General features: G+C 66.4%; 103 protein-coding genes and 1 tRNA gene (1 of these 104 only partly in view). 62 read left to right on the forward strand and 42 right to left on the reverse strand.

Going from position 1 to position 111,010, the window contains the following annotated elements; all coding sequences use genetic code 11:
- Positions 1-321 carry the beginning of a 3-isopropylmalate dehydratase large subunit gene (leuC, locus tag G5V65_RS04645; protein ID WP_165047418.1) on the reverse strand. Its footprint begins 1,095 nt before the window's first position, so only the first 321 of its 1,416 coding nucleotides appear in the window; it begins with the start codon at positions 319-321; the stop codon falls past the left edge of the window.
- Between the two features lie 208 nt (positions 322-529).
- On the reverse strand, positions 530-997 hold the full coding sequence (locus G5V65_RS04650; RefSeq protein WP_165047419.1) for a DUF6404 family protein: 468 nt from the start codon (positions 995-997) through the stop codon (positions 530-532).
- Between the two features lie 493 nt (positions 998-1,490).
- Between G5V65_RS04650 and rsfS the strand changes: the two genes are divergently transcribed.
- The 6 genes from rsfS (at position 1,491) to G5V65_RS04680 (ending at position 7,082) form a co-directional block, all read left to right on the forward strand.
- The gene (gene rsfS, locus G5V65_RS04655; RefSeq protein WP_165047420.1) at positions 1,491-1,865 is read left to right on the forward strand and encodes a ribosome silencing factor; all 375 of its coding nucleotides are present in this window, start codon (positions 1,491-1,493) and stop codon (positions 1,863-1,865) included.
- A 5-nt stretch (positions 1,866-1,870) separates the two neighbouring features.
- A complete protein-coding gene (gene rlmH / locus G5V65_RS04660; RefSeq protein WP_165047422.1) occupies positions 1,871-2,341 on the forward strand; it encodes a 23S rRNA (pseudouridine(1915)-N(3))-methyltransferase RlmH in 471 nt (156 codons plus the stop codon).
- A 239-nt stretch (positions 2,342-2,580) separates the two neighbouring features.
- Entirely contained in the window at positions 2,581-4,098 is a 1,518-nt protein-coding gene (gene gpmI, locus G5V65_RS04665; protein WP_165047423.1) for a 2,3-bisphosphoglycerate-independent phosphoglycerate mutase, read from the forward strand.
- Positions 4,098-5,207, forward strand: a complete 1,110-nt coding sequence (locus G5V65_RS04670; RefSeq protein WP_165047554.1) for a peptidoglycan DD-metalloendopeptidase family protein — start codon at positions 4,098-4,100, stop codon at positions 5,205-5,207. The genes gpmI and G5V65_RS04670 overlap by 1 nt, the downstream gene beginning before the upstream one ends.
- A gap of 7 nt (positions 5,208-5,214) precedes the next feature.
- Positions 5,215-6,561 (forward strand): S41 family peptidase, encoded by a 1,347-nt coding sequence (locus tag G5V65_RS04675; RefSeq protein WP_165047424.1) that lies wholly within the window; start codon positions 5,215-5,217, stop codon positions 6,559-6,561.
- Positions 6,562-6,599: 38 nt separating this feature from the next.
- On the forward strand, positions 6,600-7,082 hold the full coding sequence (locus G5V65_RS04680; RefSeq protein WP_165047426.1) for an RNA pyrophosphohydrolase: 483 nt from the start codon (positions 6,600-6,602) through the stop codon (positions 7,080-7,082).
- A 45-nt stretch (positions 7,083-7,127) separates the two neighbouring features.
- Here G5V65_RS04680 and G5V65_RS04685 read toward each other — a convergent pair whose 3' ends face one another.
- The 4 genes from G5V65_RS04685 to G5V65_RS04700 form a co-directional block, all read right to left on the reverse strand.
- A complete protein-coding gene (locus tag G5V65_RS04685) occupies positions 7,128-8,168 on the reverse strand; it encodes an LLM class flavin-dependent oxidoreductase (protein ID WP_165047427.1) in 1,041 nt (346 codons plus the stop codon).
- A gap of 224 nt (positions 8,169-8,392) precedes the next feature.
- Positions 8,393-9,145 carry an NYN domain-containing protein gene (locus G5V65_RS04690; protein ID WP_165047428.1) on the reverse strand — a complete coding sequence of 251 codons (753 nt, stop codon included), beginning with the start codon at positions 9,143-9,145 and terminating at the stop codon, positions 8,393-8,395.
- A 56-nt stretch (positions 9,146-9,201) separates the two neighbouring features.
- Positions 9,202-9,672, reverse strand: a complete 471-nt coding sequence (locus G5V65_RS04695) for a YbaK/EbsC family protein (RefSeq protein ID WP_165047429.1) — start codon at positions 9,670-9,672, stop codon at positions 9,202-9,204.
- Between the two features lie 33 nt (positions 9,673-9,705).
- Positions 9,706-10,842, reverse strand: a complete 1,137-nt coding sequence (locus G5V65_RS04700) for an S-(hydroxymethyl)glutathione dehydrogenase/class III alcohol dehydrogenase (RefSeq protein ID WP_165047430.1) — start codon at positions 10,840-10,842, stop codon at positions 9,706-9,708.
- A 173-nt stretch (positions 10,843-11,015) separates the two neighbouring features.
- Here G5V65_RS04700 and G5V65_RS04705 point away from each other — a divergent pair, with 173 nt between their 5' ends.
- Positions 11,016-11,318 (forward strand): I78 family peptidase inhibitor, encoded by a 303-nt coding sequence (locus tag G5V65_RS04705; protein WP_165047431.1) that lies wholly within the window; start codon positions 11,016-11,018, stop codon positions 11,316-11,318.
- A gap of 163 nt (positions 11,319-11,481) precedes the next feature.
- Here the strand turns inward: G5V65_RS04705 and G5V65_RS04710 are convergent, their stop codons facing one another.
- Entirely contained in the window at positions 11,482-11,919 is a 438-nt protein-coding gene (locus G5V65_RS04710) for a c-type cytochrome (protein WP_165047432.1), read from the reverse strand.
- A 179-nt stretch (positions 11,920-12,098) separates the two neighbouring features.
- Here G5V65_RS04710 and G5V65_RS04715 point away from each other — a divergent pair, with 179 nt between their 5' ends.
- The 3 genes from G5V65_RS04715 to G5V65_RS04725 all read left to right on the forward strand — a co-directional run bounded on the left by G5V65_RS04715 (position 12,099) and on the right by G5V65_RS04725 (position 14,789).
- Complete coding sequence (locus G5V65_RS04715; RefSeq protein WP_165047433.1) at positions 12,099-13,754, forward strand: Y-family DNA polymerase; 1,656 nt, start codon at positions 12,099-12,101, stop codon at positions 13,752-13,754.
- A 189-nt stretch (positions 13,755-13,943) separates the two neighbouring features.
- Positions 13,944-14,246 (forward strand): pentapeptide repeat-containing protein, encoded by a 303-nt coding sequence (locus G5V65_RS04720; RefSeq protein WP_165047434.1) that lies wholly within the window; start codon positions 13,944-13,946, stop codon positions 14,244-14,246.
- A gap of 84 nt (positions 14,247-14,330) precedes the next feature.
- Positions 14,331-14,789, forward strand: a complete 459-nt coding sequence (locus G5V65_RS04725) for a DUF2267 domain-containing protein (RefSeq protein ID WP_165047435.1) — start codon at positions 14,331-14,333, stop codon at positions 14,787-14,789.
- Positions 14,790-14,826: 37 nt separating this feature from the next.
- Here G5V65_RS04725 and G5V65_RS04730 read toward each other — a convergent pair whose 3' ends face one another.
- Both G5V65_RS04730 and G5V65_RS04735 read right to left on the reverse strand, forming a co-directional pair.
- A complete protein-coding gene (locus G5V65_RS04730) occupies positions 14,827-15,975 on the reverse strand; it encodes a lytic murein transglycosylase (RefSeq protein WP_343162816.1) in 1,149 nt (382 codons plus the stop codon).
- Between the two features lie 415 nt (positions 15,976-16,390).
- Entirely contained in the window at positions 16,391-16,879 is a 489-nt protein-coding gene (locus G5V65_RS04735; RefSeq protein WP_165047438.1) for a peroxiredoxin, read from the reverse strand.
- An 88-nt stretch (positions 16,880-16,967) separates the two neighbouring features.
- Between G5V65_RS04735 and G5V65_RS04740 the strand changes: the two genes are divergently transcribed.
- The 3 genes from G5V65_RS04740 to G5V65_RS04750 are packed head-to-tail and all read left to right on the forward strand — an operon-like array spanning position 16,968 to position 19,394.
- The gene (locus tag G5V65_RS04740; RefSeq protein WP_165047555.1) at positions 16,968-18,176 is read left to right on the forward strand and encodes an NAD(P)/FAD-dependent oxidoreductase; all 1,209 of its coding nucleotides are present in this window, start codon (positions 16,968-16,970) and stop codon (positions 18,174-18,176) included.
- A 13-nt stretch (positions 18,177-18,189) separates the two neighbouring features.
- The gene (gene rsmD, locus G5V65_RS04745; RefSeq protein WP_165047439.1) at positions 18,190-18,753 is read left to right on the forward strand and encodes a 16S rRNA (guanine(966)-N(2))-methyltransferase RsmD; all 564 of its coding nucleotides are present in this window, start codon (positions 18,190-18,192) and stop codon (positions 18,751-18,753) included.
- On the forward strand, positions 18,750-19,394 hold the full coding sequence (locus tag G5V65_RS04750) for an HAD family hydrolase (RefSeq protein WP_165047440.1): 645 nt from the start codon (positions 18,750-18,752) through the stop codon (positions 19,392-19,394). The genes rsmD and G5V65_RS04750 overlap by 4 nt, the downstream gene beginning before the upstream one ends.
- A gap of 179 nt (positions 19,395-19,573) precedes the next feature.
- On the opposite strand, the gene rlmN is transcribed toward G5V65_RS04750, so the two are convergent.
- Entirely contained in the window at positions 19,574-20,758 is a 1,185-nt protein-coding gene (gene rlmN, locus G5V65_RS04755; protein WP_165047441.1) for a 23S rRNA (adenine(2503)-C(2))-methyltransferase RlmN, read from the reverse strand.
- A 128-nt stretch (positions 20,759-20,886) separates the two neighbouring features.
- Positions 20,887-21,411, reverse strand: coding sequence for an invasion associated locus B family protein (locus tag G5V65_RS04760; protein ID WP_165047442.1), 525 nt, complete (start codon positions 21,409-21,411; stop codon positions 20,887-20,889).
- Positions 21,412-21,599: 188 nt separating this feature from the next.
- Here G5V65_RS04760 and G5V65_RS04765 point away from each other — a divergent pair, with 188 nt between their 5' ends.
- Both G5V65_RS04765 and G5V65_RS04770 read left to right on the forward strand, forming a co-directional pair.
- Entirely contained in the window at positions 21,600-22,595 is a 996-nt protein-coding gene (locus G5V65_RS04765; RefSeq protein ID WP_165047443.1) for an asparaginase, read from the forward strand.
- 229 nt (positions 22,596-22,824) lie between these two features.
- Positions 22,825-23,172: a DUF2794 domain-containing protein gene (locus G5V65_RS04770; protein ID WP_165047445.1), complete on the forward strand. Its 348-nt coding sequence runs from the start codon at positions 22,825-22,827 to the stop codon at positions 23,170-23,172.
- 14 nt (positions 23,173-23,186) lie between these two features.
- Here G5V65_RS04770 and G5V65_RS04775 read toward each other — a convergent pair whose 3' ends face one another.
- Positions 23,187-23,339, reverse strand: a complete 153-nt coding sequence (locus tag G5V65_RS04775) for a hypothetical protein (protein WP_165047446.1) — start codon at positions 23,337-23,339, stop codon at positions 23,187-23,189.
- A gap of 157 nt (positions 23,340-23,496) precedes the next feature.
- Between G5V65_RS04775 and mbfA the strand changes: the two genes are divergently transcribed.
- Together mbfA and G5V65_RS04785 are read left to right on the forward strand one after the other, a co-directional pair.
- Entirely contained in the window at positions 23,497-24,474 is a 978-nt protein-coding gene (mbfA, locus tag G5V65_RS04780; RefSeq protein WP_165047447.1) for an iron exporter MbfA, read from the forward strand.
- Between the two features lies 1 nt (position 24,475).
- Entirely contained in the window at positions 24,476-25,168 is a 693-nt protein-coding gene (locus G5V65_RS04785; RefSeq protein WP_165047448.1) for a nitroreductase family protein, read from the forward strand.
- Between the two features lie 12 nt (positions 25,169-25,180).
- On the opposite strand, the gene G5V65_RS04790 is transcribed toward G5V65_RS04785, so the two are convergent.
- Positions 25,181-26,482, reverse strand: coding sequence for a cation:proton antiporter domain-containing protein (locus G5V65_RS04790; RefSeq protein WP_165047450.1), 1,302 nt, complete (start codon positions 26,480-26,482; stop codon positions 25,181-25,183).
- 185 nt (positions 26,483-26,667) lie between these two features.
- Between G5V65_RS04790 and G5V65_RS04795 the strand changes: the two genes are divergently transcribed.
- Positions 26,668-27,879, forward strand: a complete 1,212-nt coding sequence (locus G5V65_RS04795; protein WP_165047451.1) for a winged helix-turn-helix domain-containing protein — start codon at positions 26,668-26,670, stop codon at positions 27,877-27,879.
- A 93-nt stretch (positions 27,880-27,972) separates the two neighbouring features.
- On the opposite strand, the gene G5V65_RS04800 is transcribed toward G5V65_RS04795, so the two are convergent.
- The 4 genes from G5V65_RS04800 to dapE all read right to left on the reverse strand — a co-directional run bounded on the left by G5V65_RS04800 (position 27,973) and on the right by dapE (position 33,342).
- Positions 27,973-29,220, reverse strand: coding sequence for a lytic murein transglycosylase (locus G5V65_RS04800; protein ID WP_165047452.1), 1,248 nt, complete (start codon positions 29,218-29,220; stop codon positions 27,973-27,975).
- Between the two features lie 102 nt (positions 29,221-29,322).
- On the reverse strand, positions 29,323-31,581 hold the full coding sequence (rnr, locus tag G5V65_RS04805) for a ribonuclease R (protein WP_165047453.1): 2,259 nt from the start codon (positions 31,579-31,581) through the stop codon (positions 29,323-29,325).
- A gap of 178 nt (positions 31,582-31,759) precedes the next feature.
- On the reverse strand, positions 31,760-32,206 hold the full coding sequence (locus G5V65_RS04810) for a GNAT family N-acetyltransferase (RefSeq protein WP_165047454.1): 447 nt from the start codon (positions 32,204-32,206) through the stop codon (positions 31,760-31,762).
- A complete protein-coding gene (gene dapE, locus G5V65_RS04815; RefSeq protein ID WP_165047456.1) occupies positions 32,203-33,342 on the reverse strand; it encodes a succinyl-diaminopimelate desuccinylase in 1,140 nt (379 codons plus the stop codon). The genes G5V65_RS04810 and dapE overlap by 4 nt, the downstream gene beginning before the upstream one ends.
- Before the next feature lie 230 nt (positions 33,343-33,572).
- Between dapE and G5V65_RS04820 the strand changes: the two genes are divergently transcribed.
- Together G5V65_RS04820 and G5V65_RS04825 are read left to right on the forward strand one after the other, a co-directional pair.
- Entirely contained in the window at positions 33,573-35,156 is a 1,584-nt protein-coding gene (locus G5V65_RS04820; RefSeq protein ID WP_165047457.1) for a Hint domain-containing protein, read from the forward strand.
- Position 35,157: 1 nt separating this feature from the next.
- On the forward strand, positions 35,158-36,147 hold the full coding sequence (locus G5V65_RS04825) for a Hint domain-containing protein (RefSeq protein ID WP_165047458.1): 990 nt from the start codon (positions 35,158-35,160) through the stop codon (positions 36,145-36,147).
- Here G5V65_RS04825 and G5V65_RS04830 read toward each other — a convergent pair whose 3' ends face one another.
- Entirely contained in the window at positions 36,148-36,492 is a 345-nt protein-coding gene (locus G5V65_RS04830; RefSeq protein ID WP_165047459.1) for a hypothetical protein, read from the reverse strand.
- A gap of 159 nt (positions 36,493-36,651) precedes the next feature.
- Between G5V65_RS04830 and G5V65_RS04835 the strand changes: the two genes are divergently transcribed.
- A complete protein-coding gene (locus tag G5V65_RS04835; protein ID WP_241250450.1) occupies positions 36,652-38,199 on the forward strand; it encodes a choice-of-anchor L domain-containing protein in 1,548 nt (515 codons plus the stop codon).
- Positions 38,200-38,519: 320 nt separating this feature from the next.
- Here the strand turns inward: G5V65_RS04835 and dapD are convergent, their stop codons facing one another.
- A complete protein-coding gene (gene dapD / locus G5V65_RS04840; RefSeq protein ID WP_165047460.1) occupies positions 38,520-39,347 on the reverse strand; it encodes a 2,3,4,5-tetrahydropyridine-2,6-dicarboxylate N-succinyltransferase in 828 nt (275 codons plus the stop codon).
- A gap of 80 nt (positions 39,348-39,427) precedes the next feature.
- On the opposite strand from dapD, the gene G5V65_RS04845 reads away from it, so the two are divergent.
- From G5V65_RS04845 to G5V65_RS04860, 4 genes are all read left to right on the forward strand, one after another.
- Complete coding sequence (locus G5V65_RS04845) at positions 39,428-40,237, forward strand: LOG family protein (protein ID WP_165047462.1); 810 nt, start codon at positions 39,428-39,430, stop codon at positions 40,235-40,237.
- A 13-nt stretch (positions 40,238-40,250) separates the two neighbouring features.
- Positions 40,251-40,406 (forward strand): type II toxin-antitoxin system CcdA family antitoxin, encoded by a 156-nt coding sequence (locus G5V65_RS04850; RefSeq protein ID WP_241250439.1) that lies wholly within the window; start codon positions 40,251-40,253, stop codon positions 40,404-40,406.
- 91 nt (positions 40,407-40,497) lie between these two features.
- Positions 40,498-43,320 carry an error-prone DNA polymerase gene (locus G5V65_RS04855; RefSeq protein ID WP_165047464.1) on the forward strand — a complete coding sequence of 941 codons (2,823 nt, stop codon included), beginning with the start codon at positions 40,498-40,500 and terminating at the stop codon, positions 43,318-43,320.
- A gap of 51 nt (positions 43,321-43,371) precedes the next feature.
- Positions 43,372-43,854, forward strand: a complete 483-nt coding sequence (locus G5V65_RS04860; protein ID WP_165047466.1) for a RidA family protein — start codon at positions 43,372-43,374, stop codon at positions 43,852-43,854.
- Here the strand turns inward: G5V65_RS04860 and G5V65_RS04865 are convergent.
- From G5V65_RS04865 to G5V65_RS04890, 6 genes are all read right to left on the reverse strand, one after another.
- Positions 43,851-44,144 (reverse strand): 4a-hydroxytetrahydrobiopterin dehydratase, encoded by a 294-nt coding sequence (locus G5V65_RS04865; RefSeq protein WP_165047468.1) that lies wholly within the window; start codon positions 44,142-44,144, stop codon positions 43,851-43,853. The genes G5V65_RS04860 and G5V65_RS04865 overlap by 4 nt on opposite strands.
- A gap of 167 nt (positions 44,145-44,311) precedes the next feature.
- A complete protein-coding gene (locus G5V65_RS04870) occupies positions 44,312-45,484 on the reverse strand; it encodes a GNAT family N-acetyltransferase (protein ID WP_206526665.1) in 1,173 nt (390 codons plus the stop codon).
- 115 nt (positions 45,485-45,599) lie between these two features.
- Positions 45,600-46,370 (reverse strand): glycerophosphodiester phosphodiesterase family protein, encoded by a 771-nt coding sequence (locus G5V65_RS04875; RefSeq protein WP_165047470.1) that lies wholly within the window; start codon positions 46,368-46,370, stop codon positions 45,600-45,602.
- Between the two features lie 6 nt (positions 46,371-46,376).
- Positions 46,377-46,835, reverse strand: coding sequence for a RidA family protein (locus G5V65_RS04880; protein WP_165047471.1), 459 nt, complete (start codon positions 46,833-46,835; stop codon positions 46,377-46,379).
- A gap of 77 nt (positions 46,836-46,912) precedes the next feature.
- Positions 46,913-48,214: an HlyD family type I secretion periplasmic adaptor subunit gene (locus G5V65_RS04885; protein ID WP_165047472.1), complete on the reverse strand. Its 1,302-nt coding sequence runs from the start codon at positions 48,212-48,214 to the stop codon at positions 46,913-46,915.
- Positions 48,214-49,950, reverse strand: a complete 1,737-nt coding sequence (locus G5V65_RS04890) for a type I secretion system permease/ATPase (RefSeq protein WP_165047473.1) — start codon at positions 49,948-49,950, stop codon at positions 48,214-48,216. The genes G5V65_RS04885 and G5V65_RS04890 overlap by 1 nt, the downstream gene beginning before the upstream one ends.
- A gap of 307 nt (positions 49,951-50,257) precedes the next feature.
- Here G5V65_RS04890 and G5V65_RS04895 point away from each other — a divergent pair, with 307 nt between their 5' ends.
- From G5V65_RS04895 to G5V65_RS04905, 3 genes are all read left to right on the forward strand, one after another.
- Positions 50,258-51,004: an MlaA family lipoprotein gene (locus tag G5V65_RS04895; protein WP_241250451.1), complete on the forward strand. Its 747-nt coding sequence runs from the start codon at positions 50,258-50,260 to the stop codon at positions 51,002-51,004.
- The gene (locus G5V65_RS04900) at positions 50,994-51,611 is read left to right on the forward strand and encodes an MlaC/ttg2D family ABC transporter substrate-binding protein (protein WP_165047474.1); all 618 of its coding nucleotides are present in this window, start codon (positions 50,994-50,996) and stop codon (positions 51,609-51,611) included. Before G5V65_RS04895 ends, G5V65_RS04900 begins: the two co-directional genes overlap by 11 nt.
- 131 nt (positions 51,612-51,742) lie before the next feature.
- Positions 51,743-53,278 (forward strand): trimethylamine methyltransferase family protein, encoded by a 1,536-nt coding sequence (locus G5V65_RS04905; RefSeq protein ID WP_165047475.1) that lies wholly within the window; start codon positions 51,743-51,745, stop codon positions 53,276-53,278.
- A gap of 14 nt (positions 53,279-53,292) precedes the next feature.
- Here G5V65_RS04905 and G5V65_RS04910 read toward each other — a convergent pair whose 3' ends face one another.
- Entirely contained in the window at positions 53,293-55,518 is a 2,226-nt protein-coding gene (locus G5V65_RS04910; protein ID WP_165047476.1) for a transglycosylase domain-containing protein, read from the reverse strand.
- A 276-nt stretch (positions 55,519-55,794) separates the two neighbouring features.
- On the opposite strand from G5V65_RS04910, the gene G5V65_RS04915 reads away from it, so the two are divergent.
- A complete protein-coding gene (locus G5V65_RS04915) occupies positions 55,795-56,133 on the forward strand; it encodes a P-II family nitrogen regulator (protein WP_165047477.1) in 339 nt (112 codons plus the stop codon).
- A gap of 28 nt (positions 56,134-56,161) precedes the next feature.
- Positions 56,162-57,529: an ammonium transporter gene (locus G5V65_RS04920; RefSeq protein ID WP_165047574.1), complete on the forward strand. Its 1,368-nt coding sequence runs from the start codon at positions 56,162-56,164 to the stop codon at positions 57,527-57,529.
- A 226-nt stretch (positions 57,530-57,755) separates the two neighbouring features.
- Here G5V65_RS04920 and G5V65_RS04925 read toward each other — a convergent pair whose 3' ends face one another.
- The 6 genes from G5V65_RS04925 to dapA all read right to left on the reverse strand — a co-directional run bounded on the left by G5V65_RS04925 (position 57,756) and on the right by dapA (position 62,820).
- Entirely contained in the window at positions 57,756-58,937 is a 1,182-nt protein-coding gene (locus tag G5V65_RS04925) for an amino acid aminotransferase (RefSeq protein ID WP_165047478.1), read from the reverse strand.
- Between the two features lie 3 nt (positions 58,938-58,940).
- Positions 58,941-59,789 carry a 3-mercaptopyruvate sulfurtransferase gene (sseA, locus tag G5V65_RS04930; RefSeq protein ID WP_165047479.1) on the reverse strand — a complete coding sequence of 283 codons (849 nt, stop codon included), beginning with the start codon at positions 59,787-59,789 and terminating at the stop codon, positions 58,941-58,943.
- Between the two features lie 195 nt (positions 59,790-59,984).
- On the reverse strand, positions 59,985-60,464 hold the full coding sequence (gene smpB / locus G5V65_RS04935; protein ID WP_165047481.1) for an SsrA-binding protein SmpB: 480 nt from the start codon (positions 60,462-60,464) through the stop codon (positions 59,985-59,987).
- 40 nt (positions 60,465-60,504) lie between these two features.
- Positions 60,505-61,395 (reverse strand): DMT family transporter, encoded by an 891-nt coding sequence (locus tag G5V65_RS04940; RefSeq protein WP_343162818.1) that lies wholly within the window; start codon positions 61,393-61,395, stop codon positions 60,505-60,507.
- Entirely contained in the window at positions 61,388-61,948 is a 561-nt protein-coding gene (locus G5V65_RS04945; protein WP_165047482.1) for a hypothetical protein, read from the reverse strand. Before G5V65_RS04945 ends, G5V65_RS04940 begins: the two co-directional genes overlap by 8 nt.
- Positions 61,948-62,820: a 4-hydroxy-tetrahydrodipicolinate synthase gene (dapA, locus tag G5V65_RS04950; RefSeq protein WP_165047483.1), complete on the reverse strand. Its 873-nt coding sequence runs from the start codon at positions 62,818-62,820 to the stop codon at positions 61,948-61,950. The genes G5V65_RS04945 and dapA overlap by 1 nt, the downstream gene beginning before the upstream one ends.
- Before the next feature lie 138 nt (positions 62,821-62,958).
- Here dapA and G5V65_RS04955 point away from each other — a divergent pair, with 138 nt between their 5' ends.
- Positions 62,959-64,932: a lytic transglycosylase domain-containing protein gene (locus tag G5V65_RS04955; protein ID WP_241250440.1), complete on the forward strand. Its 1,974-nt coding sequence runs from the start codon at positions 62,959-62,961 to the stop codon at positions 64,930-64,932.
- Positions 64,933-65,019: 87 nt separating this feature from the next.
- Positions 65,020-66,255, forward strand: coding sequence for an MFS transporter (locus tag G5V65_RS04960; RefSeq protein WP_165047485.1), 1,236 nt, complete (start codon positions 65,020-65,022; stop codon positions 66,253-66,255).
- 203 nt (positions 66,256-66,458) lie between these two features.
- On the opposite strand, the gene G5V65_RS04965 is transcribed toward G5V65_RS04960, so the two are convergent.
- A complete protein-coding gene (locus G5V65_RS04965; protein ID WP_165047486.1) occupies positions 66,459-68,126 on the reverse strand; it encodes an acyl-CoA dehydrogenase family protein in 1,668 nt (555 codons plus the stop codon).
- A 369-nt stretch (positions 68,127-68,495) separates the two neighbouring features.
- Between G5V65_RS04965 and G5V65_RS04970 the strand changes: the two genes are divergently transcribed.
- On the forward strand, positions 68,496-69,296 hold the full coding sequence (locus tag G5V65_RS04970; protein ID WP_241250441.1) for a sulfite exporter TauE/SafE family protein: 801 nt from the start codon (positions 68,496-68,498) through the stop codon (positions 69,294-69,296).
- Between the two features lie 204 nt (positions 69,297-69,500).
- On the opposite strand, the gene G5V65_RS04975 is transcribed toward G5V65_RS04970, so the two are convergent.
- Entirely contained in the window at positions 69,501-71,099 is a 1,599-nt protein-coding gene (locus G5V65_RS04975) for a phosphoenolpyruvate carboxykinase (protein ID WP_165047487.1), read from the reverse strand.
- A 399-nt stretch (positions 71,100-71,498) separates the two neighbouring features.
- Between G5V65_RS04975 and G5V65_RS04980 the strand changes: the two genes are divergently transcribed.
- The 7 genes from G5V65_RS04980 to G5V65_RS05010 are packed head-to-tail and all read left to right on the forward strand — an operon-like array spanning position 71,499 to position 76,858.
- Positions 71,499-72,200, forward strand: coding sequence for a response regulator transcription factor (locus G5V65_RS04980; RefSeq protein ID WP_165047488.1), 702 nt, complete (start codon positions 71,499-71,501; stop codon positions 72,198-72,200).
- Complete coding sequence (locus G5V65_RS04985) at positions 72,201-73,898, forward strand: sensor N-terminal transmembrane domain-containing protein (protein ID WP_165047489.1); 1,698 nt, start codon at positions 72,201-72,203, stop codon at positions 73,896-73,898. It abuts the gene before it with no gap.
- Positions 73,895-74,320 carry an HPr kinase/phosphatase C-terminal domain-containing protein gene (locus tag G5V65_RS04990; RefSeq protein ID WP_165047490.1) on the forward strand — a complete coding sequence of 142 codons (426 nt, stop codon included), beginning with the start codon at positions 73,895-73,897 and terminating at the stop codon, positions 74,318-74,320. Before G5V65_RS04985 ends, G5V65_RS04990 begins: the two co-directional genes overlap by 4 nt.
- Positions 74,321-74,334: 14 nt before the next feature.
- Positions 74,335-75,249, forward strand: coding sequence for an RNase adapter RapZ (rapZ, locus tag G5V65_RS04995; RefSeq protein ID WP_165047582.1), 915 nt, complete (start codon positions 74,335-74,337; stop codon positions 75,247-75,249).
- Complete coding sequence (locus tag G5V65_RS05000) at positions 75,246-75,641, forward strand: PTS sugar transporter subunit IIA domain-containing protein (RefSeq protein ID WP_165047492.1); 396 nt, start codon at positions 75,246-75,248, stop codon at positions 75,639-75,641. Before rapZ ends, G5V65_RS05000 begins: the two co-directional genes overlap by 4 nt.
- A gap of 11 nt (positions 75,642-75,652) precedes the next feature.
- Complete coding sequence (locus tag G5V65_RS05005; protein ID WP_165047493.1) at positions 75,653-75,922, forward strand: HPr family phosphocarrier protein; 270 nt, start codon at positions 75,653-75,655, stop codon at positions 75,920-75,922.
- A 30-nt stretch (positions 75,923-75,952) separates the two neighbouring features.
- Complete coding sequence (locus G5V65_RS05010; RefSeq protein ID WP_343162819.1) at positions 75,953-76,858, forward strand: lysophospholipid acyltransferase family protein; 906 nt, start codon at positions 75,953-75,955, stop codon at positions 76,856-76,858.
- A 112-nt stretch (positions 76,859-76,970) separates the two neighbouring features.
- On the opposite strand, the gene G5V65_RS05015 is transcribed toward G5V65_RS05010, so the two are convergent.
- Positions 76,971-77,849 carry a 3-hydroxybutyryl-CoA dehydrogenase gene (locus G5V65_RS05015; protein ID WP_165047494.1) on the reverse strand — a complete coding sequence of 293 codons (879 nt, stop codon included), beginning with the start codon at positions 77,847-77,849 and terminating at the stop codon, positions 76,971-76,973.
- Between the two features lie 168 nt (positions 77,850-78,017).
- On the opposite strand from G5V65_RS05015, the gene G5V65_RS05020 reads away from it, so the two are divergent.
- Positions 78,018-78,839: a DUF6473 family protein gene (locus tag G5V65_RS05020; RefSeq protein WP_165047495.1), complete on the forward strand. Its 822-nt coding sequence runs from the start codon at positions 78,018-78,020 to the stop codon at positions 78,837-78,839.
- A gap of 89 nt (positions 78,840-78,928) precedes the next feature.
- Here the strand turns inward: G5V65_RS05020 and G5V65_RS05025 are convergent, their stop codons facing one another.
- From G5V65_RS05025 to G5V65_RS05050, 6 genes are all read right to left on the reverse strand, one after another.
- Positions 78,929-79,852: an electron transfer flavoprotein subunit alpha/FixB family protein gene (locus G5V65_RS05025; protein WP_165047496.1), complete on the reverse strand. Its 924-nt coding sequence runs from the start codon at positions 79,850-79,852 to the stop codon at positions 78,929-78,931.
- A gap of 1 nt (position 79,853) precedes the next feature.
- Positions 79,854-80,615: an electron transfer flavoprotein subunit beta/FixA family protein gene (locus G5V65_RS05030; RefSeq protein ID WP_165047498.1), complete on the reverse strand. Its 762-nt coding sequence runs from the start codon at positions 80,613-80,615 to the stop codon at positions 79,854-79,856.
- Between the two features lie 139 nt (positions 80,616-80,754).
- Positions 80,755-81,333 (reverse strand): cob(I)yrinic acid a,c-diamide adenosyltransferase, encoded by a 579-nt coding sequence (locus tag G5V65_RS05035; protein ID WP_165047499.1) that lies wholly within the window; start codon positions 81,331-81,333, stop codon positions 80,755-80,757.
- Between the two features lie 4 nt (positions 81,334-81,337).
- Positions 81,338-81,541: a twin transmembrane helix small protein gene (locus G5V65_RS05040; protein WP_165047500.1), complete on the reverse strand. Its 204-nt coding sequence runs from the start codon at positions 81,539-81,541 to the stop codon at positions 81,338-81,340.
- Between the two features lie 100 nt (positions 81,542-81,641).
- The gene (locus tag G5V65_RS05045; protein WP_165047501.1) at positions 81,642-82,466 is read right to left on the reverse strand and encodes an SDR family oxidoreductase; all 825 of its coding nucleotides are present in this window, start codon (positions 82,464-82,466) and stop codon (positions 81,642-81,644) included.
- Positions 82,467-82,543: 77 nt separating this feature from the next.
- Positions 82,544-83,071 (reverse strand): SH3 domain-containing protein, encoded by a 528-nt coding sequence (locus tag G5V65_RS05050; RefSeq protein WP_165047503.1) that lies wholly within the window; start codon positions 83,069-83,071, stop codon positions 82,544-82,546.
- A gap of 171 nt (positions 83,072-83,242) precedes the next feature.
- On the opposite strand from G5V65_RS05050, the gene G5V65_RS05055 reads away from it, so the two are divergent.
- Positions 83,243-85,546, forward strand: a complete 2,304-nt coding sequence (locus tag G5V65_RS05055) for a DNA topoisomerase IV subunit A (protein ID WP_165047504.1) — start codon at positions 83,243-83,245, stop codon at positions 85,544-85,546.
- Positions 85,547-85,741: 195 nt separating this feature from the next.
- On the opposite strand, the gene G5V65_RS05060 is transcribed toward G5V65_RS05055, so the two are convergent.
- Positions 85,742-87,124: a cytochrome P450 gene (locus G5V65_RS05060; protein WP_165047506.1), complete on the reverse strand. Its 1,383-nt coding sequence runs from the start codon at positions 87,122-87,124 to the stop codon at positions 85,742-85,744.
- 131 nt (positions 87,125-87,255) lie between these two features.
- On the opposite strand from G5V65_RS05060, the gene G5V65_RS05065 reads away from it, so the two are divergent.
- The 20 genes from G5V65_RS05065 to tuf (G5V65_RS05160) all read left to right on the forward strand — a co-directional run bounded on the left by G5V65_RS05065 (position 87,256) and on the right by tuf (G5V65_RS05160) (position 110,941).
- Entirely contained in the window at positions 87,256-87,840 is a 585-nt protein-coding gene (locus tag G5V65_RS05065) for a hypothetical protein (RefSeq protein WP_165047508.1), read from the forward strand.
- A 115-nt stretch (positions 87,841-87,955) separates the two neighbouring features.
- Entirely contained in the window at positions 87,956-89,131 is a 1,176-nt protein-coding gene (gene tuf, locus G5V65_RS05070) for an elongation factor Tu (RefSeq protein WP_165047509.1), read from the forward strand.
- Between the two features lie 100 nt (positions 89,132-89,231).
- A complete protein-coding gene (locus G5V65_RS05075; protein WP_165047510.1) occupies positions 89,232-89,756 on the forward strand; it encodes an alkylphosphonate utilization protein in 525 nt (174 codons plus the stop codon).
- Between the two features lie 82 nt (positions 89,757-89,838).
- A tRNA-Trp gene (locus tag G5V65_RS05080) sits at positions 89,839-89,914 on the forward strand.
- 124 nt (positions 89,915-90,038) lie between these two features.
- A complete protein-coding gene (locus G5V65_RS05085) occupies positions 90,039-91,610 on the forward strand; it encodes a hypothetical protein (protein WP_165047512.1) in 1,572 nt (523 codons plus the stop codon).
- A gap of 98 nt (positions 91,611-91,708) precedes the next feature.
- The gene (gene secE / locus G5V65_RS05090; protein ID WP_165047513.1) at positions 91,709-91,897 is read left to right on the forward strand and encodes a preprotein translocase subunit SecE; all 189 of its coding nucleotides are present in this window, start codon (positions 91,709-91,711) and stop codon (positions 91,895-91,897) included.
- A gap of 157 nt (positions 91,898-92,054) precedes the next feature.
- Complete coding sequence (gene nusG, locus G5V65_RS05095; RefSeq protein WP_165047514.1) at positions 92,055-92,588, forward strand: transcription termination/antitermination protein NusG; 534 nt, start codon at positions 92,055-92,057, stop codon at positions 92,586-92,588.
- A gap of 93 nt (positions 92,589-92,681) precedes the next feature.
- The gene (rplK, locus tag G5V65_RS05100) at positions 92,682-93,134 is read left to right on the forward strand and encodes a 50S ribosomal protein L11 (protein WP_165047516.1); all 453 of its coding nucleotides are present in this window, start codon (positions 92,682-92,684) and stop codon (positions 93,132-93,134) included.
- A 4-nt stretch (positions 93,135-93,138) separates the two neighbouring features.
- A complete protein-coding gene (gene rplA / locus G5V65_RS05105; protein WP_165047517.1) occupies positions 93,139-93,837 on the forward strand; it encodes a 50S ribosomal protein L1 in 699 nt (232 codons plus the stop codon).
- A gap of 143 nt (positions 93,838-93,980) precedes the next feature.
- Positions 93,981-94,691: a class I SAM-dependent methyltransferase gene (locus G5V65_RS05110; RefSeq protein ID WP_165047519.1), complete on the forward strand. Its 711-nt coding sequence runs from the start codon at positions 93,981-93,983 to the stop codon at positions 94,689-94,691.
- Between the two features lie 4 nt (positions 94,692-94,695).
- Positions 94,696-95,418, forward strand: coding sequence for a glycosyltransferase domain-containing protein (locus G5V65_RS05115; protein WP_165047520.1), 723 nt, complete (start codon positions 94,696-94,698; stop codon positions 95,416-95,418).
- A 297-nt stretch (positions 95,419-95,715) separates the two neighbouring features.
- Positions 95,716-96,231 carry a 50S ribosomal protein L10 gene (rplJ, locus tag G5V65_RS05120; RefSeq protein WP_165047522.1) on the forward strand — a complete coding sequence of 172 codons (516 nt, stop codon included), beginning with the start codon at positions 95,716-95,718 and terminating at the stop codon, positions 96,229-96,231.
- Between the two features lie 66 nt (positions 96,232-96,297).
- The gene (gene rplL / locus G5V65_RS05125) at positions 96,298-96,678 is read left to right on the forward strand and encodes a 50S ribosomal protein L7/L12 (protein WP_031339559.1); all 381 of its coding nucleotides are present in this window, start codon (positions 96,298-96,300) and stop codon (positions 96,676-96,678) included.
- Between the two features lie 262 nt (positions 96,679-96,940).
- Positions 96,941-101,074: a DNA-directed RNA polymerase subunit beta gene (rpoB, locus tag G5V65_RS05130; protein ID WP_206526666.1), complete on the forward strand. Its 4,134-nt coding sequence runs from the start codon at positions 96,941-96,943 to the stop codon at positions 101,072-101,074.
- Between the two features lie 99 nt (positions 101,075-101,173).
- A complete protein-coding gene (rpoC, locus tag G5V65_RS05135; protein ID WP_165047524.1) occupies positions 101,174-105,406 on the forward strand; it encodes a DNA-directed RNA polymerase subunit beta' in 4,233 nt (1,410 codons plus the stop codon).
- Between the two features lie 122 nt (positions 105,407-105,528).
- Positions 105,529-106,407 (forward strand): DMT family transporter, encoded by an 879-nt coding sequence (locus tag G5V65_RS05140; protein WP_165047525.1) that lies wholly within the window; start codon positions 105,529-105,531, stop codon positions 106,405-106,407.
- A gap of 286 nt (positions 106,408-106,693) precedes the next feature.
- The gene (gene rpsL, locus G5V65_RS05145) at positions 106,694-107,065 is read left to right on the forward strand and encodes a 30S ribosomal protein S12 (protein ID WP_023667098.1); all 372 of its coding nucleotides are present in this window, start codon (positions 106,694-106,696) and stop codon (positions 107,063-107,065) included.
- Positions 107,066-107,076: 11 nt separating this feature from the next.
- Positions 107,077-107,547 (forward strand): 30S ribosomal protein S7, encoded by a 471-nt coding sequence (gene rpsG / locus G5V65_RS05150; RefSeq protein ID WP_101921458.1) that lies wholly within the window; start codon positions 107,077-107,079, stop codon positions 107,545-107,547.
- Between the two features lie 12 nt (positions 107,548-107,559).
- Positions 107,560-109,677 (forward strand): elongation factor G, encoded by a 2,118-nt coding sequence (gene fusA, locus G5V65_RS05155; protein ID WP_165047526.1) that lies wholly within the window; start codon positions 107,560-107,562, stop codon positions 109,675-109,677.
- 88 nt (positions 109,678-109,765) lie between these two features.
- Positions 109,766-110,941, forward strand: a complete 1,176-nt coding sequence (tuf, locus tag G5V65_RS05160; RefSeq protein WP_165047509.1) for an elongation factor Tu — start codon at positions 109,766-109,768, stop codon at positions 110,939-110,941.
- The last annotated feature ends 69 nt before the right edge of the window (positions 110,942-111,010 follow it).

Raw genomic sequence — 111,010 nt, forward strand, 5'->3', positions numbered from 1 at the left:
GCGGATGTCGGAGACGGGGTAGTAGTTGATGCCGAAATCGCGGGCGTTCTTGTCCAGCGCCTCGACCTGGATGCGCGATTCCTCGTTGTCGATGTGGGTGTCGCGGCCGGCGGTCGTGGGGACGTTGTGATCCGGCACGGCGATGGTCTTTTCCGGCGCGCGGACCTTGCGGCCCGTCATGCGAAGCCCTTCGAAGGCCTGCGGCGAGGTCACCTCATGCACGAGGTGGCGGTCGATATACAGAAGGCAGGTGCCGTCTTCGGCCTGATGGACGACGTGATCGTCCCAGATCTTGTCATAGAGGGTGCGCGGAGCGGTCATGGCTCATCTCTTTCGGATATGGCTGTGAAGGAGGCGCTAATGCGCCGGACGCGGGGGAGGCTGCGTCAGATAAGTCGTGCGAGGACGGACCGGCTTTCGCGGGTGAAGCGCCAGGGAAGGCGGGCGTGATCGGCCATGTCGAAGAAGCGGGTCATGGGGGGCTAGATACGCGCGAATCCCCTGTGAGGCAAGATGCGCTTGGCGCGGGTCAGAGATCGCGCCAGCGCGGCAGGCCCGCGCGGGCGGCCTGGGCGCGGATGATGGCGGCGAAGCCTGCGCCGATGGCCAGCGAGAGGAAGGCGACGCCGGGCCAGCCCAGCGAGACGAGGCCGCGGATCGGGCCTGCCGGGGCGACGGGCATGGTGTCGGAGGCGAAGAGCCACAGGATGCCGCCGAAGACGCCGAGGCCGAGGCAGAGGCCGGAAAAAAAGAGCGAGATCAGCGACTTGAAGTGAAGCGGGCGGATGGGAAGGCCGAGGGCGGACAGGGCCTGCATGGCCGGGGGGAAGCAGTCCCTGCGGCTGATGCCTGCGGCGGCGGCGGCGGCAAGGGCGCGGTCGAGCCTTTCGCGATGGTTGTCGGCCGGACCGCCGGGCGGGGTGCCCGGGGCAATCTTGCGCTGCTGCTGCGCCTGATGCAGGCGGGCGAGACGATCCTGGAAATCGGAACTGGGCATGGCTGGTGTCCGGCAGGGAAGGGGTCGGGGTGCAGATTGGCGGGGATTTCCGGCGCGCTTGCGACGGGAATGGGGCGGGGAGGGGGCCGGTTGGGCCCTGTGCATCTGTGCGCTGGATGGGGGTTCCCTGAGGGAGGTTCATTCTGCAGCATTCATGGCTGGCCTCTGGCGATGGCAGTCTGGCCCGTTTCGGGTGAGCAACCTTTCGAGGACGCAGGAGCCAGGGCCAGGGATTCCTTGCGGAATTTCCCGGGGGCTGCCCTTTGGCGATGGATCGGGGCGCGTTTTCGCAGGAAAACGCGTGTTCCCCTTGTGTTTTCTGTGGCCAGCCTGTATCGCGCGCGCTTCGCGTGCCGTTGAGATACGGGGCGCGCGGTGATACCCTTGTCCTATCCCTGCGCCGGGGCCTTGCGGCGTGCAACTTCCGGAGGACGATGTCCTGTCTCATTCTGACCCAGCGACCGGGCTTCCGGTCGGGCCGAGGGCGCCGCGCATGAGCGATGCTGCCACGGCGAACGCGCCCACCTATACGTCCGAAGAGATTCTGGCCGCCGTCCTGAAATCCGTCGATGACGACAAGGCCGAGGATATCGTGCAGATTGATCTGCGCGGGCGGTCGGATGTGGCCGATTACATGGTCATCTGTTCGGGCCGGTCGTCGCGGCAGGTGGCGGCCATCTCGGAAAAGCTGGTGGATCGGCTGAAGCAGGAATTCCGCGTGTCGTCCAAGATGGAAGGCAAGGAAACCGGCGACTGGGTGCTGATCGATACGGGCGATGTGATCGTCCATGTCTTCCGGCCCGAGGTGCGCGAGTTCTATCAGCTTGAAAAGATGTGGCTTCCCGGAAGCGCCCATCGCGGGGCGTAAGGCCCGTGCGGGTGCATCTCTGCGCCGTCGGGCGGATGCGGGCGGGGCCGGAGCGTTACCTTGTCGATGATTATGTGACGCGGTTCGACCGGACGGGGCGGGCGCTTGGCCTTGGTCCCCTGAGCGAGCATGAGGTCGAGGATCGCAAGGGCGGCGGGATGGAGGCGGAGGCGGAACTGCTGTCGCGCGCCATTCCGGGCGGGGCCCTTGTGGTGACCATGGACGAGCGCGGCAAGTCCTTGTCTTCGCCGGAATTTTCGGCGGAACTGGCGCGCTGGCGGGATGCCGGGCGGCAGGATGTGGCCTTTGTCATCGGGGGGGCGGACGGGATTGCGCCGTCGCTTCGGTCGCGGGCGGATTTTTCCATCAGTTTCGGGCGGATGGTCTGGCCGCATATGCTGGTGCGGGTGATGCTGGCCGAGCAGTTGTATCGGGCGGCGACCATTCTGGCGGGCGGGCCGTATCACCGGGTTTGAGGGCGGCCAAGCCCTTGGGAACGCTGCATTTACCACCAGGTTTTCCGCCGGGTCCGCATGCAACGCCCGGTGCAGCGTGGCAGTGCAGCAGCCGGTGCAGACGGGCGGTGCCTCCACGAGCCGTTAAGGTTAACGAAACCTGACGATTCGCGAAAACTGCGGGCCAGCCCAAGCGGTGCGTTGCCCGCCGGGGCTGTGGGCGGTATGGAACGGGCAGGACGAAGAAGAGGTCATCTGCCATGAGCGTTCCGAAGCCTGTCGTGCTGTGCATCCTTGACGGCTGGGGGCTTTCCGAAATCCGCGAGGGCAATGCGCCTGCGCAGGCGGATGTGCCGAATTTCAACCGGCTTTGGGCGACCTGTCCGAAGGCCACACTGATCACCCATGGGCCGGATGTGGGCCTGCCCAGCGGGCAGATGGGCAATTCCGAGGTGGGGCATACCAACATCGGCGCGGGGCGCGTGGTGGCGATGGATCTGGGCGCCATTGATCTGGCGGTGGAGGACGGATCCTTCGCGACCAATCCGGCGCTGGTGGCCTTTGCGGCGAAGGTGAAGGCGGCGGGCGGGGCGGCGCATCTGATGGGCGTCGTGTCGGATGGCGGGGTGCATGGGCATGTCGTGCATGTGCTGGCGGCGGCCCGTGCGATCACCGCGCTGGGCGTGCCGGTCTGGCTGCATGCGATCACCGACGGGCGCGACGTGGCGCCTTCGTCGGCGGAAGGGTTTGTCGCGGCGCTGGAGGCGAAGCTGCCGGTGGGGGCGCGGATTGCCACGGTGATCGGGCGCTATTGGGCGATGGACCGCGACAACCGCTGGGAGCGGGTGGGCCGCGCCTATGCCGCGATGGTGCGGGGTGAGGGCGAGACCGCGCCGGATGCGGTGGCGGCGGTCGCGGCGTCCTATGCCAAGGGCGAGACGGATGAATTCCTCGCCCCCACGGTGATCGGCGGGTATCGGGGCGCGCGGGATGGCGACGGGCTCTTCTGCCTGAACTTCCGGGCGGACCGGGCGCGGGAGATCCTGGCGGCGATCGGGCAGCCGGGGTTTGATGCCTTTGACGTAGGGGCGCGGCCGGCATGGTCGGCCCTGCTGGGGATGGTGGAATATTCGGACGCGCATAACGGGTATATGGCGACGGCCTTTCCGAAGCGGTCGATCCCCAACACGCTGGGGGAATGGGTGGCAAGGCAGGGGCGGACGCAGTTCCGGCTGGCCGAGACGGAGAAATATCCGCATGTGACCTTTTTCCTGAATGGCGGGCGGGAGGAGCCTTTCGCGGGCGAGGATCGGTTCATGCCGAAATCGCCCAAGGTGGCGACCTATGACCTGCAACCCGAGATGAGCGCGCCGGAGGTTGGGGCCTCGCTCGTGGGGGCGATCCGCAAGGGCTATGACCTGATCGTGGTGAATTTCGCCAATCCCGACATGGTGGGCCATACCGGCGATCTGGCGGCGGCGATGAAGGCCTGCGAGGCGGTGGATGCCTGCCTTGGCGATGCGGTCGCGGCTTTGTCGGAATGCGGCGGCGCGATGATCGTGACGGCGGATCACGGGAATTGCGAGATGATGGTCGATCCGGTGACGGGCGGGCCGCATACGGCCCATACGACGAATCCGGTGCCGGTGATGCTGTTCGGCGGGCCTGAGGGGGCGCGGCTGCGCGATGGGCGGCTGGCCGATCTGGCGCCGACGGTGCTGCAGCTGATGGGGCTGGCGAAGCCTGCGGAAATGACGGGCGAGAGCCTGATCGCATGATGCGCCGCGCCGCCCTTTGCCTGCTGATCTGCCTGGCCGGGCGGGCCGGGGCCGAAGGCGTGGCGGAGCAGGCGGCCCAGGCGGCGGCGGATCTGCAGGCGGCGGTGCAGGCGCTGGAAGAGGCCGAGGGGGCGAAGGACCGGGTGGATGCGCTGACCCAGACGATCCGCGCCTATGAGGACGGGCTGTCCGCGCTGCGCGGATCGCTGCGGCAGGCATCGCTGCGCGAGACGGCGCTGACGCTGCGCTTCAATGCCGAGCGGGACCGGATCGCAAAGCTGGTGGGAATTCTGGGGCAGTTGGAGGCCGAGCCGGGGCCGCTGCTGCTGCTGCATCCGACGGGGCCTGTGGGGACGGTGCGTTCGGGGATGGTGCTGGCCGATGTGACGCCTGCCTTGCAGGCCGAGGCCGAAAGGCTGCGCGGGGAATTGCGGGAATTGCGCGACCTGCGGGCGCTGCAGCTTGCCGCCGGAGAGACGCTGCTGCGCGGGCTGGGCGCGGCGCAGGAGGCGCGGACGGCGCTGAGCCAGGCGATCAGCGACCGGACGGAACTGCCGCTGCGGTTCACCGAGACGCCCGAGGCGCTGCGCGACCTGCTGGAAAGCGCGGATACGCTGGAGGCCTTTGCCGCCGGGCTGGCCCCGGGCGGGGCGGATGGCGAGGATTTCGCCACGGCGCAGGGGCGGCTGGCGCTGCCGGTGCTGGGGCGTGTGCTGCGGCGCGCGAACGAGGCCGATGCCGCAGGCGTGCGGCGGCCCGGCCTTGCCATCGCGACGCGGGCGCGGGCGCTGGTGACAGCGCCCTGGCCTGCGACGATCCGCTACAGGGGGCCTTTGCTCGACTACGGAAATGTGATGATCCTCGAACCCGGGGGCGGCTATCTATTGATCCTGGCCGGGCTGGGAACCGTCTATGGCGAAGTGGGCGAGGTGGTGGCGCAGGGGGCGCCGCTGGGCCTGATGGGGGGCGCCGAACCGGAGCTTGCGGACATTCTTGCCGTGTCGGAAGAAGGTGGTGGCACGCGCGAGTCGGAAACGCTTTACTTGGAACTGCGGCAGGGTGCCGAACCGGTGGATCCGGGACCATGGTTCACCGAAGGAAGGGAATGAGAGCGAAATGAAGAAGTTCGTCATGGCCGCACTGGGCGGCACGGTGGCCGGGGTCCTGCTGACGACGCAGGTGGCCGGGCCGCTGATCGCGCAGGAAGCCGAGCGCAACGAGAATGTCTATCAGCAGCTTGACCTGTTCGGCGACATCTTCGAGCGGATCCGCGGCCAGTATGTGGAAGAGGTGGACAGCAAGAAGCTGATCGAAGCGGCGATCAACGGCATGCTGACGAGCCTTGACCCGCATTCGAGCTATCTCGCGCCGGAAGATTTCGACGATATGCAGGTGCAGACCCGGGGCGAGTTCGGGGGACTTGGCATCGAGGTCACGCAGGAAGAGGGTTTCGTGAAGGTCGTCTCGCCCATGGATGACACGCCGGCGGATGCGGCGGGGATCGAGGCGGGGGATTTCATCACCCATGTGAACGGCGAAAGCGTGCTGGGCCTGACGCTGGACCAGGCGGTGGAGATGATGCGCGGTCCGGTCGGATCGGAGATCATCATCACCGTGGTGCGCGAGGGTGTGGACGAGCCGTTCGACGTGTCGATCATCCGCGACACGATCAAGGTGACGGCGGTGCGCAGCCGCGTGGTGGGCAATACGGTGGTGCTGCGGATCACCACCTTCAACGACCAGACGACGCCGGGGCTTGAGACGCAGCTTGCCAAGTCGATCGAGGAACTGGGCGGGATGGAGAATGTCGATGGCTTCGTCATCGACCTGCGCAACAATCCGGGCGGCTTGCTGACCGAGGCGATCTCTGTGTCGGATGCCTTCCTCGAGAAGGGCGAGATCGTGTCGACGCGCGGGCGCGATCCGGCGGATGGCGAAAGGTTCAACGCGACGCCGGGCGATCTGGCGGCGGGCAAGCCCATCGTGGTGCTGATCAATGGCGGGTCGGCCTCGGCCTCGGAGATCGTGACGGGGGCCTTGCAGGACCATCGCCGGGCGATCGTGGTGGGGACCAAGAGTTTCGGCAAGGGATCGGTGCAGACCGTGGTGCCGCTGCGCGGCGATGGCGCGATGCGGCTGACGACGGCGCGGTATTACACGCCGTCGGGCCGGTCGATCCAGGCGCTGGGGGTGATGCCGGATATCGTGGTGAACCAACCGGTGCAGAACCCGGCGGCCGAGGGGGAAGAGGCGGATACGCCCGCCCGCGCGCCGTCTTCGGAGGCGGATCTGCGGGGCATCATCTCGAACGATTCGATGACCGAGGACGAGCGGAAGCTGCTGGAGGAAGAGCGGGCCCGCGTCGAGGAAGCGGCGAAGCTGCGCGACGAGGATTACCAGCTGGCCTATGCGGTGGACATCCTGCGCGGGCTGAACGCAGTCGCCGCCCCGGCGGCCGAGTGAGGGGAGGGGCCGCCCGTCACGGGGCGGCCCGGTTTGCCATGGTGGATCCCGAGACGCTGCCCTATCGGCCCTGCGTGGGCGTGGTGCTGATCAACGCGAAGGGCGAGATCTTCGCGGGCCAGCGGCTGGATTCCGAAAGCCCGGCCTGGCAGATGCCGCAGGGCGGGATCGACGCGGGCGAGAAGCCGCGCAAGGCGGCGCTGCGGGAGCTTTGGGAAGAGACGGGGGTGACCGAGGATCTGGTCGAATTCGTCGCCAGGACCGAGGGCTGGGTGACCTATGACCTGCCGCCTGAATTGCTGGGCAAGGTCTGGGGCGGCAAGTATCGGGGGCAGCGGCAGAAGTGGTTCCTGTTCCGCTTCCTTGGGACGGATGATCAGGTACGGATCGACAGCGATCATCCCGAATTCTCGCGCTGGCGCTGGATCGGGGCGGGCGAGATGGTGGCGGCGATCGTGCCCTTCAAGCGCAAGGTCTATGAAGAGGTCGTCGCGGCCTTTCGGCCGCATCTGGCGGGGTAGTCTGCGGTAGGCCACAAGGTCCGCCTTGGCGGGGAGATCCCCGCCCTACGCCGCGTTCTGGACGCCCGCGACCATCTCCTTGACCATGGGGATGACCTTTTCGCCATAGAGGCGGATGCTGTCGCAAAGCTGATCATGCGGCATCGGGCCGGTGGCGTATTTCATGTCGAAGCGGGTGACCCCGAGGGCCGTGACGGCGGCTGCGATCTTCCGTGCCACGGTTTCGGGGCTGCCGACATAGAGCGAGCCATGCTGGATTTCCCCCATGAAGCGGTCAGGGGTGACGGGGGGCCAGCCGCGCTCGGCGCCGATGCGGTCGAACATGGCCTTGTAATGGGGCCAGAGCTGTTCGGCGGCCAGGTCATCGGTTGCGGCGATATGGCCGGGGGAATGGATGCCGACGGGTTTGACGGTGCGCCCCATCTGGGCGCAGGCGCGGTGGTAGAGATCGACGTAAGGCTTGAAGCGACGCGGATCGCCGCCGATGATGGCGAGCATCAGCTGCAGGTCGTGGCGGACAACGCGGATCACGGAGTCCGGGCTGCCGCCGACGCCGACCCAGACCTGCATTCCGGGTCCGAGGGTCGGGTAGACGCGCTGGTTCTGCAGGGGTGGGCGGGTCTGGCCGGACCAGGTGACCGCCTCATCCCGGATCAGATGGGCGAAGAGGTCGAGCTTTTCCTCGAACAGGAGTTCGTAATCGTCGAGGGCATAGCCGAAGAGCGGGAAGCTTTCTGTGAAGGAGCCACGCCCGAGGATCACCTCGGCGCGACCGTTCGAGAGCGCGTTCAGTGTGGAAAACCGCTGGAACACGCGGATCGGATCATCGGAGGACAGCACCGTGACAGCGGAGCCGAGGCGGATGCGCGCGGTGCGGGCGGCAATGGCGGACAGCACGATCTCGGGCGCGGAGACCGCGAAATCGGCGCGGTGGTGTTCGCCAATGCCGATGAAATGGATGCCGAGTTCATCGGCGAGGACGGCCTGTTCGACGACGTCGCGCAGGACCTGATCCTGTGGTTTGAGTTTGCCGTCCGCGCCAAGCGTGGTGTCGCCAAAGGTGTCGAGTCCGAGTTCGATCTGCATGGGTCATCTCCTGCCTGCGCATAGGATATGAAAAGATGCACGGTTTTCACAGGGGAGACCCACGCAGGGCATGCGTGCAGCCTTGCACCGTTGGACGCCCAAAACTTTTCCAGAAAAGTTTTGGGCGGAAGGTCCTGAAAATCTTGCGGGCAAGATTTTCAGGGGGGGCGCTGCCAAAATTCTTCGCGAAGAATTTTGGCGCGGGGGCCGTCGGTTGTCACCTGTCAGGCGACATCGCGCATCTGCAACTGGCCGCCGGGGCCGGGGCGCACCTCGAAGCGGCTGATCTTGCGGACAAGGTCCGAGAGTTTCGCGCTGCCATAGGTGCGGGTGTCGAAGTCGGGGTTCCCTTGCGTGATGAACTGGCCGACCTGACCCAGCGAATACCATTCGGCATCGGGGTCGATCGCGCGCATGGCGGCGATGATGTAGGGAATGGCCTTTGCGGGGGCCTCCTTGGTGCCGGGTCTGGGCGCGTCCGGCTGTTCGACTTTTGGTGCGCCACGCGCGGGGGTGGGATCGGGGGCCTCATCCGCCGCGCCGAGGTTTTCGACATAGATGAAGCGTTTGCAGGCCATGCGGAAGGCTTCCGGCGTCTTCTTCTCGCCGATGCCATAGACATCGAGCCCCTGCTCGCGGATGCGGGCGGCGAGGCGGGTGAAATCGCTGTCGGAGGAGACGAGGACGAAGCCGTCGAACAGGCCGGAATGCAGGAAATCCATCGCGGCGATGACGAGGCCGATATCGGAGGCGTTCTTGCCCTTGGTATTGGAGAATTGCTGATCGGCAACGAGGCCGAGGGCTGCCACCTTCTTGGCCCATCCGGCAAGGCGCTGGGCGGACCAGTCGCCATAGATGCGGCGGACGGAGGCTTCGCCCAGGGAGGCGACTTCCTCGAAGATCGCCTCGGCATAGCCGGAGGGGACATTGTCGGCGTCGATCAGGACGCAGAGGCGGGGGGCGCGGGATTCGGGCATGGGCAGTCCTTTTCGGGCAGGGTGCGCCTTTGTACGGGGAAGCGAAAGGGGAAAGGTCAGGCGACCAGGGGGGCGGCGATGGCGGGGATTGTCATCAGTGCGTGGGTAGGCGCGATGCCGAGGAGAAGGCCGCGCTGGCCGGCATTGATCCAGACCCTGGGCGCAGTGGTGGCCGTCGCTTCGATCGCGGTGGGGATGGGGCGGCGCTGGCCGAAGGGGCCTATGCCGCCGACCTTGTAGCCGGTCAGCTTTTCCGCCTTTGCCGGGGGCATCATGGCGGCGGATTTTGCCCCGAAGGCGGCGGCGACCTTCTTCATCGACAACTGGCGATCAGAGGGTATGACGCAGCAGGCGGGTTTGCCGTCCACCTCGACCATCAGCGTCTTGAGGGTGAGGGCGGGGTCGAGGTTCAGGGCCAGTGCTGCGGCGAGGCCCACCGCCTCTGCGCGCGGGTCGTAGTCATAGGGGTGGAGCGTGAACTCCACCCCCTTGGCCTTGAGCGCCCTGGTTCCGGGTGTTTCAGCCACGACCGCAGGGCGGGGTGAACCCCGCCCCCCCCTTCAGAACACCACCACCGAGCGGATCGACTTGCCTTCATGCATCAGGTCGAAGCCTTCGTTGATGCGGTCGAGCGGCAGGATATGGGTGATCATGCTGTCGATCTCGATCTTGCCGTCCATGTACCAGTCCACGATCTTGGGCACATCCGTCCGGCCGCGGGCGCCGCCGAAGGCGGTGCCTTTCCAGACGCGGCCCGTGACCAGCTGGAAGGGGCGGGTTTCGATGGTGGCGCCTGCCGGGGCCACGCCGATGATGATGGACTGGCCCCAGCCGCGATGGGTGCATTCCAGCGCGTCGCGCATCACCTTGACGTTGCCGGTGCAGTCAAAGCTGTAATCCGCACCGCCGATCTTGTCGAAGGGCGTCTTGGTCATGTCGACGATGGCCTGGACGACCGAGGTGCCTTCGGGCAGGGATTTCGGGTTGACGAAATGGGTCATCCCGAACTTTTCACCCCATTCCTTCTTGTCGTCGTTGATGTCGACGCCGATGATCATGTCGGCCCCGGCCATCTTGAGACCCTGGATCACGTTCAGCCCGATGCCGCCCAGGCCGAAGACCACGGCCTTGGCGCCGATTTCCACCTTGGCGGTGTTCAAGACCGCGCCGATGCCGGTGGTGACGCCGCAGCCGATATAGCAGATCTTGTCGAAGGGCGCGTCATCGCGGACCTTGGCCAGCGCGATTTCGGGCATCACCGTGTGGTTGGCGAAGGTGGAGCAGCCCATGTAGTGAAAGATCGGCGTGCCATCGAGCATGGAAAAGCGGGTGGTGCCGTCGGGCATCAGGCCCTGGCCCTGCGTCGCGCGGATGGCGGTGCAGAGGTTCGTCTTCTGCGACAGGCAGGACGGGCATTCGCGGCATTCGGGCGTGTAGAGCGGGATGACGTGATCGCCCGGCTTCAGCGACTTGACCCCGGGGCCGCATTTGACGACGACGCCCGCGCCTTCATGGCCGAGGATCGCGGGAAACAGCCCTTCGGGATCGGCGCCCGACAGGGTGAATTCGTCGGTGTGGCAGATGCCGGTGGCCTTGATCTCGATCAGCACCTCGCCTTCCCTGGGGTCTTCGAGGTTCACATCCATGACTTGCAAGGGCTTGCCCGGGGCAAGGGCAACGGCGGCGCGGGTACGCATCACTTCCTCCACGATTTCTGCGATCTGGTGGCAGGCTGGTCGAAAGCCCGGGGAATTGCAACGCGGGAAACGGCCATTCCTTGCCGGTTCGCGGCGGCGCGGCTTGCTTTCGCGGCGGGCTGCGGGAAGGCTGGCGGGAAGGACGCAATCATCCGGAGCAAGGGAGCAAGGCGATGATCAGGCTGGGAAAAGGGGTGGCGGGCATGGCCCTTGCGGTGGCGGTCGGGGCCTGTGTCCCGGCGAGCGATCCCTATCCGGGGGTCGCCGATCCGGCGCCGGGCGGGGTGAACCAGTGCGGCGCGCTGGATCTGCAATATCTGCTGGGCGCGCCCGCGCGCGATCTGGAGACGATACGTTTCAACAAGCCGGTGCGGGTGATCCGCCCGGGCATGGCGGTGACGATGGATTACAACCCTGACCGGCTGAATTTCGAGGTGGACCGGTCGGAGCGGATCGCCCGGGTGAGTTGCGGCTGAGGCGCCGGTCCGGCGCCTGATCTTCGGGGGCTGACGGTCGGGATCCGGAATTTGTGTCAAATTCCGGCGCGGTTTCTGTGTCAGAAACCGCTGACCCGCGTGGGGGACATGGAAAAGCCGCCGGGGATCCGGCGGCTTTCGCTTTGGCCCGGGAGGGGGCGGATCAGGACGGGATGCGATAGGTGCTGTGGCAATCCTTGCAGCTGCCGCCGATGGCGCCCATGCCGGCCTGAACGCCTTCGAGCGTGGTGGCATCCATCGCCTCGGCCGCGGCCTTCAGCGCATCGCCCTTCTTCACGAAATCATCCCAGTTCGCCCAGATATCCTCTTTCGCGGTGGATTTCGGATCGGCGGCCTGGGGTTCGAACTTGGCCGCGATTTCCGCGGCCGCGCCCGCGATGGCGGCCTTGGCGCCTTCGGCGGCGGCGGCGTCGAAGGGGGTCTCGCCGCCCGCCATCTTGCCCAGGATGCCGGTGTTCATGCCGATGACATCCATCAGCTCTTGCCGGGCCTTGACGGTGGGATCGGTCGCCTCGGCCGCCATGGCGACACCTGCGACGAGGGCAAGGCCGAGGGCGAGGGCTTTGGTTGCATGTTTCATTTTCTGGCTCCCTGCTGGAAATGACGCTTCACTATAGAGGCGAGCATGTCCTGCGGAAGTGATCTTGTCACTGGCAGGAGGCCGGAAAATCCCCTGATCACGGAAAGTTGGCTGCGGGTGCTGGACTTTTGGCCCCTGAAGCGCAAGATCGGGAACAAAATGTGAACGAATGGCGACTCATGGCCCAGCGCCGCATCCTTTCCCTGTGGTTCCCGCGGCTTGCGGCGGAACGTGTGCTGCGCCGGTCGCGCCTGGCGGTGCCGGAGGGGCCGCTGGCCATCGTGGCGGATCGCGGCGGGGCGCAGGTGATCCTGTCGGTTTCGGCCGAGGCCGAGGCGTTGGGGCTGCAGCCGGGCCAGCCCTTGCGCGATGCGACGGCGGTCTGCCCGGGATTGCAGACGGTGCCCGCCGATCCCCAGGGCGATGCGGCATTCCTGACGGGCCTGCGGCGCTGGGCGGGCAAGTTCAGCCCCTGGGTGGCGGAAGAGCCGCCGGCGGGGCTGGTGGTGGATCTGACGGGCTGCGCGCATCTGTTCGGCGGCGAGGCCGCGCTTCTGGCGCAGGTCGAGGCGGATTGCGAGGCGCTGGGCCTGTCCCTGCGGGCGGCGATTGCCGATACGCCGGGGGCGGCCTGGGCGCTGTCGCGCCATGCCGGGCGCGGGGTGCAGCTGCATCGCAGCGGGGATGCGATCCAGCAGGAGGCGCATGCGACGCGGTCGCGGGCGGCCAAGCGGCGGGGCTGGGAAAGGGGCGGGGCGCTGCCGGTCGGCGGGATGGGTGCGGGGGCGGAGGCGGGGCCGCGCGGGGTGATCGCGCCGCGCGGGCAGATGCGGCAGGCGCTGGCCCCGCTGCCGGTGGCGGCGCTGCGGCTGGAGGCGGAGGCGGTGGAGGGGTTGGTGCGGCTGGGCCTGCGCCGGGTAGAGGATATCGCCGTGCTGCCGCGCGCCGCGCTGGCGCGGCGGTTCGGGGCGGGCGTCCTCAGGCGGCTGGATCAGGCGCTGGGGCTGGAGCCAGAGCCGGTGACGCCGGCAGGCGCGCCGTTGCATTTCGCGGCGCGGATCAGCCTGCCCGATCCCATCGGCCTGCTGGCCGATGTGGAGGCGGGGGTGGAGCGGTTGCTGCCGGTGCTCTGCGCGCGGCTGCGCCGCCATGGCCGGGGGGCGCGGCGGGTGCGGTTGCAGGCGTTCCGCGCCGATGGGCGGGTGGAGGTGGCCGAGGTGGGGCTGGCCCGCGCCTCGGACCGCGAGGATCGGATCCGGCCCCTGCTGTGGATGAAGCTGCCGGATCTGGAGGCCGGTTTCGGGATCGACATGCTGCGGCTGGAGGCGGTGGTGACCGAGGCGCTGTCGCCGGTGCAGCATCGCAGCCCGGCGGCGGGGGGCGGGGCGCCGCAGGAGGGGGGGCTGGACGACCTTCTGGGCAAGCTGGGCGTGCGGCTGGGGGCCGAGGCGGTGACGCGGTTTCATCCGGGGGAAAGCCATCTGCCCGAGAAGGGGGCGCAGGTTCTGGCGGCGGCCTGGTCTGCCCCCTTTGCCGGGCCATGGCCGAAGCGGGGGGTGCGGCCCCTGGTGCTGTTCCGGCCCGAGCCGGTGGGCGCGCCGCAGGATGACCCGACGCCCCCCGCGCGCTTCCGCTGGCGGCGGCGCGAGATGGTGACGCGGGTGGCGACGGGGCCGGAGCGGATCGCGCCGGAATGGTGGCTGGACGATCCCGACTGGCGGTCGGGGCCGCGCGATTACTGGCGGGTGGAGACGGAGGGCGGCGAAAGGCTGTGGCTGTTCTTTGCCCATGGCGGCGACGTGACGGGGGGATGGTTCTGTCACGGCGGGGAGTGAGGGGGGGCGGGGTGAACCCCGCCCTACCTTTGCGGTGGTTGTAGGGAGTGGCGGGGTGAACCCCGCCCTACCTTTGCGGTGGTTTCGGGGAGTGGCGGGGTGAACCCCGCCCTACGCGCTTCGCCCTGTTGACGGGCGGGGGCGGGTGTGGCCTCGTTGGGCAGGGATCTGCCAAGGAGAGGGGAAGCCATGGACCTGCATCGCGTGACGGCGCGGCTGGATGTGAACGATGCCGATCTGTCGGGATCGCGGTTCAACGATGCGAACCTGTCGGGGGCGAGTTTCAACCAGATCAACTTCTCGGGCGCGCGGTTCAACGACAGCAACATGACCGGCTGGCGGGTGAATGACGTGAACCTGTCGGGCGCGGTGTTCGAGAACCTGAACCTGTCCGGCGCGGTGCTGCGGAATTGCCGCCTGGCCGGCGTGACGATCGACGGGGTGCCGCTGGAGGAGATGATGGCGGCCTACAGGCGGGTTGCCGGGGGGTGAAGATGCTTCCTTCCGGGCGGCCAGTCTGATGCGCAGGGCCGTCTGATCCTGGGGGCCGCGGGAACGGAGGAGAGGGGACGGAAGATGCCGATGCCGTGGACCTATCGCCATGCTTCAAGAGAATGGCGGGCCATTCTGGACGATCTGAAGGAGCGGATGGTGCTGGAGTCCGACAACATGGCCTATACGGCGATGGATGCCGTCTTGCAGGTGTTCCGGCGGCGGCTGACAGCGCAGCAGGGGTTGGATTTCGCCTCGGTCCTGCCCGCGATCCCACGGGCGGTGTTCGTCGCGGGATGGGTGATTCTGGATCCGCCCCTGCCCTTTGCGGCGCGCGGCGCGCTGGTGCGGGAGGTGAAGCAGGTCCGGCCACATCACAACCTGACACCCGACCATGCCATCGAGGCCACGGCATGGGCCCTGCGCCGCCATTGTGACCGGGCCGATCTGGAGCGGGTTCTGGCCCGTCTGCCGGAGGGGGCGGTGGCGTTCTGGCATGTCGATGTCGCGGATCCGCGGGAGTTGGAGCGGCGGATCCTCTGACGCGCAGCGGCTGGCCGGAGGGGAATGAGACGACAGCCTAGCCCAGACTTTGCAGCAGCGCCTGCGAGGGTTGGCCGGTGACGGGCAGGCCGCGGGCGGCCTGGAAGGCGCGGATGGCGGTTTCGGTGTTCTTGCCGATGACGCCGTCGCTGCCCTGCGTATCAAAGCCCAGCGCGGTGAGGCGTTGCTGCAGGCGGATGCGGTCGGCCTTGGTCAGGCCGTTGGCATCGGGCGGGAAGCTGCCGCGCAGGGGGCCACCGCCCGCGATGCGGTCGGCCAGATGGCCCACGCCGATCGCATAGGCATCGGAGTTGTTGTAGCGCTTGATCACGCGGAAATTGGCGGTGGTGGCGAATTGCGGCCCGCCTGCCTGCGGCTGGATGATGCTGCCTGCGGGGGCGTTGTTTCCCACCTCTCCGCCCCAGCGCAGGCCGCGGGACCAGCCGTTCCTTTGCAGATAGGCGGCGGCGGAGGCCAGCGCATCGGAGGGGTCGTCCGACCAGATGTCGCGCCGCCCGTCGCCGGTATAGTCGACGGCGAAGTCGAGATAGGAGGTGGGGATGAACTGGGTATGGCCCATGGCCCCTGCCCAGCTGCCCGTCATCCGGTTGGCGGGGATATCGCCGTTCTGCAGGATGCGGAGCGCGGCGGTCAGTTGCTGTTCGAAGAAGGCCCCGCGGCGGCCGTCGAAGGCCAGGGTCGAGGTGGCCGAGATCACCGGAACATCGCCGCGCCTTTCGCCGTAGAAGCTTTCCAATCCCCAGATCGCGCAGATGATTTCGGCATCCACGCCGCTGCGGGATTGCAGATCCGTCAGCAGGCCGCGATGGCGGGCAAAGGCGGCGCGGCCCTTGGTGACGCGCTCGTCCGAGACGGCGATGGAGAGGTAATCCTCGAGGCTGCGGGAGGTTTCGGTCTGGTTGCGGTCGCGGGTGATGACGCCGGGCAGGAAGCCCGCGTCGCGGAAGGCCGCCGAAAGGGTGGGCTGCGCGATGCCGCGATCCGCGGCCCGGGCGCGGAAAGAGGCGACCCAGGCGTCATAGGCGGCATTGGGCACGGGGCGCAGGTCATCGGGCAGGGATTGCGGAAGGCTGCCGCCCCCGCCGACCATCGGCAGGCTTTGGCTGCAGGCGGAAAGGCCGAGGCCGATGAGGCCGAGGTTGAAGGCGCGACGGTCGATCTGCACGGTTCTGCCCTTGTTGCTTGTGGTTCCGGCGATTGTGCAGGGAGAAGGCGCTGCGGACAATGGGCGAGGCCGGGCCGCCCCCTGCGGCGGCGATTGCGCGCCGGGAGGGGCGGCGAAGGCGGTGTCAAGGCGGCCCCTCCCCCGGCAACCCCGTCCCGGGCCTGACCCGGGACCTCCTCCGCTCATGGCGCAGCAGGGCAGCCGGGGGAGGCCCCGGATCACGTCCGGGGCGCGCGGGGTTGACCCCGCCCTACCCGAAAGCGCCGCCGTAGGGCGGGGGTCTCCCCGCCATCCGCCATGAGACGGGGTAGGGCGGGGGTCTCCCCGCCATCCGCCATGAGACGGGGGTAGGACGGGGGTCTCCCCGCCATCCGCCATGAGACAGGGGTAGGGCGGGGTTCACCCCGCCTTTCCGTCAGATCGCCTTGAGCAGCGCCTCGCCGCCCGAGATTTCGCAGGTGCCGGGGCTTTCCTCGAGGTGCAGCGCCTTGACCACGCCATCCTCGGCGTAAAGCGCATAGCGCTTGGAGCGGGCCAGCAGCCCGACCGGGGGCGCGTCGAAGGCCAGGCCCATGGCCTTGGTGAAGCTTGAATCCGCGTCGGCCAGCATGGTGATGCCGGCATTTGCCGCGCCCGTCGACTCGCCCCAGGCCTTCATCACGAAGGGATCGTTGACCGAGATGCAGATGATCTCATCCACGCCCTTGGCGGCGAAGCCATCCTTGGTGCGGATGAAGCTGGGCACATGGGCCGAATGGCAGGTGGGCGTGAAGGCCCCCGGCACGGCGAAGATCACGACCTTGCGGCCCTTGGCCTTGGCATGGACCGATACGGATTCGGCCCCGTTGGGGCCCATCTGGATCAGCGTGGCATCCGGCAGCGGCTGGCCTACGGAAATCGTCATTCTTCGTCCCTCATCAAGTTGCGTTCCTGTGATGCTGGGATATAGGGTCCGGCCCGGGCTTCGGCCAGATGGAAACGGGGGGATGGCGATGGCGCATGTGGTGATCGTGGGGGCCGGGCAGGCGGGGGCCGCCTGTGCGGCGAAGCTGCGGGCGCTGGGATTTGACGGCGCGGTGACGATCATCGGCGAGGAACCCGCGCCGCCCTATCAGCGGCCGCCTTTGTCGAAAGCCTATCTTCTGGGCGAGATGGAGGAAGAGCGGCTGTGGCTGCGATCTGCCGATTTCTATGCGGAACAGGGGATTACGCTGCGGCTGGGCGCGCGGGTGGAGGCGATCGACACCGCCGCGCGGGTGGTGACGCTGGGCGGCGAGGCGGTGGGCTATGACGAGCTGGTGCTGACCACGGGATCGGTGCCGCGCCGGTTGCCTGCGGCCATCGGGGGCGATCTGGGCGGGGTGTTCACCGTGCGGACGCTGGCCGATGTGGATGCGATGCGGGGCGAGTTCGCGGCTGGGCGGCGGTTGGTGATCGTGGGGGGCGGCTATATCGGGCTGGAGGCGGCGGCGGTGGGGGCGAAGCTGGGGCTGGATGTGACCGTGCTGGAGATGGCGCCGCGCATCCTGCAGCGGGTGGCTTCGCCGGAGACATCGGATTATTTCCGCGCGCTGCATGGGGCGCGGGGGGTGAAAATCCTTGAATCCACGGGGCTTGATCGGTTGCTGGGTGAGGGGCGGGTGACGGGCGTGCGCCTGTCGGACGGGCGGGAATTGCCTGCGGATTTCGTCATCGCGGGGGTGGGGATCGTGCCGGCCACCGCGCTGGCCGAAGCGGCGGGGATCGCGGTGGAGAACGGGATTGCCTGCGATGACCACGGGCGGACCTCTGCGCCGCATGTCTGGGCGGCGGGGGATTGCGCGTCTTTCCCCTGGAAGGGCGGGCGGCTGCGGCTGGAATCGGTGGGGAACGCCATCGACATGGCCGAGGCTGTGGCGGAAAATATCTGCGGTTTGGCAAAGGCTTATGAGGCCAAGCCGTGGTTCTGGTCGGACCAGTACGATTGCAAGTTGCAGATCGCGGGGCTGAATGCGGGCTATGACCGGATCGTCACGCGGCCGGGCGAGGGGGGGGCGGTTTCCTTCTGGTATTATCGCGGGGATGCGCTGCTGGCGGTGGATGCGATGAATGACAGCCGCGCCTATATGGTGGGCAAGCGGTTGATCGAGATGGGGAAATCCCCCGCGGCAGAGGTCGTGGCCGATCCGGCGGTGGAGTTGAAGGGCCTGCTGAAGGCATGACGGTGGCGGGCGCATGAGGATCATCGGCGGCCAGTTCCGGGGGCTGCATCTGGCGCCGGTGGGCGAGGGGGATGCGAAGGCGCATCTGCGCCCCACCTCGGACCGGGTGCGGGAGTCGATCTTCAACCTGTTGATAAACGGGGGTTTTGGCGACCCGATCAGCGGGGCGAGGGTGCTGGATCTGTTTGCCGGGACGGGGGCCTTGGGGTTGGAGGCGATCTCGCGCGGGGCGGCGCGGGTGGCTTTTGTCGATGACGGGGCGGCGGCAAGGGCGCTGCTTCGGCGGAACATCGAGTTGACGCGGACGATGGGCGTGACGGATGTCTGGCGGCGGGATGCGACGCGGATGGGGCCGAACCGGGGGGCGGGGTATTCGCTGGTGTTCCTGGACCCGCCCTATGGCAAGGGGCTGGGGGAAAAGGCGCTTGTCTCTTGCATCGAGGGCGGGTGGATTGCCCCCGGCGCGATGATTGTCTGGGAAGAGGGCGTGGCGCCGGAGATCCCGCAAGGCTTTGAAATGCTTGATCAACGGCGCTATGGCGATACGCTGGTCACGCTGCTGGAGGCGCCGGAATGAGGCCGGGCGCGGTGCTGTTCGATTGCGATGGCGTGGTGGTGGACAGCGAGCATCAGATGCTGGCCATGCTGCGCGAGGATCTGGCGGCGCATGGCCTGCCGCTGCGCATGGACGAGATCGAGCGCGACTATATCGGCATCACGGTGGAGGTGCTGGCCGAGCGGGCCGCGGCGCAGGGCGCGCGGCTGCCCGAAGGGTGGGTCGGCGATTTCTATGCGCGGATGTATGATCTGCTGCGGGCCGATGTGGCGCTGGTGCCGGGGATCCTTGACGTTCTGGAAGCCCTTGAAAAGGCAGGGATTCCCTTTGCGATGGGATCGAACGGGACGGAAGAGAAGATGCAGATCACGCTGGGCCAGCATGGGCTGGTGGAGCGGTTTCGCGGGCATCTTTATTCGGGGCAGGCGCTGGGGCGGCCAAAGCCTGCGCCGGATCTTTACCTGTATGCGGCGGCGCGGCTGGGGGTGGAGCCGGGGCGCTGCGTGGTGATCGAGGACAGCGCGGCGGGGGCGCGGGCGGCGCGGCTGGCGGGGATGCGCTGTCTGGGCTATGCGCCGAAGGGGGCGCATCCGGGGCTGGAGGCGGAAGGCGCGATCCTGTTCGACGCCATGGTTAAAGTGCCTGCATTGCTGGGGCTTTAGCCCGAAACGACCGTTCAGCGCGGCAGTGCAGCGGCCGGTGCAGATGGCGGTGCATACAAATCCCGGCAGGTTGGCAGGTGACGCCATGGTTAAGGGTGCGCTGGCGCACACATTCGGGGCGGTGGTCTGCGTGGAAGGGGAGGCCCCGGGTCGGGCCCGGGGCGGGGTTGCGCGTGGAGTCAGCCCGCGATGCCGGCCTCGGCCGCGATTTCGGCGCGGCTCTTGCGGGCGCGTTCGGTGGCGGATTTCAACTGCCCGCAGGCGGCCATGATATCCTCGCCCCGCGGGGTGCGGATGGGGCTGGCGTAACCCGCCTTGTAGATGATGTCGGCGAAGGCCTCGATCCGGTCCCAGTCAGAGCGCTGATAGGGCGCGCCGGGCCATTCGTTGAAGGGGATCAGGTTGATCTTGGCGGGGATGCCCGCGATCAGCTTGACCAGCCGCCTTGCATCGGCGTCGCTGTCATTCACGCCCTTGAGCATGACATATTCGAAGGTGATGCGTTCGCTGTTGGACAGGCGCGGGTAATCGCGCAGGGCGTTCAGCAGCGTTTCGATGTTCCACTTCTTGTTGACGGGGACCAGCTTGTCGCGGACCTCGTCGGTTGTGGCGTGGAAGGAGACCGCCAGCAGGCAGCCGATTTCTTCGGCGGTGCGGGCGATTTCCGGCACGATCCCGGAGGTGGAGAGCGTGATGCGGCGGCGCGAGAGGGTGAGCCCTTCGTGATCCATGACCACCTTCATGGCGTCGCGGACGTTTTCGAAATTGTAGAGCGGTTCGCCCATGCCCATCAGCACGACGTTGGAGACGAGGCGGGTTTCATCCTTGGGTTCGCCCGGTCTGGGCCATTCGCCCAGATCATCGCGCGCCAGCATGACCTGGCCCACGATTTCGCCCGCGGTGAGGTTGCGGACGAGTTTCTGGGTGCCGGTATGGCAGAAGGAACAGGTGAGCGTGCAGCCGACCTGCGACGAGATGCAGAGCGTGCCGCGGTTTTCCTCGGGGATGTAGACGGTTTCCACCTCATGCCCGCCGGCGATGCGGACAAGGTATTTGCGGGTGCCATCGGCGGAAATCTGGCGATCCACCACTTCGGGCAGGTCGATGGTGAAATGGCTGTCGAGAAGGGCGCGATAGTCCTTGGAGAGGTTGGTCATCGCGGCGAAATCGCGGATGCCCCAGTGATAGACCCATTGCCAGATCTGCCCCAGCCGCATCTTGGCCTGCCGGTCCGGGGTGCCTGCCGCGATCAGGGCATCGCGAAGCTGGTCGCGCGTCAGGCCGACGATGTTGATCCGGCCGCCTTCGGGCAGCTTGCGCGGGAGGGTCAGCACGTCTTGCGTGATCGGCGCGGTGGCGGTCATGGGTCTGGTCCTGAAGGCTGGAAGGCCGTTCTATAAGGGATTCGGGGGAAAAACGAAAGGCTCCCCGAAGGGAGCCCGGTCTGGTATGCGGCAGAGCCTGCCCCCGGCGGGGCCGGGGTGGCGGGGCGTTACTTGCAGCGGGTTTCGGCTTCGGTCATGGCGGCGGTGAAGCCGCGGAGGCTGAAGGTGTCCTGCGTCTGGGTGCCCTTGCCGGACCGCGCGGTCAGCGTGGCGGAGGTGCCCGCCTTCATCGCGGCGAGAAGCTGGGCGTCCACCTCGGGCGAGGCGGGCCAGGCCCATTCGCCATCGGTGAACAGCTCGAAGCTGTTGCCATCGACATTCACCGCGACGGTGGAGCCGTCGGCGAAGGGATAGCCGCCGGTGAAGGAGATTTCGCCGGGCTTGCCGGGGCGGAAGGTGACGAAAAGCAGGATGTCGCCGCGGCGGACCGAGACGGGCTGGCCATCGCGGGTGTTGACGGTTTCCTTGGGGACGGTGACGCCCCAGCATTCCTTGGGGCTTTCCTCGGCGAACACGTTCCAGTCGGAGGTGACGGCGACGCGGTTGCTGCTTTCCTGTGCCAGCGATGCGCCACCCGACAGGCTGACCGCAAGGATGGCGGCGCCGAGAACGCGGCTGATAGGGGTGGTCATTGGGTGGGGCCTCCGCATTTTGCCTCTGGGTCCGGCCACTGTCCTGTCGCTGCCCCGGGGGGCGGCGCGGACCTTTTCCTGTGGCGCGGCGCTTGCCAACTCGATATCCCCTTCTAACCGTAAAAGGCCAATCCGCGAAAGCCCCTTGGGCAGAAAATCGCGCATCTGTGACGCTGATGGAGGATGCAATGGGCGCAGCCGTTCCGATGATCGACCTGTGGCGCGGGGGGCGGCTGGAGAGCCGCCATGCGGGCCATGCCGTGATCTGTGACGAGACCGGGCAGATCGTGGAAAGCTGGGGGGATCCGGCGGCGGAGATCTTTCCGCGGTCGTCGTGCAAGATGATGCAGGCGCTGCCCCTGCTGGAAAGCGGCGCGGCAGAGGCGCATGGCCTGACCGACCGGCAGGTGGCGCTGGCCTGTGCGAGCCATCAGGGGGCGGCGATCCATACCGAGGCGGTCGGGCGCTGGCTGGCGGATCTGGGCCTGTCGGAGGCCGATCTGCGCTGCGGCGCGCATGAGCCCTATGACACGGCCGAGCGGAACAGGCTGATCCGGGCGGAGGAGAAGCCCTGCCAGTGCCACAACAACTGTTCGGGCAAGCATGCGGGGTTTCTGACGCTGAACCGGCATATCGGGGGCGGGTCGGAATATGTGGAGGTGGACCATCCGGTGCAGAAGGCGGTGAAGGCGGCCTTCGAGGAGGTGACGGGCGAGGCATCGCCGGGCTACGGGATCGACGGCTGTTCGGCGCCGAATTTTGCCACCTCGGTTCATGGGCTGGCGCGGGCGATGGCGCGGTTTGCGGCGGCGACGGGGGCGGGCGATGCGCGGGACCGGGCGATGCACCGGCTGACGCGGGCGATGGGCGCGCATCCCGAGATGGTGGCGGGCGAGGGGCGGGCCTGCACCGAGCTGATGCGGGCGATGGACGGGCGCGTGGCGATCAAGACCGGGGCCGAGGCGGTGTTCGTGGCGATCGTGCCGGAGCGGCGGATGGGCATCGCGCTGAAGATCACCGATGGCGGCACGCGGGGGGCCGAGGGGGCGATTGCGGCGCTGCTGGTGCGGCTGGGGGTGCTGGATCCGGCGCATCCGGCCACGCTGAAGCGGCTAGATGCGGTGCAGAAGAACTGGCGCGGGCTGGAGACGGGGATCATCCGGCGGGCGGCGGGTTTTCCCTGAGGGGGCAAAAGGAAAGGCCCCCGTCGCGCTTTGACGGGGGCCTTCGATTGCGACAGACCGGCCGAGGCCGACGCTTGGTGGGGGCTGTGATACCGACCCCGGCCTGTCGTCTGAAACCGTGTATGGCGGCAGATCGCGGCGGAATTCGGATCAGATAAGGGTATTCCTGCGGAGTCTTCGCGGCATCCCCAAGGCTTGATTTGCCCGTGCAAGGGCGTAAGCTTGCCCGATGACGGTTCAGCCACCGATCCCTTTCCCCGCCTCGACCCGCCTGCAGGAACAGGTCAGCTTTGATCGGCAGGAGCTTTCGGCGATCCTCGCGCTGTACGGGCGCATGGTGGCGATGGGGGAATGGCGCGATTACGGCATTTCCTGCCTGCGCGAGGCGGCGGTGTTTTCCATCTTTCGGCGGACGGCGGAGAACCCGCTGTATCGGATCGAAAAGCGCCCGAAGCTGCGGGGGCGGCAGGGGATCTATGCCGTGATCGGGATGGAGGGGCAGGTGCTGCGCCGGGGGCATGACCTGCCCGCCGTGCTGCGCGTGCTGGAAAAGAAGCAGATCCGTTCCATCGACTAGGGCGGCGCGCCCCTTCAGGGCCGGGGCGCGGGCGTCTTGGTGCCGAGGGTGGCCGTGCCTTCGTCGCCGGGCCAGGTGAGGACCGGCAGATCGAAGATGATGCCGCCGGCAAAGGACGGACCCGCGACAATCGCAAGCAGAAGGGCGAGGGGGGCGAGGCGCTTCATTGTTTCGACTCCTGAAATGAACCGTTTCGTTCAGTTATGAGATGGCAGCGCTGCGCGGCGGTTTCAAGGGGAAAGTGAACAGATCTGTTCACTTTTTTCGCTTGCGCTTCCATCGCCAGATTTTAAATTAGAATAGTTCTAATTAATGGGGTGATGCATGATTCCGGGTCTGGGCAACCGCCGCCGTTTCGCCGATCTGTCCGAGCAGGAGATCCTGGCGCTGGCGATTTCATCGGAAGAGGATGACGCCCGCATCTATCGGCAATATGGCGAAAGGCTGCGGGCCGAGTTTCCGGCCACGGCGGCGATCTTTGACGGCATGGCCGCGGAAGAGGACCAGCACCGCCAGCTGCTGATCGAGTTGCACCGCAGCCGGTTTGGCGAGGTGATCCCGCTGATCCGGCGCGAGCATGTGGCGGGATATTATGCGCGAAAGCCGGTCTGGCTGTCGGCCAACCTGCCCCTGGAGACGATCCGGGGCGAGGCGCGGGCGATGGAGCAGGAGGCGCATGGCTTCTATACCCGCGCGGCGCAGGCCACATCGGATGCGGCGACGCGGCGGTTGCTGGGCGATCTGGCGGCGGCGGAGGCGGGGCATGACCGGCGGGCGGCCGAGCTGACCGAGGCGCATCTGGACAAGGATACGCGGGCGGATGAGGATTTCACCGCGCGCCGCCAGTTCATCCTGACATGGGTGCAGCCGGGGCTGGCGGGGCTGATGGATGGATCGGTTTCCACCCTCGCGCCGATTTTCGCGACGGCCTTTGCCACGCAGGACACATGGACGACGTTTCTGGTGGGGACGGCGGCCTCGGTCGGGGCGGGGATTTCGATGGGCTTCACCGAAGCCGCGCATGATGATGGCGTGCTGTCGGGGCGGGGCAGCCCGTGGAAGCGGGGGCTGGCCTCGGGCGTGATGACGACGCTGGGCGGGATGGGCCATGCGCTGCCCTATCTGATTCCGGATTTCTGGACGGCGACGATCATCGCGATGGTGGTGGTCTTTGTGGAATTGTGGGCGATTGCCTGGATCCAGAACCGGTTCATGGAGACGCCCTTCCTGCGGGCGGCCTTGCAGGTTGTGCTGGGCGGTGCTTTGGTCTTTGCGGCGGGGGCATTGATCGGAGGGGGCTGAGATGTATCGCAAGGGCGAGGTGCGGTATGAGGCTTTGCCCCTGCCCGACCGGGTGCAGAAGCCCGACGATCAGGCGCTGGCGGATGTGCGGGCCTTTCTTGGCTATATGAGGAAGCGCCATTCGGTGCGGCAGTTTTCCCCGCGCCCGGTGCCGGTGGAGATCATCGAGACCTGCATCGCCGTGGCGGGAAGCGCGCCGTCGGGGGCGAACCACCAGCCCTGGCATTTCGTGGCGGTGGGCGATCCGGCGCTGAAGGCGCGCATCCGGGCGGGCGCGGAAGAGGAAGAGCGCGCCTTTTATTCCGGGGGTGCGGGGGATGAATGGCTGGCCGCGCTGGAGCCCATCGGGACGGGCGCGGAAAAGCCGCATCTGACCGATGCGCCCTGGCTGATCGTGGTCTTTGCCCAGCGCTATGGCGTGACGGAGGATGGCGCGCGCTACAAGAATTACTATGTGCCGGAAAGCGTGGGCCTGGCGACCGGCTTCCTGATCGCGGCGCTGCATCAGGCGGGGCTTGTCTGCCTGGAGCATACGCCGAACCCGATGAAGTTCCTGAACGGGGTGCTGGGGCGGCCGGCCGAGGAGAAGCCGGTGATGATCCTGCCGGTCGGGTGGCCCGCCGAAGGCGCGACGGTGCCCGCCGTGGCCAAGCGGAAAAAGCCGCTGGAGCGGATCCTGACTGTCCTGCGCTAGGTCTGCGGGGGGTCAGGCCGGATCGCGGGGCGAGGCTGGGGCGGTTTGGGGTTCGGCTTCGGGTTCGGCGGCGGGCGGGGGGGCCGGATCCTGATGGCGGGCGATCCAGCGATCCAGCGCGGCGAAGAGCAGCGGATTGGCAAGGATCGAGATCAGCGCCCCGGCCACAACCAGATCCTTGGCCGCCGGGGGCACGATGGCGAGTTTCACCCCCATCACGATGAGGATGAAGGAGAATTCCCCGATCTGGGCGAGGCTGGTCGCGATGGTGAGCGAGGTGGGCCGGGCATGGCCGAAGGCGCGGGTGATGCCATAGGCGGCGAGCGACTTCACCAGCAGGATGACAAGGACCGTGCCGATCAGCGCGAGCGGTTCCTGCGCCACGATGGCCGGGTTGAACAGCATCCCGACCGAGACGAAGAAGAGCACCGCAAAGGCATCGCGCAGCGGCAGGGTTTCGCGCATGGCCTGTTGCGACAGGGTGGAAGAGGCCATGACCATGCCCGCGAAGAAGGCCCCCAGTGCGAAGGAAACGCCGAAGACCTGTGACGAGCCGAAGGCCACGCCCAGCGCGATGGCAAGGACGGCAAGGCGAAAGAGTTCGCGGCTGCCGGTATGGGCGACGTAGTGCAGGATCCAGGGGATCACCTTGCGCCCGACGATCAGCATCAGCGCGACGAAGGCCGCGAACTTCGCCAGCGTGACCGAGAGCGTGGCCGTGACCGGGCCAAAGCCGAGGCGGAGGACTTCCTGTTCGGCCTCGCCCTCTACCGGTTGGGCGATGCCGCCGAGCAGGCCCGCGAGTGGCGGGATGAGGACGAGGGTGAGGACCATGACCACATCCTCGACGATCAGCCAGCCCACGGCGATGCGGCCGCGTTCGGTGGCGACGAGATCGCGGTCCTGCAGCGCGCGCAAGAGGACGACGGTGGAGGCGACGGAAAGCGAGAGGCCGAAGATCAGCCCGGCGCCAAGGCCCCAGCCCATGAGAAGGGAAAGGCCAAGGCCCGCGAGGGTGGCCACGGCGATCTGGCCCAGCGCGCCGGGGATGGCGAGGGCGCGCACGGCGAGCAGGTCGCGCAGCGAGAAATGCAGGCCGACGCCGAACATCAGCAGGATGACGCCCAGTTCGGCCAGTTGGGTGGCGAGGTTCTGGTCGGCCACATAGCCCGGGGTGAAGGGGCCCAGCACGATGCCTGCCAGCAGATAGCCCGCCAGCATGGGCAGGCGCAGGCGATTGGCGATCAGCCCGAAGAGGAAGGCCAGCGAAAGGCCGGCGACAACTGTGGCGATCAGCGGGGTGTCGTGAACCATGGGGCGGCGGAACCGGGCGGAGAAGGGGGCGGGATGCAGAGCCAGACTAACCCGGCGCGGGACCGATGCAATTGCCGCAGATGCAGGGCGTGATCACGATTTCGGCCACAGTCTTGCAGAATGTTTCGATCCGGCCCGCAGGGCGGGGCTTGTTGGCGGGCGGGGCGGGCTGCTAGGCCATGGGGATGAGCCTGAAGCTGATCCCCAACAGCGCCGCGCGGCGGCATTTCCTGGACCGCCATGCCCTGGCCGAGCCGCCTTTGGGGGCCTGCGCGGGGCCTGCGCTGGCGGGGCTGGTGGCGCGGATCGGTTTCGTGCAGGTGGACAGCATCACCACCGTGGCCCGCGCGCATGACATGATCCTCTGGGCGCGGCGGGGTGGCTATCGTCCGTCGGCGCTGAAGCGCGCGCTGGAGGGGGAGCGCGCGCTGTGGGAGCATTGGACGCATGATGCCTCGATCCTGCCGGTGGGGCTGTGGCCGATGTGGCGGGCGCGGTTCGCGGCGGATGAGGCGCGGCTGCATGGCAACTGGCAGCGCTGGTTCCGCGATGGGTATCAGGCGCAATTCGGTACGATCCTGGACCGGATCGCACGGGATGGACCTGTTTCCTCGTCCGATGTGGGGGAGGGCGAGGCGCGGGGGAAGGGGGGCTGGTGGGACTGGCATCCGTCGAAGACCGCGCTGGAATGGCTGTGGCGGACGGGGCGGATCGCGGTGACGCGGCGGGACGGGTTCCGCAAGGTCTATGACCTGACGGAGCGGGTGATCCCTGATGCGGTGCGGGCGGTGGAGGTTGCGCCGGAGGCGGTGGTGGATTGGGCCTGCGGGTCCGCGCTGGAGCGGTTGGGGTTCGGCACGGCGCGCGAGGTGGCGGCCTATTGGAACGCGGTATCGGGCGAGGTGGCGCGGGACTGGCTGGCGCGGGCGCTGCGGGATGGCTGGGTGGAGGAAGCGCTGGTCGAGGGCGCGGATGGCACGCGACGGCGGGTCTTTACGGTGCCGGGGCTGGCGGGGGCGGAGGTGCCGGAGGTGACGGGGCGGCTGCGGGTGCTGTCGCCCTTTGACCCGGCGCTACGGGATCGGGCGCGGGCGGAATTCCTGTTCGGCTTCCGCTACCGGATCGAGGTTTTCGTGCCGGAGCCGAAGCGGGTCTTCGGCTATTACGTCTTCCCGCTGCTGGAAGGGGAGAGGCTGGTCGGGCGGATCGACGTGAAGCGGGCGGGTGAAGTGCTGGCGGTGCGCGCAGTCTGGCCAGAGCCGGGGGTGAACTGGGGCAGGGGGCGGCAGGCAAAGCTGGAGGCGGAGCTGGGGCGGCTGGCTGGGTTCGTGGGGAGTGAACGGGTGGAGTGGGCGGAGGGGTGGCTCAGGGCTTACCCGCAGGGTTGGGGAAGCTGAGGCGTGCTTTTGCCCCTCAGGCTTTGATGCCCTTCATCTTGGTTCCAAATACCCCGGGGGTCCGGGGGCTGGCCCCCGGTCCCGCATTCTCCCTTAGCGCAACCGTTGCAGGATATCAGGCGAGGCATAGCCATCCGGCACCAGCCCGAGGCTGCGCTGGAAGGCGCGGAGGGCGGTCAGGGTGTTGGGGCCGATCTTGCCATCCACGCCCTTCGTATCAAAGCCCGCCGCGGTGAGGCGTTGCTGCAATTCGCGGCGTTCGTCGCCCGTCAGGGCGCGGTCCTGCCGGGGCCAAGCGGCGCGGATGGGTGGGCCGCCGGCGAGGCGGTCGGAGAGGTGGCCGATGGCGATGACATAGGCATCGGCGGTGTTGTAACGCTCGATCGCGCGGAAATTGGGGGTGATCAGGAAGGCCGCCCCCTGCGCGCCTGCGGGCAGGAGAAGTTCGGCAGGGCCGATGTCGGGCAGGGGGCCGCCTTCCGCATCGCGCAGGCCGAGGGCGGACCAGTCGGCGATGGGCTTGGACTGACCGTTGCCCGCCAGCATGTAGTCGATCCCGTCGGGCAGCGTCACCTCCACCCCCCACGGCACCCCCGGCTGCCAGCCGGATTTCGCCAGATAGGCGGCGGTGGAGGCGAGTGCGTCGGCGGGATCGTCGGACCAGATGTCGCGCCGCCCGTCGCCGTTGAAATCCACGGCGAAGCTGTGGAAGCTGGAGGGGATGAATTGCGTATGGCCCATCGCCCCGGCCCAGCTTCCGGTGAAGTTGTCCAGCCGCGCGTCGCCGCTTTGCAGGATGCGCAGAGCGTCGATCAGCTGGGCTTCGAAGAAGGGGCCGCGGCGGCCTTCATAGGCCAGCGTTGCCAGCGCCTCGATCACCGGAATGTCGCCCCGGTTGGCGCCATAGCTTGATTCCAGCCCCCAGACGGCGACCACCACTTCCTTCGGGACGCCATAGGTGGATTCGAGCCGGTCGAGCAGGCGGCGGTTGTCGCGGATCGCGGCTTGGCCATTCTCCACCCGCAGGTCGGATACGGCGCGGTCGAGGTAATCCCAGATGGTGCGGGTGAATTCGGCCTGATTGCGGTCCTTTTCGATGACGTCGGGATTATAGCGCAGGTCCGCGAAGGCGGCGTCGAAGGTGGCGGGGGCGATGCCCGCGGCAAGGGCGCGGGGGCGGAAGGTTTCGGCCCATTGGTCAAGGCCCGACTGGGTGCCGATCTGGATCACGATGCCGTCTCCGGGGGTGGTGGGCTGTGGCGTTGCAAGGTGCGGCAAGGCGGCGGGGCCTGCAAGGGCGGGAAGCGGGAGGAGGGAGAGGGAAAGGATCGCTGCACGCATCACGTCACCTGCCTGTCGGGTCTTCTTGTGGTTGGCAGGAAAGATAGGGCAGGGCCGCCCCGGCACAAAGATGCCGGGGGGGGCGCGGGCGGAGACCTGCCGTCAGCGCCGCTTGCGGATGACCTTGCGTTTCAGTTTCGCATCGCGGGCGGCAGAGGCACCGGGTTTGCGGGGGCTGAAGCGTCCCTTCTTCCCCGCGCGCGGGCTGCGCGGCAGGGGGGCGCCGTCGAGTGACAGGAGTTCGAGGGTGAGGCCGCCGGTGACGGGGATCGCCTCCGACAGGCGCACGGTGACCTTCTGCCCGATGCCAAGCGTCAGGCCGGTATCGGCGCCCATCAGGGTTTGCGTCTGGTCGTCGTAGTGGAAGAATTCGCGCCCCACCTCGCGGATAGGGATCAACCCGTCGGCCCCGGTTTCGTCGAGTTTCACGAAGAGGCCGAAGCGTTGCACGCCCGAGATGCGGCCGGTGAATTCGCTGCCCACTCGGTCGGACAGGTAGGCGGCGAGGTACCGGTCGTTGGTGTCGCGTTCGGCGGTCATCGACCGGCGTTCGGCATCGGAGATCAGCTTGGCGGTTTCGTCCAAGGCTTCGATGTCCTGCGGGGACAGCCCGTCCTTGCCCCAGTTGTGACCCGCGATCAGGGCGCGGTGGACGATCAGGTCGGCATAGCGGCGGATGGGCGAGGTGAAATGGGCATAGCTGCGCAGGGACAGGCCGAAATGGCCGAAGTTTTCGGGGTGGTAATAGGCCTGCGTCATGGAGCGCAGGGTGGTGATGTTCATCAGCTCGTCGAATTCCGTCCCCTGCGCTTGGGCCAGCAGGCGGTTGAGATGGGCGGTTCTCAGCACCTGACCTTTGGCCAGCGTGAAGCCCGAGGCTTCGGCCACTTCGCGGAGCGCGTCGAGTTTTTCAGGGCTGGGTTCTTCGTGGACGCGGAAGAGGAGGGGGCGTTTGAGGCGCGTCAGTTCCTCGGCCGCGGCGACATTGGCGAGGATCATGAATTCCTCGATCAGGCGGTGCGCGTCGAAGCGATCGCGGAAGGCGACGGAGAGGACCTTGCCTTCGTCCGACAGCACGATCTTGCGTTCGGGCAGGTCAAGGTCGAGCGGTTGGCGCAGGTGGCGGGCCTTGGTGGCGGCGGTGTAGGCGGCGTAGAGGGGCGCGATGATGCGCGGGATCAGCGGCGCGGTGCGGGGGGAGGGGTGGCCGTCCTGCGCCTGCTGCACCTCTTCGTAGGTGAGGGATGCGGCGGAGCGCATGATGCCGCGGAGGAAGCGGTGCGAGATCTTGTTGCCTTCGGCATCCAGTTTCAGGCGGACGGCAAGGCAGGGGCGGTCCACGCCTTCGTGCAGCGAGCAGAGGTCGCCGGACAGGACATCCGGCAGCATGGGGACCACGCGGTCGGGGAAATAGGTGGAATTGCCGCGCTTGCGCGCCTCGCGGTCGAGGGCGGAGCCGGGGCGGACGTAATGGGCGACATCGGCGATGGCGACCCAGACGATGTGGCCGCCGGGGTTGGCGGCGTCGGTATCGGCTTCGGCAAAGACAGCGTCGTCATGGTCGCGCGCATCGGACGGGTCGATGGTCACGAGGGGGAGGTCGCGCAGGTCTTCGCGGCCGTCCATCGGGGCGGGCTTGGCGGATTCGGCTTCTGCCAGCACCTGATCGGGAAAGCGGTCGGGGATGCCGTGCTGGTGGATGGCAATCAGGGAGACGGCCTTCGGCCCCATCGGATCGCCGAGGCGCTGCACGATGCGGGCGCGGGGCAGGCCCATGCGTTTGGGGCCTGACTGTTCGGCTTCCACCAGTTCCCCATCGCGAGCGTCGAGCGTGTCGCCCGCGCCCACCAGCCAGTCCTTGTCGGCGCCCTTGTCGATGGGGACGATGCGGCCGCCTTCGGCATTTTTGCGGAAGATGCCCAGAACCTTGGTCGGGTTCGAGCCGAGACGGCGGATCAGGCGGGCCTCATACTGGTAGTCGTCGAGATCGACCTTCGCGAGACGCGCCAGCACGCGGTCGCCGGGGCCGAGGGCGGGATCGCCCTTCTTGGGGATGAAGAGGATGCGGGGGGCATCCTCTGCCGCGCCCTGCCATTCCATGGGGCGCAGGAAGATGTCACCCTGCGCGTCGGGGGGGAGGGCGGTCAGCAGGGTGACGGGGGGCAGGGTGTCGGGGTCGCGATAGGTGCGGGCCTTCTTCGTGACCGCGCCCTCATCCTCCAGCTCGCGCAGGATGCGTTTCAGGTCGATGCGCGCGGCGCCCTTGATGTTGAACGCCTTGGCGATGTCACGCTTGGCGGAGAGGCCGGGATTTTCGGCGATCCATTGAAGGATCTGGGCTTTGGTGGGGATATCCTGCATGGGATCGGGTTAGCACGGGCGGTGGCGAAAGGCCATTGCGCTTTGCGGGATACCCCCTCCCCCGACCCCTCCCCCGTTCCGGGTGAGGGGAGATTGCCCCAGCCTTTTCACCTTGGCGAAAATACCCATGCGACAGGGATGCCGGGCGGATCGTTTGACAGGCCGGGAACCGGGGGGGTCAGGGGGGGCTGTGGCCCCCCCTGTCCTGCAGGGTCAGCAGCATGTCGCGGTGGGGAATGCCCGCATCCATGTATTCGGGGCCGGTGGCGACAAAGCCCAGCCGTTCGTAGAAGCCGATGGCATGGGTCTGGCTGCCGAGTTTGGCGGTTTTCATGCCCTGGGCGCGCAGCTCCTCCAGCGCGGCGCGGATCAGGGCCGCGCCGAGGCCGGTGCCGCGATGGGATTTCAGCACGCAGACGCGGCCGATCTTGCCGGTGTCGCCGATCAGCAGAAGCCGGGCGGAGCCGACGGGGGTGCCGTCCTCGGTCGCCAGAAGGTGGAGCGCGGTGTCGTCCTTGTCGTCGATCTCGTCCGCCTCGGGGACGCCCTGTTCCTCGATGAAGACCACGCGGCGGAGGTGGCGGCAGGTGGCGATGTCGCGGGTGGGTGCGATGGCAAGGGTCATGCGAAGTAGTCGCGCAGGATGCGGGTGTAGATGGATTTGAGCTGGTGGATCTGGGCGACTTCCACCCGTTCGTCCACCTGATGCATCGTCTTGCCCACAAGGCCGAATTCCACCACGGGGCAGTGGTCTTTCACGAAGCGGGCGTCGGAGGTGCCGCCGGTGGTGGAAAGCTCCGGCGTGATGCCGGTTTCGGCCTGCACGGCGCGGGAGATGAGGGCGGAGAGGTCGCCGGGGGGCGTGAGGAAGCTTTCGCCCGAGATCTGGATGCGGGTGGCGATGGTGACGCCGGTTTCGGCCTCGACCTTCGCGGCCTCGGCGCGCAGCCATGCGGCGATGCTTTCGCCCGTATGGGCATCGTTGAAGCGGATGTTGACGGTGGCGGTGCCGCGCGCGGGGATCACGTTGTTCGCCGGATTGCCGCAGTCGATGGTGGTGATCTGGAGGGTGGAGGGGTCGAAGTGGCCCGTGCCTTCGTCCAGCTGGTCGGGCAGGCGGGAGAGGAGCGTGGTGAGCGCCCGCATCGGGTTCCTGGCGCGGTGGGGATAGGCGGAGTGGCCTTGCACCCCCGTCGCCGTGAACCATGAGGTGAGCGAGCCGCGGCGGCCGATCTTCATCATCTGGCCCATGTGGTCGGGGCAGGTGGGTTCGCCGACGAGGCAGTGGGTCATGCGTTCGCCGTTCCGCGTCATCCAGTCGAGCAGCGCCACGGTGCCGTCCTCGGCATCGCCTTCCTCGTCCCCGGTGATCGCAAGGATCACCGCGCCGTCGGGGGGAGTGTCGGTGACGAAGTCGATGGCGGCGGCGGCGAAGGCGGCGACGCCGGATTTCATGTCGGTGGCGCCGCGGCCATAGAGCCAGCCATCCACGATGGCGGCGCCGAAGGGATCCTGCGTCCAGGCGGACAGGTCGCCCACGGGGACCACGTCGGTATGGCCGTTGAAGCCGAAGCTGCGGTTCGCCCCCCTTGCGCCCCAGCGGGCGTAGAGGTTGGGGGTGCCGTTCCTGTCGACCCGCGTGCAGGTGAAACCTGCCTGCGACAGCAGCCCTTCGAGCAGCACCAGCGCGCCGCCTTCGGCGGGGGTGACGGTGGGGCAGCGGATGAGCGCTGCGGTGAGGGCGGCGGGATCGGTGGGCATGGCGGTCCTTTCCGGGCGGATGGCAGGGGGATAGCGCGGCGCGGGCCGCGCCGCAACCGGCGGGCGGCGGCCCGGCGGCCTGACGGCGGGGCCCGATGGACAGACTTCTGCGCCATGAGGGACATACTTTCGCACCATTCGCCCCCCATGCGTTGGGGTGCGTTAAAATTAATTGAGATTGATCCGGGGGGTGCCAGCCGTCCCGGTGGTTGCGGAACGGGTGACGAGAGATGGCGACGGGTGCCGAACTGACCTACAATACCAGTGCCTCGGCGCTGGACATGGCCAATGCCATCTTTGGCGCGGGCGTGACGGTGGTGAGCGCCTCCTACACCGGTCAGAACACATCGAGCGCGATCTACAGCAACGGGCAACTGGCACCGGGGGTCGTGCCGTCGAATACGGGCGTGATCCTGTCCACCGGGCTTGCGGCATCCTTCACGCAATCGAGCGGCGATCCCAACCGCAGTGCCAGCACGACGACCGATACATCGGGGCCGAACAACAACGCATGGTTCAACGCGCTGGTGGGCGGGGCCAGCACCTATGACGCCTCCTTTCTGGATGTGACCTTCGTGCCTTCGGGCAACATGATGACGATGAACTTTGTCTTCGCGTCCGAGGAATATCCCGAATACATCAACAGCAATTTCAACGATGTGGTGGGCGTCTGGGTGAATGGCGTGTCGGTGCCGATGACGGTGAACGGCGGCACGGCCAGCGTGAACAACATCAACGGGGCGACGCAGCAGAACCTGTTCGTCGACAACCAGTCGGACCAGTACAATACCGAGATGGACGGCTTCACGGTGACGCTGTCGCTGTCGATCCCGGTGACGGCGGGGGTGCAGAACACCATCCGCATCGGCATCGCCGATGTGGGCGATGCGCAATATGACAGCAACCTGCTGATCGCGGGGGATTCGATCCAGACGGCGGTGATCGCGCTGGACGATGCCGAGACGATGGGGCCGAACGGGACGCGCGTGCTGCGGGTGCTGGACAATGACAGCGCCTCGACCGGGTCGCTGGTGATCACCCATGTCAATGGCCAGCCGGTGGTGGCGGGGCAGACGATCACCCTGCCATCGGGCGAGCAGATCACGCTGAATGCGGATGGAACCTTCACCGCCGTGGCGAATGGCACGGTGGAGACGCAGAGCTTTACCTATACCGTGTCGAACGGGCAGGGCAGCAGCGATGTGGGGCTTGTCACCCTGTCGATGGTGCCCTGTTTCGTGGCCGGAACCCGGATCGCGACGCCCGGGGGGGCGGTGCCGGTGGAAGAGCTGCAGCCCGGAGACCTCGTGCTGACGCGGGATGAGGGCGCGCAGCCGCTGCGCTGGATCGGGCGGCGGCGGGTGGCGGCGACGGGGGCCTTTGCGCCCATCGCCTTTGCCGAGGGCGCGCTGGGCGCGCATGGCGCGCTGATGCTGTCGCCGGAACATCGGGTGCTGCTGACAAGCAGCATGGCGGAGTTGCTGTTCGGCGAGGCGGAGGTTCTGGTCGCGGCCAAGCATCTGGTGAATGACCGGACGATCCGGCGGCGGCCCGGGGGCGAGGTGGACTATCTGCATCTGATGTTCGACCGGCATCAGGTGATCTGGTCCGAGGGGCTGGCCAGTGAAAGCTTTCTGCCCGGAGGGCAGGCGCTGGGGGCGCTGGAGCGCGATGTTCTGGCCGAGCTTTGCGCGCTGTTTCCGGAACTGGATCCGGAAAGTGGTGCCGGATACGGCCCGGCTGCACGGCGCGTGTTGAAAGCCTTCGAAGCCCGGGTCATGATGGGCGACATGTTGGTAAACGCCGCCGCCTGACTTGAGCCGCTGGATCGCCCTGTCGGACCAGCCCGACCTGCCCGGGGAACCGAGCGCGGGCACGCTGTCGCGTGGGGTGCTGGTCTGCGAGATCGACCTGCCCTTGGCCGGGGCCGGGGTTCTGCTGGATCTGCGCATGGGCGTGGGCCGGGACGAGGTGGCGCTGTCGCTGTTTCACGATCTGGGCGCGGGGATCGCGCTGCTGCACCGGCAGGGCGAGCGGATGCTGCGCCATGTGCTGCCGGGGCCCTTGCCGCAGAAGCTGGGCGTGGCGCGGCTGAGTTTCGGCTGGGATTGCCGGGCGCGGGGCTGGTGGATGGCGCTGGAGCTTGGCGGGCAGCGGCTGATGGCGCGGGGGGATCAGGCGCTGCCGATGCGGCTGGATCATCTGCGGGCGCTCTGTGCCGGGGGCGAGGGCGTGATGCGGCATCCGGCGGTGCTGTGGTTCGGGGTGATGCCGGGCGAGGAAATGCCGGGGCCGATGGGCTGGCTGGGCATGGCCACGCCGGTGATGACGCCGCGCGGGCCGGTGGCGGCGGGCCGCCTGCGGCCGGGCGACCGGGTGATGACGCGCGACAATGGGGCGGTGGCGCTGGTCGGTGTGACGCGGTTGCAGGTGCCGAGCCGGGGCAGCCTGGCGCCGATCCGGCTGCGGATGCCCTATTTCGGGCGGTCGATGGACATGCTGGTGTCGCCCGATCAGGCGGTGGTGATTTCCGGGCCGGAGGCGGAATACCTGTTCGGCGAGGAGGACGTGCTGGTGCTGGCGCGGCATCTGGCCGACGGGCAGATGGCGGTGGCCGACAGCCGGAGGGCGGTGGCGCTGGGCGTGGTGCTGGATCTGGGCGCGGCGGAGCTGGTGGAGGCGGATGGCTGCCTGCTGGCCCTGGCGGGGCCTGCCGGGGCGGGCTGGGCCATGCGGCTGCTGGATGCCTATGAGGCACTGCCGCTGCGCAATGCGATGCAGGGGATGCAGCGGCGGGTGGTGTGATCAGTCGAAGAAGGGGGTCATCTGGGCGACGATGACCGAATTCTCTTCCAGCGCGCGCTGCATCAGCTTGCGTTCGGCGCTGTCGATCTCGTCCCCGGATTTCAGCCTTTCCTCCAGCGTGCCATAGCCCGAGACATCGAGCGGCGCGAGATCGGCCTGTTTCAGGATGGCGACGGTTTCGCGGACGGCCTCTTCCTCGTCCACGCCCGAGGCATAGCAGATGAGGGCGGCGCCGGTCGCCTTGTCCGGCAGGCCGTCGCCGGGTTTGCGGCCCACTTCCACCACCAGCGTATAGACCTGCTGGGGGCGCTTTTCGCGTTTCGGCTTTTCGGCGTCTTCGGTCATGGCGGGCCTGCGTTCCTGTGCGGGGGCGGTGTAGCACTGCGGGCGGGCGGGCGCAAAGCGGAAGCTTTTGATCAAAATTCTAAATTAAGGTTAACAAGTTCCCTGCGCCGGTCGTTTCCATGACGCGAGATAGTGCGTGGAGTTTTGCCCGTGGCGGACATGGAACTGGATATCCAATCGGCGGATGCGATGCAGATGGCCGAAACCATCTTCGGCTCTGGCGTGAAGATCGTGTCGGCCAGCTATACGGGCGATCCGCTGCAGGCGGGCATCTATTCGGGTGCCGACGAGACGATGCCGGGGGTGGCGCCCGCGGATAGCGGGCTGATCCTGTCGACGGGGCGGGTGGCGGATTTCACCCAGTCGGAGGGGGATGCCAATATCTCGGAAGGCACCTCGACCGTGTTCGGAACGGCAGGGGATGACTGGCTGAGCAAGATGGTCAATCAGCAGACCTGGGATGCGGCGGTGTTCGAGGCGGCCTTCGTGCCGACGGGGAATGTGCTGACGATGCAGATCGTCTGGTCGTCGGAGGAATATCTGGAATATGTGAATTCCGGGTTCAATGATGCCTTTGCCGTCTGGGTGAACGGGACGCCGGCCGAACTGGTGCTGGGGTCGGGGAACATCACCATCGACGAGATCAACAACAGGGTGAATTCGAACCTGTATATCGACAACCCGGCGGCGTCGAACACCTATAACACCGAGATGGACGGGTTCACCGTGACCCTGACGCTGAAGGTGCCGGTGACGCCGGGGGAGGTGAACACCTTCCGCATGGCGATTGCGGATGCGGGCGACGGGGCCTTTGACAGCGCCGTGATGGTGGCGGCGGATTCGGTGCAGGTGGGGCTGATCGCCGAGGATGACGATCTGGTCATCCGCAAGGGGGATGCGGACAGGCTGGACGTGCTGGGCAATGACAAGTCGAGCATGGGGCTGGCGATGAAGGTGACCAAGATCAACGGGGTGGATGTCCAGCCCGGCGATACGGTCGTGCTGCCCTCGGGCGAGAAGATCCTGCTGGCGGATAACGGCGTTCTGGTGGTGCAGTCGATCGATCAGCTGGGCGAGACGGTGCTGACCTATGAGGTCACGGACGAGGCGGGCAATACCGATGTGGCCTTCGTCAAGCTGTCGATGATCGCCTGTTTCACGGAAGGGACCGAGATCGACGTGCCGGGCGGGCGGGTGGCGGTGGAACGGCTGCTGCCCGGCGACCGGGTGGAGACGCGGGACCACGGGGCGCAGGTGCTGCGCTGGGTGGGGCGGGTGACGCGGGCCGCGGTGGGGGCGGATGCGCCGGTGGAGATCGCGGCGGGCACGCTGGGCGCGCATGAGACGCTGCGGCTGTCGGGGAACCATCGGGTGCTGCTGACGGGGGCGCGGGCGGAATTGCTGTTCGGCGAGGCGGAGGTGCTGGTGAAGGCCAAGCATCTGGTGGACGGGCGCGCGGTGCGGGTGGTGGAGGGGGGCGAGGTGACCTATCTTCACCTGCTGTTCGACCGGCATGAGGTGGTGGTGGCGAACGGGCTGCCCTGTGAGAGCTATTTCCCGGGCGATCAGGCGATGGCCGCCTTTGACGGCGAGGCGCAGGAGGAGTTGCTGCGGCTGTTCCCGATGCTGCGGGCGGGGGGCGATGCCTTTGGCCCGCTGGCGCGGGCCGAGGTGAAGGGGCGCGAGGCGCGGCTTCTGGGGCGTTGACCGGGCGCGGCGCGTGGCGGGGAGACCCCCGCCCTACGGCGTTGTGCGGGGTGGTCAGGTCATGGCCGGAGCGGGAGCGCGTGGCGGGGAGACCCCCGCCCTACGGGTGATCCCTGCGGCGACCCTGCCCCGGGCCTGACCCGGGGCCTCCGGGAGGCGGGGGAGGCCCCGGATCAGGTCCGGGGCGGGGTTGGCGGGGTGCGGGTGGCGGGGTGAACCCCGACCGGCGTTGCGCGGGTGGCAGGCGTGGGAATTGGGTATTTGGGCCAAGATGAAGGGGCGGAGGTGGTGCTCCGCCCCTGTCGATGCGGGTCTTTCGATCAGTCGCGCAGGAGTTCGTTGATCGAGGTTTTCGAGCGGGTCTGGGCGTCGACCTTCTTCACGATCACGGCGCAATAGAGGTTGATGCCGCCCTTGGAGGGCATGGAGCCTGCGACGACCACCGACCCGGCGGGAACTTCGCCATACATGACTTCGCCGGTCTCGCGGTCGACGATCTTGGTCGATTTGCCGATGAAGACGCCCATGCCGAGGACGGAGCCTTCGCGGATGATGCAGCCTTCGACGACTTCCGACCGGGCGCCGATGAAGCAGTTGTCCTCGATGATCGTGGGGCCGGCCTGCATGGGTTCCAGCACGCCGCCGATGCCGACGCCACCCGAGAGGTGGACGTTCTTGCCGATCTGCGCGCAGGAGCCGACGGTGGCCCAGCCGTCGACCATGGAGCCTTCATCGACATAGGCGCCGATGTTGACGAAGGAGGGCATCAGCACCACGCCCTTGGCGATATGGGCCGAGCGGCGGACGATGGAGCCGGGGACGGCGCGGAAAGCCGCCTTGCGCCAGTCGTCGGCGGTCCAGCCCTGCCATTTGGAGGGCACCTTGTCCCACCAGTTCGCGCCGCCGTTGGAGCCGGAGATTTCGTACATGTCGGTCAGGCGGAAGGACAGCAGCACCGCCTTCTTGGCCCATTGGTTGACGTGCCAGTTGCCATCGGCCTGGCGTTCGGCCACGCGGAGGGTGCCGCTGTCCAGCGCGGTGAGCGTCGCCTCGATCGCGTCGCGGGCTTCGCCCTTGGTGGCGGGGGTGATGGTGTCGCGGGCCTCCCACGCGGTTTCGATGGCGGCTTCGAGCGCGGCATAGGTCATGGCATTCCCCCCTTTTGATTGGTCCGGTCCGGTGCGACCGTATAGAGAGGGGGAAAGACCCATGCAACAAGAGGAACGGCATGACCCCGAAGGAGGATGGACGCGCGCACCCTTTCCGCGACAGCACCGAGGATGCGGCGGCGGCGGAGCGGTTGCCGGATACGGCGCAGACGCGGGCGCCGGCCTATCGGCTGGCCTTTACCGATACCGATTTCCTGATGCGCGAGGAGTTGCGGCCGGTGCGGTTGCAGCTGGAATTGCTTAAGCCGCAGATGGTGCTGGATGAGCGGGGGATCCGGTCCACGGTGGTGGTGATGGGGTCGGCGCGGGTGCGGGCGGATGGCACGGGGCCTGCGGGGGCCTTGGCCGGGTGGTATGAGGAAGCGCGGAAGCTGGCGCATCTGGTGACGGTGGAAAGCCTGAAGAGCTATGGGCGGGAGCTGGTGGTCGTCACGGGCGGCGGGCCGGGGATCATGGAGGCCGGGAACCTTGGCGCGGCGGAGGCGGGGGGGCAGTCGATCGGGTTGAACATCGTGCTGCCGCATGAGCAGGCGCCGAATGCCCATGTGACGCCGGACCTGTGTTTCAACTTCCACTATTTCGCGATCCGCAAGATGCATTTCCTGATGCGGGCGCGGGCGGTCTGCATCTTTCCCGGCGGGTTCGGGACGCTGGACGAGATGTTCGAGGCGCTGACGCTGATCCAGACGGGGCGGATGAAGCGGGTGCCGTTCCTGCTGTTCGGGCGGGCCTTCTGGGAGAAGATCGTGGATTGGCAGGCGCTGGCGGATGAGGGGGTGATCAACGCAGGCGATCTGGAGCTGTTCCGGTTCGTGGAGACGGCGGAAGAGGCGCTGGAGGCGATATTGGGGGTGTCGGGTGATGAGTGAAGGGGAGCGCGGGATGGAACGTTCTGGGGTGGTGGTGCCGCTGGTCGAGGATCGGGCGAAGGCGGAGCGCAACCTGCTGTGGCGCGAGGAGAACCGCGCGGCGTTGGAGGCATATGCCGTGGAAGTGGCGCGCGAGGGGTTGGCGCTGGCGGCGTATCGGACGTTCTGAAAGGGGTGCTTGAGGGTGGGCGGGGACTCGTCTTTGTGCCGGATGTTCCTATAATGTTCTTTTCGGAACATCTGCGAATCCCCTTCTGCCCATGGCTTTCGTCGAACTCTCTGCCCTTTCCAATTTCACCTTCCTGCTCGGGGCGTCGCATCCCGAGGAGGTGATGGCGCGTGCGGCCGAGATGGGGATGGCGGGCGTGGCGGTGGCGGATGTGAATTCCGTGGCGGGCATCGTGCGGGCGCATGCGCGGGCGCGGGAACTGGCGCGGCTGGCGGCGGAGGAGGGGCGGGATTGGCCGGGGACGCGGTTGATCCCTGCCGCAAGGATCGTGCTGCGGGACGGGTTTTCGGTCACATGCCTGCCGGAGGATCGGGCGGGGTGGGGGCGGCTGTGCCGTCTGATTTCCCTCGGGCGATTGCGGGTGGAGAAGGGGGAGTGTGACCTTTCGCTGGACGATCTGCTGGAGTGGGGGGCGGGGATGGTGCTGCTGATCCATCCGCCCGCGCGGGGGCAGATGGAGGCGTGGCGGGGCGTGGTGGCGCGGCTGGTGGCGCGCTTTGCGGGGGCGTGTTTCCTGCTGATGGCGCCGCGTTATGACGGGCAGGACCGGGCGCGGTTCGCGCGGCTTTCGCGGGTGGCGGAGGGGGTGGGGGTGTTGCCTGTCGCCTCGGCCTTGCCCCTGATGCATCACGGGTCGCGGCGGCGGATGGCGGATGTGCTGACGGCGATCCGTCTTGGGGTGCGGGTGGATGCGCTGGGCCGCCGCGCGCTGCCCCATGCCGAGCAGCGGCTGCGGTCGGAGGCCGAGATGCTGCGTCTGTTCGCGGGCCACGAGGCGGCGGTGCATCGGGCGGGGGAGGTGGCGGGGCGGTTGGCCTTTTCGCTGGACGAGTTGCGCTATGAATACCCGTCCGAGGTGACGGGGGGCGAGACGGCGGCGGAGCGCTTGGCGCGGCTGGCCTGGGCGGGGTTGGACTGGCGCTATCCCGATGGCGCGCCGGATCGGGTGCGGGCGCAGATGGCGCATGAGTTGGCGCTGATCGGGAAGCTGAGATACGAGCCCTATTTCCTGACGGTGCATGACATCGTCGATTTCGCGCGGGGTCGGGGGATACTCTGCCAAGGGCGGGGGTCGGCGGCGAATTCGGTGGTCTGTTATGCGCTGGGCGTGACGAGCGTCAGCCCCGAGATCGGGACGATGGTGTTCGAGCGCTTCGTTTCCGAGGCGCGGAATGAACCCCCCGATATCGACGTGGATTTCGAACATGAGCGGCGCGAGGAGGTGATCCAGCACATCTATGCGCGCTATGGGCGGCACCGCGCGGGGCTGTGCGCCACGGTGATCCATTATCGCGGCAAGCGCGCGGTGCGCGAGGTGGGGCGGGCGATGGGTCTGACCGAGGACACGCTTGCCGCCATGTCGAGCCAGATCTGGGGCTGGGGGGGACCCGGCCAGATAACGGAGGTGCGGTTGCGCGAGATCGGGCTGGACCCGACGGATCGGCGGCTGGCGCTGACGCTGCAACTGATCGACGAGATACAGGGGTTTCCGCGCCATCTGAGCCAGCATGTCGGCGGGTTCATCATCACCGAGGGGCGGCTGGATGAACTGGTTCCGGTGGAGAATGCGACGATGGAGGACCGGACCGTCATCTGCTGGGACAAGGACGATATCGACACGCTGGGGATATTGAAGGTGGATGTGCTGGCGCTGGGGATGCTGACCTGCATCCGCAAGGCGTTCGACCTGATGGAGCGGCATCATCAGGTGCGGCATTCGCTGGCGAGTTTGCCTGCAGAGGATGCGGCGACCTATGACATGCTGTGCCGGGCGGACAGTCTGGGCGTGTTTCAGGTGGAAAGCCGGGCGCAGATGAATTTCCTGCCGCGGATGCGGCCGAAGACGTTCTACGATCTGGTCATTCAGGTGGCGATCATCCGGCCGGGGCCGATACAGGGGGATATGGTGCATCCCTTCCTGCGGCGGCGGAACGGGCAGGAGGTGGTGACCTTTCCGTCCGACGAGTTGGGGCGGGTCTTGGGCAAGACGCTGGGCGTGCCGCTGTTTCAGGAACAGGCGATGCAGATTGCGATCATCGGGGCGGGGTTTTCGCCGACGGAAGCCGACCGGCTGCGCCGGTCGCTGGCGACGTTCAAGAAGCATGGGAATGTGAGCGAGTTCCGCGACCGGTTCATGGAGGGGATGCGTCGGAACGGCTATGAGGAGGACTTCGCCGCGCGCTGTTTCGCGCAGATCGAGGGGTTCGGGAGTTACGGCTTCCCCGAAAGCCACGCGGCGTCCTTTGCGCTGCTGGTCTATGCCAGCGCGTGGCTGAAGCGGCATCATCCGGGAATATTTGCCTGCGCGCTGCTGAACAGTCAGCCGATGGGGTTCTATGCCCCTGCGCAGATCGTGCGTGATGCGCGGGAGCATGGGGTGGTGGTGCGCCCGCCCTGCATCAATGCGAGCCATTGGGACAATGTGATGGAGCCGGACGGGCGGGGCGGGTTGGCGCTGCGGCTGGGGTTCCGGCAGGTGAAGGGGATGGTGGAGGAAGAGGCGCAGTGGATCGTGGCGGCGCGGGGCAACGGTTACGCGGCGGTGGAGGATGTGTGGCGGCGGGCAGGCTTGGGCGCGCGGATGCTGGCGCGGCTGGCGGAGGCGGATTGCTTTGCGGCGCTGGGCGTGACGCGGCGCGAGGCGCTGTGGGCGGCGAAGGCCTTGGTGGAGGGGTCACCGCTGCCCTTGTTCGCGGGGGATATCGACGGGGAGGGGATCGTGGAACCGGGCGTTGCCTTGCGCGAGATGACGATGGGGGAGCAGGTGGTGGAGGATTACGTGTCTCTGCGGCTGACGCTGCGGGCGCATCCGATGGCGCTGCTTCGGCCATGGCTGACGCCGGAAGCGGCTTGAAGCGTTGCGGGGGGCGGGGCAGGCTGGGCGTGTTCAAGGCAGGAGGGGCGCATGACACCGGAGCGGCTGGCGATCGAGATGGGGCTGGATATCCCCGACTTTGACGCGATGGGGTATTACGGGGCGGATTACGGGACGATGAAGCCCTGGCACAGGGTAGGCAGCCTGCTGTTCCTGTCGGGCCATGTGGCGCAGGTGGGGACGGAGATCACGCACAAGGGGCGGCTGGGGGATGGGCTTTCGACCGAGGACGGCTATCAGGCGGCGCGGCGGACGGGGTTGAACGTGCTGGGGGGCATAAGGCAGGCGGTGGGGTCGCTGGACAAGGTGCGCGGCATCGTGCGGACGCTGAATTTCGTGGTCTGCACGCCGGATTATGAGGATGTCCACAAGGTTTCCTCCGGGCTGTCGGACCTGTTCGTGGAGGTGTTCGGGCGCGAGCGGGGGCTTGGGGGCCGCGCGACCATCGGGGTGATGGCGCTGGCGGGGGGCGTGTGCTTCGAGACCTGGGCCACGGTGGAGGTGGAGGATTAGTCGTAGGCGAGCTGGTCCATCTTGCGGGCAAGCTTCACGTCCATGTCGGTGAGGCCGTGGGTGTCATGCGTGGTGAGGGTGACGGTGACGGTCTTGTAGACATTGGACCAGTCGGGGTGGTGGTTCCACTTTTCGGCCCAGAGCGCGGCGCGGGTCATGAAGCCGAAGGCTTCGATGAAATTGGCGAAGGTGAAGACCTTGGCGATGGCGCGGCCACCTTCGATGACGATCCAGCCTGCCGCGGTGAGGGGGGCGAGGTCGGCTTCGGTGACGGGGTGGTAGTCGGGCATGGCGGTCCTTTCGCGGGGGACGATTCTTCTGCGAAAAATCGGGAGACGAAATTTCTGCGAAATTTCTGGGGTTCGAGCGGTGGCCGGTGGGGGCGCATGGCGCAAGGCCATTGGGATCAGGGTTTTTCGCAGAAGAATCCTGATCGGCGGCCCCGTCAAGCGCGCGGTCAGTCTTCGGCGGTGACGCGCCGGAAGGGGCCATAGGCGGTGAGGACCTCGATCTCTTCATCCACGGCACGGCGTTCGGCGCGCAGATACTGGGCGACGGCGTCGCGCAGGCCCGGATCGGTGATGTAGTGCAGGGAATGGACGGGCGTGGGCAGGTAGCCGCGCGCGAGCTTGTGTTCGCCCTGGGCGCCGGCCTCGACCCGGGCGAGGCCATGGGCGATGGCCCAGTCGATGGCCTGATAGTAGCAGAGTTCGAAATGCAGGCAGGGGTGATCTTCGAGGCAGCCCCAGTAGCGGCCATAAAGCGTGTCGCGCCCGATGAAGTTGAGCGCACCTGCGACGGGGGTGCCGTCGGGCCGTTCGGCAAGGACGAGGAGCATGTCGCGGCGCAGGGTTTCATGGGCGAGGGTGAAGAAGCGGCGGGTGAGGTAGGGGGTGCCCCATTTGCGCGCCCCCGTGTCCTGGTAGAATTGCCAGAAGGCATCCCAGTGGTGCGGCTGGATGTCGTCGCCTGTAAGCGCGCGGATCGTGAGGCCGGAGGCGCGGGCGGTTTCGCGTTCCTTGCGGATCATCTTGCGCTTGCGCGAGGAGAGATCGGCCAGGAAATCATCGAAGCTGGTGTAGCCGCGGTTTTCCCAGTGGAATTGCTGGGTGACGCGGTGGAGGAGGCCGTGGCGGGGGGCCAGCGTTTCGGCCTCTTCCCCGGTGCAGAAGGTGATGTGGAGCGAGGAGAGGCGGTTCGTGCGGGCGAGGTGGATGGCGGCATCGACCAGGGCGTCGCGGGCATGGGGGGCGTCGGGGGCGGCGAGGAAGCGGCGGCCGGTGGCGGGGGTGAAGGGGACGGCGATCTGGAGTTTGGGGTAGTAGCGTCCGCCCGCGCGTTCATAGGCCTGCGCCCAGCCATGATCGAAGATGTATTCGCCCTGCGAATGGGATTTCACATAGAGCGGCGTCGCGGCAAGGAGGCGCGTGTCGTCGCGCAGGACGAGGGGGCGGGGCGACCAGCCGGAGCCGGTGCCGGTGGAGCCGGAGGCATCGAGGGCGGAGAGGAAGCGGTGGGTGGTGAAGGGGTCGATGGGGCGGGTGCCACCCGTGGCTTCGGGGCAGGCCAGCGCATCCCAATCGGCGGGGGCGATCTGGTCGAGGCTGTCGAGGAGATCGGTTCTGGTCATGCCCGGCTGTCGGTCTTTCTGGCGAGGCCGGGGGGCCATCCGGCCCCCCGGACCCCCCGGAGGTTGGTCCTGGATCCTGTCGGTCAGCGCGAAGGTGGGGTGGCTGCGGCGGGCGTCAAGCGGGATGGGCGGCGGGGTAGCGTTCGAAGGTGATGTTCTGGGCGATGCGGCGGGCCTTTGCCTCATCCTCGGGGGATTTGATCGTCCAGCAGAGGATGGCGGCGCCCTGCGCGGCGAGGTCGGCCACCCGGGGGCGGGCGAGATCGGTATGTTCGTGGGAGATGAAGGAGGACTGCGTCCGGTCATAATCGGGGATGGGGCGGAGGCGGTCGCAGGTTTCGGGCGGCAGGGGGTGCCAGTCGGCGGGATCATAGGCCGAGGTGGTGAGGCCGCGCGGAAGGCCGGGGGCGAGGGTCGCCATGCGGGCCATGCAGGCGGGGTTGAAGGACATGAGCGCGACGGGGCCGTCATAGCCCGCGAGGGCGCGGGCTGTCGCCTCTTCGAGGCGGCCATCGGTTTCGGCCATGCGGAGGGTCTGATCCTTGAGTTCGATCAGCAGCGGTGCGCGGCCTGCGACGAGGGTGAGGATTTCCGCAAGGCTGGGGATGCATTCATCGCCGCCCTTGAGCGGGATTTCCGCCAGTTCGGCGGCGGTGAGGTCGCAGAGCCAGCCGTCGCGCCCTGTCAGCCGTTCCAGCCGTTCGTCATGGAAGACCATGGGCACGCCGTCGCGCGAGAGTTGCAGGTCGATCTCGATCGCGTAGCCCGCCGCGATGGCCGCCCGGATGGCGGCGCGGCTGTTTTCGGGGCGGCCCTGCGTGACGTCATGCAGCGCCCGGTGGGCGATGGGCTGGCGCAGGAAGGCGGGGGGCAGGGGCACGCGCATGGCAGGTCAGCGGATTTCGAAGATGCCTTCGATTTCCACCGCGACGCCGAGCGGCAGCGAGGCCGCCGAGACGGCGGAGCGGGCGTGGCGGCCCGCATCCCCCAGCGCCGCGACGAGGAAATCGGAGGCGCCGTTGATCACCTTGGGCTGATCGGTGAAATCGGGGGTGGAATTGACGAAGCCCACCAGTTTCACCGCGCGCACAAGGCGCGAGAGATCGCCGCCACAGGCCTTTCTGACCTGGGCGAGCAGGGAGATGGCGCAGGATTTCGCGGCCTCGGCCCCCTGTTCCACGGTCATGTCATCGCCAAGGCGGCCCTTGGTCAGGCCCGCCGCCGTCTGGCTGATCTGGCCCGAGACATGGACGAGGTTGCCCACCACGACGAAGGGGACGTAATTCGCCGCAGGGGCGGGGGCGTCGGGCAGGGTGACGCCGAGTTCGGCGAGGCGGGCTTCGATGGACATGGGAACCTCCGGTCGTGATCGGGCGGAGGCTAGCCGGGGGCGGCGCGGGCGGCAAGGCGGGATGCGACGCTTTGCGATCAGGATTCGCGGAAGGCGTGGCGGAAATAGTCGGTGAAGGGTTGCAGCAGATAGGCCATGGGCGTGCGCGCGCCGGTGCGGATGAAGGCCTCGACCGGCATGCCGGGCAGGAGGGCCTGATCGCCCAGCTTGGCGATTTCGGCGGGGGGGAGGGTGATTTCGGCGCGGAAGAAGGGCGGGCCGCCGGCCGGATCGGTGAGGGCATCGGCCGAGAGCAGGGCGATGGTGCCGAAGAGTTCCGGCGCCTCGCGCTGGGGCAGGGCGGAGAAGACGAGGCGGACGGGCTGGCCGATGGCGACCTCGTCGATATGGACGGGGGCGATGCGGGCGGCGATGACCAGCGGGCGATCCTGCGGGATGAGGAAGAGGATCGGATCGGCCGGGCGGATGACGGCGCGCGGGGTGGTGACGGCAAGGCCGAGGACGGTGCCCGAGACCGGGGCGCGGATGTCGAGCCGGGCGAGGCGTTCGGCAAGCGCGCCGAGCCGTTCGGCGAGTTCGCGTTCGCCGGGGCCCAACTCGCGCAGTTCGGTGGTGGCCTCTTCCCGGCGCTGGGCGGCGAGGCGGAGGGTTTCGAGGTCGATCTCGGTCATGCGGCCTTCGGATTGGGCGCGCAGGGCGGTGAGTTCGCCGAGACGGCCCTGAAGCCCCGCCTCTTCGCGGCGGAGCGCCAGCACGCGGGCGGCCTGGGCGAGGCCCTTGTCGAGCAGGGATTGCTGATCGGCGAGTTCGCCGCGGATCAGGTCGATCTGGGCGGTGAGGGCCACGGTCTGCGCGTCGATGCCTTCGATCTGGGAGGCGATCTGGGATTGGCGGCGGGCGAGCTGATCGGCCTGGCGGGCGAGGGTTTCGCGGCGGGCGTCGAAGAGGCGGCGTTGGCCTTCGATCTGTTCGGCGACATCGGGGCGGGTGTCGGCGAGGGCCAGCAGATCGGCGGGGAAATCGGGGGCGGGGGCATCGTCGCGTTCGGCTTCGAGCCGGGCGCGGCGGGCGCGGGTTTCGTGAAGCTGGGCTTCGGTGATGCTGTGTTCCGAGGTCAGCAGGCTGCCGTCGAGCGAGAGCAGCAGATCGCCCGCCTGCACGGGCTGGCCTTCGCGGACCGCAATGGTGGCGACGACGCCGCCATCGGGATGCTGGACGATCTGGCGGTTCTGGTCGACCTGGATCTGGCCGGGGGCGATCACCGCGCCGTCAAGTTCGGTGCCCATGCCCCAGAGGCCCAGCACGGCGAAGAGCACGAGCAGGGTGGCGAGGCCCGCGCGGATATGGCGGCGGGGCGAGAGATCGGGGCCGTCGTTCATCACCGCATGCCCCCCGGGGCGACCTTGCCCACGATATCGCCCGCGTTCTGGACCATTTCGCGCAGGACCTGATCGCGCGGGCCGAAGGCGCGGCGCTGGCCGTTCTCCAGCACGAGGAGCATGTCGCATTCCTGGATGGCGGCGGGGCGATGGGCCATGATCAGGGCCGCGCCGCCCGCGGCCTTGTGCGCGCGGATGGCGGTGTTCACGGCGAGGGAGCCTTCATTGTCGAGGTTGGAATTCGGCTCATCAAGGATCAGCAGGACCGGATTGCCATAAAGGGCGCGGGCAAGGCCGATGCGCTGCACCTGACCGCCGGAGAGCTGGCCGCCGGCGGCATCCATGCGGGTGTCGTAGCCCTGGGTGAGGCGGAGGATCATCTCATGGGCATCGGCGGTGCGGGCGGCGGCCACGATGGCGGCATCGTCGCCGGGCGCGAGGCGGGCGATGTTTTCGGCAATGGTGCCGTCGAAGAGGCTGACGCGCTGGGGCAGGTAGCCGATCAGCGCGCCGAGCCTGTCGGTGGGGAACTGGTCGAGCGTGGCCCCGTCGAGGCGGATCGAGCCCGAGGCCGGGTGCCAGAGCCCGGTGAGCGCGCGGGCGAGGGTGGATTTGCCCGCGCCCGAGGGGCCGATGACGCCAAGAGCCTGGCCGGGCTGCAACGAAAAGGAGAGGCCGCGCAGGGTGGGGGCGGACTGGCCGGGGGGGATGATGGTGAGGCCCGACACCTCGATCCGGGCGGCGGGGCGGGGGAGGGCGGTGCGCGGGGCGGGGGCGGGGATGCGGGTGAGCAGTTCTGAAAGGCGGGTGCGCGCCTCTTGCGCGCGGGAGACGAGGGGCCATTGCGCGACGGCCTGTTCCAGCGGTTGCAGCGCGCGGCCGAGCAGGATGGAGGCGGCGATCATCGCACCGGGCGAGAGTTCGCCGCGCAGCACGACCCAGGCGGCGAGGCCCAGCATGGCCGATTGCAGGTAAAGGCGGAAACCGCGCGAGGCCGCGCCCCAGCCGCCGCCCTGATCGGCGGCGAGAAGGCCCTGACCCAGCGCCACGCTGCGGGCCTTCTGCCAGCGGTCGAAGGCGGCCCCGGTCATGCCGAGGGCGCGGATGGTTTCGGAATCGTTGCGGAGGCGGTCGGCGCTGTTGTCGGCGACGAGGGCGGCTTCGGAGGCGCGGGCGAGGGCGGTGCGGGTCTGGCGCTGGTTCATCAGGGCGAGGGCGAGGATGATCGCGCCGCCTGCGATGGCCAGCCAGCCGAGCAGGGGATGGAAGATGAAGATCGCGCCCAGATAGAGCGGGGTCCAGGGCATGTCGATCAGGGCTGTCAGGGCGGGCGAGGACCAGAAGGCGCGGATCGCCTCGACATCGCGCTGGGCGGCGATGGCGCTGCGGTCTTCGGGGGCGGCGAAATGGCGGGTGAGGGCGGCTTCGAATACGCGGCGGTCGAGGCTGGTCTGGTAGGCGGCGCCGATGCGGGCGAGGACGCGCCCCCGGAAGTGATCGAGGATGGCCATGATCAGGAAGAGCAGCGTGAGCAGCAGGGTGAGCGCGACGAGGGTGGCTTCGGACTGGCTGCCGAGGACGCGGTCATAGACCTGCATCATGTAGAGCGGGCTGGTGAGCATCAGCAGGTTGACGCCGCAGGAGAAGGCAATGGCTGCGATGAAGGGGCCACGCTGGGCTGTGAAGACCGCGCGCAATTCCTGCGCGCCGGGCGTGAATTCGTTGCGCCGCGACATGGGCTGCGCCTTTCCTTGACCAGACACTCGTTCCCCCGGGCGAAACAGGCCCGGCCGCGCGGCTATAGCATGGGGCATGAAGCCCCGCCACGGGGAACTGCGCGGAATGCATCCGATCCTGTCCTTGCCACGTAAGGGATGGGGTGCGCCCGGCCCAAAGCATGGCAAGTTTCCGCAAGACGTGATCCTGGCGACACGGTCGGGCGGTTGTCATGGGGGGCGGGGCAGCTTATGGCTGGGTCTGGCGCTGGTTTCGGACATGGGGGACGGCAGGGTGGTGATGGTGACTGGCAGGACGAGCCCGAAGATGCGGACGGGACTGTCGGCCTGCCTTGCGGGGCTTCTGCTGGTGGCCTGCGGGCCTGCGCCCATCGCTTCGGGGATCAACGATCCGAATGAGGCGCGCAACCGCGAGATCCATGCGTTCAACCGGGGCGTGGACCGCGCTCTGCTGCGGCCGACGGCCAATGCCTATAGCAGCGTCCTGCCCGAGCCGGTGGAGCAGGGCATTTCCAATTTCGCCACGAACCTGGATGCGCCGGGCGATGTGGTGAACAACATCCTGCAGTTGCGGCTGGGCCGCGCGGCGGAGAACACGCTGCGCTTTGCGATCAATTCCACCATCGGGATCGGCGGGCTGTTCGATCCGGCCACGGCCATGGGCGTGGCGGGCGATCCCACCGATTTTGGCGAGACGCTGCATGTCTGGGGCGTGCCCGAGGGGCAATACTCCGAAGTGCCCTTCATGGGGCCGACCACGGACCGCGATCTGGTGGGGGTGATCGTGGATGTGGTGACGAACCCGGTGCGGCTGGCCCTGCCGGAGCCGGAATCCTATTACGCGACGGGCACGAAGCTTGCCTCGCGGTTGAGTGATCGGGCGCGCTATGGCGACACGGTCGATTCCATCCTATACGAAAGCGCGGACAGCTACGCGCAGACGCGCCTTCTGTATCTGCAGAACCGCCGCTTTGCCCTGGGCGGGGCTGCGGGCGATGCGGAGGGCGGATTTGAAGACCCCTATGCCGATTTCGAGGATCCCTATGCGGAATGACACCAGTTCGTCCCGGCTGACGCGCCGGGGATTCACCTCTATCGCGCTGGCCGCCTCGGCGGCCTTCGGGATGCCGCTGCCCGTCTTTGCGCTGACGGTGGACGATGCGCGGGGGCTGATCGACAAGGCGGTGGCGGATGTGAACCGCATCATCGGTTCGGGCAAATCCGAAAGCGCCATGTTCGGCGATTTCGAACGGGTCTTCGTGAAATATGCCGATGTGCCGGTGATCGCGCGGTCGGCGCTGGGGCCGGCGGCGCGGCAGGCGAGCAATGCGCAACTGTCGGCCTTCACCAAGGCCTATCAGGGCTATCTGAGCCGCAAATACGGCCGCCGCTTCCGCGAATTCATCGGCGGGCGGATCGAGGTGACGGATGCGCGCCCGATCAAGAGCTATTTCGAGGTGATCTCGGTCGCCTATCTGCAGGGCGAGGCGCCCTTCGACCTGCGCTGGCATGTGTCGGACAAATCGGGGCGGAACCTGTTCTTCAACATCATCATCGAGGGGGTCAACATGCTGGCCTCGGAGCGGACGGAGATCGGCGCGCTGCTGGACAAGAACCGGGGCGACATCGACGCGCTGGTGGCGCAGTTGAAGACGATCTGACCTGCGGTCGGTCCGGTTATGCTGAACCCGTCGGGGCAACCCGGCGGGTTTTTTCGTGCCGCATGTCGGAAAGGGGCCAGACGGGCGGTGGCGGCGGGCGAGGATGGGGCCTGAGCGAGCGGGAGGCGGCCATGGCAGAGACGGAGCGTCGGGGCGGGCGGCGCGGGGGGCGCGCGCGGCAGGAGGCGGGGGCTGCGGGCTGGGGCGCGCTGCGGCATGGGCTGGCGGGGCAGGGGGCCTTTTCCGAGGACGCGATCGCCGCGATGCATGACACCGCGCTGCGGGTGCTGGAAGAGCTTGGCATGCGGGTGCTGCTGGACGAGGCGCGGGCGATCCTGCGCGCGGGCGGGGCGCTGGTGGATGAGGACAGCCGGATGGTGCGGATCGGGCGCGACATGGTGGCCGAGGCGCTGCGCGTGGCGCCCCGGTCGATCCGGCTGCGGGCGGCGGATCCAGCGCATGAGCGGATCTTCGAGCCGGGGGCGATGCTGTTCATGGCGGGATCGGGCTGCCCCAACGTGACCGACCGGCAGCGCGGGCGGCGGGCCGGATCGCGGGAAAGCTATCGCGAGACGCTGCGGCTGCAGCAATCCTTTGACGTGATCCACATGCACGGGCCTTCGGCGGAACCGCAGGACGTGCCGCCGCCTCTGCGCCATTACGCGCTGATGGAGGACCAGCTGGCGAATGGGTCGAAGCCGCTGTTCGTCTATGCGCGGGGGCGGGGGCAGGTGGAGGAGGCGTTCGAGATGATCCGGCTGGCGCGGGGGCTGGACGCGGCGGGGTTCCGTGACGGGGTGTGGGCCACGACGGTGATCAACACCAATTCGCCGCGCCAGATCGACGTGCCGATGGCGCGGGGGATCATTGATTTCGCGCGGGCGGGGCAGTTGTCGTTGATCACGCCCTTCTGCCTGGCCGGGGCGATGGCGCCGGTGACGGTGGCGGGGGCGCTGGTCCTGCAGCATGCCGAGGCGCTGGCGGGGATCGTGCTGGCGCAGATGGCGGCGCCCGGGGCGCCGGTTGCCTATGGCGGGTTTTCGTCGAATGTGGATCTGAAGAGCGGCGCGCCCGCCTTTGGCACGCCGGAACATATCCGGGCCAATCTGGGATCGGGGCAATTGGCGCGGTTCATCGGCCTGCCCTGGCGGTCGGCGACGGGGGCCGCGTCGAACGTGGCGGATGCGCAGGGGGCCACCGAGACGGCGATGGCGCTGTGGGGGGCCGTGCTGGCGCAGGCGACGGTGACGGTGCATGCCGCGGGCTGGCTGGAAGGGGGGCTGACCTTCGGCTACGAGAAGTTCATCTGCGATCTGGAGGCCCTGCAGGTGATGGCCGATCTGGCACGGCCCGCGCCCGAGGATCAGGCGGCGCTGGCCTTCGACGCGATTGCCGAGGTGCCGCCGGGCGGGCATTTCTTTGCTGCCGCGCATACGATGGAGCGGTATCGGACCGCCTTCTATGCGCCGCTGGTGGCGGATCTGTCGAACCACGGAACCTGGCTGGAGGCGGGGGCGCAGACCGCCGATGCGCGGGCGACGGCGATCTGGCAGCAGGTGCTGGCGGATTTCACGCCGCCGCGCGCCTGTGACGGGGCGGCGGGGCGGCTGTCGCGCTGGGTGGCGGACAGGCGGCAGGCCGGGGGCATGCCGCCCGAGGAACAATAGCCGGTCGGCCCGGATCAGTAGAGGCCGAGCAGATCCTTGAGCAGGGATTCGACCGGGTCTTCCTGCGAGCGGTCGCGCTGGGGCTGCGGGATGGGCTGGCCGGGGGCGGGTTCCTGATATTGCGGCATTTCGGGCTGCGGCGGGGTGCGGGGTTCGGGGATGTCCATCGGCAGGGGCGAGACGGCCACGCCTTCGTGGACGCGGACCATCACCTCGTGCCAGATTTCCGCCGGAAGCCCGCCGCCGGTGACGCCGGTCAGAGGGGTGTTGTCGTCATAGCCCATCCAGACGCCCGCCACATAGTCGGCGGTGAAGCCCACGAACCATGCATCGCGGGCGGCCTGGGTGGTGCCGGTCTTGCCCGCGGCGGGGCGGCCCTCCAGCCGGGCGCGGGTGCCGGTGCCGGCCTCGATCACGCGGGACATCATGTAGGTGAGGTAGCGGGCGGATTGTTCGCTGATGACGCGTTCGCCGATGCCGCCTGCCGCGCCGATCAGCGGTTCCTCTTCGCCCTGAAGGCGCAGTTCGACCAGGCCATAGGGTTTGACCGAGGAGCCGCCGTTCAGGATGCCCGCATAGGCCCCCGTCATTTCCAGCAGCGTGGATTCCGAGGCCCCGAGGGCAAGGGCGGGACCGGAGGCGAGATCGCTTTGAATGCCGAAATCGGCGGCGATCTTGCGGACATTGTCGCGGCCCACCGCCTCGGACACCTTGACGGCGGGGATGTTGCGGCTTTCGGCGAGGGCCTGGGTGAGGGTGATCAGGCCCTTGAATTCCTTGTCGTAGTTCGACGGCGTCCAGGCGCCCGAGCCGGGGATGTTGAGGGTGAGGGGCGTGTCCTCGACGAAGTCGGACGGGCTCCATCCCAGATCGAGGGCGGCGGCATAGACGAAGGGCTTGAAGGCCGACCCCGTCTGGCGCAGGGCCTGGGTCGCGCGGTTGAAGCTGCCCGCGGCCTCGATCTTGCGGCCGCCGACCATGGCGCGCACGGCCCCGTCGGCGGACATGATCACGATGGCGGCCTGGGCGTTGGAGCCCTGCTTGATCTTCGTGTCGAAGATGAAGGCCAGCGCCTCTTCGGCGGATTTCTGGATGCGGGGATCCAGCGTGGTGCGGATGATCACATCCTCGGTCGTTTCCGATGTCAGGAAGGCGGGCGCGGTTTCCATGACCCAGTCGGCGAAGAACCCGCCCGAGCGGGAGGCGGCGGCCTCGGACAGGTGGGCGGGGTTGGCGCGGGCCTCGGCGGCCTGATCGGCGGTGAGGTAGCCCTGTTCCTCCATCAGGCCGAGGATGACATTGGCACGGGCGCGGGCGCGATCCATGTTGTTGGTGGGTGCGAAATAGGATGGGGCCTTGAGGAGCCCTGCGAGCATCGCGGCCTCGGCCGCGTTCACCTGATTGGCGGATTTGCCGAAATAGCGCTGGGAGGCGGCTTCGAACCCGCGCGCACCGGCGCCGAGATAGGCGCGGTTGAAGTAGATCGTCAGGATCTCTTCCTTGGAATACTTGAACTCCATCGCCATGGAGTAGGGGACTTCCTTGATCTTGCGCCAGATGCCGCCACGGCGGCAGTCGGCCTCGTAATCGGCTTCGGATTTCCACTGGGCGGGATCGTAGGGCACGCCGAGGCAGAGGAGTTTGGCCACCTGCTGGGTGATGGTGGAGCCGCCGTTGCCTTCGAGGGGCCCGCGCCCTTCGGCAAGGTTGATGCGGATGGCCGAAGCGATGCCGCGGGGCGAGATGCCGAAATGGCGGTAGAAGCGGCGGTCTTCGGTGGCGACCACGGCATCGTGCAGGAAGGGCGAGACGGTATCGGCGGTGATCATGCCGCCGAAGGTTTCGCCCCGCCAGGCATAGACCCTGTCCGCCCTGTCGAGGAAGGTGACGGACCCGCGCGAGCGGGCATCGACCAGATCAGTGACGGGGGGAAGCTGGGCGTAGAAATAGAGGATGACGGCGGCAAGGATGGTGGCCCCGACAAAGCCCACGCGCCAGCCGATGCCCCAGACCACACGCCAGATCATGCCCAGCGTGCCAAAGACGACGCGCCCGATCAGGCCGCGCTTCGGGGCGGGCTTGCGCGGTTTGCCGGGCTTGCGGGGGGGCGTGCCAGAGCCGCCGCCGCCCGTGCCGCCGGAGCGGCCGCCGCCGCCGGTGGCGCGCGGCGTCGCCTGCCGTGCCGTGATGTAGCGACGGTCTGCCACGAGGGGACCGCGCCCTTTGCCCGATACTGCCATGCCTTGATCTGCCCGTCTTTCGCGCGCTGCTTCCGGTTCAATCTAGCCTGACAGCGGAAGAATGTGGAGACGCCATCTCGTTCACGGATCGGCAACGATTCGCTTATGCATGTCGCCCGTTTTTTGTGCGACATGCTTCCAAAGTGCAAAAATTGTGCAAATTCGCGGGATTCAGGGCCGGATCCTCCCCCCGGTTTTCTTGTGCTGCACCTGCACGGTCCTCCTTCATGCGGGCAAGGGTCCGGAACGGGCCCCCGCCAATGGAAGGGGAACGACGTGAAACTCATCATTGCAGCAATCAAGCCTTTCAAGCTCGAGGAGGTGCGCGAGGCGCTGACCACCATCGGTGTGCGGGGCATGATGGTGACCGAGATCAAGGGCTTTGGGTCGCAGTCCGGACATACCGAGATCTATCGGGGTGCCGAATATGCCGTGAACTTCGTGCCGAAGGTCCGGCTTGAGATCGTGGTCAGCGACAGCCTGGCGGATCAGGTCGTCGAGACGATCCGCAGCACCGCGAAGACCGACAAGATCGGCGACGGCAAGATCTTTGTTCTTGATGTCGAGCAGGCCGTGCGCGTGCGCACCGGCGAAACCAATGACGATGCGCTTTAAGAGCCGCAGGGAAGGGGATACCGTGACAATGAAGCATTTTGCGAAACTTTCAGGTCTGGGCGCGCTGGGCGCTGCGGCCTTTGCGGCCCTGCCCGCCTGGGCGCAGGAAGCGACCGAAGCCACGGCGGAAGCCGCCGCCGAGGTTGTCGAGGAAGTGGTGCCCGTGATGGACAAGGGCGACGTGTCCTGGATGATGGTATCGACCGTCCTCGTGCTGTTCATGACCATTCCGGGGCTGGCGCTGTTCTATGGCGGCCTTGTGCGGGCCAAGAACATGCTGTCGATCCTGATGCAGACGACGATGATCGCCTGCGTGATGATGCTGGTCTGGGTGATCTACGGTTATTCCTTTGCCTTCGGCGGGTCGACAAGCCCCTGGTGGGGCGGCACGGGCAAGCTGTTCCTGTCCGGTGTGACGGCAGACAGCATGGCGGCCACCTTCTCGGCCGGCTACGTGATCCCGGAATATCTGTTCATCGCCTTCCAGATGACCTTTGCGGCCATCACGCCCGCGCTGATCATCGGAGCCTTTGCGGAACGGGTGAAGTTCAGCGCGGTGCTGGTCTTCTCGGTGCTGTGGGGGACGTTCTCCTACTTCCCGATTGCCCATATGGTGTGGGATGCCAACGGCTATCTGTTCGCCAAGGGTGCCATCGACTTTGCGGGCGGCACGGTGGTGCATATCAACGCCGGTATCGCGGCGCTGGTGGGCTGCATCGTGATCGGCAAGCGCGTGGGTTACGGCAAGGACAACATGGCGCCCCATTCGATGGTGCTGACCATGGTTGGTGCCTCGATGCTGTGGGTCGGCTGGTTCGGGTTCAACGTGGGTTCGAACCTTGAGGCCAATGGCGGCGCGACGCTGGCGATGATCAACACCTTCATCGCGACGGCTGCGGCGACGGTGGCCTGGGCGCTGCTGGAAAGCGTGGCGCGCGGCAAGGCTTCGATGCTGGGCGCGGCCTCGGGCATGGTGGCGGGCCTTGTGGCCGTGACCCCGGCCTGCGGCACGATCGGGCCGATGGGCGCGATCCTGCTGGGTGTTCTGGCCTCGCTTTCCTGCTACTTCTTCGTGACCGTGGTGAAGCACAAGATGCAGTATGACGACAGCCTGGACGTGTTCGGCATCCATGGTGTCGGCGGGATCGTCGGTGCGGTGCTGACGGGTGTCTTCTCGGCCGCGGCCTTCGGCGGGGTGAAGGGCGATGACTATGCGATGATGTCGCAGCTTTGGATCCAGATCGAGGGCGTGCTGATCACCATCGTCTGGTCGGGTGTGGTGTCCTTCGTGCTGTTCAAGGCGATCGACATGACCATCGGGCTGCGGGTGGACAACGACACGGAGCGGCAGGGGCTCGACCTCGCGTCGCATGGCGAGCAGGCCTATCACAGCTGAGATTGCGGGGGGGCCGCCTTCGGGCGGCCCTGCCATCGGCGCGGCGGGGCACCTCCTCCCGTTCCCGGCGCGAAACTGGACGGCCCGCGGGATCCTCCCCCCGCGGGCCGTTTTTCCTTTGCTTGATCGCTATGGGGACGATTTTTCTGCGAAAAATCTGGGGGGCGATCCTTCGTTGAAGGATCGCCCCCCGAATTCTTCGCAGAAGAATTCCTTGCGATGAAGATCAGCCCGCAACCTGTGCGATGGCGGCGGCAAGGATCGGGACGGTGCGGGCGTTGAGGCCCGCGATGTTGATGCGGCTATCACCCACCATGTAGATGCCATGGTCTTCGCGCAGGGTGTTGACCTGCGCCTCGGTCAGGCCGAGGCGCGAGAACATGCCGCGATGGGTGGCGACGAAGTCGAAGCGGTCGGAATTCGTGGCCTTGCGCAATTCGTCGGCCAGCGACTGGCGGAGGGTGAGCATGTTGAGGCGCACCTCCTCCAGTTCCGCCATCCAGTCGGCGCGGAGGGTGGCGTCTTCGAGAATCATCGTCACCAACCGCGCGCCGTGATCGGGCGGGAAGCTGAAGTTCTGGCGGTTGAGGAAGTTGAGGTTGCCTTGCAGCACGCCCTTGCCTGCAGCGGCACCGATGCCGATCAGGATGCCGGTGCGTTCGCGGTAGATGCCGAAGTTCTTGCTGCAGGAGGCGGCGATGAGGGTTTCGGGGAAGGCGGCCGCGATGCGCCGCGTGGCGGCGGCGTCGTCTTCCAGCCCGTCGCCGAAGCCCTGATAGGCGAGGTCCACGAGCGGGGTCGCGCCTTTGGTCGCGAGGAGGGTGATGACCTGATCCCACTGTGCGGCATCGAGGTTCGCGCCGGTGGGGTTGTGGCAGCAGCCATGGAGGAGGACGACATCGCCCGCCTTGACGGTGGCAAGGTCTTCCATGAGCCCCGCGAAATCCACGCCGCGGGTGGCGGCGTCGAAATAGCGGTATTCGGCCATCTTCATCCCGAGGAATTTGATGATCGACGGGTGGTTCGGCCATGTCGGGTTGGAGATCCAGACGGTGGCCTCGGGCGTGGCGAGGCGGATCAGTTCCAGCGCCTGACGGATCGCGCCCGTGCCGCCCGGCGTGGCGATGGAGGCGATGCGGTCGGTCGCCACGGCGGTGCCGAGGATCATGGAGGAGAGCGCCGCGTTATAGGCGGGTTCGCCTGCAAGGCCCGTGTAGGTCTTTGTCGTTTCGGTTTCCCACAGCTTCTTTTCGGCGGCCTTGACCGCGCGCATCACCGGGGTCAGGCCCGTCGCGTCCTTGTAGACGCCGACGCCGAGGTCGATCTTGGTGCTGCGCGGATCGTCGCGATACATGGCGATGAGTTGCAGGATCTTGTCCTGCGGCTGCGCCTTCAGCTGGTCGAACATCTGTTATCCCTTTTCCACGGGCAGGTCGTCATACATGCCCCATTCCGCCCAGGAGCCATCGTAAAGGCTGTGGTTCCTGTGGCCGATCCGTTCCAGTGCCAAGGACAGCACCGCCGCCGTCACACCCGAGCCGCAGGTGGTGATGGCGGGTTTTGCAAGGTCCACGCCTGCGGCGGCGAAGGTGGCGCGCAGGTCGGGGATGGATTTCATGGTTCCGTCGGGGTTGAGAAGCGTGTTGAACGGCACGTTCTTCGATCCGGGGATATGGCCTGCGCGCAGGCCGGGGCGGGGTTCCGGTGCCTCGCCCGTGAACCTTGCGGCGGAGCGGGCGTCGAGGATTTCAGCCTCGCGCAGTTTGGAGGAATGGGCGACCTGCGTGACGTCTTTCACCAGATGGTTCTGGCGGGAAACCGTCATGTGGCGGTCCTTGACGACGGGGGGGAGGTCTTCGATCTCGCGCCCTTCGGCCCGCCATTTGGGGAAGCCGCCGTCGAGGACCGCGACGTCGGTCTTGCCCATGAGGCGGAAGGTCCACCAGACGCGGGCGGCGGAGAAGAGGCCTGCGCCGTCGTAGATGACGACCTGATGCCCGTCGCCGACGCCCATGGCGCGCATGCGGGACATGAATTTTTCCGTGGGCGGGGCCATGTGGGGCAGGGCGGAGCGCTGGTCGGAGATTTCGTCGATGTCGAAGAAGCGTGCGCCGGGGATGTGGGCGGCGGCGTATTCCGCTTTGGCGTCGCGGCCTGCATCGGGGAGATACCAGGAGGCATCGAGGATGCGCAGGTCGGGGTCGCGCAGATGGGCGGCGAGCCAGTCGGTGGAAACGAGGGTCTTGGGATCGTCGGTCACGGGTGCCTCCGGCCTTGCGGTCAGGGGGCAAGTAGCCGGATCGGGCCTTTGTGGCAAGGGTTGCGCGGTGTCGGGGCGATTTCTGACGCAGAAATCGCGACGTTTTCTGCACGCAGAAAACGGGGGGCTGGCGTTGCGGTGGGGGGACCGATTTCTGTGTCAGAAATCGGCGCATTTTCTGCGTCAGAAAATGCTTCAGTCGCGCTTGGACATCTTGAGCAGGCGCGCCTTTTCGCGGTCCCAGTCCCGCTTGGCGCTGGTTTCGCGTTTGTCGGCCAGTTTCTTGCCCTTGGCGATGCCCAGCTTGATCTTCACGATGCCGCGGTCGTTGAAATACATGCGGATCGGGACGATCGTCATGCCCTCGCGCGCCGTGGCGTTCCAGAGGCGGGAGAGTTCCTTCTTGGACACCAGCAGCTTGCGGCGGCGGCGTTCCTCGTGGCCCCAGGTCTTTGCCTCGCGGTAGGGGGCGATGTAGCCGTTGATGAGCCACAGTTCCCCGCCTTCGACCGAGGCGTAGCTTTCGGCGATGTTGGACCCGCCCTGGCGCAGGCTTTTGACCTCGGAGCCCAGCAGGATGATGCCTGCCTCCAGATCGCTTTCGATGTGGTAGTCGAAGCGGGCGCGGCGGTTTTCCGCGATGAGTTTGGAGTTGGGATCGGATTTCGTGGCCATGATCGTGCCGAGATAGGCGATGGGGGGCGCGGAGTCCAGTTCAGGGCTTTGCCCGGGGGCGGGATCGCGTCAGGGTGTAGAGGCCGGAGGCGACGATGAGGGCGGAGCCTGCGAGAGTCAGCGCGTCGGGGCGTTCGTGGAAGACGAGGGTGCCCAGGATCATCGCGAAGACGAGGCGGGTGTAGCGGAAGGGGGTGACGACGGAAACCTCTCCGGTCCGCATGGCGATGGTCAGCGCGTTGTAGGCGAAGATTCCGCAGGCTGTCATGGCGGCGATCTGGGCCGTGGCGGTGGCGTCGGGGAGGCGCGCGCCGCCGGTGACGGAGAGGATCACGGCGCCTGCGACGGCGAGCATGGTCATGCCGATGAGCCCGAGTTGGCGGTTGGACAGGGCAGGCGGGGCCGCGCGGGTGGCGAGGTCGCGTCCGGCGAAGCCTGCCATGCCCGCGACCGTGACGAGGGAGAGGAGGGTGAAGCCTTCGACCCCCGGCCGCAGGATCAGGAGGACGCCTGCGAAGCCCACGGTGATGGCCGTCCAGCGCCGCCAGCCCACGGTTTCGCCGAAGAGGATCGCCGCGCCTGCGACGACGACGAGGGGGGTGGCCTGCAGGATGGCGGAGGCGGTGGAGAGGGGAGTCAGCGCGATGGCGAGGGAGTAGAAGAGGCGGCCCGCAACTTCGAAGGACGACCGGATGAGGAGGGGGCGGGAGAGGAGGGCGGGGTGGAGGAGGGTTTCGCCCGCGCGTTTCGCCAGGATCGCGAAGAAGGCCGCGCCCGTGAGGCCGAAGATAAGGAGGGCCTGGCCCAGGGGGATATGGGCGGTGGCGGCCTTGAGGAACATGTCCTCGACCGCGAAGCCCGCCATGGCGGCAACCATCCAGAGCGACCCGCGCAGGTTGGGCGACAACCCATGTTGGGCGTGATCAGTCACTCGGGATGCCTACGGATATCATGGAGGAGGAGTCTGGACCGATTTCTGCGAATTGCATCAGGACTATGCCCCAGCGCTTTGTCGGATCGTCGTCTTGAGTTGTCCAGGTCTTCAGCAGGAAGAAATCGTTCTGCGCAGGTTCGGTTTCGGACAGTTCGGGAGCCCAGTTCGGCAGGCTTTCTTCAACCAGCGCGGTGAGACGGGCCTTTTCGGACGGGGACAAAAGACGAAAGGCATCGGAGACAGAGCAGGTTCGCGGTGGATCAAGGTCAAGTTCGACATGAAGGTCGGTGGTGGGTTCGATCCAGATCGGGTTGCCCTGCAGATTGGCGGGCATGAGCCAAAGGTTCGGGTCATGCGGCGCATTGCGCAGGGTGCCGATGCAGAATGCCTCGAACAATTGCGCCATGGCGGTGACCCTATCGCCGTAGGTCAGCCTGAGCTGTTGGGGCGGCGGTGGGCGGTCAATGGACGCCCCGAGAACAATGCCTGCGGCAAGCCCCGCACCGATGATGGTGGCGTAGATCGCCGCTTTGCGGCGACCTATCCGCATCACAGGATGCCTGCATGTTCCATCGCGGCCTTGATGCGGGCCTTGGTGGCGTCGGTCAGGCCCACCAGCGGCAGGCGCACGTCTTCCGTGCAGCGACCCAGCAGGGAGAGGCCGTATTTCGCGCCCGCGAGGCCGGGTTCCAGGAAGATCGCCTCGTGCAGGGGCATCAGGCGGTCTTGGTATTCAAGCGCCTTGCGGTAGTCGCCTGCCAGCGTCGCGGCCTGGAATTCGGCGCAGAGTTTGGGGGCGACGTTCGCCGTGACCGAGATGCAGCCCGTGCCGCCATGGGCGTTGAAGCCCAGTGCGGTGGCGTCTTCGCCCGAGAGCTGGATGAAGTCCGGCCCGCAGGAGGCGCGCTGCATCGAGACGCGTTCGATCTTCCCGGTGGCATCCTTGACCCCGATGATGCGGGGGAGTTGCGCCAGTTTGCCCATGGTTTCGGGCGTCATGTCCACGACCGAGCGGCCGGGGATGTTGTAGATGACGATGGGCAGGGTGCAGCAGTCATGCAGCGCGGTGTAATGCGCGATAAGCCCTGCCTGCGTGGGCTTGTTGTAATAGGGCGTGACGACGAGGGCCGCATCGGCGCCGACGCGTTCGGCGTGCTGGATCAGGCGGATGCCTTCGACCGTGTTGTTCGACCCGGCGCCAGCGATGACCGGCACGCGGCCTGCGGCGAATTTCACCACCGCCTCGACCACGGCTTCGTGTTCTTCGTGGCTGAGTGTCGGGCTTTCGCCCGTGGTGCCGACGGGAACGAGGCCGGTGGAGCCCTGTTCGATCTGCCAGTCGACAAGTTTCTTCAGCGTATCCAGATCGACTTCGCCGTTCTTGAACGGCGTCACCAGCGCGGGGATGGACCCTTTGATCATGGAACGCTTCCTTTGGTTTCGGGCGTGGACCGCCCCGTTGCAAACGCGCCCTTCCTAGCCTTGTGGCAAAGGCTTGCCAAGTGGGGGAGGCGTTGACGCGCTTGTGGGTTGCGGGGCGGGGCGGGGTGAGGCAGACTCATGACCAAGGATCACAAGAACAAGATGATCGGGCAGATGATGGCAAGGACGCGCCGCCTCGGGTGGCTTTTTTCGGCATTTCTGATGGCCGCGCCGGGGATGGCGCTGGCAGATGCGGCGGGCGCGCTGCGGGCGGCGCTGGATCGTGCGGCGGCGGGCGATTGGGCCGGGGCGGCGGCTGCGGCGCAGGGCGGCGTGGCGGGCGACATCATCGAATGGCAGCGCCTGCGCGCGGGCGACGGGCGGCTGGGGGAGTATGAGGATTTCCTCGCGCGCCGCGCCGATTGGCCGGGGATGCCGCTTCTGAAGGAGAAGGGCGAGGAGGCGGTGGCGCGGTCCACCGATCCGGGCCGGGTGGTGGCCTATTTCGGCGGTGGCCTGCCCGAGACGGCGGAGGGGTCGCTGGCGCTGATCAAGGCGCTGCGCGCGCTGGGGCGGGGGCCTGAGGCAGAGGCGGAGGCGTTCCGGGCCTGGACGGAGCTGCCGTTTGGGCCGGATGAAGAGGCGGAAATTCTTGGGCTTTATGGCGATGCGCTGAAGGTGGCGCATGAGGTGCGGCTGGACCGGCTGCTGTGGCAGAACCGGGTGGCAGAGGCCAAGCGGATGCTGCCGCGCGTGGGGGCGGGTTGGCAGGCCTTGGCGCAGGCGCGGATGGCGCTGCGGTCGGATGCGGATGGGGTGAATGCGCTGATCGACAGGGTTCCGGCAGCGTTGCAGGGCGATCCGGGGCTGGCCTATGAGCGGTTCGACTGGCGGTTCCGGCGGGATCGCGATGACGACGCGGCAGAGATCGTGATCGCCACCTCGCAGAGCGCGGCGGCCTTGGGCGATCCGGCCATGTGGGCGGACCGGCGGGCGGCGCTGGCGCGGTCGCTGCTACGGGCGGAGAAGCCCAAGGCGGCCTATCGCGTGGCGGCGGGGCATTTCCTGACATCGGGCGGGGATTATGCCGATCTGGAGTTTCTGGCGGGCTTCATCGCGCTGCGCAAGCTGGGGGACGCGCAAACCGCGTTGCGCCATTTCCGCAACCTGCGCGAGGGGGTGGCGACGCCGATCTCGGTAAGCCGGGCGCATTACTGGGCGGGGCGGGCGCTGCTGGCGGCGGGCGACCGGGCGGGCGGCACGGCGGAGTTGCAGGAGGCGGCGAAGCATCACACGGCCTATTACGGGCTTCTGGCGGCAGAGGCGCTGGGGCAGACGCTCGATCCTGCGCTGTTGTCGGATGCGCGGCCTGCGGATTGGAAGGGTGCAGCCTTCGCATCGTCCAGCGTGCTGGAGGCGGCGATGCTGCTGGCCCGGGCGGGGAACCGGACGCTGGCGAAGCGGTTCTTCCTGCATCTGGCCGAGGGGCTGGACGCGCGGGAACTGGATCAGCTGGCGGACCTGGCCCTGCGGCTGGATGAGCCGCATATCGCGGTGGTGATCGCCAAGCAGGCGGCAGAGCGGGGGGTGATCCTGCCGCGCGCCTATTACCCGGTGCCGGGCTTCGTGCCGGGCGAGGGGATCGGGGTGAGCCGGGCGCTGGCCCTGGCCATTTCGCGGCGCGAGTCGGAGTTCGACCCGGCGGCGCGGTCGGCGGCGGATGCGCGGGGGTTGATGCAGGTTCTTCCGTCTACAGCCAAGCTGGTGGCGCCGCGGGTAGGGCTGTCCTATGACGCGGGCAAGCTGAACGATCCGGCCTATAACGTGCGGATCGGGACGGGCTATCTGGCGCAACTGGTTGAACAATTCGGGCCTTCGGTGGCGTTGATCGCATCAGGCTACAATGCGGGGCCGGGGCGGCCGAAGCGGTGGATGGGGATGTTTGGCGATCCGCGTGACCCGGCGGTCGATGTGGTGGACTGGGTGGAGATGATCCCCTTCACCGAGACGCGGACCTATGTGATGCGGGTGACGGAAAGCCTGGTGATCTATCGCGCCATCCTGCGCGGATCGGCGGGGCCGGTGAATGTGACGGGGGAATTGCGGGGGTAGGGCGATCCGTTCGCGACGCCATCTGTCGCGGCTGTCACAGACGGCACTGCCCAAGGGTTGTGCAATCGACCCATAGACAGGCAGATCATGGCAACCCGATACATTCCCCTTTTCCTGCGCCATTCGCCCACGCCCAAGGTGCAGAATTTCGCCCTGCTGGCCGGGATCGAGGCGAGCGTGCGGGGCACGCTGATTTCGGCGATGCCGCTGGTTGTCTATGATGCGCTGGGCAGCGCAGAGGCCACGTCTTCGGCCTATTTCTGGGCCGGGGTGGTGGCGCTGGGCTGGGGGCTGATGGTGCCCTGGTTCACGCGGCATGTGCCGCGGCGGTGGATGTACAGCAGCGGATGCCTTCTCTATCTGGCGGGCATGGGGCTGGCGATTACCGGGAACCCGGTTCTGGTGCCTTTCGCGCTGATGTGCCTGGCGGCGGCGACGGCGACGACCTTTGTCTGCTTCAACGCCTATGTGCTGGATTACATCGAACGCACGGATCTTGGCCGCAGCCAATCGACCCAGATGGTCTATGCGGCGGGGCCCTGGGCGGTGGGCCCGATGCTTGGGGTGACGCTGCATGACTGGTGGGCGCCTGCGCCCTTCCTGCTGGCGGGAACCTTCGCGGTCTTGCTGCTTGCGGTGTTCTGGGTGCTTAGGCTGGGGAACGGCAAGCAGATCCAGCGGGCGAAGGGGCCGGCGCTGAACCCCTTGGCCTATCTGGGGCGGTTCTTCCGGCAGCCGCGGCTGATTGCGGGATGGATGTTCGCGGTGATGCGGTCGTCGGGGTGGTGGGTCTATGTGGTTTACCTGCCGATCTTCTGCATCGAGGCGGGATTGGGCAACAAGGTGGGGGGTGTGGCTCTTTCGGTCTCCAACGGGCTGCTGTTCATCTCGCCCATCATGCTGCGCTATGCGCGGCGGACATCGGTTCGGCGGGCGGTGCGGATGGCCTTTGGCCTGTGCGGGCTGTGCTTTCTGGCCAGCGCGGCGTTCGCGCCCCTGCCCTGGGTGGCGGTGGTGGCGATGATGGGGGCGTCGATCTTTCTGGTGCTGCTGGATGTCGTGGGAGGGTTGCCCTTCCTGATGGCGGTGAAGCCGTCGGAGCGGACGGAAATGTCGGCGGTCTATTCGAGTTTCCGGGATGTGAGCGGGATCCTGACGCCCGCGGCGGCCTGGGTGGTGCTGGTGCCTTTTGGCGCGCCGCTGGCGGCGTTCTTTGCGGTGACGGGGGCGGGGATGCTGGGGGCGTTCGGGGTAGCCTCGCGGCTGCATCCGCGGCTGGGGACGGCGCGGCCGTCCCATGGCAGGGCTGTGGCCGGGGAGTGAGGGGGGCGAAATCTGACGCAGATTTCGCGACGATTTCTGCACGCAGAAATCGGGTGGAGAGCGACGGTCAGGGGCCGTTTTCTGTGTGCAGAAAACGCCTTCCTTGAGAATGGGTTAACAGGGCGGGCGGTGCGGGCTGTGAGAAAACGCGGGCCGGTTTCCCGGTCCGCGTTTCATCTGCCACCCTGACGGGGCGGGGTTAATCAATCCAGGAGACGCCGCGCGATGACCTGCGCCTGGATTTCGGCAGCGCCTTCGAAGATGTTCAGGATGCGCGCGTCGCAGAGGATGCGGCTGATCTGGTATTCCAGCGCAAAGCCGTTGCCGCCGTGAATCTGCAGGGCGTTGTCGGCGCTGGCCCATGCCACGCGGGCGCCGAGGAGCTTGGCCATGCCCGCCTCCAGATCGCAGCGCTTGTCATGGTCCTTCTGCCAGGCGGAGAAATAGGTGAGCTGGCGGGCGACCATGATTTCCACGGCCATCATGGCAAGCTTGCCTGCCACGCGGGGGAATTCGATGAGCGACTTGCCGAATTGCTTGCGATCCTCGGCGTATTTCATGCCGACTTCCAGCGCCGATTGCGCCACGCCCACGGCGCGGGCAGCGGTCTGGATGCGGGCGGATTCGAAGGTCTGCATCAACTGCTTGAAGCCCTGACCTTCGACGCCGCCAAGGAGGTTTTCGCCTTTGACCCGGAAATCGTCGAAGTTGACGGTGTATTCCTTCATGCCGCGATAGCCGAGGACTTCGATCTCGCCACCGGAAAGCCCTTGATCCACGAAGGGTTTTTCATCGGTGCCGGGGGTCTTTTCGGCCAGGAACATGGACAGGCCGCGATAATCGGTCGTGCCGTCCACGGTGCGGGCGAGGACCGTCATCACATGGGTGCGGGCGGCGTGGGTGATCCAGGTCTTGTTGCCGTTGACCACCCAATCCTCGCCATCCCGCCGGGCGCGGGTGCGCAGGCTGCCGAGGTCGGAGCCGGTGTTCGGTTCGGTGAAGACGGCGGTGGGGAGGATTTCGCCGGAGGCGAGTTTCGGCAGCCACTTGGCCTTCTGTTCCGGTGTGCCGCCGCAGAGGATGAGTTCGGCCGCGATTTCGGAGCGGGTGCCGAGCGAGCCCACGCCGATATAGCCGCGCGAGAGTTCTTCGGAGACGACGACCATGGAAGCCTTGGACAGGCCGAAGCCGCCGAATTCTTCCGGGATCGTCAGACCAAAGACGCCCATTTCTGCAAGGGAATCAATGATCTCCATCGGGATGAGTTCATCCTTCAGGTGCCAGTCGTGGGCGTGGGGCGTGACCTTTTCATCGGCGAAGCGGCGGAACTGGTCGCGGATCATTTCCAGCTCTTCGTCCAGACCGGTGGCGCCAAAGGTGGCGTGGCCGTGATTGGCGCGCATCAGCTCCACAAGGCGGGTGCGGGCGGCGGCGGTGTTGCCCCGGGCCATGAGGGCAACCGCCGCCGCGCCGGGCTGGGCCGGGGAAAGGCCGAGGTCCTGCAAGCGCGCGACCTCTCCCTGGCTCATCGGTATGCCGCCGTGGATCTGGTTGAGATATTCGCCATAGGCGATCTGGAGAAGGAGCGATTCCATCTCGGACAGTTTGCCATCGGCCTGCAGGCGCAGCGCCCAGGCCTGCATCTGGCGCAGGGATTCGGTATAGGTGGCAAGCCATGCAAGCGCATGGGCGGCATACTGGTTTTCCTCGAGCGCCTGGGCCGAGACCTTGCCCCCGACGGTGACCATGGCACGCAGGTTTTCGCGGGCCTGCGCGAAGATCTGTTCGACCTCGGGCAGGGCCCCGGCGGTGAGGGCGAGGAGATCGGCGAGAAGCGGCGACTGCGTCACGGGCTGGCCATCATGGGGCATGGGATCACCTAGGAAGGGCTATGCTGCGGTTGCGAGATAGGTAGTGCCTAAGCAGGCGGTGAGCAACTTAATTTCGCGCGAAAAAGATCAAGTGAAGGAAAATGTCGCAGCGGAATTTTCCTTCTGATGCGGGATTGAGGCGGTGCAGGAGGGCGGATTTCGGGGCAAGCCCTTGGGAACGCTGAGGTAATGGTCCGGGTCTGGCGGTTTCCGCGGTGCCACTGCCGGTGCAGATGGCTGGTGCAGACGGGCGTATGCCCGCGCGGCAGGGCAAGGGGCGGTTAACCATGAACCGGCTGGGGTGAGTCGGGCGGCAGGCGCGCTGGCCTTCGGCCTTGCCGGCCCTTGGCATTGCCAGGCGGGGGCGGCATGGTCGCAGCCGTGGCGGCGCGGGGGGCGGGCATGGATTGGGCGATGGCCGGGCTGGAGCCCGGGGCCTTTTGGGCGGCGATGGCGGTGACGCTGTTTGCCGGTTTCGTGAAGGGGGCGGTGGGTTTTGCCATGCCGCTGATCATGGTGTCTGCCTTCAACGGTTTTCTGCCGCCGGAACTGGCGGTGGCGGGGCTGATCCTGCCGACGCTGATCACCAACCTGTCGCAGGCGACGCGGCAGGGGTTGGGGCCTGCCTGGGGTTCTGTTCTGGCCTATCGGCGGTTCCTGATCGCGACGGTGGTCTTCATCGTGATCTCGGCCCCCTTTCTGACGGTGATCCCGCGCATGGCCTATCTCTTGCTGCTGGGGGTGCCGGTGACGGTGTTCGCGGCGCTGCAACTGATAGGGGTGCCACTGGCGCTGCCGCTGCGGCAGAGGGCGCGGGCGGAATGGGGGCTGGGCGTGCTGGGGGGGCTGTTCGGGGGGATTTCGGGGATCTGGGGGCCGCCGCTGCTGGTGTATCTGCTGTCCATCGGGGCGGGGAAGCAGGAGATGGTGCGGGTGCAGGGGGTGGTGTTCCTGATCGGGGCGGTGGCGCTGCTGGCAGCGCATCTGCGGACGGGTGTGGCGGATGGGGCGAGCCTTGGCTTTTCGGCGGCGCTGGTGGTGCCGGCGATGCTGGGGATGGCGATCGGCTATCGGGTGCAGGACCGGCTGGATCAGGCGCGGTTCCGGCGCTGGACGCAGGGGTTGCTGGTGCTGACCGGGCTGAACCTGGTGCGGCAGGCGGTGATGTGAGGGCTTGGGGCGCGGGGAGACCCCCGCGCTACGGGTGAGCGGTGATGTTGGGGAGTGGGGCGGGGTGAACCCCGCCCTACGGGTGAGCGGTGATGTTGGGGGGTGGGGCGGGGTGAACCCCGCCCTACGGTGCGGCGCGGTGGCGGGGTGAACCCCGCCCTACGGGTGGGGTGATTGTAGGGCGGGGTTCACCCCGCCCTGCGTTCAGCCGATGGCGGCGGCCTTCACGTCTTCGTCGATGAAGGGCACGTATTGGCCGAAGTTCTTCGAGAACATCTCGACCAGCTTGCCCGCCTGGGCATCATAGGCGGCGGGATCGGCCCAGGTGGCGCGCGGGTTCAGAAGCGTGGCATCCACGCCGGGGACGGCGACCGGAACCTCGAAGCCGAAATTCGGATCGCGGCGGAACTCCACCCCGGCGAGCGAGCCGTCGAGGGCTGCCGAGAGCAGCGCGCGGGTGGCGCGGATGGGCATCCGCTTGCCCGTGCCATAGGCGCCGCCCGTCCAGCCGGTATTGACCAGCCAGCAGGTGGCGCCGTGCTTGGCGATCTTGGCTTGCAGGAGCTTGCCATAGACCTCGGGGCGGCGGGGCATGAAGGGCGCGCCGAAGCAGGTGGAGAAGGTGGGCTGCGGTTCGGTGACGCCGCGTTCGGTGCCTGCCACCTTGGAGGTGAAGCCCGACAGGAAGTGATACATGGCCTGGGCGGGCGTCAGCCGCGCGATGGGCGGCAGGACGCCGAAGGCATCGCAGGTGAGCATGATCACGTTCTTCGGATGCCCGCCAAGGCCGGTGCCTGACGCGTTGGAGATATAGTCCAGCGGATAGGCGCAGCGGGTGTTGGCGGTCAGGCTGTCATCATCGAAATCGAGATCCAGCGTTTCGGGATCGTAGACCATGTTTTCCACCACGGTCGCGAAACGGTGGGTGGTGGCGTAGATTTCGGGTTCGGCCTCGGGGTTGAGGTTGATGGTCTTGGCGTAGCAGCCGCCTTCGAAGTTGAAGGTGCCGCGATCCGACCAGCCGTGTTCATCGTCGCCGATCAGGGTGCGGTCGGGGGCGGCGGAGAGGGTGGTCTTGCCGGTGCCGGAGAGGCCGAAGAAGACGGCGGTGTCGACCGGGTTGCCGATGGCGTGGTTGGCCGAGCAATGCATCGGCATGACGCCCTTTTCGGGCAGCAGGTAGTTCAGCAAGGTGAAGACGGATTTCTTGTTTTCGCCCGCATAGGCGGTGTTGGCGATCAGGATCAGCTTGCGGTCGAAGTTGAGCGTGATCACCGTTTCGGTGCGGCAGCCGTGGCGCGCGGGGTCGGCCTTGAAGCTGGGGCAGTTGATGATCGTCCATTCCGGAACGAAATTGTCCAGTTCCGCACGATCCGGGCGGCGCAGCAGGTGGCGGATGAAGAGGCCGTGCCAGGCGAGTTCCGTCACCACGCGCACATCGAGGCGGTGGACGGGATCGGCCCCGGCATAGAGATCCTGCACGAAGTAATCGCGGCCCTGCATATGGGCCAGCATGTCGGCATGCAGCCGGTCGAAGGCATCGGGGGCCATGGGGGCGTTGTTTTCCCACCAGATCGTCTTTTCGACCGAGGGGGTGCGGACGACGAATTTGTCCTTGGGCGAACGGCCCGTATACTGACCGGTGGAGCAGAGGAAGGCGCCGCCCTTGCCGAGGCGGCCTTCGCCGCGTCTGACGGCCTCTTCCATCAGGGCGGGCTCGAGGAAGTTGTAATAGACGTTCCCCAGGCCGGTGATGCCTTGATGTGCCAGTTCCTGCGCGGGGTTCACGCGTCCGTTCGTCATCCTGCAAGCTCCTGCGGCCGGGATCGCACCGACCATGTCAGATCAGAAATTGCCAACCCGGACCAAAGGGTTGGATGCCATCCTCCGGGCCAAGGGGGGATGCCATGGGGGTGCTATAACACGTCGCCAACCGCTTGGAACAGGACGGTTTTGCTGCGTTAGCGCAACCAGCGGGAGGTTAGCGCAACCATGGCCCGGATGCGGGCGGAGAGGGACCATATGTCCCACCCCGTCTGCCCGGATGTGCGGCAATTTCGCCATTCCTGTGGGTTTTCCGCGACGGTTCCGCCCCGCAAATGACGTGATTCGCACATATCGGTTGATTCCCGGAGGCGGAAAAATGATCATGCCCGACATAATAAAAAACGTATGACACACGGGCAGTATAGGGAAACCACCATGGCAAGGATCGCGCTTGTCGACGATGACAGGAATATCCTGACATCCGTCGCGATGACTCTGGAAGCCGAAGGGTTCGAGGTAGAGACCTTCAATGACGGGCAGTCCGCGCTGGATGCCTTCAACCGCCGCCTGCCGGACATGGCAGTGCTGGACATCAAGATGCCGCGCATGGACGGGATGGACCTGTTGCAGCGCCTGCGCCAGAAGACCAGCATGCCGGTGATCTTTCTGACATCCAAGGATGACGAGATCGACGAGGTTCTGGGCCTGCGGATGGGCGCGGACGATTATGTGAAGAAGCCGTTCAGCCAGCGCCTGCTGGTGGAGCGGATCCGGGCGCTGCTGCGGCGGCAGGATGCCATCGCCACCGGCGAGGTGGCGACCACGGAAGAGACGAAGATCATGGAGCGGGGAAATCTTCGGATGGATCCGCTGCGCCATTCGGTGACCTGGAAGGGGCAGGATGTGGCGCTGACCGTGACTGAATTCATGCTGTTGCAGGCACTGGCCCAGCGGCCCGGTTTCGTGAAGAGCCGGGATCAGCTGATGGACGTGGCCTATGATGACCAGGTCTATGTGGATGACCGGACCATCGACAGCCATATCAAGCGGCTGCGCAAGAAGATGCGCGCGGTGGACGACAGCTTTTCGGCCATCGAGACGCTTTACGGAATCGGCTATCGTTATAACGAAGAGTAAATGACCGCAGCGCCTCGACTTGGAAAGGATGGTCGCCCGACCCGTTCGGGCGACGTTGTGCTTGGGGAAGACTGGACCTCGGGCGAGGGGCTGGTCGATCCGGCCTTGCGGGCGAGCCGCGACAGGCGGGGGCTGGTGTCCCTGAACCGGTCGCCGCTGGCGCGGAAGATCATCCTTTTCAACCTGCTGGCGCTGCTGGTGCTGGCGGGGGGCGTGCTGTTCCTGAACCCGTTCCGCGACACGCTGGTCAGCCTGCGGGGCGAGGCGCTGGTGAACGAGGCGCTGCTGGTTTCGGATGTGTTCGAGGCGGTGGCCGCCGAGGCGCCGGGGCCGATGGATGCGGCGCGGCTGTCGCGGGTGCTGGAGACGGTGCAGGTGCCGCCGGGGGTGGAGGCCTTTGCGGTGACCGCCGCGGGGGATGTGGCCGCGCGCCGGATCGGCGAGGCGCGGCCCGGGGCCGCGGTTGCGGTGCGGCCGACGCCGATCGTGGATACGCTGACGGGCGCGTGGAACGGGGTGCAGGGCCTGTTCGGCGGCGGGCCGGACGTCGAGGGTGCAGCGGATGGTTCCGCGCTGGTGCAGACGTTGCTGCCGGCCGCGCTGAAGGGCGAAGGCGTGCGGATCGACGGGCGCGCGCCGGATGGCGGGCGGATCTTCGCGGTGGCCGAACCCGTGCGGATGGATGGCCAGGTGCTGGCCGTGGTGGCGCTGGCGGGCGATCAGCAGGGGATCGACGCGCTGGTGCGCGGCGAGCGCGAGCAGGTTCTGCTGATCTTCATCGCCTCGCTCATGGTGTCATTCGGGCTGAGCCTGATCCTGGCATCGACCATTGCCAATCCGCTGTCGGATCTGGCGGCGGCGGCGGAACTGGGGCGTGACCGGGACGCGCGCAAGATGGCGCCGGGGCGGGTGCGGATCCCGGATCTGGCGGCGCGGCCCGACGAGATCGGACGGCTGTCGGTGGCGATGCGGGGCATGGTGGCGGCGCTGTACGACCGGATCGACGCGAACGAGCAGTTCGCGGCCGATGTGGCGCATGAGATCAAGAACCCGCTGGCAAGCCTGCGGTCGGCGGTGGGCACGCTGCGCGTGGCCAAGCGCGACGACCAGAAGTCGAAGCTGCTGGATGTGATCGAACATGACGTGCGCCGGCTGGACCGGCTGGTGAGCGACATTTCCAACGCCTCGCGGCTGGACAGCGAATTGGTCAAGGAGGAGGAGGAGGAGTTCAACCTTGTCCGCACCCTGACCAATATCTCGGAATATCTGGGCCAGCAGGCCAATGAGAAGGGTGTCGAGTTCATCACCGATTTCCCGAATGATCCGATCCAGATCCGGGGCCTGGAGGCGCGGCTGGCGCAGGTCTTCGTGAACCTGATCACCAATGCGATCAGCTTCTGCGAGGATGGCGATGCGGTGCGCGTCTGGGCGCGGCGGCGCGACAACCGGGTGCTGATCGTGGTCGAGGATACCGGGCCGGGGATCCCGGAACAGGCGCTGACCAAGGTGTTCAAGCGGTTCTACAGCGAACGCCCGCAGGGGCAGTTCGGGGAACATTCCGGCCTTGGGCTGGCGATTTCCAAGCAGATCGTCGAGGCGCATGGCGGCGTGATCTGGGCCGAGAACATCCGCCCGACCCATGCCGATGTCACCTCTGACCCGCTGGGCGCGCGCTTTGTGGTGGGTCTGCCGGTGTGACCGGCGACGGCCTGCTGCTGCACGCGACCTGCGTCGCGGTCGAGGGGCGGGGCGTGCTGATCTGCGGGCCATCGGGGGCGGGCAAATCGGCGCTGGGAGTGCAGTTGATGGCGCTGGGGGCGCGGCTGGTGGCGGATGACCAGGTGGCGCTTTCGCGGCGCGACGGGGCGCTTTGGGCCGCCTGTCCGCCCGCGATCCGGGGCATGATCGAGGCGCGGGGCGTGGGGCTTCTGAATGCCGATCCGCTGGATGGGGCCGAGGTGGTGCTGGCAGTCGACATGGCAGAACGGGAGAGGATGCGCCTGCCGCCGCGGCGGGGGGTGACCTACCTCGGAAGGACAGTGGACCTTGTGCTTGGCCAGGAGACGCCCCATTTCCCGGCGGCGGTGATGCTCTATCTCAGGGCGGGACGCAGGGAATGACGGACGGGCCCGGAATGCAGGATCGGACGGCGCAGCAGGAACACCGGCTGGTTCTGGTGACGGGGCCTTCGGGGGCCGGGCGATCCACGGCGATTCATGCGCTGGAGGATCTGGGATATGAGGTCATCGACAACCTGCCGCTGAGCCTTGTGCCGCGGCTGATCGAGGGCGCGCCGCTGGGGCGGCCCATCGCCCTTGGCCTTGATGTGCGCAACCGCGATTTCAACGTGGCGGCCCTGATCGAGACGATCGACGGGCTGACGCGCGATCCGCGGGTGGCGCTGGAGGTGGTCTATGTGGATTGCGCGGCGCCGGTCCTGATCCAGCGCTACAGCCAGACGCGGCGGCGCCATCCGCTGGCCCCGGCCGAGACGCCCGCCGAGGGCGTGGCGCGCGAGATCGACCTTCTGGCGCCGATCCGGGTGCGGGCCGATCACCTGATCGACACCAGCGAGATGAGCCCGCATGACCTGAAGGCGGAACTGGCGCGCTGGTTCGACGGGGCCCTGGCGCAGCGGCTGGCGGTTTCGGTGCAGAGCTTCAGCTACAAGCGGGGCCTGCCGCGGGGCGTGGACATGGTGTTCGACTGCCGATTCCTGAACAATCCCTATTGGGAGCCGGGCCTGCGCGATCTGGACGGGCGGGATGCGGCGGTGGAAGCCCATCTGCGCGCTGACCCGCGTTTCGCGGAATTCTTCGGCAGGTTGTGCGACATGGTGACCTTTCTTCTTCCGGCCATGGTGGAAGAGGGCAAGGCGCATCTGTCCATCGGATTTGGCTGCACTGGCGGGCAACATCGCAGCGTCGCAATGGCGGAAATGCTGGGGAAGGTGCTTGCAGAGGCGGGCTGGGCGGTGTCAAAACGGCACCGGGAACTGGAGCGGAGGGTGGCGGATGCCGCCCTCGGGATCGGGGTGAAGGGCGCGTGATCGGTATCGTGATCGTTGCACATGGCGGACTGGCGCGGGAATATCTCTCGGCGGTCGAACATGTCGTGGGCAAGCAGGATGCGGTGCGGGCCATCGCCATCGAGGATGACCATGACCGCAGTGCCAAGCAGGCGGAAATCTGCGCCGCCGCGGATTCGGTGGATATGGGCGCGGGCGTGGTGGTGGTGACGGACATGTTCGGCGGATCGCCGTCGAACCTGTCGCTGATGGCCTGTTGCGGGCAGGACCGGCGCATCGTCTATGGCGCGAACCTGCCGATGCTGATCAAGCTGGCCAAGTCGCGCGAGATGCCGGTGCCCGAGGCGGTTGCCGCCGCGCTTGACGCGGGGCGGAAGTATATCAACAGTCTGGACCTTGGCGGCGGGGCATGAGCGCGGGGACCATGACGGCACGGAATTTGCGGATCATCAACGAGAAGGGGCTGCATGCGCGGGCCTCGGCCAAGTTCGTGGAAGTGGTCGAGGGGCATGATGCGCAGGCGCAGGTGTCGAAGGACGGCATGACGGTGTCGGGCGATTCGATCATGGGGCTGTTGATGCTGGCCGCATCACGGGGCACGACGATCGACGTGGCGACTTCCGGCGCAGAGGCGGAGAAGCTTGCCGATGCGCTGGAGGCGCTGGTTGCAAACCGCTTCGGCGAGGACTACTGAGGCGCGTCAGACGCGAAAGGCAGATCCGACGTGACCGAGACTTCGCAGAGCGAAGATATCCGCACCCTGGAGGTGAGCGAGGCCGAACTGGCCATCCGCCGCGCCGAGCGCGCCGAGCGCCCCTATGACATGCGGCGTCTGTCCTATGCCGGGACGTTCAAGAACCCGATCAAGGCCAATACGATCCGGGCGCTGGAATGGCTGACGGCGAAGGTGACGCTTCTGCGGCTGATCCGGGATTTCGAGCGGACGGGGGCACCGGTGGGCGCGCCGTTCTGGCCCAAGGCGATCCGGCAGATGGGGATCACGATAGAGACCCCGCCCGAGGAGATCGCGCTGATCCCGAAGACGGGGCCGCTGGTGGTGGTGTCGAACCATCCGTCGGGGCTGGTGGACGGGATGGTTCTGGCGGAACTGGTCACGCGGGTGCGGTCGGATTTCAAGATCCTGACGCGGTCCTTGCTGACGGGGATCCCGGAGGTGGAACAGTTCATGATCCCGGTGCCCTTCCCGCATGAGGACAATGCGCGCGAGCTGGGCCTGCAGATGCGGGACGAGACGATGAAGCACCTGAAGGCGGGCGGGGTGATCATCCTGTTTCCGGCCGGGAAGGTGGCGATGAGCGAGGGCTGGTGGGGCCCGGCGGTGGAGGCGGAGTGGAACGTCTTCACCCACAAGATCGTGCGGTCGTCGGGGGCGACGATCCTGCCGGTGTTCTTTCCGGGGCAGAATTCCCGCGCCTTCCTGATTGCCAACAAGATCAGCGACACGATCCGGCAGGGGTTGCTGTTGCACGAGATCAAGCGCTGCCTGTTCAAGCCGACCCGGCCCGTGATCGGGGCGCCGATCCCGGCCGAAGAACTGAAGAAATGGGAAGGCAACCCGCGCGGGTTTCTGGCCTGGCTGCGGGAACATACGTTGAGTTTGAAGAAATAGGGCGCTGGCCCTGATTTTTCGCAGAAAAATCGTGGGGCCTGCGGTTTTCTGCTCGGCGGCCCCAACGATTTTTCTGCGAAGAATCAGGGGCCGCGCGATCTGCTTCTGTCCTTTAACGTGTCGGGACCGGTGTCTCACCCCGGTAGTCGTAGAAGCCGCGCTGCGTTTTCCGGCCGAGCCAGCCTGCCTCGACATATTTCGTCAGCAGGGGGCAGGGGCGGTACTTCGTATCGGCAAGGCCGTCATGCAGGACGTTCATGATCGCAAGGCAGGTGTCCAGCCCGATGAAATCGGCCAGTTCCAGCGGCCCCATCGGGTGGTTGGCGCCAAGCTTCAGCGATTCGTCGATGGATTTCACCGAACCCACGCCTTCGTAGAGCGTATAGACCGCCTCGTTGATCATGGGCATCAGGATACGGTTCACGATGAAGGCGGGGAAGTCTTCGGCGCTGGCGGCGGTCTTGCCCAGCTTGCGCACCACCTCGTGCAGGCTGTCCCAGGTTTCCTGATCCGTGGCAATGCCGCGGATCAGTTCCACCAGCTGCATCACGGGAACGGGGTTCATGAAGTGGAAGCCCATGAACTTTTCCGGCCTGTCGGTGCGCGAGGCGAGGCGGGTGATGGAGATCGAGGAGGTGTTGGAAGTGAGGATCGTGTGCGGTTTGAGATGGGGCAGCAGATCCTCGAAGATCGCCTGTTTCACCGTTTCGCGTTCGGTCGCGGCTTCGATGATCAGGTCGGTCGCGCCCAGATCGGCGAGTTTGAGGGTCGTGCGGATGCGGGACAGGGCGGCGGCCTTGTCTTCGGCCGAAACCTTGCCGCGGCTGACCTGGCGTTCGATGTTGCGCTCGATGGTGGCGAGGGCGCGGTCGAGGCTTTCCTGGGCGATGTCGTTGAGCAGCACGTCATAGCCGGCCAGCGCAAAGACATGGGCAATCCCGTTGCCCATCTGGCCTGCCCCCACGATTCCGATGCTGCGGATCTCTGGCATGATCGTCTCCTTCTGTCCGGGCAGACCTTATGCAACCGGGGGGGCGGGGCGCAAGCCATGGCGCGCGCCGGGGAATGGGCAAAGATCATATCGAATTGCAAGTTTAGGGATTTCTTCACGTTCAGGCGGCAGGCTTTCCCCCGGGTGTTGTGAATTCGGGGGTGGGTGATGGCCTATGCTTTTCCCGGCGGCGGGTCGCTGGATTACATGCCGTGCCGCTATGGCCGGTCGAGACTGATGTTCCGCGGGCCAAGGCGGGACGTGACGGGGCGTTATGTGGCGGTGCTGGGCGGGATCGAGACCTATGGGCGATACATCCCCAAGCCCTATGCGCAGCTGACCGAAGAGGGGCTTGATCTGCCGGTGGTCAATCTGGGCTGTCCGAATGCGGGGCCGGATGCCTGGCTTTCGGATCCGGCGGTGATGGAGGTGGTGACGCGGGCGGCGGCCGTGGTGGTGCAACTGCCCGGGGCGGGCGATCTGACGAACCGGATGTATTCGGTGCATCAGCGGCGCAATGACCGGTTCCTGCGGGCCTCGCCCGTGTTGCGGGCGATCTATCGGGGGGTTGATTTCACCGATTTCAGCTTTACCCGCCATATGCTGCGGGCGCTGTTCGAGGCCGGGCCGGAGCGGTTTGCCCTGGTGGCCGAGGAATTGCGCGCGGCCTGGACGGCGCGGATGCAGTCGCTGCTGGCACAGGTGCCGGGGCGGCTGGTGCTGCTTTGGGTGGGCGAGCGGCCGCCCGGGCCGCGGCGCGATGCGCCCCTTGGGGAGCCGTTGCTGGTGGATGCGGCGATGGTGGAGCAGGTGGCCGAGGCGGCGGATGCGCTGGTGGTCGCGGTGCCGAGTGCGGCGGCGCGGATGCAGGGCACGCAGGGGATGGTCTTTCCCGAACTGTCGGAGCCTGCGGCGCGGGGGCTGCCGGGGGTGGCCGCGCATCGCGAAATGGCCGAGGCGCTGCTTCCGGTCTTGCGTGGGCTGGTGTGAGCGGGGCGTCCTGCAAGGACGGCCCGGATGGGCATGAAAAAGGGGCGCGGGTCTGGCCCGCGCCCCCTTGATCCGCCCGGTGGGCGCGATCAGAGCTTTTCGATCATCTCCGGCACGGCGGTGAAGAGGTCGGCCACGAGGCCGTAATCGGCGACCTGGAAGATCGGGGCCTCTTCGTCCTTGTTGATGGCGACGATGACCTTGGAGTCCTTCATGCCCGCCAGATGCTGGATCGCGCCCGAGATGCCCACGGCGACGTAGAGCGTGGGGGCGACGACCTTGCCGGTCTGGCCGACCTGCCAGTCGTTCGGGGCGTAGCCTGAGTCGACCGCGGCACGCGAGGCACCGACGGCGGCGCCGAGCTTGTCGGCCAGTTTCTCGATCAGCGCGAAGTCGGCCTGGGAGCCCACGCCACGGCCGCCCGAGACGACGATGCCTGCGGAGGTGAGTTCGGGGCGGTCCGAGGCGGCGACCTTGTCTTCGACCCATTTCGACAGCGAGCCATCGGCGGCCACGGCCACCTTTTCCACGGCGGCGGAACCGGAATTCGCGACGGCGTTGAAGGAGGCGGTCCGGACGGTCAGGACTTTCTTGCCGTCCGAGGATTTCACCGTCTGGATCGCGTTGCCCGCATAGATCGGGCGTTCGAAGGTATCGGCATCGACCACGGCGGTCACGTCCGAGATCACCATGACGTCGAGCAGCGCCGCGGCGCGGGGCAGGACGTTCTTGGAGAAGGCGGTCGCGGCAGCGGCGATGTGGCTGTAATTGCCGGCCAGCGACACGATCAGCGCGGCGATGGCTTCGGCCATGCCGTGATCATAGGCGGCGTCATCGGCATGCAGCACCTTGGCGGCACCGTCGAGTTTCGCGGCCTCGGCCGCGGCGGCGGCAGAGGTGCCTGCGACGAGGACATGAACCTCGCCCAGGCCCTTTACGGCGGCCAGCGCCTTGGCGACGGCGTCGGTGGCGAGTGCGCCGTCATTCACATCGGCGAGAAGGAGAACGGCCATGTCAGATCACCCCTGCTTCGTCTTTGAGTTTCGCGATGAGTTCCTCGATCGAGGAGACCTTGACGCCCGCCTTGCGGCCTGCCGGTTCCACGGTTTTCACGACCGAGAGGCGCGGGGCGACGTCCACGCCGTAATCGGCGGGGGTCTTGGTGGCCAGCGGCTTTGCCTTGGCCTTCATGATGTTCGGCAGCGACGCGTAGCGCGGTTCGTTCAGGCGCAGGTCCACGGTGACGATGGCGGGCATCTTGACGGTGATGGTCTGAAGGCCGCCATCCACTTCGCGGGTGACGGTGGCGGCATCGCCGGACACGGCGAGTTCCGAGGCGAAGGTGGCCTGGCTCCAGCCGAGAAGGGCCGAAAGCATCTGGCCGGTGGCGTTCATGTCATTGTCGATCGCCTGCTTGCCGCAGAGGACAAGGCCGGGGCCTTCTTCCTTGACCACGCCCGCCAGCAGCTTGGCCACGGCGAGGGGTTCGATATCGGTATGCACGTCGGCGGCGGCTTCGATCAGGATGGCGCGGTCAGCGCCCATGGCGAGCGCGGTGCGCAGCGTTTCCTGGGCCTGCTTGACGCCGATGGAGACGACGACGATCTCGGTCGCGATGCCCTTTTCCTTGAGCCGGATCGCCTCTTCGACGGCGATCTCGTCGAAGGGGTTCATCGACATCTTCACGTTGGCCAGATCGACGCCCGATCCATCCGCCTTGACGCGGACTTTCACGTTGTAGTCGATCACACGTTTGACAGGCACCAGGACCTTCATCGCGCAAATCTCCTTTTTCCCGGTCCGGCGGCGCGGACCTATCCCAAGCTCTCGGTAGCGTAACTAGACCGTCCGGCCGCGCAGCAACAGACCAAATGCGACAGCAAAGCGCGTCGGGACGTCGCGTTTCCCCGGCGGGTCAGCCTTCGCGGGTCAGGCCGGGGACCCAGAGGACGTCGGCCTTGCCGTCGTCGTTGGCGATGCGGCCTGCGACGAAGAACCAGTCGGAGAGGCGGTTGAGGTATTTCACCGCCTCGGGGTTGACCGATTCCATGGTGGCGAGTTCGACCGTGAGGCGTTCGGCGCGGCGGCAGACGGTGCGGCAAAGGTGGAGGTAGGTGGCCAGCGGCGAGCCGCCCGGCAGGATGAAGGAGCGCAGCGGCTGCAGTTTCGCGTTCATCGCGTCGATCTCGCGTTCGAGGCGGAGAACCTGTGCTTCCTGCATGCGGAGGGGGGTGTAGGGGAGGGTGGCGTCGAGATGCATGTCGGGGGTGCAGAGATCGGCCCCCATGTCGAAGAGATCGTTCGAGATGCGGGCGAGGGCGGCGTCCATGTCGCCGGTGGCATGCAGGCGGGCAAGGCCCACGGTGGCGTTGGTTTCATCCACGGTGCCATAGGCGGAAACGCGGGTGGCGTGCTTGGCGACGCGGGCGCCGTTGCCGAGCGCGGTTTCCCCGGCGTCGCCGGTCTTGGTGTAGATCTTGGACAGGACGACCATCGGTTTACCCCTTGGATTTCAGATAGGCGAAGGCGACGATCAGGGCGACTGCCACGGCCTGCGCGATGATGCGGTAGCGCATGATGCGGTTGGCGTGCTTGCGGTTGAAATCGCCGCCCTTGGCGAAGCCGCCGATGCCGACCATCAGGATGGCCAGAACCGCGAAGGCGGCAAGGGCTGCGATGATGAAAAGCGGATCTGACAGCATGGCGTTCCCCTTCGTGCTGGGGGTGATCTAGGGGAGAAGTGACAAAAAGCGAAAGGGCAAATCGCCCCGGCGGGGCGAATTGCCGCCCGGGGCAGTGGATCTAGCCCCGTGCGACGACGCGGTCGAGCAGGCGTGTGGGCAGGATCCGGCGCAAGAGGCCCGCGATATGGGTGGGGGTGGTGACGTAGTAGCGGGCGCGGGGACGCGGCGATTCGAGGGCGTGGATCAGTTTCGCGGTGACGGCGGCGGCGGGGAGTTCCCAGCGGTCTTTCCGGGCATCGGGCTTGTAGAGGCGATCCAGCAGGGTGGCGTATTCGTCGCGCCGGGCGGAGTTTTCCCAGTCGATCCATTTTTCGAAATGCGGGATGGCGTTTTCGCGGATGCGGGTGCCGATGGGGCCGGGCTCGATGAGGATGACCTCGATCCCGGTGCCCTGCATTTCAAGGCGCAGGACATCGGACAGCCCTTCCAGCGCGAATTTGGTGGAGACATAGGCCCCGCGCCATTTCGCGCCCACAAGGCCAAGGACAGAGGAGCAGTTGACGATGCGGCCCGCGCCTTGCGCGCGGAAGGTGGGGATCAGGCGGCGGGTCAGATCGTGATAGCCGAAGAAGTTGGTTTCGAAGATCTCGCGCAGGGCGCCGCGGGGCAGGTCTTCCACCGCGCCGGGGCAGGCGAAGGCGCCGTTGTTGAAGAGGGCGTCAAGCTTGCCATCGGTGCGCGACAGGGTTTCGGCGACGGCGGTTTCGATGCTGGTCTCGCAGGAGTGATCGAGGGGGAAGCTTTCCAGCCCTTCGCTGATCAGGCGGTCGCAATCGCCCTGCTGGCGGCAGGTGGCGAAGACGCGCCAGCCGCGTGCCCGCAGCGCATGCGCGGCGTCGTAGCCGATGCCCGAGGAGCATCCGGTGATGAGGATGGAACGCATGGTGCGCGGTGCCTGTTCTTGTTCTGCCCTTTGCGGGGATTTAGGAGCAAGAACAGGCTTCTGGCAATGAAAAGCTGTCAGTCTGCCGCGGGGAAGAGCGTGGCGGAGGAGAGCGAGGGCGCCTCGCGCGAGATGAGGCGGCGATGGACGAAGCCATCGACCCCGTCGCCTTCGATGCGGATATGGATCCAGTCTTCGGTTTCGGCGACGACCTGCACGATTTCGCCGCGTTCGAGGCGGCCGATGACGGCGGCGTTGCGGCCGGGGGCCGCGCGGACATTGGCCGCATCGGCGGTGATGGTGCGCAGGATGACTTCGGGATTGTTGAAATCGTTGAAGCCGGGGGCGGCGGGTTCTTCCGTCAGGCTGGCATTCTGGACGAGCGCCGGGGCGGGGGCGGGCAGGACGCGCAGGGTTTCCGCGGGGGCGGCGGTTTCGCTGGGGGCGATCCGGGCAGGGGCCACGGGGGCCGGTGCCGGCGCGGGCGGCGCGAGGGCCACGTCATAGGCGCCGCGCAGGCCCATGCGCTGCTGGCCGCGATCTTCGCCGCCGATCAGAAGCGCGAGGTAAAAGGCCGCGCCGAAGAAGACGAGATAACGAAACATTGGCAATCCACCCGACTCGCACCATTTCCCCCTTCGGATTAGCACGGCTTTGAGGCGAGTCAGCCTGCAATTTTACACGTTCCGACCATTTCCCGACCAAGGTCGGACGGGCGGGGCGGGGCGGTCTTCTTTCGGCTGGACCGATGGCGCGCGGCGAATTACACAACATCCATGTCCGACACGCCCGAAACCCCCAAGATAGAGCCCATTCTGGTGGCAGAACCGCTGAGCCGCGCCATCGGCGAGCGGTATCTGACCTATGCCTTGTCCACGATCATGCATCGCGCGCTGCCCGATGCGCGGGACGGGTTGAAGCCGGTGCATCGGCGAATCCTTTACGCGATGCGGGAGTTGCGGCTGACGGCGACGGGGGGATTCCGCAAATCGGCCAAGATCAGCGGCGATGTGATGGGGAACTATCACCCCCATGGCGATGCCGCGATCTATGACGCGATGGCGCGTCTGGCGCAGGATTTCAACGTGCGCTACCCGCTGGTCGACGGGCAGGGGAATTTCGGCAATATCGACGGGGATAACCCTGCGGCCAGCCGATACACCGAGGCGCGGCTGACGGCGATTGCCGAGACGCTGATGGAAGGGCTGGCGGAGAACGCCGTGGACTTCCGCCCGAATTATGACGGCACGCTGGAAGAGCCGGTCGTCATGCCTGCGGCATTCCCGAACCTGCTGGCGAATGGGTCGTCGGGTATCGCGGTGGGGATGGCCACGAACATTCCGCCGCACAACCTGGATGAGTTGATCGGGGCCTGCCATGCGATGCTGGGCAATCCCGGTATCACGGACGAGGACCTGGTGGCCTTCGTGCCGGGGCCGGATTTCCCGACGGGCGGGGTTCTGGTGGAGCCGCGCGAGAATATCCTTGATGCCTATCGCACGGGGCGCGGGGCGTTCCGGCTGCGCGCGAAATGGGAGGTGGAGGATCTGGGGCGCGGGACCTGGCAGATCGTGGTCACCGAGATTCCCTATCAGGTGCAGAAGTCCAAGCTGATCGAGAAGCTGGCGGAACTGATCACGACGAAGAAGATCCCGCTGCTGGCCGATGTGCGGGATGAATCCGCCGATGACGTGCGGATCGTGCTGGAGCCGCGGGCGCGGACGGTGGAACCCGATGTCCTGATGGGGACGCTGTTCAAGAACAGCGATCTGGAGATCCGGTTCAGCCTGAACATGAACGTGCTGATCGACGGCAAGGTGCCGAAGGTCTGTTCCCTGAAAGAGGTGCTGCGGGCCTTCCTTGATCATCGGCGCGACGTGCTGCGGCGGCGGTCGGAACACCGGATGGAGAAGATCGACCACCGGCTGGAGGTGCTGGAAGGCTTCATCATCGCCTTCCTGAATCTGGACCGGGTCATCGACATCATCCGCTATGACGAGGACCCCAAGCGCGCCCTGATGGCGGAGGATTGGGGCAAGGATCATGTCCGCGCGACGTCGGAGAAAGATTATGTCTCGCCCCCGCCGGGCGAGGGGGAACTGACGGAGCTTCAGGCGGAATCCATCCTGAACATGCGGCTGCGGTCCTTGCGGCGGCTGGAGGAGATGGAGCTGATCCGCGAGCGGGATGAGTTGATGAAGGAGCGGGCGGACCTCGCCGATCTGCTGGAGAGCGAGAAGCGCCAGTGGAAGAAGATCGGGACGGAGCTTGAGGAGATCCGCAAGAAGTTCGGCAAGGATACGGTCGAGGGCAAGCGGCGCACTACGTTTGCCGAGATGGGCGATACCGAGGACGTGCCCTTCGAGGCGATGATCGAGCGGGAGCCGATCACGGTGATCTGTTCCAAGATGGGCTGGATCCGCGCGATGAAGGGGCAGGTGGCGCTGGATTCGGAGGTGAAGTTCAAGGACGGCGACGAGGGGCGGTTCATCTTTCACGCCGAGACGACGGACAAGATCCTGCTGGTTGGCAGCAACGGGCGGTTCTACACGCTGCTGGGCGCGAACCTGCCCGGCGGGCGGGGAATGGGCGAGCCTGTGCGCCTGATGGTCGATCTGCCGAACGAGGCGGAGATCGTGGAATTGATGATCTTCCGTGCGGGTGAGAAGCTCTTGGTGGCGTCCACGGCGGGCGATGGGTTCGTGGTGCCGTCGGATGAGGTGCTGGCCCAGACGCGGGCGGGCAAGCAGGTTCTGACGGTGAAGGACGGGGTGAAGACCGCGCTCTGCCGCCGGGTTTCGGGGGATACGGTGGCGGTGGTGGGGGATAACCGCAAGCTGCTGGTCTTCCCGCTGGCGGAACTGCCGGAGATGGCCAAGGGCAAGGGCGTGCGGCTGCAGAAATACAAGGATGGCGGGTTGTCGGATGCCATGACCTTCACGCTGGCCGAGGGGCTTTCGTGGAAGGATCCGGCCGGGCGGACGCGGACGGAAACGATCCTGACCGAATGGCAGGGGCCGCGGGCCGGGGCGGGCAAGATGGCACCGCGCGGGTTCCCGCGGGACAACCGCTTTACCTGAGCCGGGGGGCGGGCCTTGGGCTATCGCCGGACTGGGAAGCGAACTGTCCGGAACAGGATGGGCCGTTCCGGACGCTCACTCGTTACTGCACAGGGGCGCGAGCGCCCGACCATAGATTATGCTGAAGTGCGAACTTATCAACTGCGGATTGCAGAATTTCCGTAGGTGTTGCCTGTGGCAACGGATCCCGGCGCTTCAGGCCCGGTCGACCTTCAGCCAGACGCCGCCTTCGGGGCGGAGGGTCAGGATCATCACCGGTTTGGGATCCTTGCCCGGGATCGGGGCAAAGCGGAAGCGGGCCAGCAGCGTGGCAAGGATGATGACCGCCTCCTGGATCGCGAAATTCGCGCCGATGCAGATGCGGGGGCCATCGCCGAAGGGCAGGAAGGCGAAGCGGTCCGTCTGGTGGCCGGGGGCGAAGCGGGCGGGATCGAAGCGGTCGGGATCGGACCAGAGTTTCTTGTGCCGGTGCAGCGCGTAGATGGGCAGGATGACGGTATCGCCGCGCCGCACCTCGCGCCCGCAGAGTTCATCGGCGCGTTGCGCGCTGCGCGACAGGAAGGCGGCGGGCGGGTAGAGGCGGAGGGTTTCGTCGATGACCTGCCGGATATAGGGGAGCTTTGGCACATCTTCGGCCGTGGCGGCGCGGGGGCCGAGAAGGGCCTGCGCCTCGGCTCGGGCGGCCTCTTGCACGGCGGGATCGAAGGCGCAGAGGTATAGCGCCCAGGACAGGGTGAGGGCGGTGGTTTCATGGCCCGCGACGATGAAGGTGAGGAGGTTGTCGCGAATCTCTTCCGTTGTCATGCGGCGGCCGGATTTCGGGTCTTCGCCCGCCATGAGCAGATCGAGCAGGTCGGGAATGCCGGGGCTGCCCGCGGCGCGGCGGCGGGCGATGGCCTGATCGGCGACGCGCTTCATGTCGCGCAGGCCGGAGCCTGCGACCATGCGCGAGGGGCGCGGCACCCAGGGCGGGGCGCCGATGACATCGAGCAGCGAGACCTTGGCGGTCTGCGAGATATAGGCGTCGATGGCGCGGTGGACGGCATCGCGATCAAAGCCGTCGCCGCCCGAGAAGGTGACGTCGGAGATCACCTCGAAGGTGGCGGTGACCATCTCGTCGAAGGCATCCGCCGCGCGGCCGATGGCCGTGGCGAAGCGGGCGGAGGCGCGTTCGGCGGCGGCAGTCATCACGGGGGCGAGGTTTGCCACGTTGCGATGCGAGAAGACGGGGGCGGCGGTGCGGCGCTGCCAGAGCCATTCCTGCCCTTCGGCGATGAAGAGCGACTGGCCGATGCCGGGGCCGAGGATCAGCTTGGTGACATCGGATTTGGGGTAATCCTCCAGCCGGTCGCGCAGGATGCGGCGCAGGGCATCGGGATCCATGACCATATGCCAGCGCTTGCCGCGCGAGTTGGAGATGATGGGGGCATGGGTGGCGATTTCGGGGATGAGTTCCAGCACGTTGCGGCGGCCCGCGCGGAGCGTGCCGAGGATGCCCAAGGGTTCGGTGGCAAGCGCCACGCGGACGGGCAGGGCGGCGGGCGCGGGGGCGGGATCTGGCCGGGCGGGTGCGGGCATGGGCGGGCCTTTCTGCATCAGGGCAGAGATAGGCGGGGGGATGCCCCCCGGAAAGGGCGACCGTTGCGCGCATCGCATTCAGCCGCTATCGGGGGGGAAAGGCCAAGCGGCCGCGCCAGTCGGGAGACCCCATGCTGATCCTTCGCCGTACGGTCCTTTTCGCCGCATTCGCCCTGCTGGCCGCCTGTGGCCGCAACGATCTGGAGGAACCGCCCGTTCCGCTGGGGGATTTCGCGCTGGGGCTGAACATCATCGTGGCGGACAATGTGCAGAAGGTTCCGATCTCGCGCGAGGCATCGGTGGAGGAATGGGAAGCCGTGATGCAGGAGGCCGTGGCCAAGCGGTTCGGCCGGTATCAGGGGTCGAAGCTTTACAATATCGGCATCTCGGTCGATGGCTATGCGCTGGCCCCGCCCGGCATTCCGGTGGTGGCGGCGCCCAAGTCGGTGCTGGTGATCACCGCCAATATCTGGGACGACGCGGCCGAGCAGAAGCTGAATGCCGAGGGCAAGCAGATCACGGTCTTCGAAAGCCTGTCGGGCGAGACGGTGATCGGCACCGGGCTGACGCGGAACCGCAAGGAGCAGATGGAGGCGCTGTCCTACAATGCGGTGAAGCGGGTCGAGGAATGGCTGGTGGACAATCCCGAATGGTTCGGCCTGCCGCCCAAGGCGCCGGAGCCGGTGCGCCAGGGCCGCCCCGTCGGCGGGCGCTGATCGCATCGGTCGAGAAAGCTGCCGTTCCCGCTTGATTTTCCCCGCTTGGCGGCTTAATTCGCCGCCCGAGTAGCACTGGGCCAGTTCCGGCCCCCCAATCCGAAGGCCCGAAGACATGGCAAAGGCAAAGTTTGAACGGACGAAACCGCACGTCAACATTGGCACGATCGGCCACGTTGACCATGGCAAGACGACGCTGACGGCGGCGATCACGAAGTATTTCGGCGAATTCCGCGCCTATGACCAGATCGACGGTGCGCCGGAAGAGCGGGCGCGTGGCATCACGATCTCGACCGCGCATGTGGAATACGAGACGGAGAACCGTCACTACGCCCACGTCGACTGCCCCGGCCACGCCGACTATGTGAAGAACATGATCACGGGTGCCGCGCAGATGGACGGCGCGATCCTGGTCTGCGCGGCCTCGGACGGCCCGATGCCGCAGACGCGCGAGCATATCCTGCTGGGCCGTCAGGTGGGCATTCCCTACATGGTCTGCTACATGAACAAGGTTGACCTTGTTGATGACGAGGAACTGCTGGAACTCGTGGAGATGGAAGTGCGCGAGCTCTTCTCGTCCTATGACTATCCCGGCGACGACATCCCGATCATCAAGGGTTCGGCCCACCAGGCCATGATCGGCGAGCGCAAGGACATCGGCGAGGATTCCATCCGCGCGCTGATGGCCGCCGTGGACAGCTATATCCCGACCCCGGCGCGTGCGATCGACCAGCCCTTCCTGATGCCGATCGAAGACGTGTTCTCGATCTCGGGCCGCGGCACGGTTGTGACCGGGCGTGTGGAGCGTGGCGTGATCAACGTCGGCGACGAGGTTGAGATCGTGGGTATCCGCGAGACGAAGAAATCGGTCTGCACGGGCGTGGAAATGTTCCGCAAGCTCTTGGATCGTGGGGAAGCTGGCGACAACGTCGGCGTGCTGCTGCGCGGCATCGACCGTGAGGGCGTGGAGCGTGGGCAGGTGCTGTGCAAGCCGAAGTCGGTGAACCCGCACACCCATTTCGAAGCCGAGGCCTATATCCTGACGAAGGAAGAAGGCGGCCGTCACACGCCGTTCTTCGCGAACTACCGCCCGCAGTTCTACTTCCGCACGACGGACGTGACGGGGACGGTGAAGCTTCCGGAAGGCACCGAGATGGTGATGCCGGGCGACAACCTGAAGTTCGAGGTGGAGCTGATCGCCCCGATCGCGATGGAAGAGAAGCTGCGCTTCGCCATCCGTGAAGGCGGCCGCACCGTCGGCGCAGGCGTCGTCTCGAAGATCATCAAGTGATCATGCGCCGGGCGGGGTGAACCCCGCCTTGCCAAAAACGGGCGCGCGGGGTTCCCCCCGCGCGCCTTTTCATTTCCGGCGGTTCAAAGCGGAGTCCGTGATGTCTGTTTCCTGTGCGATCTGTGCGGCGGTCGAAGAGGTTGGCCCCGTGCCGCTGGCGGCCACGGACGAGGTTCTGGCGCTGTGCCCCCTCTGCGCGGCGGGGCTGGGCGGCGATATGACGCCGGGGCCGCGCTGGCGCTGTCTTGCGGATGCGGTCTGGTCGGGCGAGGCGGCGGTGCAGATCGCGGCCTGGCGGCTGCTGGACGCGCTGAAGGCCGAGGGCTGGGCGGCGGATTTGCTGGCGCAGGTCTGGCTGGAGCCGGAGGTTCTGGCGCTGGCACAGGCGGGGATCGGGGCCGAGGCGAAGGGGATAGACCATCGTGATGCCCATGGGGCGGTGCTGGCGCAGGGCGATACGGTGACGCTGATCAAGGATCTGGACGTGAAGGGCGCGGGCTTCACCGCCAAGCGCGGCACGGCGGTGCGGGGGATCCGGCTGGTGCCGGACAATGCGGCCCAGATCGAGGGCCGGGTGAACGGACAGCAGATCGTGATCCTGTGCCAGTATGTGAAGAAGTCCTGACCGGCTGGCAGAAACTTGGGCATGGGCCGGCAGCGGGGTCTTGAAATCCCCGTGGCCATGGAATACTGCCACCCTCAGGCCTAGGGGTATAGCTCAGTTGGTAGAGCATCGGTCTCCAAAACCGAGGGTCGCGGGTTCGAGTCCTGCTGCCCCTGCCAGGCCCGCTGCGGTGATCCGCATGCCCCCCCCTTCCCAGAAAAGCCGCAAAGATTTCGTGACTTCGTCGCGATGACGGCGTGATGCGGGCGCAGGCTGCATCGTCCTTTGTGGGGAGGCTTGTGCATGTTCCGTGTTCTCTTTGGCCTGCCATGGCCCGTGATGGCGGTGATTGCGGCCGGTCTGTTCTGGCTGGCCCAGCAGAGCAGCCAATGGGTTGCCCAACATGAGGCGGAAAAGGCAGAGGCGCTTTTGACCGGGGCGCCGGAGCCTGTGGCGCTGGATGCCTTCACGGCGGCGGATGTGGGGCTGGCCGATGAGGTGCATGTCACGGCCTGGGTGAATACGGATCACAATTACGAGCTGACGAAGGAACGGAAGGGCACCGATACGGTGCGGCGGATGTTCGTGCTGTTCGGGCCGGGGGACGGGCCGGAGAGCAAGGTGGCGCGGGGCGTGGTGGTGCTGCCTCCGGCGCAGGTCGATGCCTTTGTCGGGATGGTGGTGCAGAACATCGTGGACGAGGGTGACCCGCGCATGGTGTTCCGGCTGAACGGGGCGAAGGAGTCGCGCGCGGATCTTTCGGGCATGGTCGATGACGCGCTCAAGGAGCGCGGCCTGATGAAGGATGCGGATTTCCTGGTGGTGGAGCCCTATCTTGAGGGGCGGGAGGTGGCGCTTGCCGCTGATCCGGATGCACCTGCCCGCAATGCGACGATGATCGGCGGGGCGGGGATGGTGGCGGCGCTGCTGGCGCTGATGAAGTTCGTCTCGGCGCGGCGGCGGAAGCAGAAGGCAGAGGGATCCGTCTGGGCGGACAGCCCGTTGCCGGTGCGCCCCGGGGCGATGGGGACGGCCGCTGCACCGCTGCAGCCGCAGGCCGCCGCAAGCCCGGCGATGACGCTGCCGCCCGAGGGCGGGGCCTGGTCGCCGCTGGAGGCGGTGAAGGCCAAGCAGGCGGCCTTGGCCGGGACACCCGCACAGGCCGAAGGCGGGCCGGTGTCGCAGGGCGCCAGCGGGGGGCGTTCGGGTTCGGTTCTGGGGCGGCTTGTGGCGGCGGGCGGGTTGATGCGCAAGCTGACGCTGGCCGTGGGATTGTATCTGCTGGTCTATGCCGGGTTCAGCGGATTGAACGTGCTGCCGGTTGGCCAGATGGGGCAGATCACATCGGATATGGCGGCAATGTCGGGAATGTCGGACGCGCCGCTTGCCGAGATGGCGGAGGCGGAGCCTGCGCTGGCAGCAAGGGTGGAGGATGCGGGTTTGGGGCAGTCCCTGCCGCAGGTCGGCGATCCGGAACCCATGCCGAAGGATCAGGTCGCGCTGGATATCGAGGCGGGCATGTCGCCTGCGGATGCCGTGCGGAAGGCGATCACGGAAGATCCCGCCTTTGCGGAAGAGGAAAGCGGCCCGGCCTTTGTTTCCGTGCCGACGCCCGAGACTGTGGCGGAGCAAGGCGTGATGGAGCGGATCGGCGGGATCCTGGACAAGGGCCTGGGCGGGATCGACCCGTCTGCCCTGCTGGCCGCCGCCATGGGCGGTGGCCTATGGCAGGGCCAGATCGGGATTGCGGTTCTGGTGGCGCTGGGATCGGCGCTGGCCGCCATCGGCGGGCTGGCCGTGGCGCGCCGGGCGCGCAGGCGCGCCGTGCCGCTGCGCCGCGATCCCTGGGACCGGATTTCGGACCGGCTGCGCTAGGGGCAGGGGGTGGGGGCAGGCGGCAGGGCCGCTTTCCCTTGAAATCGGGGACCATCCGGCGTATCTGCCCGGCAACAGTCATGCGCGGATCAGTCAAAATGGCCAAGACCAACCCCATCACCTTTCTGCAGCAGGTGCGAACCGAAGTCGGCAAGGTCGTCTGGCCGACCCGGCGCGAGGTGCTGCTGACCACGATCATGGTCTTCATCATGGCCGCGCTGACCGCGACCTTCTTCAGCCTGGTCGATCTGGGCATCCGGGCCGGGCTGCGCGCGATCCTGGGCTGAGGGCCTGTTTTGCCTTGAATTCATGGGGGCGCGCCTGTATCTGCGCCCCTGATCAAGGGACAAGGGCGCGCAGCGATTCGGTTGCGCGCTGTTTTTTGTTCCTGAAAGCACTGAAATTACAGGGGGTCCGCCCCCGTTGACGCAAGGTGGATGAGGCATGGCGAAGCGCTGGTATTCGGTGAGCGTTCTCTCGAATTTCGAGAAGAAGGTGGCCGAGCAGATCCGGACGGCCGTGATCGAGGCCGGGCTGCAGGACGAGATCGACGAAGTGCTGGTGCCGACCGAGGAAGTGCTTGAGGTCCGGCGCGGCAAGAAGGTGACGAGCGAGCGGCGCTTCATGCCCGGCTATGTGCTGGTGCGGATGGAGATGTCGAACAAGGGCTATCACCTGATTTCGTCGATCAACCGGGTGACCGGGTTCCTTGGCCCGCAGGGCAAGCCGATGCCGATGCGGGATGCGGAAGTGAACGCGATCCTGAACCGTGTGGAAGAGGGCGAGGCGCAGCCGCGCAACCTGATCCGCTTCGAGATCGGCGAGAAGGTGAAAGTGACCGATGGCCCGTTCGAGGGCTTTGACGGGATGGTGGAAGAGGTGGACGAAGACCACAGCCGCCTGAAGGTTTCGGTTTCGATCTTTGGCCGGGCGACCCCGGTCGAGCTGGAATTCACGCAGGTGTCCAAGGGCATCTGACGTGCATCGCGTGGGAGGCGAGCGCCCTGTGACGGGGTGACGGACCGGACCACTAAACCGCGCCTTCGGGCGCTGTGACAAAGGAGATGGCCAATGGCCAAGAAAGTAATCGGCAGCCTGAAGCTGCAAGTGAAGGCCCAGCAGGCCAACCCGTCGCCCCCCGTGGGCCCGGCCCTGGGTCAGCGCGGCCTGAACATCATGGCCTTCGTGAAGGAATTCAACGCGAAGACCGCCGACATCGCGCCGGGAACCCCGACGCCCGTTGTTATCACCTATTATCAGGACAAGTCGTTCAGCCTTGAGCTGAAGACGGCGCCGGCCTCCTATCTTCTGAAAAAGGCCGCGGGCCTGCCGGAAGTGGGCAAGCGCAACCGTCCGAAGGGTTCGGCCAAGCCGGGCCGCGAAGTGGCGGGTTCGGTGACCGTGGCGCAGATCCGCCAGATCGCCGAGACGAAGATGAAGGACCTGAACGCGAACACGGTTGAAGCTGCGATGCAGATCATCCTGGGTTCGGCGAAGTCCTGCGGCATCGAAGTGAAGGGCTGAGATCATGGCAAAGCTCGGTAAGCGCTCGCGTGCAGCGCAGGAAATCTTTGGCACCGCGACCAACCTGTCGGTCGAGGATGCTGTGGCCCTGATCAAGAAGGCGGCTTCGGCCAAGTTCGACGAGACGGTCGAAATCGCGATGAACCTTGGCGTCGATCCCCGCCATGCGGACCAGATGGTGCGCGGCGTGGTGCAACTGCCGAACGGCACGGGCAAGACCGTGCGCGTGGCGGTCTTCGCCCGTGGCGCCAAGGCCGATGAGGCCAAGGCTGCCGGTGCGGATATCGTGGGTGCGGAAGACCTGATGGAAACCATCATGGGCGGCAAGATCGAGTTCGATCGCTGCATCGCGACGCCGGACCTGATGCCGCTGGTCGGCCGTCTGGGCAAGATCCTGGGCCCGCGCAACCTGATGCCGAACCCGAAGGTCGGCACGGTGACGATGGATGTGAAATCCGCCGTCGAAGCGGCCAAGGGCGGCGAAGTGCAGTTCAAGGTCGAGAAGGCCGGGGTCATTCATGGCGGGATCGGCAAGGTTTCGTTCGACGCCGAGAAGCTGGCCCAGAACGTGCGCGCCTTCGTGGACGCGGTGAACAAGGCCAAGCCGTCGGGTGCCAAGGGGGCCTATCTGAAGAAGGTCTCGCTGTCGTCGACCATGGGCCCGGGCGTTTCGGTTGACCTGACCTCGGCCACCGCCAACTGATTGTTGCGCCAAGGCGCCAGTCTGTGAGATTACTGGAAACGGCCGCAGCGATGCGGCCGTTTCTGTTGTCTGGTATCGGGTGTTCCGTTAGCCTTTCCCGCAAGGGGCGCGAGACCCCGGGGTGAGTGCAGGAGTGACCGAGAATGGACGACCGGGATATGCGGCATCTGAAGCGCCGCCTTGCCGCCGAGGACGTGCAGAAGATCGACGGGGCATCGGTGCTGGAAGAGGGCGAGATGCGCCTGTTCCGCTATGACGGTGGCGACGGGTTCGACCTTGAGCTTTATCGCAAGCTTCAGACCGAAGCGAACAAGATGAAGATCGAGAACCAGTGGGTGCCGGAGGAGCATATCCGCATCCTTTCCGAATACATGAAGGCGCAGGGGAAGAAGCCGAAGAAGGGCCTGTGCCACGGCACGCGGCGCGGGAACGAGCAGCTTTGGTTCCGCCAGCATATCGGCGGCGGGGCCAATGTGATCGGGACCGAGATTTCGGATACCGCGACGGAATTTCCGCATACGATCCAGTGGGATTTCCACGATGTCGATCCGGCCTGGCTGGGCAAGATGGATTTCATCTATTCCAATTCCTGGGATCATTCCTACGACCCCGAGCGCGCCTTTACCGGCTGGGTCAGTTGCCTGAAGCCGGGCGGGTTCCTGATGCTGGACCACGGCTGGAACTATCGGCCCGCGCGGGTTTCGGCGATGGATCCCTTCGGGATTTCCGAGGCCGGGCTGGTGATGATGCTGAACCGGCTTTGCGCAGGCAAGGGCGAGGTCGCCGAGGTGATCGACGGCGGGTTCCACAAGCGCAAGCAGATACGGACGGTGATCTTCCGCGCGACCGCGTGACGGAATGGCGCGGATCACGGTCTATAGCTGCTATTTCGGGCTGTACGAGCCTTTCAACCCCGAGGCCACGGCGCAGGAGGGCGATCATGCGCGCGTGGTCTTTACCGATCATGCGGATCTGGCAACCCCCGGCGTGATCTTCCGCCAGGCCGAGGGCGAGGGCGATGCGGGGCGGCTGTCGCGGCTGGCGAAGCTGCGGCCGCATCTGTTCTTTGGCGATCAGGACTGGGTCATCTATATCGACAACGGCGCGAAGCTGAGCCTGCCGCCGGCCGAGATCGTGGCGCGGATCGAGGCGCTTTATCCCGGGGGGGCGCCAGCAGGGCGCTATCTGTTCCGGCACAAGCGGCGCGTCTGCGCCTATCGCGAGGCGCGGCTGTGCATGCGGCAGGGCAAGATCCCGCGGGCCGATTACCGGCGGCAGGTGGCGCATTACCAGGCGGCGGGTTTCCCCGAGGATTGGGGGCTGTTCGTCAATACGGTGATGATCCAGAAGATGGGCGATCCGGCGACGGATGCCTTCAACGATGCCTGGCATGATCACTACATGGCGTTTTCGCGCCGGGATCAGGTGTCGCTGCCCTTCATGCTGTGGCAGAGCGGCTATCCGCTGCGGGTTCTGCCCTTTGGCATGACCGATATCGCCATCTGGCCCTTTTTCCGGCGCTGGAAGCGGCTGAAGTTCCAGGCATCAGTGGCAAGGAAGGCCGCCGCTGCCGCGGAGTGAGGGCGGCAAAAGCCGGGCCGCGCGATGCGGGGGCTTGGAAAGGGCGCGTGGAATGGATATTCAGCGCCCATACCCTGCCCGCGTGATTCGTCACGCTGGTTGGGTATCCTTTGTCCGAGACGGTGGGTGCGGGGTGCAAGCCTTGCTTAATTTCCCTCCTGAGATGAGTGAACGAGACGGATTTCCGGGGGTTTTCCTCGGGCGATCAGGACCTCGGGACATCATTCGGACCCGAACGCCCCTGCTTGCGGGGGCAAACATGAGCCGGGGGGAAACCCCCACACTTGGAGTGAAACTGTGGATAGAGCCCAGAAAGAGAAAGTGGTCGAGGAACTCGGCCAGATCTTCGAAAGCTCTGGCGTTGTGGTGGTTGCCCACTACACGGGTATGACGGTTGCACAGATGCAGGACCTGCGCGCGAAAATGCGCGAAGTTGGCGGGTCCGTTCGCGTTGCCAAGAACAAGCTCGCCAAGATCGCCCTTGAAGGGAAACCCGGCGCACAGATGGGTGACCTGCTTACGGGCATGACCGTGCTTGCCTATTCGGAAGACCCTGTCGCTGCGGCGAAGGTGACCGAGGCCTATGCCAAGACGAACGAAAAGTTCGTCATCCTTGGCGGGTCCATGGGCGGCGAGGTTCTCGACCAGGCCGGTGTCAAGGCTGTGGCTTCCATGCCGTCGCGCGAAGAGCTTATCGCTCAGATCGTGTCGTGCATCGGGGCACCTGCTTCGAACATCGCTGGTGCGATCGGCGCGCCTGCTTCGAACATCGCAAGCATCCTGTCGACCATCGAGGAGAAGGCTGCGGCCTGATCCGAGGAATACCCGCGTGGTTGACCCCACTGCGTTGGACCCCATCTTTAGAACGGAATGAGCAAAATGGCTGATCTGAACAAACTCGCCGAAGACATCGTCGGCCTGACCCTCCTGCAGGCTCAGGAACTGAAGACCATCCTGAAGGACAAGTACGGCATCGAGCCGGCCGCCGGTGGCGCCGTCATGATGGCCGCTGGTCCGGCTGCTGGCGCTGCTGCTGCCCCGGCCGAAGAGCAGACCGAATTCGACGTCGTCCTGACGGATGCCGGCGCGAACAAGATCAACGTGATCAAGGTCGTGCGCGAAATCACCGGTCTGGGCCTGAAGGAAGCCAAGGACCTGACCGAAGCCGGTGGCAAGGTCAAGGAAGGCATCTCGAAAGCCGACGCCGAAGCGATGAAGAAGAAGTTCGAAGAGGCTGGCGCCAAGGTCGAACTGAAGTAATCGGGCGGAATGCGCAACGCATTCTGACATCGGTTTTCAGGCTGGGTCGGGGATTTCCCCGGCCCAGCCGAACCTGTCTTGAAAGGGGCATCACAGCGCCCCGGCCCCGTGGGTGCCCCTTTCAAGGCGTGGTTCAAGGTTCGGGAGCCCTCCGGTGGGACGGCGGGCATGAATGGAACCTGACACCCCTTATCGCAAGAGGCGCGCGCCCGTGGCCCCGACGGACCCGCGCCAGCGACACGAGAAAAAGGTGACGACGAGCATGGCGCAAGCTTACGTTGGCCAGAAACGCATCCGCCGCTACTATGGCAAGATCCGTGAAGTCCTTGAGATGCCGAACCTCATCGAGGTTCAGAAATCCTCTTACGACCTGTTCCTGAAATCGGGCGACGGCGACAAGCCCGCCGATGGCGAGGGGATCCAGGGCACGTTCCAATCGGTGTTCCCGATCAAGGATTTCAACGAGACGGCGGTTCTGGAGTTCGTGAAATACGAGCTTGAAAAGCCCAAATATGACGTGGACGAGTGCCAGAGCCGCGACATGACCTATGCCGCGCCGCTGAAGGTGACGCTGCGCCTGATCGTGTTCGATGTCGACGAGACCACGGGCGCCCGGTCCGTCAAGGACATCAAGGAACAGGATGTCTACATGGGCGACATGCCCCTGATGACGTCGAACGGCACGTTCATCGTGAACGGGACCGAGCGGGTGATCGTTTCCCAGATGCACCGCAGCCCCGGCGTGTTCTTCGACCATGACAAGGGCAAGACGCATTCGAGCGGCAAGCTGCTGTTCACCTGCCGGATCATTCCCTATCGCGGGTCGTGGCTGGATTTCGAATTCGACGCCAAGGACATCGTGTTCGCGCGCATCGACCGCCGCCGCAAGCTGCCGGTGACGACGCTGCTTTATGCGCTGGGCATGGATCAGGAAGGCATCATGGATGCCTATTACGACACCATTTCCTTCAAGCATCAGAAGAACAAGGGCTGGGTGACCAAGTTCTTCCCGAACCGCGTTTCCGGCACGCGCCCGACCTATGATCTGGTCGATGCGGCGACGGGCGAGGTGATCCTGAAGGCGGGCGAGAAGGCCACGCCGCGGATGGTGAAGAAGTGGAAGGATGACGGCGCGATCACGGAACTGCTGGTTCCGTTCGACCACATCATCGGCCGCTATGTCGCCAAGGACATCATCAACGAGGAAACCGGCGAGATCTGGGTCGAGGCCGGTGACGAGCTGACGATGGAATATGACCGTGACGGCGAGGTGAAGGGCGGCAGCCTGAAGCTTTTGCTGGATCAGGGCATCACCGACATTCCGGTTCTGGACATCGACAACATCAATGTCGGCCCCTACATCCGCAACACGATGGCGGCGGACAAGAACATGGGCCGCGACACCGCGCTGATGGACATCTACCGCGTGATGCGCCCGGGCGAGCCGCCGACCGTGGAAGCGGCCAGCGCGCTGTTCGACACGCTGTTCTTCGATTCCGAGCGCTATGACCTGTCGGCCGTGGGCCGCGTGAAGATGAACATGCGTCTCGACCTCGGCAAGCCGGACACCCAGCGCACGCTGGACCGCGAGGACATCATCGCCTGCATCAAGGCGCTGACGGAACTGCGCGACGGCAAGGGCGAGATCGACGATATCGACCACCTCGGCAACCGCCGGGTGCGTTCGGTTGGCGAGCTGATGGAAAACCAGTACCGCGTCGGCCTGCTGCGGATGGAGCGCGCGATCAAGGAGCGGATGTCGTCGGTGGAAATCGACACGATCATGCCGCAGGACCTGATCAATGCGAAGCCGGCGGCGGCGGCGGTGCGGGAATTCTTTGGTTCCAGCCAGCTGTCGCAGTTCATGGACCAGACGAACCCGCTGTCCGAAGTGACGCACAAGCGCCGCCTGTCGGCCCTTGGGCCGGGCGGTCTGACCCGTGAACGCGCGGGCTTTGAGGTGCGCGACGTTCACCCGACCCACTATGGCCGGATGTGCCCGATCGAAACGCCGGAAGGCCAGAACATCGGTCTGATCAACTCGCTGGCCACCTTTGCCCGCGTGAACAAGTACGGCTTCATCGAGACCCCCTATCGCAAGGTGGTGGATGGTCAGGTGACCGACGAAGTCATCTACATGTCGGCGACCGAGGAAATGCGCCACACCGTGGCGCAGGCCAACGCGAACCAGGATGACGAAGGCCGGTTCCGGGATGACCTGATCTCCAGCCGGAAGGCCGGGGAATTCATGCTGAACCCGCCGGATGCGATCGACCTAATCGACGTGTCGCCCAAGCAGCTGGTTTCGGTTGCGGCCTCGCTCATTCCGTTCCTGGAAAATGACGACGCGAACCGCGCGCTGATGGGGTCGAACATGCAGCGTCAGGCGGTGCCGCTGCTGCAATCGGACGCGCCTTTCGTGGGGACGGGGATTGAGGCGGTCGTCGCCCGCGATTCCGGTGCCGCCATCATGGCGCGTCGTTCGGGCGTGATCGACCAGGTGGACGCGACGCGTATCGTTGTGCGCGCGACCGAGATGCTGGAACCCGGCGAGCCGGGCGTGGACATCTATCGTCTGCGCAAGTTCAAGCGTTCCAACCAGTCGTCCTGCATCAACCAGCGTCCGCTGGTGAAGGTGGGCGACAAGGTCGCGCGCGGCGAGGTGATCGCGGACGGTCCCTGCACGGATATGGGCGAACTGGCCCTTGGCCGGAACGTCGTCGTCGCGTTCATGCCGTGGAACGGCTACAACTACGAGGACTCGATCCTGATTTCGGAACGCATCCTGCGGGATGACGTCTTCACCTCGATCCATATCGAGGAATACGAAGTCGCGGCGCGGGACACGAAGCTGGGGCCGGAAGAGATCACGCGCGATATCCCGAACGTGGGCGAAGAAGCGCTGCGCAACCTGGATGAGGCGGGCATCGTCTATATCGGGGCCGAAGTGCAGCCGGGCGATATTCTGGTGGGCAAGATCACGCCCAAGGGCGAAAGCCCGATGACGCCGGAAGAAAAGCTTCTGCGCGCGATCTTTGGCGAAAAGGCGTCGGACGTGCGGGATACCTCGCTGCGGCTGCCGCCGGGGGCCTATGGCACCATCGTGGAAGTGCGGGTGTTCAACCGGCATGGCGTGGACAAGGACGAACGCGCGCTGCAGATCGAGCGTGAGGAAGTCGAACGTCTGGCCCGTGACCGGGACGACGAACAGGCCATTCTGGAGCGCAACATCTATGCGCGCCTGAAGACGCTGATCATGGGCAAGACCGCCGTGAAGGGGCCGAAGGGCATCAAGGCCGGGTCGACCATTGATGACGAACTGCTGGGCACGCTGTCGCGCGGCCAGTGGTGGCAGCTTGCGCTGGGTGAAGAGGCCGAGGCGAAGGAAGTCGAGGCGCTGCACGACCAGTTCGAGGCGCAGAAGCGCGCGCTGGAACACCGGTTCGACGACAAGGTCGAGAAGGTGCGCCGTGGCGACGATCTGCCCCCCGGCGTGATGAAGATGGTCAAGGTGTTCGTCGCGGTGAAGCGCAAGCTGCAGCCGGGCGACAAGATGGCCGGCCGTCACGGGAACAAGGGCGTCATCTCGAAGGTCGTGCCGATGGAGGACATGCCCTTCCTTGCGGATGGCACCCCGGTTGACCTGGTGCTGAACCCGCTGGGCGTGCCGTCGCGGATGAACGTCGGGCAGATCCTGGAAACCCATATGGGCTGGGCCGCGCGCGGCCTTGGCCTGAAGATCGACGAGGCCTTGAAGGAGTATCGCCGGTCGGGCGACCTGACCCCGGTGCGCGAGGCGATGCGCATCGCCTATGGCGACGAGACCTATGACGAGGCCTTTGCCGGCCGCGACGAGGACGAGTTGCTGGAACTGGCGGGTAACGTGACGCGCGGCGTGCCGATTGCGACGCCGGTCTTCGACGGGGCCAAGGAACTGGACGTGAACGACGCGCTGCGCCGCGCCGGGTTCGACCAGTCGGGGCAATCGGTGGTGTTCGATGGCCGCACGGGCGAGCAATTCGCGCGGAAGGTCACGGTGGGCGTGAAATACATGCTCAAGCTGCACCACCTTGTCGACGACAAGCTGCACGCCCGTTCGACGGGGCCGTACAGCCTCGTCACGCAGCAGCCGCTGGGCGGGAAGGCGCAGTTCGGCGGTCAGCGTCTGGGGGAGATGGAGGTCTGGGCGCTGGAAGCCTATGGCGCCGCCTATACCCTGCAGGAGATGCTGACGGTGAAGTCGGACGACGTGGCAGGCCGGACCAAGGTTTACGAGTCGATCGTCAAGGGCGAGGACAATTTCGAAGCGGGCGTTCCCGAGAGCTTCAACGTGCTCGTCAAGGAAGTTCGCGGCCTTGGCCTGAATATGGAACTCCTGGATGCGGAGGAGGAGTGACGGGAGGGCGGGGTGAACCCCGCCCTACGGTCCTTCGGTATGGCGGGGTGAACCCCGCCCTACGCCCCTTCCCCGCAGCCCCGATCTTAGGGAAATGAAATGAACCAGGAACTGACCAACAACCCGTTCAACCCGGTTGCCCCGATCAAGACGTTCGACGAGATCAAGATCTCTCTGGCCAGCCCGGAGCGCATCCTGTCTTGGTCCTATGGCGAGATCAAGAAGCCGGAAACGATCAACTACCGCACGTTCAAGCCGGAGCGTGACGGCCTGTTCTGCGCCCGTATCTTCGGGCCGATCAAGGACTATGAATGCCTCTGCGGCAAGTACAAGCGCATGAAGTATCGCGGTGTCGTCTGCGAGAAGTGCGGTGTGGAAGTCACGCTGCAGAAGGTGCGGCGCGAGCGGATGGGCCATATCGAACTGGCCGCGCCCGTCGCGCATATCTGGTTCCTGAAGTCGCTGCCGTCCCGCATCGGCCTGATGCTGGACATGACGCTGCGCGATCTGGAACGCATCCTGTACTTTGAAAACTATGTCGTCATCGAACCCGGTCTGACGGACCTGACCTATGGTCAGCTGATGACCGAGGAAGAATATCTGGACGCGCAGGACCAGTATGGCGCGGATGCCTTCACCGCCAATATCGGCGCGGAAGCCATTCGCGAGATGCTGGCGGCGATCGATCTGGACCAGACGGCGGAAACGCTGCGCGAGGAGCTGAAGGAAGCCACGGGCGAGCTGAAGCCGAAGAAGATCATCAAGCGGCTGAAGATCGTGGAGTCCTTCCTTGAATCGGGCAACCGTCCGGAATGGATGGTCCTTACCGTGCTGCCGGTGATCCCGCCGGAACTGCGCCCGCTGGTGCCGCTGGATGGGGGCCGGTTCGCGACGTCGGACCTGAACGACCTGTATCGCCGGGTCATCAACCGGAACAACCGTCTGAAGCGCCTGATCGAGCTGCGTGCGCCCGATATCATCGTGCGCAACGAAAAGCGGATGCTGCAGGAAGCGGTGGACGCGCTGTTCGACAACGGCCGCCGCGGCCGCGTGATCACGGGCACGAACAAACGCCCGCTGAAATCGCTGTCCGACATGCTGAAGGGCAAGCAGGGCCGGTTCCGCCAGAACCTGCTGGGCAAGCGCGTGGACTTTTCGGGCCGTTCGGTCATCGTGACCGGTCCGGAACTGAAGCTGCACCAGTGCGGTCTGCCGAAGAAGATGGCTTTGGAACTGTTCAAGCCGTTCATCTATTCGCGTCTGGAAGCCAAAGGGCTGTCTTCCACCGTCAAGCAGGCGAAGAAGCTGGTCGAGAAGGAGCGCCCGGAGGTCTGGGATATTCTGGATGAGGTCATCCGCGAACATCCCGTGCTGCTGAACCGTGCGCCGACGCTGCACCGTCTGGGGATTCAGGCGTTTGAGCCGATCCTGATCGAAGGCAAGGCGATCCAGCTGCATCCGCTGGTCTGTTCGGCCTTCAACGCCGACTTTGACGGTGACCAGATGGCCGTTCACGTGCCGCTTTCGCTGGAAGCCCAGCTGGAAGCGCGCGTGTTGATGATGTCGACGAACAACGTGCTGTCGCCCGCCAACGGTGCGCCGATCATCGTGCCGTCGCAGGACATGGTTCTGGGCCTGTATTACGTCACCATGGAACGCAAGGGCATGGTCGGCGAAGGCAAGATCTTTGCCGATATCGAGGAAGTGGAACATGCGCTGGCCGCTGGTGCGGTGCATCTGCATGCCTCGATCACGGCGCGTCTGCGCCAGATCGACGACGAGGGCAACGAAGTCTGGAAGCGTTACAAGACGACCCCCGGTCGTCTGCGTCTGGGCAACCTGCTGCCGCTGAACGCGAAGGCGCCGTTCGAGCTGGTGAACCGGCTGCTGCGGAAGAAGGACGTGCAGAACGTCATCGACACCGTCTACCGCTATTGCGGGCAGAAGGAGTCGGTCATCTTCTGTGACCAGATCATGGGTCTGGGCTTCCGCGAGGCGTTCCGAGCGGGCATCTCGTTCGGCAAGGACGACATGCTGATCCCGGATTCCAAATGGACCATCGTGAACGAGGTTCGCGATCAGGTGAAGGAATTCGAACAGCAATACATGGACGGCCTGATCACCCAGGGTGAGAAGTACAACAAGGTGGTCGATGCCTGGTCGAAATGTTCCGACAAGGTGGCGGCCGAGATGATGGCCGAAATCTCGGCTGTCCGCGTCGATGACGCGGGGGCGGAGAAGGAGCCGAACTCGGTCTACATGATGTCTCACTCGGGTGCGCGGGGTTCGCCTGCCCAGATGAAGCAGCTGGGCGGGATGCGCGGTCTGATGGCCAAGCCTTCGGGCGAGATCATCGAGACGCCCATCATCTCGAACTTCAAGGAAGGTCTGACCGTTCTTGAATACTTCAACTCGACCCATGGCGCGCGGAAAGGTCTGGCCGATACGGCGCTGAAGACCGCGAACTCGGGCTATCTGACCCGCCGTCTGGTGGACGTGGCGCAGGATTGCATCGTGCGGTCCAACGATTGCGGCACGGAACGGGCGATCACGGCGGAAGCCGCGGTCAATGACGGGGAAGTGGTGCAGTCGCTGGCCGAGCGTGTGCTGGGCCGTGTCGCGGCGGATGACATCCTTGTTCCGGGTTCGGACGAGGTGATCGTCGCGCGGGGCGAGCTGATCGACGAACGCAAGGCCGACGCGATCGACGCGGCGGGTGTTGCGTCCTGCCGGATCCGCAGCCCGCTGACCTGTGAAGCGGAAGAAGGTGTCTGCGCGGCCTGCTATGGCCGTGACCTTGCCCGCGGCACGCTGGTGAACATCGGGGAAGCGGTCGGCATCATCGCCGCCCAGTCCATCGGGGAACCCGGCACGCAGCTGACGATGCGGACCTTCCACATCGGCGGCATCGCGCAGGGTGGCCAGCAGTCCTTCCTGGAAGCCTCGCAAGAGGGCAAGATCGAGTTCCGCAACGCGAACCTTCTGTCGAACGCCAATGGCGAGCAGATCGTGATCGGGCGGAACATGTCGCTGGCCATCATCGACGAGGCCGGTCAGGAGCGGGCGGTTCACAAGATCAGCTATGGTGCGAAGATCCACGCCAAGGACGGCCAGACCGTCAAGCGTGGCACCAAGCTGTTCGAATGGGACCCCTATACCCTGCCGATCATCGCGGAAAAGGCGGGTCTTGCGAAGTTCGTCGACCTGATCTCGGGCATTTCGGTGCGCGAAGAGACGGACGATGCAACCGGCATGACGCAGAAGATCGTGTCGGACTGGCGGTCGGCGCCGAAGGGCAACGACCTGAAGCCCGAGATCATCGTGATGGACCCGGCGACGGGCGAACCGGTGCGCGCGGACAACGGCAACCCGATCACCTATCCGATGTCGGTGGACGCGATCCTTTCGGTCGAGGACCAGCAGGAAGTGCGTCCGGGCGACGTGGTGGCGCGTATCCCGCGCGAAGGTGCCAAGACCAAGGACATCACCGGGGGTCTTCCCCGCGTGGCGGAACTGTTCGAGGCCCGTCGTCCGAAGGATCACGCGATCATCGCGGAAACCGATGGCTACGTGCGCTTCGGCAAGGACTACAAGAACAAGCGGCGCATCACGGTGGAGCCGGTGGACGAAACCCTGCAGGCGATCGAATACATGATCCCGAAGGGCAAGCACATCCCGGTGCAGGAAGGCGACTTCGTGCAGAAGGGCGACTACATCATGGACGGCAACCCCGCGCCGCATGACATCCTGCGCATCATGGGTGTCGAGGCGCTGGCGAACTACATGATCGACGAAGTGCAGGACGTCTATCGACTGCAGGGCGTGAAGATCAACGACAAGCATATCGAGGTGATCGTCCGCCAGATGCTGCAGAAGCTTGAGATCCTGGACAGCGGGGACACGACCCTGCTGAAGGGCGAACAGGTGGAGCGCATCGAACTGGACGAGGAAAACGCCAAGGCACGTGCCCGTGGCCTGCGTGAGGCGAAGGCCGAGCCGGTGCTGCTGGGGATCACCAAGGCGTCGCTGCAGACCCGCAGCTTCATCTCGGCCGCGTCCTTCCAGGAAACGACCCGCGTGCTGACCGAGGCTTCGGTCCAGGGCAAGCGCGACAAGCTGGTCGGTCTGAAGGAGAACGTGATCGTCGGTCGCCTGATCCCGGCAGGGACGGGTGGGGCGACGAGCCGCGTGAAGAAGATCGCGTCGGATCGCGACCAGAACGTCATCGACGCCCGCCGGTCGGAGGCCGAACAGGCCGCCGCGCTGGCCGCGCCGATGGATGTGACGGATGTCGATGCAGGGCTGGTCGATACGGTGGAAAGCCGGGATTGATCTGATCCGCAGGAACGGAATGGGGCCGTCGCAGCAATGCGGCGGCCCTTTTCCTTTTGGTGTCGCTGGCGGGGTGGCGGGGGCGGGTGCGGCTTGTTAGGGACAGGCAAGAGGAGTGATCCATGCCCATGTCCGACAACCTGCGCGGCGCGCTTTACATGTGCGTCGCCATGGCAGCCTTCACCATAAATGACGCCATGATGAAGGCGGCCACGCAGACCCTGCCGCTGTGGCAGGCGATTGCCATGCGGGGGCTGCTGACGCTGGGGCCGCTCTTGGCGATCGGGGCGATGACGGGGCGGCTGACATGGCGGCTGGGGCGGCGGGATGCCGTGACGGTGGGGGTGCGGTCCTTCGCCGAGGTGGCATCCACCCTGCTTTTCCTGGCGGCGCTGGTGCATATGCCGCTGGCGAACCTGTCGGCCATCATGCAATCGCTGCCGCTGGCGGTGACGCTGGCGGCCTGGGCCTTTTTCGGCGACAAGGTCGGCTGGCGGCGGATGACGGCGATCCTTGTGGGTTTTGCGGGGGTGTTGATCATCGTGCGGCCGGGGCCCGAGGGGTTTGACCAATATGCGCTGATCGGCCTTGCCTCGGTGGCCTTTGTCGTGGTGCGCGACCTGTCCACGCGCGAATTGTCGAAGGCAGTGCCTTCGGCCACGGTCGCGGTGGCGGCGAGCCTTTCGGTGACGGCGACGGCGCTGGCGCTGTCCTTGCCAGGGGGATGGGTGGGGTTTTCGCTGCGTGAGGGGCTGCTGATCGCCGGGGCGGCGGCCTCGCTGGTGGTGGGATACAACTTTGTCGTCATGGTGATGCGGGTGGGCGATATCGGTTTTGTCGCCCCGTTCCGCTATGTCTCGCTTCTGGTGGCCCTGGTGCTGGGCTGGGCGGTGTTCGGCACGCTGCCCGATGCGCTGACGCTGTTCGGGGCGGGGCTGGTGGTGGCGTCGGGCATCTTCACGCTGTGGCGCGAGCGGAAGGTGAAGGCGGGGCAGGGCTGAGCCAGCCGAGGGGGGCGGTTGTTGACATCCCGCGCGACTCCCCCTATACGCCCGCTACCTGAGTGCTGGCCCCCTGTGGGAGTCGGCCTTCGGATATCGAAAAGTGAGTGGTCATGATCCGGGCCGCAACGCCCCGATCCTCTGGAATTCCACCGCGTCGTCCCCGCAAGGGACGGATGCGGTTTTGGTGTTTTGCGATCCGCGCAGACATCAGTCGAGAAGCAGCGCGTCGAGGTTCGGCGCGAGTATTGACAACCGCCCAGGACGGGCAAATCGAGGTAGATTGATGCCGACGATCCAACAGCTGATCCGCAAGCCGCGGGAAGCGAAAGTCAGAAGGTCCAAGTCGCAGCACTTGGAATCGTGCCCCCAGAAGCGTGGTGTCTGCACCCGCGTCTATACCACCACTCCGAAGAAGCCGAACTCCGCTATGCGTAAGGTCGCCAAGGTGCGCCTGACGAACGGGTTCGAGGTCATCTCCTACATCCCCGGCGAAAAGCACAACCTGCAGGAACACTCTGTCGTGCTGATCCGCGGCGGCCGCGTGAAAGACCTTCCGGGTGTGCGTTACCACATCCTGCGCGGTGTTCTGGATACCCAGGGCGTCAAAGATCGTCGTCAACGCCGTTCGAAATACGGCGCGAAGCGTCCGAAGTGAGGAGCTGAGAGATGTCCCGCCGTCACGCCGCAGAAAAGCGCGAAATCCTGCCCGACGCCAAATATGGCGATCGCGTGCTGACCAAGTTCATGAACAACCTGATGCTGGACGGGAAGAAATCCGTCGCGGAATCGATTGTTTACGGTGCGCTTGAGCGCGTCCAGTCGCGCCTTAAGCGCGAACCGATCCAGGCCTTCCACGAGGCGCTGGACAATGTGAAGCCCTCTGTCGAAGTGCGTTCGCGCCGCGTCGGTGGTGCGACCTATCAGGTCCCCGTCGAAGTGCGCACCGAGCGCCGCGAGGCGCTGGCGATCCGCTGGCTGATCACCGCGGCCCGCAAGCGCAACGAGAACACGATGGAAGAGCGGCTGGCTGCCGAGCTTGCCGATGCGGTGAACAACCGCGGCACCGCCGTGAAGAAGCGTGAAGACACCCACAAGATGGCCGACGCGAACAAAGCGTTCAGCCATTACCGCTGGTAAGGAGCGCCCATCATGGCACGCGAATATCCGCTGCACCTCTACCGCAATTTCGGGATCATGGCCCATATCGACGCGGGCAAGACCACGACGACCGAACGCATCCTGTATTACACCGGCAAGTCCCACAAGATCGGCGAAGTCCATGACGGCGCCGCGACGATGGACTGGATGGAACAGGAGCAGGAACGCGGGATCACCATCACCTCGGCTGCGACCACCACCTTCTGGGAGCGCACCGAAGATGGCGCGACCCCGATGACCCCGAAGCACCGCTTCAACATCATCGACACCCCCGGCCACGTCGACTTTACCATCGAGGTGGAGCGTTCGCTGGCGGTTCTCGACGGTGCCGTCTGCCTGCTGGACGCCAACGCCGGTGTGGAACCCCAGACCGAAACCGTGTGGCGTCAGGCTGACCGCTACAAGGTTCCGCGGATCGTGTTCGTCAACAAGATGGACAAGATCGGCGCGGACTTCTTCAAATGCGTCAAGATGATCAAGGACCGCACCGGCGCGACCCCCGCCCCGATCGCCCTGCCGATCGGTGCCGAGGACAAGCTGGAAGGGATCATCGACCTGGTGACCATGAAGGAATGGGTCTATCAGGGCGAAGATCTGGGCGCGTCTTGGATCATCAAGGACATCCGCGCCGACCTGAAGGCCGAAGCCGATGAATGGCGTTCGAAGCTGGTCGAGCTTGCCGTCGAGCAGGACGATGCGGCGATGGAAGCCTATCTGGAAGGCAACGAGCCTTCGGCCGAGGAACTGCGCCGCCTGATCCGCAAGGGCACGCTGGCCATGGCCTTCGTTCCGGTCACCGCCGGTTCGGCGTTCAAGAACAAGGGCGTTCAGCCGGTCCTGAACTCGGTCATCGACTACCTGCCCTCGCCGCTGGACGTGCCCGCCTATATGGGCTTCAAGCCGGGCGACGAGACGGAAACCCGCGACATTCCGCGGTCGGCCGATGATGCGCAGCCCTTCGCGGCGCTGGCCTTCAAGATCATGAACGACCCCTTCGTGGGCTCGCTCACCTTTACCCGCATCTATTCCGGCGTCCTGAAGAAGGGCGACCAGATGGTCAACTCGACCAAGGGCCGGAAAGAGCGCGTGGGCCGCATGATGATGATGCACGCCATCAACCGCGAGGAAATCGACGAAGCCTTCGCGGGCGACATCATCGCGCTGGCGGGTCTGAAGGAAACGACCACGGGTGACACGCTGTGCGACCCGAACAACCAGGTCGTTCTGGAAACCATGACCTTCCCGGAACCGGTGATCGAGATCGCCGTGGAACCGAAGTCGAAGGCCGACCAGGAGAAGATGGGCCTCGCGCTCGCACGTCTGGCTGCCGAAGACCCGTCCTTCCGCGTCGAGACCGATCTGGAATCGGGCCAGACCATCATGAAGGGCATGGGCGAACTTCACCTCGACATCCTCGTCGACCGCATGCGTCGCGAGTTCAAGGTCGAGGCGAATATCGGTGCCCCGCAGGTGGCCTATCGCGAGACGATCTCGCGCGCGGCGGAAATCGACTACACGCACAAGAAGCAGACCGGTGGTACCGGCCAGTTCGCGCGCGTGAAGCTGGAAATCACCCCGACGGAGCCGGGCGAAGGCTATTCGTTCGAGTCGAAGATCGTGGGCGGTGCGGTGCCGAAGGAATACATCCCCGGCGTCGAGAAGGGCATCAAATCCGTCATGGATTCGGGCCCGCTGGCCGGCTTCCCCGTGATCGACTTCAAGGTGGCGCTGATCGACGGTGCCTTCCATGACGTCGACTCGTCGGTTCTGGCCTTCGAAATCGCCTCGCGTGCCGCGATGCGCGAAGGTCTGAAGAAGGCGGGTGCGAAACTGCTGGAACCGATCATGAAGGTCGAGGTGGTGACGCCGGAGGAATATACCGGTTCGATCATCGGCGACCTGACCTCGCGTCGGGGGATGGTGCAGGGTCAGGACACCCGCGGCAATGCCAACGTGATCAACGCGATGGTGCCGCTGGCGAACATGTTCGGCTACATCAACAACCTGCGTTCGATGTCGTCGGGCCGCGCGGTCTTTACCATGCTGTTCGACCACTATGACGCGGTTCCGCAGAACATCTCGGACGAGATCCAGAAGAAATACGCCTGATCGGTGTGGCGGGGTGAACCCCGCCCTACCAAACCCGTAGGGCGGGGTTCACCCCGCCACCCGTAGCAAAGAATGAGGAGTTGCCGCGATGGCAAAGGCAAAGTTTGAACGGACGAAACCGCACGTCAACATTGGCACGATCGGCCACGTTGACCATGGCAAGACGACGCTGACGGCGGCGATCACGAAGTATTTCGGCGAATTCCGCGCCTATGACCAGATCGACGGTGCGCCGGAAGAGCGGGCGCGTGGCATCACGATCTCGACCGCGCATGTGGAATACGAGACGGAGAACCGTCACTACGCGCACGTCGACTGCCCCGGCCACGCCGACTATGTGAAGAACATGATCACGGGTGCGGCGCAGATGGACGGCGCGATCCTGGTCTGCGCGGCCTCGGACGGCCCGATGCCGCAGACGCGCGAGCATATCCTGCTGGGCCGTCAGGTGGGCATTCCCTACATGGTCTGCTACATGAACAAGGTTGACCTTGTTGATGACGAGGAACTGCTGGAACTCGTGGAGATGGAAGTGCGCGAGCTCTTCTCGTCCTACGACTATCCCGGTGACGATATCCCGATCATCAAGGGTTCGGCCCACCAGGCCATGATCGGCGAGCGCAAGGACATCGGCGAGGATTCCATCCGCGCGCTGATGGCCGCCGTGGACAGCTATATCCCGACTCCGGCGCGTGCGATCGACCAGCCCTTCCTGATGCCGATCGAAGACGTGTTCTCGATCTCGGGCCGCGGCACGGTTGTGACCGGGCGTGTGGAGCGTGGCGTGATCAACGTCGGCGACGAGGTTGAGATCGTGGGGATCCGCGAGACGAAGAAATCGGTCTGCACGGGCGTGGAAATGTTCCGCAAGCTCTTGGACCGTGGGGAAGCTGGCGACAACGTCGGCGTGCTGCTGCGCGGCATCGACCGTGAGGGCGTGGAGCGTGGGCAGGTGCTGTGCAAGCCGAAGTCGGTGAACCCGCACACCCATTTCGAAGCCGAGGCCTATATCCTGACGAAGGAAGAAGGTGGCCGTCACACGCCGTTCTTCGCGAACTACCGCCCGCAGTTCTACTTCCGCACGACGGACGTGACGGGGACGGTGAAGCTTCCGGAAGGCACCGAGATGGTGATGCCGGGCGACAACCTGAAGTTCGAGGTGGAGCTGATCGCCCCGATCGCGATGGAAGAGAAGCTGCGCTTCGCCATCCGTGAAGGCGGCCGCACCGTCGGCGCAGGCGTCGTCTCGAAGATCATCAAGTAAGAACGCCCGTAGGGCGGGGTTCACCCCGCCTTGCGAAAAGAAACAGAGCGAATCGCCTTTCCAAAGGCA

Source organism: Paragemmobacter kunshanensis (genome assembly GCF_011059185.1).
Lineage (GTDB): Bacteria > Pseudomonadota > Alphaproteobacteria > Rhodobacterales > Rhodobacteraceae > Paragemmobacter > Paragemmobacter kunshanensis.

What these genes read in the sequence shown, in the direction of transcription:
- nusG (WP_165047514.1), top strand. Translation starts at nt 92,055, where the DNA reads ATGGCGAAGCGCTGGTATTCGGTGAGCGTTCTCTCGAATTTCGAGAAG.
- G5V65_RS04735 (WP_165047438.1), bottom strand. Translation starts at nt 16,879, where the DNA reads ATGACGATTTCCGTAGGCCAGCCGCTGCCGGATGCCACGCTGATCCAG.
- G5V65_RS04785 (WP_165047448.1), top strand. Translation starts at nt 24,476, where the DNA reads ATGTATCGCAAGGGCGAGGTGCGGTATGAGGCTTTGCCCCTGCCCGAC.
- G5V65_RS05015 (WP_165047494.1), bottom strand. Translation starts at nt 77,849, where the DNA reads ATGCCAGAGATCCGCAGCATCGGAATCGTGGGGGCAGGCCAGATGGGC.
- G5V65_RS05005 (WP_165047493.1), top strand. Translation starts at nt 75,653, where the DNA reads ATGACGGCACGGAATTTGCGGATCATCAACGAGAAGGGGCTGCATGCG.
- mbfA (WP_165047447.1), top strand. Translation starts at nt 23,497, where the DNA reads ATGATTCCGGGTCTGGGCAACCGCCGCCGTTTCGCCGATCTGTCCGAG.
- G5V65_RS04835 (WP_241250450.1), top strand. Translation starts at nt 36,652, where the DNA reads ATGGAACTGGATATCCAATCGGCGGATGCGATGCAGATGGCCGAAACC.
- tuf (WP_165047509.1), top strand. Translation starts at nt 87,956, where the DNA reads ATGGCAAAGGCAAAGTTTGAACGGACGAAACCGCACGTCAACATTGGC.
- G5V65_RS05115 (WP_165047520.1), top strand. Translation starts at nt 94,696, where the DNA reads ATGGCGCGGATCACGGTCTATAGCTGCTATTTCGGGCTGTACGAGCCT.
- G5V65_RS04710 (WP_165047432.1), bottom strand. Translation starts at nt 11,919, where the DNA reads ATGAAACATGCAACCAAAGCCCTCGCCCTCGGCCTTGCCCTCGTCGCA.
- G5V65_RS04850 (WP_241250439.1), top strand. Translation starts at nt 40,251, where the DNA reads ATGGAACGTTCTGGGGTGGTGGTGCCGCTGGTCGAGGATCGGGCGAAG.
- G5V65_RS05055 (WP_165047504.1), top strand. Translation starts at nt 83,243, where the DNA reads ATGTCCGACACGCCCGAAACCCCCAAGATAGAGCCCATTCTGGTGGCA.
- G5V65_RS04650 (WP_165047419.1), bottom strand. Translation starts at nt 997, where the DNA reads ATGCCCAGTTCCGATTTCCAGGATCGTCTCGCCCGCCTGCATCAGGCG.
- G5V65_RS04800 (WP_165047452.1), bottom strand. Translation starts at nt 29,220, where the DNA reads ATGCGTGCAGCGATCCTTTCCCTCTCCCTCCTCCCGCTTCCCGCCCTT.
- G5V65_RS04715 (WP_165047433.1), top strand. Translation starts at nt 12,099, where the DNA reads ATGGCCCAGCGCCGCATCCTTTCCCTGTGGTTCCCGCGGCTTGCGGCG.
- rpsG (WP_101921458.1), top strand. Translation starts at nt 107,077, where the DNA reads ATGTCCCGCCGTCACGCCGCAGAAAAGCGCGAAATCCTGCCCGACGCC.
- G5V65_RS05060 (WP_165047506.1), bottom strand. Translation starts at nt 87,124, where the DNA reads ATGCCCGCACCCGCCCGGCCAGATCCCGCCCCCGCGCCCGCCGCCCTG.
- G5V65_RS04955 (WP_241250440.1), top strand. Translation starts at nt 62,959, where the DNA reads ATGACCAAGGATCACAAGAACAAGATGATCGGGCAGATGATGGCAAGG.
- G5V65_RS04790 (WP_165047450.1), bottom strand. Translation starts at nt 26,482, where the DNA reads ATGGTTCACGACACCCCGCTGATCGCCACAGTTGTCGCCGGCCTTTCG.
- G5V65_RS04895 (WP_241250451.1), top strand. Translation starts at nt 50,258, where the DNA reads ATGCGGACGGGACTGTCGGCCTGCCTTGCGGGGCTTCTGCTGGTGGCC.
- G5V65_RS04680 (WP_165047426.1), top strand. Translation starts at nt 6,600, where the DNA reads ATGGTGGATCCCGAGACGCTGCCCTATCGGCCCTGCGTGGGCGTGGTG.
- rsmD (WP_165047439.1), top strand. Translation starts at nt 18,190, where the DNA reads ATGAGGATCATCGGCGGCCAGTTCCGGGGGCTGCATCTGGCGCCGGTG.
- G5V65_RS04920 (WP_165047574.1), top strand. Translation starts at nt 56,162, where the DNA reads ATGAAGCATTTTGCGAAACTTTCAGGTCTGGGCGCGCTGGGCGCTGCG.
- G5V65_RS04740 (WP_165047555.1), top strand. Translation starts at nt 16,968, where the DNA reads ATGGCGCATGTGGTGATCGTGGGGGCCGGGCAGGCGGGGGCCGCCTGT.
- G5V65_RS04770 (WP_165047445.1), top strand. Translation starts at nt 22,825, where the DNA reads ATGACGGTTCAGCCACCGATCCCTTTCCCCGCCTCGACCCGCCTGCAG.
- G5V65_RS04900 (WP_165047474.1), top strand. Translation starts at nt 50,994, where the DNA reads ATGCGGAATGACACCAGTTCGTCCCGGCTGACGCGCCGGGGATTCACC.
- G5V65_RS04945 (WP_165047482.1), bottom strand. Translation starts at nt 61,948, where the DNA reads ATGCGGATAGGTCGCCGCAAAGCGGCGATCTACGCCACCATCATCGGT.
- dapD (WP_165047460.1), bottom strand. Translation starts at nt 39,347, where the DNA reads ATGACCTATGCCGCGCTCGAAGCCGCCATCGAAACCGCGTGGGAGGCC.
- G5V65_RS04870 (WP_206526665.1), bottom strand. Translation starts at nt 45,484, where the DNA reads ATGACCAGAACCGATCTCCTCGACAGCCTCGACCAGATCGCCCCCGCC.
- G5V65_RS04980 (WP_165047488.1), top strand. Translation starts at nt 71,499, where the DNA reads ATGGCAAGGATCGCGCTTGTCGACGATGACAGGAATATCCTGACATCC.
- G5V65_RS04760 (WP_165047442.1), bottom strand. Translation starts at nt 21,411, where the DNA reads ATGACCACCCCTATCAGCCGCGTTCTCGGCGCCGCCATCCTTGCGGTC.
- G5V65_RS04970 (WP_241250441.1), top strand. Translation starts at nt 68,496, where the DNA reads ATGGTCGCAGCCGTGGCGGCGCGGGGGGCGGGCATGGATTGGGCGATG.
- G5V65_RS05025 (WP_165047496.1), bottom strand. Translation starts at nt 79,852, where the DNA reads ATGGCCGTTCTCCTTCTCGCCGATGTGAATGACGGCGCACTCGCCACC.
- G5V65_RS04690 (WP_165047428.1), bottom strand. Translation starts at nt 9,145, where the DNA reads ATGCCCGAATCCCGCGCCCCCCGCCTCTGCGTCCTGATCGACGCCGAC.
- dapA (WP_165047483.1), bottom strand. Translation starts at nt 62,820, where the DNA reads ATGATCAAAGGGTCCATCCCCGCGCTGGTGACGCCGTTCAAGAACGGC.
- G5V65_RS05030 (WP_165047498.1), bottom strand. Translation starts at nt 80,615, where the DNA reads ATGAAGGTCCTGGTGCCTGTCAAACGTGTGATCGACTACAACGTGAAA.
- G5V65_RS04925 (WP_165047478.1), bottom strand. Translation starts at nt 58,937, where the DNA reads ATGTTCGACCAGCTGAAGGCGCAGCCGCAGGACAAGATCCTGCAACTC.
- gpmI (WP_165047423.1), top strand. Translation starts at nt 2,581, where the DNA reads ATGAGCGTTCCGAAGCCTGTCGTGCTGTGCATCCTTGACGGCTGGGGG.
- rnr (WP_165047453.1), bottom strand. Translation starts at nt 31,581, where the DNA reads ATGCAGGATATCCCCACCAAAGCCCAGATCCTTCAATGGATCGCCGAA.
- G5V65_RS04820 (WP_165047457.1), top strand. Translation starts at nt 33,573, where the DNA reads ATGGCGACGGGTGCCGAACTGACCTACAATACCAGTGCCTCGGCGCTG.
- G5V65_RS05075 (WP_165047510.1), top strand. Translation starts at nt 89,232, where the DNA reads ATGTCTGTTTCCTGTGCGATCTGTGCGGCGGTCGAAGAGGTTGGCCCC.
- G5V65_RS04975 (WP_165047487.1), bottom strand. Translation starts at nt 71,099, where the DNA reads ATGACGAACGGACGCGTGAACCCCGCGCAGGAACTGGCACATCAAGGC.
- G5V65_RS05110 (WP_165047519.1), top strand. Translation starts at nt 93,981, where the DNA reads ATGGACGACCGGGATATGCGGCATCTGAAGCGCCGCCTTGCCGCCGAG.
- G5V65_RS04890 (WP_165047473.1), bottom strand. Translation starts at nt 49,950, where the DNA reads ATGTCGCGGCGCAACGAATTCACGCCCGGCGCGCAGGAATTGCGCGCG.
- G5V65_RS04865 (WP_165047468.1), bottom strand. Translation starts at nt 44,144, where the DNA reads ATGCCCGACTACCACCCCGTCACCGAAGCCGACCTCGCCCCCCTCACC.
- G5V65_RS04795 (WP_165047451.1), top strand. Translation starts at nt 26,668, where the DNA reads ATGAGCCTGAAGCTGATCCCCAACAGCGCCGCGCGGCGGCATTTCCTG.
- G5V65_RS04700 (WP_165047430.1), bottom strand. Translation starts at nt 10,842, where the DNA reads ATGCGTACCCGCGCCGCCGTTGCCCTTGCCCCGGGCAAGCCCTTGCAA.
- rplK (WP_165047516.1), top strand. Translation starts at nt 92,682, where the DNA reads ATGGCCAAGAAAGTAATCGGCAGCCTGAAGCTGCAAGTGAAGGCCCAG.
- dapE (WP_165047456.1), bottom strand. Translation starts at nt 33,342, where the DNA reads ATGCCCACCGATCCCGCCGCCCTCACCGCAGCGCTCATCCGCTGCCCC.
- G5V65_RS04670 (WP_165047554.1), top strand. Translation starts at nt 4,098, where the DNA reads ATGCGCCGCGCCGCCCTTTGCCTGCTGATCTGCCTGGCCGGGCGGGCC.
- G5V65_RS04765 (WP_165047443.1), top strand. Translation starts at nt 21,600, where the DNA reads ATGGGCGCAGCCGTTCCGATGATCGACCTGTGGCGCGGGGGGCGGCTG.
- rplA (WP_165047517.1), top strand. Translation starts at nt 93,139, where the DNA reads ATGGCAAAGCTCGGTAAGCGCTCGCGTGCAGCGCAGGAAATCTTTGGC.
- G5V65_RS04830 (WP_165047459.1), bottom strand. Translation starts at nt 36,492, where the DNA reads ATGACCGAAGACGCCGAAAAGCCGAAACGCGAAAAGCGCCCCCAGCAG.
- G5V65_RS04905 (WP_165047475.1), top strand. Translation starts at nt 51,743, where the DNA reads ATGGCAGAGACGGAGCGTCGGGGCGGGCGGCGCGGGGGGCGCGCGCGG.
- G5V65_RS05140 (WP_165047525.1), top strand. Translation starts at nt 105,529, where the DNA reads ATGCCCATGTCCGACAACCTGCGCGGCGCGCTTTACATGTGCGTCGCC.
- G5V65_RS05050 (WP_165047503.1), bottom strand. Translation starts at nt 83,071, where the DNA reads ATGTTTCGTTATCTCGTCTTCTTCGGCGCGGCCTTTTACCTCGCGCTT.
- G5V65_RS04705 (WP_165047431.1), top strand. Translation starts at nt 11,016, where the DNA reads ATGATCAGGCTGGGAAAAGGGGTGGCGGGCATGGCCCTTGCGGTGGCG.
- G5V65_RS05065 (WP_165047508.1), top strand. Translation starts at nt 87,256, where the DNA reads ATGCTGATCCTTCGCCGTACGGTCCTTTTCGCCGCATTCGCCCTGCTG.
- rplL (WP_031339559.1), top strand. Translation starts at nt 96,298, where the DNA reads ATGGCTGATCTGAACAAACTCGCCGAAGACATCGTCGGCCTGACCCTC.
- secE (WP_165047513.1), top strand. Translation starts at nt 91,709, where the DNA reads ATGGCCAAGACCAACCCCATCACCTTTCTGCAGCAGGTGCGAACCGAA.
- G5V65_RS04965 (WP_165047486.1), bottom strand. Translation starts at nt 68,126, where the DNA reads ATGCCCCATGATGGCCAGCCCGTGACGCAGTCGCCGCTTCTCGCCGAT.
- G5V65_RS04960 (WP_165047485.1), top strand. Translation starts at nt 65,020, where the DNA reads ATGGCAACCCGATACATTCCCCTTTTCCTGCGCCATTCGCCCACGCCC.
- rlmN (WP_165047441.1), bottom strand. Translation starts at nt 20,758, where the DNA reads ATGACCGCCACCGCGCCGATCACGCAAGACGTGCTGACCCTCCCGCGC.
- G5V65_RS04810 (WP_165047454.1), bottom strand. Translation starts at nt 32,206, where the DNA reads ATGACCCTTGCCATCGCACCCACCCGCGACATCGCCACCTGCCGCCAC.
- G5V65_RS04720 (WP_165047434.1), top strand. Translation starts at nt 13,944, where the DNA reads ATGGACCTGCATCGCGTGACGGCGCGGCTGGATGTGAACGATGCCGAT.
- G5V65_RS04855 (WP_165047464.1), top strand. Translation starts at nt 40,498, where the DNA reads ATGGCTTTCGTCGAACTCTCTGCCCTTTCCAATTTCACCTTCCTGCTC.
- G5V65_RS04875 (WP_165047470.1), bottom strand. Translation starts at nt 46,370, where the DNA reads ATGCGCGTGCCCCTGCCCCCCGCCTTCCTGCGCCAGCCCATCGCCCAC.
- G5V65_RS04880 (WP_165047471.1), bottom strand. Translation starts at nt 46,835, where the DNA reads ATGTCCATCGAAGCCCGCCTCGCCGAACTCGGCGTCACCCTGCCCGAC.
- G5V65_RS05045 (WP_165047501.1), bottom strand. Translation starts at nt 82,466, where the DNA reads ATGCGTTCCATCCTCATCACCGGATGCTCCTCGGGCATCGGCTACGAC.
- G5V65_RS04910 (WP_165047476.1), bottom strand. Translation starts at nt 55,518, where the DNA reads ATGGCAGTATCGGGCAAAGGGCGCGGTCCCCTCGTGGCAGACCGTCGC.
- rpsL (WP_023667098.1), top strand. Translation starts at nt 106,694, where the DNA reads ATGCCGACGATCCAACAGCTGATCCGCAAGCCGCGGGAAGCGAAAGTC.
- G5V65_RS05040 (WP_165047500.1), bottom strand. Translation starts at nt 81,541, where the DNA reads ATGCTGTCAGATCCGCTTTTCATCATCGCAGCCCTTGCCGCCTTCGCG.
- G5V65_RS04985 (WP_165047489.1), top strand. Translation starts at nt 72,201, where the DNA reads ATGACCGCAGCGCCTCGACTTGGAAAGGATGGTCGCCCGACCCGTTCG.
- G5V65_RS04685 (WP_165047427.1), bottom strand. Translation starts at nt 8,168, where the DNA reads ATGCAGATCGAACTCGGACTCGACACCTTTGGCGACACCACGCTTGGC.
- G5V65_RS04750 (WP_165047440.1), top strand. Translation starts at nt 18,750, where the DNA reads ATGAGGCCGGGCGCGGTGCTGTTCGATTGCGATGGCGTGGTGGTGGAC.
- rpoB (WP_206526666.1), top strand. Translation starts at nt 96,941, where the DNA reads ATGGCGCAAGCTTACGTTGGCCAGAAACGCATCCGCCGCTACTATGGC.
- fusA (WP_165047526.1), top strand. Translation starts at nt 107,560, where the DNA reads ATGGCACGCGAATATCCGCTGCACCTCTACCGCAATTTCGGGATCATG.
- rsfS (WP_165047420.1), top strand. Translation starts at nt 1,491, where the DNA reads ATGAGCGATGCTGCCACGGCGAACGCGCCCACCTATACGTCCGAAGAG.
- G5V65_RS04775 (WP_165047446.1), bottom strand. Translation starts at nt 23,339, where the DNA reads ATGAAGCGCCTCGCCCCCCTCGCCCTTCTGCTTGCGATTGTCGCGGGT.
- G5V65_RS04725 (WP_165047435.1), top strand. Translation starts at nt 14,331, where the DNA reads ATGCCGATGCCGTGGACCTATCGCCATGCTTCAAGAGAATGGCGGGCC.
- G5V65_RS04860 (WP_165047466.1), top strand. Translation starts at nt 43,372, where the DNA reads ATGACACCGGAGCGGCTGGCGATCGAGATGGGGCTGGATATCCCCGAC.
- G5V65_RS05085 (WP_165047512.1), top strand. Translation starts at nt 90,039, where the DNA reads ATGTTCCGTGTTCTCTTTGGCCTGCCATGGCCCGTGATGGCGGTGATT.
- G5V65_RS05020 (WP_165047495.1), top strand. Translation starts at nt 78,018, where the DNA reads ATGGCCTATGCTTTTCCCGGCGGCGGGTCGCTGGATTACATGCCGTGC.
- tuf (WP_165047509.1), top strand. Translation starts at nt 109,766, where the DNA reads ATGGCAAAGGCAAAGTTTGAACGGACGAAACCGCACGTCAACATTGGC.
- rpoC (WP_165047524.1), top strand. Translation starts at nt 101,174, where the DNA reads ATGAACCAGGAACTGACCAACAACCCGTTCAACCCGGTTGCCCCGATC.
- smpB (WP_165047481.1), bottom strand. Translation starts at nt 60,464, where the DNA reads ATGGCCACGAAATCCGATCCCAACTCCAAACTCATCGCGGAAAACCGC.
- G5V65_RS04885 (WP_165047472.1), bottom strand. Translation starts at nt 48,214, where the DNA reads ATGAACGACGGCCCCGATCTCTCGCCCCGCCGCCATATCCGCGCGGGC.
- rapZ (WP_165047582.1), top strand. Translation starts at nt 74,335, where the DNA reads ATGCAGGATCGGACGGCGCAGCAGGAACACCGGCTGGTTCTGGTGACG.
- G5V65_RS04845 (WP_165047462.1), top strand. Translation starts at nt 39,428, where the DNA reads ATGACCCCGAAGGAGGATGGACGCGCGCACCCTTTCCGCGACAGCACC.
- G5V65_RS04675 (WP_165047424.1), top strand. Translation starts at nt 5,215, where the DNA reads ATGAAGAAGTTCGTCATGGCCGCACTGGGCGGCACGGTGGCCGGGGTC.
- G5V65_RS05035 (WP_165047499.1), bottom strand. Translation starts at nt 81,333, where the DNA reads ATGGTCGTCCTGTCCAAGATCTACACCAAGACCGGCGACGCCGGGGAA.